The 115,343-nt window shown below is 57.1% G+C and carries 102 protein-coding genes, 3 pseudogenes and 1 riboswitch (3 of these 106 only partly in view); of the genes and pseudogenes, 91 read left to right on the plus strand and 14 right to left on the minus strand.

All coding sequences use genetic code 11. The features are described from left to right. The 52 genes and pseudogenes from fliI to JW799_RS21005 form a co-directional block, all read left to right on the plus strand. A protein-coding gene (gene fliI / locus JW799_RS20750; RefSeq protein ID WP_080839932.1) for a flagellar protein export ATPase FliI crosses the window boundary here: on the plus strand, positions 1–529 show its 3' end. The gene continues 794 nt to the left of window position 1, outside the view; the window shows 529 of its 1,323 coding nt (coding positions 795–1,323); its start codon lies off the left edge, out of view; it ends in the stop codon at positions 527–529. A gap of 11 nt (positions 530–540) precedes the next feature. Beyond that, complete coding sequence (gene fliJ / locus JW799_RS20755) at positions 541–987, plus strand: flagellar export protein FliJ (protein ID WP_139787308.1); 447 nt, start codon at positions 541–543, stop codon at positions 985–987. Between the two features lie 51 nt (positions 988–1,038). Continuing rightward, a complete protein-coding gene (locus tag JW799_RS29750) occupies positions 1,039–1,962 on the plus strand; it encodes a MotE family protein (RefSeq protein ID WP_080839930.1) in 924 nt (307 codons plus the stop codon). Between the two features lie 55 nt (positions 1,963–2,017). Continuing rightward, a complete protein-coding gene (locus JW799_RS20765; protein ID WP_080839928.1) occupies positions 2,018–3,571 on the plus strand; it encodes a flagellar hook-length control protein FliK in 1,554 nt (517 codons plus the stop codon). A gap of 22 nt (positions 3,572–3,593) precedes the next feature. Further along, a complete protein-coding gene (locus JW799_RS20770) occupies positions 3,594–4,073 on the plus strand; it encodes a flagellar hook capping FlgD N-terminal domain-containing protein (RefSeq protein WP_080839926.1) in 480 nt (159 codons plus the stop codon). Next, a complete protein-coding gene (locus JW799_RS20775) occupies positions 4,070–4,471 on the plus strand; it encodes a TIGR02530 family flagellar biosynthesis protein (protein WP_080839925.1) in 402 nt (133 codons plus the stop codon). The genes JW799_RS20770 and JW799_RS20775 overlap by 4 nt, the downstream gene beginning before the upstream one ends. Positions 4,472–4,554: 83 nt before the next feature. After that, complete coding sequence (flgG, locus tag JW799_RS20780) at positions 4,555–5,379, plus strand: flagellar basal body rod protein FlgG (RefSeq protein ID WP_080839923.1); 825 nt, start codon at positions 4,555–4,557, stop codon at positions 5,377–5,379. Positions 5,380–5,437: 58 nt separating this feature from the next. Further along, positions 5,438–5,674, plus strand: coding sequence for a flagellar FlbD family protein (locus tag JW799_RS20785; protein WP_080839921.1), 237 nt, complete (start codon positions 5,438–5,440; stop codon positions 5,672–5,674). Then, positions 5,671–6,153 carry a flagellar basal body-associated FliL family protein gene (locus JW799_RS20790; protein ID WP_205431502.1) on the plus strand — a complete coding sequence of 161 codons (483 nt, stop codon included), beginning with the start codon at positions 5,671–5,673 and terminating at the stop codon, positions 6,151–6,153. The genes JW799_RS20785 and JW799_RS20790 overlap by 4 nt, the downstream gene beginning before the upstream one ends. A gap of 42 nt (positions 6,154–6,195) precedes the next feature. Beyond that, entirely contained in the window at positions 6,196–7,197 is a 1,002-nt protein-coding gene (gene fliM / locus JW799_RS20795) for a flagellar motor switch protein FliM (protein WP_080839917.1), read from the plus strand. Then, a complete protein-coding gene (gene fliY / locus JW799_RS20800; protein WP_080839915.1) occupies positions 7,187–8,383 on the plus strand; it encodes a flagellar motor switch phosphatase FliY in 1,197 nt (398 codons plus the stop codon). Before fliM ends, fliY begins: the two co-directional genes overlap by 11 nt. 21 nt (positions 8,384–8,404) lie before the next feature. Continuing rightward, positions 8,405–8,767 (plus strand): response regulator, encoded by a 363-nt coding sequence (locus JW799_RS20805; protein WP_080839913.1) that lies wholly within the window; start codon positions 8,405–8,407, stop codon positions 8,765–8,767. 17 nt (positions 8,768–8,784) lie between these two features. Beyond that, complete coding sequence (locus JW799_RS20810; protein WP_080839912.1) at positions 8,785–9,318, plus strand: flagellar biosynthetic protein FliO; 534 nt, start codon at positions 8,785–8,787, stop codon at positions 9,316–9,318. Beyond that, complete coding sequence (gene fliP / locus JW799_RS20815; protein WP_080839910.1) at positions 9,315–10,067, plus strand: flagellar type III secretion system pore protein FliP; 753 nt, start codon at positions 9,315–9,317, stop codon at positions 10,065–10,067. Before JW799_RS20810 ends, fliP begins: the two co-directional genes overlap by 4 nt. 32 nt (positions 10,068–10,099) lie before the next feature. Further along, a complete protein-coding gene (gene fliQ, locus JW799_RS20820) occupies positions 10,100–10,369 on the plus strand; it encodes a flagellar biosynthesis protein FliQ (RefSeq protein WP_080839908.1) in 270 nt (89 codons plus the stop codon). Between the two features lie 6 nt (positions 10,370–10,375). Beyond that, complete coding sequence (fliR, locus tag JW799_RS20825) at positions 10,376–11,164, plus strand: flagellar biosynthetic protein FliR (RefSeq protein ID WP_080839906.1); 789 nt, start codon at positions 10,376–10,378, stop codon at positions 11,162–11,164. 30 nt (positions 11,165–11,194) lie between these two features. Beyond that, positions 11,195–12,289 (plus strand): flagellar biosynthesis protein FlhB, encoded by a 1,095-nt coding sequence (flhB, locus tag JW799_RS20830; protein WP_080839904.1) that lies wholly within the window; start codon positions 11,195–11,197, stop codon positions 12,287–12,289. A gap of 63 nt (positions 12,290–12,352) precedes the next feature. Further along, positions 12,353–14,386, plus strand: coding sequence for a flagellar biosynthesis protein FlhA (gene flhA / locus JW799_RS20835; RefSeq protein ID WP_080839902.1), 2,034 nt, complete (start codon positions 12,353–12,355; stop codon positions 14,384–14,386). After that, positions 14,383–14,622: a hypothetical protein gene (locus tag JW799_RS20840; RefSeq protein WP_420830650.1), complete on the plus strand. Its 240-nt coding sequence runs from the start codon at positions 14,383–14,385 to the stop codon at positions 14,620–14,622. The genes flhA and JW799_RS20840 overlap by 4 nt, the downstream gene beginning before the upstream one ends. Before the next feature lie 44 nt (positions 14,623–14,666). Further along, positions 14,667–15,836, plus strand: coding sequence for a flagellar biosynthesis GTPase FlhF (gene flhF, locus JW799_RS20845; protein ID WP_205431504.1), 1,170 nt, complete (start codon positions 14,667–14,669; stop codon positions 15,834–15,836). After that, on the plus strand, positions 15,829–16,698 hold the full coding sequence (locus tag JW799_RS20850) for a MinD/ParA family protein (protein ID WP_080839898.1): 870 nt from the start codon (positions 15,829–15,831) through the stop codon (positions 16,696–16,698). Before flhF ends, JW799_RS20850 begins: the two co-directional genes overlap by 8 nt. 44 nt (positions 16,699–16,742) lie before the next feature. After that, positions 16,743–18,209, plus strand: a complete 1,467-nt coding sequence (locus tag JW799_RS20855; protein ID WP_205431505.1) for a protein-glutamate methylesterase/protein-glutamine glutaminase — start codon at positions 16,743–16,745, stop codon at positions 18,207–18,209. Between the two features lie 42 nt (positions 18,210–18,251). Then, a complete protein-coding gene (locus tag JW799_RS20860) occupies positions 18,252–20,366 on the plus strand; it encodes a chemotaxis protein CheW (protein WP_205431507.1) in 2,115 nt (704 codons plus the stop codon). A 29-nt stretch (positions 20,367–20,395) separates the two neighbouring features. Then, the gene (locus tag JW799_RS20865) at positions 20,396–20,857 is read left to right on the plus strand and encodes a chemotaxis protein CheW (RefSeq protein ID WP_080839892.1); all 462 of its coding nucleotides are present in this window, start codon (positions 20,396–20,398) and stop codon (positions 20,855–20,857) included. An 8-nt stretch (positions 20,858–20,865) separates the two neighbouring features. Continuing rightward, positions 20,866–21,477, plus strand: coding sequence for a chemotaxis protein CheC (locus JW799_RS20870; RefSeq protein ID WP_080839890.1), 612 nt, complete (start codon positions 20,866–20,868; stop codon positions 21,475–21,477). Then, positions 21,477–21,971, plus strand: a complete 495-nt coding sequence (locus tag JW799_RS20875) for a chemotaxis protein CheD (protein ID WP_205431509.1) — start codon at positions 21,477–21,479, stop codon at positions 21,969–21,971. The genes JW799_RS20870 and JW799_RS20875 overlap by 1 nt, the downstream gene beginning before the upstream one ends. Positions 21,972–21,973: 2 nt before the next feature. Beyond that, positions 21,974–22,402, plus strand: coding sequence for a hypothetical protein (locus JW799_RS20880; RefSeq protein WP_139787307.1), 429 nt, complete (start codon positions 21,974–21,976; stop codon positions 22,400–22,402). A 15-nt stretch (positions 22,403–22,417) separates the two neighbouring features. Then, the gene (locus tag JW799_RS20885; RefSeq protein ID WP_080839888.1) at positions 22,418–23,200 is read left to right on the plus strand and encodes a FliA/WhiG family RNA polymerase sigma factor; all 783 of its coding nucleotides are present in this window, start codon (positions 22,418–22,420) and stop codon (positions 23,198–23,200) included. 24 nt (positions 23,201–23,224) lie between these two features. After that, the gene (locus tag JW799_RS20890; RefSeq protein ID WP_205431511.1) at positions 23,225–24,631 is read left to right on the plus strand and encodes a DUF342 domain-containing protein; all 1,407 of its coding nucleotides are present in this window, start codon (positions 23,225–23,227) and stop codon (positions 24,629–24,631) included. Positions 24,632–24,664: 33 nt separating this feature from the next. Beyond that, entirely contained in the window at positions 24,665–24,985 is a 321-nt protein-coding gene (locus JW799_RS20895; RefSeq protein WP_080839884.1) for a hypothetical protein, read from the plus strand. A gap of 24 nt (positions 24,986–25,009) precedes the next feature. After that, the gene (locus JW799_RS20900; RefSeq protein WP_080839882.1) at positions 25,010–25,579 is read left to right on the plus strand and encodes a DUF6115 domain-containing protein; all 570 of its coding nucleotides are present in this window, start codon (positions 25,010–25,012) and stop codon (positions 25,577–25,579) included. After that, complete coding sequence (locus JW799_RS20905; protein WP_080839879.1) at positions 25,572–26,108, plus strand: hypothetical protein; 537 nt, start codon at positions 25,572–25,574, stop codon at positions 26,106–26,108. Before JW799_RS20900 ends, JW799_RS20905 begins: the two co-directional genes overlap by 8 nt. Before the next feature lie 176 nt (positions 26,109–26,284). Further along, positions 26,285–27,892, plus strand: coding sequence for a response regulator (locus JW799_RS20910; protein ID WP_205431514.1), 1,608 nt, complete (start codon positions 26,285–26,287; stop codon positions 27,890–27,892). Continuing rightward, on the plus strand, positions 27,889–29,721 hold the full coding sequence (locus JW799_RS20915; RefSeq protein WP_338026305.1) for a sensor histidine kinase: 1,833 nt from the start codon (positions 27,889–27,891) through the stop codon (positions 29,719–29,721). The genes JW799_RS20910 and JW799_RS20915 overlap by 4 nt, the downstream gene beginning before the upstream one ends. Continuing rightward, positions 29,718–30,722, plus strand: a complete 1,005-nt coding sequence (locus tag JW799_RS20920) for a substrate-binding domain-containing protein (protein WP_205431516.1) — start codon at positions 29,718–29,720, stop codon at positions 30,720–30,722. The genes JW799_RS20915 and JW799_RS20920 overlap by 4 nt, the downstream gene beginning before the upstream one ends. A 158-nt stretch (positions 30,723–30,880) precedes the next feature. Beyond that, positions 30,881–32,380, plus strand: coding sequence for a sugar ABC transporter ATP-binding protein (locus tag JW799_RS20925; RefSeq protein WP_205431518.1), 1,500 nt, complete (start codon positions 30,881–30,883; stop codon positions 32,378–32,380). Positions 32,381–32,424: 44 nt separating this feature from the next. After that, complete coding sequence (locus tag JW799_RS20930) at positions 32,425–33,414, plus strand: ABC transporter permease (RefSeq protein ID WP_205431521.1); 990 nt, start codon at positions 32,425–32,427, stop codon at positions 33,412–33,414. A 128-nt stretch (positions 33,415–33,542) separates the two neighbouring features. Further along, positions 33,543–34,547, plus strand: coding sequence for an ABC transporter substrate-binding protein (locus tag JW799_RS20935; RefSeq protein ID WP_205431523.1), 1,005 nt, complete (start codon positions 33,543–33,545; stop codon positions 34,545–34,547). Positions 34,548–34,611: 64 nt separating this feature from the next. Continuing rightward, positions 34,612–35,262 (plus strand): transaldolase family protein, encoded by a 651-nt coding sequence (locus JW799_RS20940; RefSeq protein WP_205431525.1) that lies wholly within the window; start codon positions 34,612–34,614, stop codon positions 35,260–35,262. 125 nt (positions 35,263–35,387) lie between these two features. Then, positions 35,388–36,902, plus strand: a complete 1,515-nt coding sequence (locus JW799_RS20945; RefSeq protein WP_205431527.1) for a xylulokinase — start codon at positions 35,388–35,390, stop codon at positions 36,900–36,902. Between the two features lie 165 nt (positions 36,903–37,067). Further along, positions 37,068–37,766: a 30S ribosomal protein S2 gene (gene rpsB, locus JW799_RS20950; protein WP_205431529.1), complete on the plus strand. Its 699-nt coding sequence runs from the start codon at positions 37,068–37,070 to the stop codon at positions 37,764–37,766. 105 nt (positions 37,767–37,871) lie between these two features. Then, complete coding sequence (gene tsf, locus JW799_RS20955) at positions 37,872–38,522, plus strand: translation elongation factor Ts (protein ID WP_080839863.1); 651 nt, start codon at positions 37,872–37,874, stop codon at positions 38,520–38,522. 114 nt (positions 38,523–38,636) lie between these two features. Then, entirely contained in the window at positions 38,637–39,365 is a 729-nt protein-coding gene (pyrH, locus tag JW799_RS20960; protein WP_080839862.1) for a UMP kinase, read from the plus strand. Positions 39,366–39,367: 2 nt separating this feature from the next. Then, complete coding sequence (frr, locus tag JW799_RS20965; RefSeq protein ID WP_080839860.1) at positions 39,368–39,922, plus strand: ribosome recycling factor; 555 nt, start codon at positions 39,368–39,370, stop codon at positions 39,920–39,922. 54 nt (positions 39,923–39,976) lie between these two features. Beyond that, positions 39,977–40,774, plus strand: coding sequence for an isoprenyl transferase (locus tag JW799_RS20970; protein WP_080839858.1), 798 nt, complete (start codon positions 39,977–39,979; stop codon positions 40,772–40,774). Between the two features lie 4 nt (positions 40,775–40,778). Continuing rightward, the gene (locus JW799_RS20975) at positions 40,779–41,570 is read left to right on the plus strand and encodes a phosphatidate cytidylyltransferase (protein WP_080839856.1); all 792 of its coding nucleotides are present in this window, start codon (positions 40,779–40,781) and stop codon (positions 41,568–41,570) included. 58 nt (positions 41,571–41,628) lie between these two features. Further along, positions 41,629–42,774, plus strand: a complete 1,146-nt coding sequence (locus tag JW799_RS20980; protein WP_205431530.1) for a 1-deoxy-D-xylulose-5-phosphate reductoisomerase — start codon at positions 41,629–41,631, stop codon at positions 42,772–42,774. Between the two features lie 104 nt (positions 42,775–42,878). After that, positions 42,879–44,141 (plus strand): RIP metalloprotease RseP, encoded by a 1,263-nt coding sequence (rseP, locus tag JW799_RS20985; RefSeq protein ID WP_080839853.1) that lies wholly within the window; start codon positions 42,879–42,881, stop codon positions 44,139–44,141. Positions 44,142–44,169: 28 nt separating this feature from the next. Continuing rightward, on the plus strand, positions 44,170–45,618 hold the full coding sequence (gene proS / locus JW799_RS20990; RefSeq protein WP_080839851.1) for a proline--tRNA ligase: 1,449 nt from the start codon (positions 44,170–44,172) through the stop codon (positions 45,616–45,618). Positions 45,619–45,864: 246 nt separating this feature from the next. Continuing rightward, positions 45,865–50,174: pseudogene (locus tag JW799_RS20995) on the plus strand (PolC-type DNA polymerase III). A gap of 142 nt (positions 50,175–50,316) precedes the next feature. Further along, on the plus strand, positions 50,317–51,663 hold the full coding sequence (locus JW799_RS21000; RefSeq protein ID WP_080836672.1) for an ISLre2-like element ISTco1 family transposase: 1,347 nt from the start codon (positions 50,317–50,319) through the stop codon (positions 51,661–51,663). A gap of 211 nt (positions 51,664–51,874) precedes the next feature. Continuing rightward, positions 51,875–52,594 (plus strand): YebC/PmpR family DNA-binding transcriptional regulator, encoded by a 720-nt coding sequence (locus tag JW799_RS21005; protein ID WP_205431531.1) that lies wholly within the window; start codon positions 51,875–51,877, stop codon positions 52,592–52,594. Positions 52,595–52,677: 83 nt separating this feature from the next. On the opposite strand, the gene JW799_RS21010 is transcribed toward JW799_RS21005, so the two are convergent. Continuing rightward, positions 52,678–53,463 carry a glucose 1-dehydrogenase gene (locus tag JW799_RS21010; RefSeq protein ID WP_205431532.1) on the minus strand — a complete coding sequence of 262 codons (786 nt, stop codon included), beginning with the start codon at positions 53,461–53,463 and terminating at the stop codon, positions 52,678–52,680. Between the two features lie 245 nt (positions 53,464–53,708). Between JW799_RS21010 and JW799_RS21015 the strand changes: the two genes are divergently transcribed. Then, on the plus strand, positions 53,709–54,497 hold the full coding sequence (locus JW799_RS21015) for a DUF6492 family protein (protein ID WP_080839179.1): 789 nt from the start codon (positions 53,709–53,711) through the stop codon (positions 54,495–54,497). Positions 54,498–54,526: 29 nt separating this feature from the next. Here JW799_RS21015 and JW799_RS21020 read toward each other — a convergent pair whose 3' ends face one another. Beyond that, positions 54,527–55,204, minus strand: a complete 678-nt coding sequence (locus JW799_RS21020; protein ID WP_080839181.1) for a succinylglutamate desuccinylase/aspartoacylase family protein — start codon at positions 55,202–55,204, stop codon at positions 54,527–54,529. Positions 55,205–55,412: 208 nt separating this feature from the next. Here JW799_RS21020 and JW799_RS21025 point away from each other — a divergent pair, with 208 nt between their 5' ends. The 8 genes from JW799_RS21025 (at position 55,413) to JW799_RS21060 (ending at position 64,626) form a co-directional block, all read left to right on the plus strand. Beyond that, the gene (locus tag JW799_RS21025; protein ID WP_205431533.1) at positions 55,413–56,426 is read left to right on the plus strand and encodes a cation diffusion facilitator family transporter; all 1,014 of its coding nucleotides are present in this window, start codon (positions 55,413–55,415) and stop codon (positions 56,424–56,426) included. Between the two features lie 126 nt (positions 56,427–56,552). Then, complete coding sequence (locus JW799_RS21030; protein ID WP_205431534.1) at positions 56,553–57,200, plus strand: copper resistance protein CopC; 648 nt, start codon at positions 56,553–56,555, stop codon at positions 57,198–57,200. Positions 57,201–57,389: 189 nt separating this feature from the next. Next, positions 57,390–58,721: an ABC transporter substrate-binding protein gene (locus JW799_RS21035; protein ID WP_240353362.1), complete on the plus strand. Its 1,332-nt coding sequence runs from the start codon at positions 57,390–57,392 to the stop codon at positions 58,719–58,721. A gap of 100 nt (positions 58,722–58,821) precedes the next feature. Further along, a complete protein-coding gene (locus tag JW799_RS21040; RefSeq protein WP_205431535.1) occupies positions 58,822–59,691 on the plus strand; it encodes a carbohydrate ABC transporter permease in 870 nt (289 codons plus the stop codon). A 127-nt stretch (positions 59,692–59,818) separates the two neighbouring features. After that, positions 59,819–60,604, plus strand: a complete 786-nt coding sequence (locus JW799_RS21045) for a carbohydrate ABC transporter permease (protein WP_240353780.1) — start codon at positions 59,819–59,821, stop codon at positions 60,602–60,604. Positions 60,605–60,762: 158 nt separating this feature from the next. After that, the gene (locus JW799_RS21050; RefSeq protein ID WP_205431541.1) at positions 60,763–62,583 is read left to right on the plus strand and encodes a cache domain-containing sensor histidine kinase; all 1,821 of its coding nucleotides are present in this window, start codon (positions 60,763–60,765) and stop codon (positions 62,581–62,583) included. A gap of 192 nt (positions 62,584–62,775) precedes the next feature. Further along, a complete protein-coding gene (locus JW799_RS21055; RefSeq protein WP_080839197.1) occupies positions 62,776–63,639 on the plus strand; it encodes a response regulator in 864 nt (287 codons plus the stop codon). Positions 63,640–63,750: 111 nt separating this feature from the next. Then, positions 63,751–64,626, plus strand: a complete 876-nt coding sequence (locus JW799_RS21060; protein ID WP_205431543.1) for an SDR family oxidoreductase — start codon at positions 63,751–63,753, stop codon at positions 64,624–64,626. 139 nt (positions 64,627–64,765) lie between these two features. Here JW799_RS21060 and JW799_RS21065 read toward each other — a convergent pair whose 3' ends face one another. Then, positions 64,766–65,887, minus strand: a complete 1,122-nt coding sequence (locus JW799_RS21065) for an enolase C-terminal domain-like protein (RefSeq protein WP_205431545.1) — start codon at positions 65,885–65,887, stop codon at positions 64,766–64,768. Between the two features lie 850 nt (positions 65,888–66,737). Here JW799_RS21065 and ltrA point away from each other — a divergent pair. Together ltrA and JW799_RS21075 are read left to right on the plus strand one after the other, a co-directional pair. Further along, complete coding sequence (ltrA, locus tag JW799_RS21070) at positions 66,738–68,156, plus strand: group II intron reverse transcriptase/maturase (protein WP_068693838.1); 1,419 nt, start codon at positions 66,738–66,740, stop codon at positions 68,154–68,156. Between the two features lie 156 nt (positions 68,157–68,312). After that, positions 68,313–68,657, plus strand: coding sequence for a DUF2512 family protein (locus tag JW799_RS21075; RefSeq protein ID WP_176220862.1), 345 nt, complete (start codon positions 68,313–68,315; stop codon positions 68,655–68,657). A gap of 151 nt (positions 68,658–68,808) precedes the next feature. On the opposite strand, the gene JW799_RS21080 is transcribed toward JW799_RS21075, so the two are convergent. Beyond that, complete coding sequence (locus tag JW799_RS21080) at positions 68,809–69,513, minus strand: MerR family transcriptional regulator (protein ID WP_205431547.1); 705 nt, start codon at positions 69,511–69,513, stop codon at positions 68,809–68,811. A gap of 118 nt (positions 69,514–69,631) precedes the next feature. On the opposite strand from JW799_RS21080, the gene chrA reads away from it, so the two are divergent. The 4 genes from chrA to JW799_RS21095 all read left to right on the plus strand — a co-directional run bounded on the left by chrA (position 69,632) and on the right by JW799_RS21095 (position 74,180). Beyond that, entirely contained in the window at positions 69,632–70,855 is a 1,224-nt protein-coding gene (gene chrA / locus JW799_RS21085) for a chromate efflux transporter (RefSeq protein WP_338026306.1), read from the plus strand. Positions 70,856–70,859: 4 nt separating this feature from the next. Further along, on the plus strand, positions 70,860–70,925 hold the full coding sequence (locus JW799_RS29755) for a universal stress protein (RefSeq protein ID WP_338026363.1): 66 nt from the start codon (positions 70,860–70,862) through the stop codon (positions 70,923–70,925). 53 nt (positions 70,926–70,978) lie between these two features. Then, positions 70,979–72,016, plus strand: a complete 1,038-nt coding sequence (locus JW799_RS21090) for a LacI family DNA-binding transcriptional regulator (protein ID WP_139787287.1) — start codon at positions 70,979–70,981, stop codon at positions 72,014–72,016. 226 nt (positions 72,017–72,242) lie between these two features. Next, on the plus strand, positions 72,243–74,180 hold the full coding sequence (locus JW799_RS21095) for a DUF4832 domain-containing protein (protein ID WP_205431551.1): 1,938 nt from the start codon (positions 72,243–72,245) through the stop codon (positions 74,178–74,180). A gap of 80 nt (positions 74,181–74,260) precedes the next feature. Here the strand turns inward: JW799_RS21095 and JW799_RS21100 are convergent, their stop codons facing one another. Continuing rightward, positions 74,261–75,484 (minus strand): glycoside hydrolase family 31 protein, encoded by a 1,224-nt coding sequence (locus JW799_RS21100; RefSeq protein ID WP_240353363.1) that lies wholly within the window; start codon positions 75,482–75,484, stop codon positions 74,261–74,263. Between the two features lie 557 nt (positions 75,485–76,041). Between JW799_RS21100 and JW799_RS21105 the strand changes: the two genes are divergently transcribed. The 11 genes from JW799_RS21105 (at position 76,042) to JW799_RS21155 (ending at position 90,801) form a co-directional block, all read left to right on the plus strand. Further along, on the plus strand, positions 76,042–77,364 hold the full coding sequence (locus JW799_RS21105) for an ABC transporter substrate-binding protein (protein WP_205431553.1): 1,323 nt from the start codon (positions 76,042–76,044) through the stop codon (positions 77,362–77,364). A 77-nt stretch (positions 77,365–77,441) separates the two neighbouring features. Continuing rightward, complete coding sequence (locus tag JW799_RS21110) at positions 77,442–78,311, plus strand: carbohydrate ABC transporter permease (RefSeq protein WP_080839210.1); 870 nt, start codon at positions 77,442–77,444, stop codon at positions 78,309–78,311. A 47-nt stretch (positions 78,312–78,358) separates the two neighbouring features. Beyond that, positions 78,359–79,159 carry a carbohydrate ABC transporter permease gene (locus JW799_RS21115; protein WP_420830651.1) on the plus strand — a complete coding sequence of 267 codons (801 nt, stop codon included), beginning with the start codon at positions 78,359–78,361 and terminating at the stop codon, positions 79,157–79,159. A gap of 160 nt (positions 79,160–79,319) precedes the next feature. Then, entirely contained in the window at positions 79,320–80,840 is a 1,521-nt protein-coding gene (locus JW799_RS21120) for an ABC transporter substrate-binding protein (protein WP_205431556.1), read from the plus strand. Between the two features lie 34 nt (positions 80,841–80,874). Next, positions 80,875–82,587: a sensor histidine kinase gene (locus JW799_RS21125; protein WP_205431557.1), complete on the plus strand. Its 1,713-nt coding sequence runs from the start codon at positions 80,875–80,877 to the stop codon at positions 82,585–82,587. Positions 82,588–82,603: 16 nt separating this feature from the next. After that, positions 82,604–84,220 (plus strand): response regulator transcription factor, encoded by a 1,617-nt coding sequence (locus tag JW799_RS21130; protein WP_205431558.1) that lies wholly within the window; start codon positions 82,604–82,606, stop codon positions 84,218–84,220. Between the two features lie 139 nt (positions 84,221–84,359). Beyond that, complete coding sequence (locus JW799_RS21135) at positions 84,360–84,731, plus strand: iron chaperone (RefSeq protein WP_205431560.1); 372 nt, start codon at positions 84,360–84,362, stop codon at positions 84,729–84,731. Between the two features lie 62 nt (positions 84,732–84,793). Continuing rightward, positions 84,794–84,880: riboswitch (cyclic di-GMP riboswitch) on the plus strand. Between the two features lie 529 nt (positions 84,881–85,409). Then, positions 85,410–88,802, plus strand: a complete 3,393-nt coding sequence (locus JW799_RS21140) for a collagen binding domain-containing protein (RefSeq protein WP_338026307.1) — start codon at positions 85,410–85,412, stop codon at positions 88,800–88,802. Between the two features lie 638 nt (positions 88,803–89,440). Beyond that, the gene (locus JW799_RS21145) at positions 89,441–89,599 is read left to right on the plus strand and encodes a hypothetical protein (protein ID WP_205431562.1); all 159 of its coding nucleotides are present in this window, start codon (positions 89,441–89,443) and stop codon (positions 89,597–89,599) included. Between the two features lie 26 nt (positions 89,600–89,625). Then, positions 89,626–90,207: a DUF1349 domain-containing protein gene (locus JW799_RS21150; protein WP_205431563.1), complete on the plus strand. Its 582-nt coding sequence runs from the start codon at positions 89,626–89,628 to the stop codon at positions 90,205–90,207. Positions 90,208–90,258: 51 nt separating this feature from the next. Continuing rightward, entirely contained in the window at positions 90,259–90,801 is a 543-nt protein-coding gene (locus JW799_RS21155) for a GNAT family N-acetyltransferase (protein ID WP_205431564.1), read from the plus strand. Between the two features lie 19 nt (positions 90,802–90,820). Here the strand turns inward: JW799_RS21155 and JW799_RS21160 are convergent, their stop codons facing one another. After that, positions 90,821–91,489, minus strand: coding sequence for a phosphatase PAP2 family protein (locus tag JW799_RS21160; RefSeq protein ID WP_205431565.1), 669 nt, complete (start codon positions 91,487–91,489; stop codon positions 90,821–90,823). Between the two features lie 183 nt (positions 91,490–91,672). Then, positions 91,673–92,047, minus strand: a complete 375-nt coding sequence (locus JW799_RS21165) for a LysM peptidoglycan-binding domain-containing protein (RefSeq protein ID WP_080839225.1) — start codon at positions 92,045–92,047, stop codon at positions 91,673–91,675. Positions 92,048–92,119: 72 nt separating this feature from the next. On the opposite strand from JW799_RS21165, the gene JW799_RS21170 reads away from it, so the two are divergent. From JW799_RS21170 to JW799_RS21225, 13 genes and pseudogenes are all read left to right on the plus strand, one after another. Then, positions 92,120–92,296, plus strand: a complete 177-nt coding sequence (locus JW799_RS21170; RefSeq protein WP_205431566.1) for a VOC family protein — start codon at positions 92,120–92,122, stop codon at positions 92,294–92,296. A 32-nt stretch (positions 92,297–92,328) separates the two neighbouring features. Next, a complete protein-coding gene (locus JW799_RS21175; RefSeq protein ID WP_080839227.1) occupies positions 92,329–92,940 on the plus strand; it encodes a flavin reductase family protein in 612 nt (203 codons plus the stop codon). Between the two features lie 143 nt (positions 92,941–93,083). Next, entirely contained in the window at positions 93,084–95,399 is a 2,316-nt protein-coding gene (locus JW799_RS21180; RefSeq protein ID WP_338026308.1) for an FAD-dependent oxidoreductase, read from the plus strand. Positions 95,400–95,499: 100 nt separating this feature from the next. Next, complete coding sequence (locus JW799_RS21185) at positions 95,500–97,299, plus strand: sensor histidine kinase (protein ID WP_205431570.1); 1,800 nt, start codon at positions 95,500–95,502, stop codon at positions 97,297–97,299. Further along, entirely contained in the window at positions 97,277–98,785 is a 1,509-nt protein-coding gene (locus JW799_RS21190) for a response regulator transcription factor (protein ID WP_205431572.1), read from the plus strand. Before JW799_RS21185 ends, JW799_RS21190 begins: the two co-directional genes overlap by 23 nt. A gap of 572 nt (positions 98,786–99,357) precedes the next feature. After that, positions 99,358–101,106, plus strand: a complete 1,749-nt coding sequence (locus JW799_RS28900; protein WP_240353364.1) for a WD40/YVTN/BNR-like repeat-containing protein — start codon at positions 99,358–99,360, stop codon at positions 101,104–101,106. 409 nt (positions 101,107–101,515) lie between these two features. Beyond that, a complete protein-coding gene (locus tag JW799_RS21195; RefSeq protein WP_240353785.1) occupies positions 101,516–103,519 on the plus strand; it encodes a golvesin C-terminal-like domain-containing protein in 2,004 nt (667 codons plus the stop codon). A 125-nt stretch (positions 103,520–103,644) separates the two neighbouring features. Beyond that, the gene (locus JW799_RS21200) at positions 103,645–104,571 is read left to right on the plus strand and encodes an ABC transporter permease (protein ID WP_240353786.1); all 927 of its coding nucleotides are present in this window, start codon (positions 103,645–103,647) and stop codon (positions 104,569–104,571) included. Beyond that, on the plus strand, positions 104,565–105,425 hold the full coding sequence (locus JW799_RS21205; protein WP_205431584.1) for a carbohydrate ABC transporter permease: 861 nt from the start codon (positions 104,565–104,567) through the stop codon (positions 105,423–105,425). Before JW799_RS21200 ends, JW799_RS21205 begins: the two co-directional genes overlap by 7 nt. A gap of 74 nt (positions 105,426–105,499) precedes the next feature. Continuing rightward, a complete protein-coding gene (locus JW799_RS21210; protein ID WP_240353787.1) occupies positions 105,500–107,038 on the plus strand; it encodes an extracellular solute-binding protein in 1,539 nt (512 codons plus the stop codon). 398 nt (positions 107,039–107,436) lie between these two features. Next, positions 107,437–107,967, plus strand: coding sequence for a TetR/AcrR family transcriptional regulator (locus JW799_RS21215; RefSeq protein ID WP_080839239.1), 531 nt, complete (start codon positions 107,437–107,439; stop codon positions 107,965–107,967). A gap of 250 nt (positions 107,968–108,217) precedes the next feature. Further along, positions 108,218–109,191 (plus strand): annotated as a pseudogene (locus tag JW799_RS21220) (NAD-dependent epimerase/dehydratase family protein). Between the two features lie 69 nt (positions 109,192–109,260). Then, a complete protein-coding gene (locus JW799_RS21225) occupies positions 109,261–109,995 on the plus strand; it encodes an ATP-binding domain-containing protein (protein WP_240353365.1) in 735 nt (244 codons plus the stop codon). A 38-nt stretch (positions 109,996–110,033) separates the two neighbouring features. Here the strand turns inward: JW799_RS21225 and JW799_RS21230 are convergent, their stop codons facing one another. After that, positions 110,034–110,888 (minus strand): SDR family oxidoreductase, encoded by an 855-nt coding sequence (locus tag JW799_RS21230; protein ID WP_205431605.1) that lies wholly within the window; start codon positions 110,886–110,888, stop codon positions 110,034–110,036. A gap of 12 nt (positions 110,889–110,900) precedes the next feature. After that, on the minus strand, positions 110,901–112,247 hold the full coding sequence (locus JW799_RS21235) for a F390 synthetase-related protein (protein WP_205431606.1): 1,347 nt from the start codon (positions 112,245–112,247) through the stop codon (positions 110,901–110,903). Positions 112,248–112,377: 130 nt separating this feature from the next. After that, positions 112,378–113,166 (minus strand): annotated as a pseudogene (locus JW799_RS21240) (MBL fold metallo-hydrolase); the annotation flags it as partial. After that, positions 113,117–114,130, minus strand: a complete 1,014-nt coding sequence (locus tag JW799_RS21245; RefSeq protein WP_205431607.1) for an NAD-dependent epimerase/dehydratase family protein — start codon at positions 114,128–114,130, stop codon at positions 113,117–113,119. The gene JW799_RS21245 and the pseudogene JW799_RS21240, both read right to left, overlap by 50 nt. Further along, positions 114,127–114,702 carry an ATP-grasp domain-containing protein gene (locus JW799_RS21250; protein WP_205431608.1) on the minus strand — a complete coding sequence of 192 codons (576 nt, stop codon included), beginning with the start codon at positions 114,700–114,702 and terminating at the stop codon, positions 114,127–114,129. Before JW799_RS21250 ends, JW799_RS21245 begins: the two co-directional genes overlap by 4 nt. Then, positions 114,669–115,343: the 3' portion of an ATP-grasp domain-containing protein gene (locus tag JW799_RS21255; RefSeq protein ID WP_205431609.1), read on the minus strand. It continues 3 nt past the right edge of the window; the window shows 675 of its 678 coding nt (coding positions 4–678); the start codon falls outside the window, past its right edge; its stop codon occupies positions 114,669–114,671. The genes JW799_RS21250 and JW799_RS21255 overlap by 34 nt, the downstream gene beginning before the upstream one ends. Beyond that, positions 115,336–115,343: the end of a beta-ketoacyl-ACP synthase III gene (locus JW799_RS21260; RefSeq protein WP_080839254.1), read on the minus strand. 991 nt of this gene lie beyond the right edge of the window; the window shows 8 of its 999 coding nt (coding positions 992–999); its start codon lies off the right edge, out of view; it ends in the stop codon at positions 115,336–115,338. The genes JW799_RS21255 and JW799_RS21260 overlap by 11 nt, the downstream gene beginning before the upstream one ends.

The following is a 115,343-nucleotide window of genomic DNA, read 5'->3' on the forward strand; positions in this document are numbered from 1 at the left end:
GGCGATGCGCGAGGTCGGACTCGCCATCGGCGAGCCGCCGGCTACACGCGGCTACACGCCTTCGGTTTTCGCTTCGCTGCCGAAGCTGCTGGAACGGGCCGGCACCGGCCCGAACGGATCGATTACCGCCTTCTATACGGTACTCGTCGACGGCGACGACATGAACGAACCGATCGCGGATGCGGTCCGCGGCATTTTGGACGGTCATATCGTGCTCAGCCGGCAGCTCGCGAACAAGGGACATTTTCCCGCGATCGACGTGCTGGCGAGCGTCAGCCGGGTCATGAAGGACATCGTTTCCGGCGAGCAGCAGGACGCGGCGGAACAGCTTAAGCGATTGCTCTCTATTTATAAAGATTCGGAAGACCTGATCAATATTGGGGCGTACCAGCGCGGATCGAATCCGGAAATTGATAAATCGATCCAGTTTATCGACTCGATCAACCGGTTTACCCGGCAAAAGACGACCGAAAAAGTCACGCTATCGGAAGTTCAGGAGCGTTTGGTCATCGATTTTTACAAGAGATGAGGTCATGATGGGTGAAATTTCGTTATCCTTTGCAAAAGATCGTCGATCTGAAGGAAAGCGAGAAGTCGATGGCTGAATGGGAGTACGCTTCCGCAATCGGAAATCTTCGCAAGGAAGAGCACATGCTGGAAACGCTGCGAAGGGAGAGGGAGGAAGCCGAACGCAGGCTGTTCGAGCAAGCCCAACGACCGACGGCGCTGTCCGAATTGCAGCGCATGCAGCAGACGATCGAATGGCTCGACAAAGGGATCCGCAAGCAGATCGAAATTGTCCGCCAGGCCGAAAGGCAAACGGCCGAACGAAGAGACCGGCTAACCGACAAAATGGTGGACGAAAAAGTCTGGCACAATGCGAGAGACAAGGCGCTTCAGCGTTTTCGCCATGAAGCTTTGCAGCGCGAACAGAACGAATTGGACGAAATGGCGATTATGCGCTCGGCCGCGGCCGCCCGCGGTTGATAGAGCCGGAGGCCGCAACCCGAGTCGAATGGTTGAAAGGAAGGGGATAACGTGGCGAATGCAGACGTGGAAAAAAGCGGGTATTCCGGTTTCGAGCGGTTCCTCTTTTTTCTGACCCCCATATTGTTTACGGCTGTATTATTAGGCATTTTGCTTATCGTGTTCAACCCGAACTGGCGCCAGGGGGCGCTTGAAGTCGGCAACAAAATCCCGCTTTTGAACGCGGTGCTCCCGGAACCTTCGGGTGCAGCGGAAGGCGGGGGAGAGGTCGATACCGACCAGCTCACAGTTGACAATGCAAAGGAGAAAGTTGACGAACTAAGGGCTCAGCTCGCCGAGCAGGAAGCGGCATTGCAGCAGACGACGGCGCAGGCGACCGCCCAGCAGCAGACAATCGCAAACCTGGAAGCCCAAATCGCGGCGCTGACCGAACAAAACGAGCAGCAGGCGATCACGGCGGAGGAATACGAGGCGCGCATTCGATCGCTGGCGGATATGTACGGGAAGATGACGGCCAGCAAGGCGGCTCCGATTCTGGAAAGCATGACGCTCGAAGAAGCGGCGCTCGTTCTCGGAGCGATGAACGATAACGCCCGCGGCCGGATTCTGGAAAGGATGACGCCCGCCGTCGCGGCCGAAGTGACGACCCGGCTGAAAGACGCCGATTCGGTGGCGGATCAGCAAATCGCGGCGCTGCAGGCGAGAATCCGGGAGCTTGAGCAGCAAAGCAATTCCGATACGTCGACGCTCGATACGGCGCAGCTGAAGCAGACGTTCACGTCGATGGATCCCGCCAGCGCGGCCAATCTGTTGCTGGAAATGGCGTCGACGGATCAAAGCAAGGCGCTGCGCATTCTGGGAGCGCTTGAAGATGCGACGCGCTCGAGCATTTTGTCGGCGATGTCCTCCTTGTCGACCGAAGACAACAAAACGGCGGCAAGCTTGATTGCCAAGCTCATGCCCGCAAATCCATAATTGGTAGCTTCATCCCGCTGGATGCCTTCGATTTCTCGAGGAAGGAGGTGAGATTATGGCTATGAACGTTAATTTATTTCCGACCGTGACCGGGACTGCGAATTCGGCAGGCGGAAGCGGGGCATCGCAAGGAAGCGGATCGGGCAAGGCGACGAACGCCGGCGGATTCGCGGGAGCGCTTGTCGAAGCGATCGGCGGCGAACCGGCGATCGAATCCGGAACTCAGGCGATGCCGATTAGCGCGGCTTTGCTGTTCGGGACGCTGACCGAAGCGGCCGATTCGTCCGATCCGTCGGGAGAGAAGGCGGAAGGCGAAGTCGATGCATCCGCTTTGCTTTCGCTTCTGGGAGAGCTTATCGCGAAATTGCAAGCGTCGCTTCAAGGCGATCAAGCGGAGAGCGATAGCGAGCAACATCAGGAAAACGCCGATTTGCTGGCGGCGATCCAGGCGTTTCTCGTACAGTTGCAGCCCGCGGCGACGGTCGATCCCGACGCTTCCGGAATTCCGCTGAACGGACAGGCTGGCGAAGCCGAAATTGCAGCGCTTCCGGATGACGTGCTGTCGGCATTGCTTGTCCGGTCGGAACAATTGTCGAAGCAGCTCGACGGAAAAAACGTTACGCCGGGGACGGCCGCGCAGTTTGCGGACCAAGTGATGAAGGCGGCGGCTATGTTGTCGCAAGCGGACGCCGCGAAGAACGCGGTTGTCGCGGGCCCTGCCCAGGATGTTTTGCCGGACGTTCCGGGTACGCCGGAAACGGCGCAGGAGCAACCGGGCAAAACGGCGCCTTCTTTATCGGACGCAAATTCGGCGAAAGCAGCGAGCGTCGCCGACGGCATCAAGTCCGCAGTCGAATCGCCGGAAACGGCATTGCAGCGGCAACCAGTCGCCGAGGCGGCGAATCCGCCGGAAACGGGGCGCAAAGTCGCGGCATTCCGCGAGCCGTTTGTGATGTGGAATTGGGCCGCCGAAGCGGACGCCGAATTGCCGGATTCGAACGCGGCGATCGTAAGCGGCGCGACCGAAGCCGGGCAAGCGGACAATGAAGCGAATTCGTTTGCGTTGCCGCTGTTCAACGGGGCTTCCGGCGCGGTAAAAGAAGCCGCCGTGCAGCCAAGCGTTCCGACCCAGGTGCCCGTTCAGCAGTTTGCCCGCGAAATCGGAGGCTTCCTCGTCAAGCAATTCGTCCTGCTCAACGGCAACGGAATGACCGAAGCGAAAATTTCGCTGCATCCCGAGCATTTGGGACATGTCGACGTCCGGATCGTCATGCAGGATGGGCAAATGACGGCGCAGTTCGTCGCTCAGAACGAGTCGGCCAAAGAGCTGATCGAAAATCAGCTGGGCTTGCTTCGCACCTCGTTGCTGAATCAGGATATTCGGGTCGAGCGCATCGAAGTCACGGTGCAGCACGCGGAATTGCAGGATCCGGCAGCGTACCAGGAGCAAGAGCGCCGCGAATCGAACTCGGGCCGCGATAGCGGCGGTTCCGCCGGGACCGGCGGGGACGCTTCCCTTGAAGACGCAGGCGAATTCGAAGAGGAACTTAATCGTTCGAGCGGTTTAAGGGAGGCCGGCTACGGCAGCTCGCTGAACGTGACCGCATAAACGAACGAAGGGGGTGAAGCGAGTGGCTTCCAGCAGCGTCGGCACGACGAACGTTTGGCCGTACTATTCCTCGCAAAACGTGCAAAAGGCCGTTTCGCGAAACACTTCGTCGGAGCTGGGCAAGGACGAATTCCTTAAAATTTTGATCACGCAGCTGTCCAATCAGGATCCTTTGCAGCCGATGGACAACGCGCAATTCATCTCCCAAATGGCGCAATTTTCCTCCTTGGAGCAGATGATGAACGTCGCGACGCAAATGCAGGCTTTGCGCTATTCTCCCAGTCTTTCTTCCGGCGTAATCGGCATGCAGGCGGAGTGGTACTCCACGAACAGCGACGGTTCGACCGAAGTCAAATCGGGAATCGTGGAGTCGGTCGTCATGAGGGACGGCGTTCCGTACGCCAAGATCGGGACGGACGAAGTCGAAGTCGAGAAGCTGACTTCCATCGCGTTCCCGACGGCAAACGAGGACGACGGCGAAACGACGGAGAGCGCCTCATGACCGATCGGATGCTCATCGGCCATTTGACGCCGGGGCCGGCCGGATTGCTGAAAGGCAGCCGTCCTGAAGCCGCTTCGCCGGAGCGGAGCGATTTGACCGGCAACAAGGGGCGAACGAGCTTCAAGCAGCTGCTGGCGAGGGAACAACTGCATTTCAGCCAGCACGCGGAACAGCGGCTCCTGCAAAGAGGCATCGTTTTGCAGCCCGAGCAGCTTGACCGGATCGCAAGCGCGGTCGAGCAAGCCGCGGCAAAAGGCGCGAAAGATTCTCTCGTTCTTTACCGGGACATCGCCATGATCGTCAACGTGCCGAATCGCACGGTCGTCACGGCCATGGACGGCAGTTCCATGAAAGACCACATTTTCACGAAAATCGACAGCGCGGTCGTTGTCGCCTAAGACGGGGCTGGACCTTCGATAGGAGGCCCCTGACCGCAGAACGACGGAAGCGGTCATACACATTCGGGAGGTTGAAGGGACAAATGATACGTTCCATGTATTCCGGAGTATCCGGGATGAGAGGCTTTCAAACGAAGCTGGATGTCATCGGCAACAACATCGCGAACGTCAACACGACGGGATTCAAATCCGGCCGCGTCATGTTCCAGGACATTTTGAGCCAAACCGTTGCCGGAGGCACGACGCCCGACGCCGGTACGATCGGCGGGGTCAACCCGCGTCAAATCGGTCTTGGCGTGACCGTATCTTCCATCGATACCGTTCATACGCCGGGCAGCGCCCAGACGACGAACGTGCCGACCGACCTTCGAATCGACGGCGACGGCTTTTTCGTTGTCAGCGCGGACGGCACCGACGCCACCGCCTTCCTGACGCGGGCGGGGAACTTCTCGGTCGATGCGGAAGGATACTTGGTGAACGCGGATGGCATGTTTGTCATGGACGCCGGCGTGGGCGGCCCCATTCAAATCGATCCGGCCACTTACGTTGCGTTCACGATTGAGTCGGACGGAAGCATAACGGGGACGGACGTCGACGGCGAAACCGCGGATATCGGCGTGCAAATCGGGATTGCCAAAGTGAGAAACCCGAACGGTCTCGAGAAAGCCGGAGGCAACCTGTACCGGCTGACGCCTTACGCCGATCCGGATGACCTTGCTACGATCACGACCACCGCCGGAGACGCCGGAAGAGGAACGCTCGTTCCCGGTCAGCTTGAAATGTCCAACGTCGACCTGACGAACGAATTTACCGACATGATCGTCGCCCAGCGGGGCTTCCAGGCGAACTCCCGGATCATCACCACTTCCGATTCCATTCTGGAAGAGGTCGTCAACCTGAAACGGTAATTAAAGCATCTCCGGGGAGGGCGCGATCCTCCCCCCCCGGAGATACGGGAGGACCCTTATGATCTCCGTCACCCGTTTGAACGGAACTTCATTTTACGTCAATGCTTTGCTGATCGAAACGATCGAACAAACGCCGGATACGCTCATTACCCTTACGACGGGAAAGAAGTACATCGTGATGGAAAATTCTTCGGATGTGATCCGGTCCATCCGGCAATATTTGCGCAGTATCGGCGCGCTTGCGGCGGTCGCGGGACCGGCTTCGGGCGCGCAAACGGAGGGAGCTACGTCATGAGAAAAATGTTGCCTTGGCTCGTTTCGCTATTGCTAGCGATTACGCTCATCGCCATCGTTGTTCTTTATTCTTGGTCCACTTTATTCGGAGGAACGGATTCGAGCGATCCGGAAAAGCAGGCTCAAGAGAGCGTGGAGAACGTCCAGGCTGAACCGATGTCCGCCGACGAGATTATCAAGGTCACATCCGAATTGAACGATATTAAGACGAACATTGCGGATACCAATTACGTGGTGTCTTTCAGCTTCTCGTTCCAGCTGGACTCCGAAGCCGCAAAGGAAGAATTCGACAAAGTGAAAGAAACGAAGATCAAAGCGCTCGTCAATCGCGCCTTATGGCAGCTGGAGCCGGAAGAGCTGAGCGGAACGGCCGGCAAGGACCGTTTGACCGCCGATCTTCTTAACGATATCAATCCCGTTCTCACCAAGGGCAAGCTGACCCAGGTCGAGGTAACCAACTTTATTATGACGCCAATTTGAACCTAGCCGTTTCGCACATTCCATCGGAAAGGGGTGAGAAGATTGGTAGACGTCCTTTCGCAAAACGAGATTGATGCGCTGCTAGCCGCGCTATCCTCCGGAGAAATGGATGCCGAAGAGCTCAAAAAGGAGGAAGCCCAGAAGCGGGTTCGCGCTTACGATTTCAAACGGGCCGTGCGGTTTTCCAAAGATCATATCCGCAGCCTCACGCGCATACACGAGAACTTTGCCCGGTATCTGACAACCTACTTTTCCGCGCAATTGAGGACATTCGTTCAAATCAATGTCGTGCAGGTGGAACAGCTTCCGTATGACGAATTCATCCGTTCCATCCCGAAAATGACGATCTTAAACATCTTCGAGGCGGAACCGCTTGAAGGTCGGATGGTTCTCGAGGTTCACCCCAATGTCGCGTTCGCCATGCTGGATCGCCTTTTGGGCGGGGCCGGTTCGGCTCCCAGCAAAATCGGCAGCCTGACGGAAATCGAGAACATCATCATGGAGAAAATATTCAGCCGGGCGCTGGAGACGCTGCAGGAAGCTTGGAAAACCGTCGTGGACCTGGAGCCGCGGCTCGAAGCGCTCGAAACGAATCCGCAATTCATGCAAATCGTTTCTCCTAACGAGACGATCGCGCTCATTTCCCTCAGCACGAAAATCGGCGATACGACCGGGATGATCAATTTGTGTATCCCGCACGTCGTGATCGAGCCCATTATGTCGAAGCTGTCGGTTCATCATTGGTTCGTTTCGCAGAAAAAAACGAGAGCGCCGGAAGAAGTCCATATGCTGGAGCAACGGGTGCATAAAGCCAAGCTGCAAATTATCGCCGAATTGGGCAGCTCGCACATATCCGTGAACGAGTTTCTGAATTTGGCCGTCGGCGATGTCATTACCCTGCAGAAGGGGACAGACGCCGGGCTGGAAATCAAGGTGGGCGGCAAGCTGAAGTTTGTCGGCAGCCCCGGAACCGTTCGCGACAAAATGGCCGTTCAAATCGACGAAATCGTCAGCGAAGGAGTGGAAGAAATCGATGACGAGTAAAGATTACTTGTCGCAAGAGGAAATCGACGCGTTGCTGCGCCAGTCTTCCGGAGGCGACGATAGCGCGCCCGCGTCCGGTGACAGCGCCGAGCTTAAAGTGGAGGATTATTTATCGCCTTTGGAGCAGGATGCGCTGGGCGAAATCGGCAACATTACGTTCGGCAGCGCCGCGACCGCGCTGTCCACGCTGCTCGGCAAAAAGGTAGACATCACGACGCCGACGGTGTCGATGATTCACCGCGCCCAGTTTATCGACGAATTCCCGCGGCCGCACGTTGCGGTCCACGTTCACTACGTCGACGGGTTTGAAGGCATCAATTCGCTCGTCATTCGTTCGCACGACGCGCAGGTCATCGCCGATTTGATGCTGGGCGGGGAAGGCAATGTGACCACGGAAGAGCTGAACGAAATCCATATCAGCGCCGTGCAGGAAGCGATGAACCAAATGATGGGCTCTTCGGCGACGTCGATGTCGACGATCTTTAACCGTTTCGTCAACATTTCGCCGCCGGGCATCGACATTATGGATGTGAAAAGCGGAGAAGGCCTGAACAACATTCCTCCCGAAGAAGTGTTCGTCAAAGTGTCGTTCCGGCTCAAAATCGGCGACCTGATCGACTCCACGATCATGCAGCTGCTTACCGTCAAGTTTTCGAAAGAACTGGTAAGCTCGCTGATGGGCGCGTCTTCCGCGGAATCTTCTCCTCCGCCCAAGCCGCCGGCAGCCGCCGTGCCTCCGTCGCCTCCGCCGCAGCCGCAAGCGCCGCCGCAGCACTCGGCCCCGCAGCCGGCAAGCAGACCGAGCTTCGAGGAGCCCGTGCAGGCACACCCTCAATCGCTTGGGGGAAGCGTCGGGATGAATCGGAACGTGAACGTCCAGCCCGTACAGTTTGCCAACTTCCAAGGTCCGGGCGTTCATGGAGACGAGACCAACTTGAACTTGCTGTTGGACATCCCGCTTAAGGTAACGGTCGAACTCGGCAGAACGAAGAAAGAAATCAAGGAGATTTTGGAATTGTCCCAAGGTTCGATCATCGAGCTGGACAAGCTCGCGGGCGAGCCGGTCGACATCCTCGTCAACAACAAGCTGATCGCCAAAGGCGAGGTCGTCGTCATCGACGAAAACTTCGGGGTCCGCGTAACGGACATCGTCAGTCAATGGGATCGCGTTCATAAAATTCAATGACTCTAGTGGGAGGAACCTCAAATGGCTAAACGGATTTTGATAGTTGACGACGCTGCGTTCATGCGGATGATGATTCGCGACATTTTGACGAAAAACGGGTACGAGGTCGTCGGGGAAGCGCAGGACGGCGCGCAGGCGATCGAAAAATATAAGGAGCTGCAGCCCGATTTGATCACGATGGACATTACGATGCCCGAAATGGACGGCATCGCCGCTTTGAAGGAAATCCGCAAAATCGATGCCAACGCCAAAGTGATCATGTGCTCGGCAATGGGCCAGCAGGCGATGGTTATCGATGCCATTCAGGCGGGGGCGAAAGATTTTATCGTTAAGCCGTTCCAGGCGGATCGCGTTATCGAAGCCATTACGAAGACGCTCGGCTAACCCCGGGAGACATTCGCATGTCAAACGGATGGATGGCCGCCGATATGCCCGGCAGCTCGCCCTGGGATTTGGTGCGCATCGTGGTCGTGCTGGTTCTCATCGTCGGCTTGATCATCGTGCTGCTCCGTTTTGTCGGCAAGCGCAATCGCGGCTGGTGGATGAATCGATCGCTGCGCTCGTTGGGCGGACTCGCGGTCGGGACGAACAAATCGATTCAAATCGTAGAATGGAACGGTCGGATTTACGTGCTTGGCGTAGGCGAGAACGTAACGCTGCTGGAAGGGATTACGGATCCGGAACTGGTCGCGGAGCTTCTCGACAAGCATGAGAGCGAAAACGCAACCCCGGATATCGCCATGCCCGCGTTTCTGAAGCAATGGGTATCGCGGCGCAAAGCGGAGGAGCCGCCTGCGGCCGACGATCCGGGCGCGGCGAAGCGAATCTTCGAGCAGACGCTGGAAGAACGGATGCGCGAGCTTTCGCAGCGTCGCCAGAAGGTGGAGCAGCTGCTGGATGACGGCGACTCCGGAAATCGGACGGATAAAACATGACCAAAAAATTGATTTACAGCTTTCTGATGTTGCAAGCGGTTTGGCTAACGGCCGGCGTTCCGGCTTTCGCAACGGATTCATCGATCGTCGACATCAACTTGAGCGGAGGCGAGGAAAGCGTCGGCGTTTCGGCGCTTTCGCTGCTGCTGCTCATTACCGTGCTAAGTCTGGCTCCGGCTATTCTGGTTCTGATGACCAGCTTTACGCGTATTGTCATCGTTCTCGGATTTGTCCGGACATCCCTCGGTACGGCGACGATGCCGCCGAACCAGGTGCTGATCGGTCTTGCGCTGTTTTTGACGCTTTTCATCATGTCTCCGACCTTGTCGCAGGTCAACGAACAGGCGCTGCAGCCTTACCTGGCCGGGGAAATGACGCAAACGGAGGCGCTGGAGCAGGCCGCCGTTCCGATGAAGGAATTCATGTACAAGCATACGCGGGAAAAAGACCTGCTGCTTTTCATGAATTACACGCAAACCGAAAGGCCGGAAACGTTTCAGGATATTCCGCTTACCGTGCTTGTGCCCGCCTATGCGATAAGCGAGCTGAAGACGGCGTTTCAGATGGGATTCATGATTTTCATCCCGTTTCTCGTCATCGACATGGTTGTCGCCAGCACCTTGATGGCCATGGGGATGATGATGCTGCCGCCGGTCATGATCTCGCTGCCGTTCAAGATTTTGCTGTTCGTCCTGGTAGATGGTTGGTATTTGGTCGTCCAGTCGCTGTTAACCAGCTTCCAGACGTAGAGTAGCTTGACGCAAGTATTGGGGGAAAAGCAATGAGTTCCAATTTCGTCATCGGCTTGGCAGGGCAGGCGCTGTTCGTCATATTGAAAGTCAGCGCGCCGATGCTCGGCCTGGGGTTGATCGTCGGGTTGATCATCAGCATCTTTCAGGCGACGACCCAGATTCACGAGCAAACGCTGGCCTTCATTCCCAAAATCATCGCCGTTTTCGTTGCCGTGCTCGTGTTCGGACCGTGGATCTTAAACACGCTGGTCGACTTTACCGAACAATTGCTTGGCAATCTGGCGAGCTATATCGGATGATGTCGTATGGAACAAGCGATGCAGTTGTTTCCGGCGTTTTTGCTTGTTTTATGCCGCATCAGTGCGTTTATGGTCGTCGCTCCGGTATTTTCGACCCGGACGATTCCGAATACGTTTAAAATCGGGCTCGCTTTTTTTATCTCGATTATCGTATTTTTAAACGTCGGCTTCGACGACCGGGTTACGGCCGATGCAAATTACATACTTGCAATTTTGAAAGAGGTTTTGGCGGGGCTCGTCATCGGCTTTGTCGCTTATTTGTTTTTTTCGATCGTTCATACTGCCGGTTCTTTCATGGACATGCAAATGGGACTTGGAGTGGCCAATATCGTCGATCCGTTGACGGGAGTATCGGCGCCGATTCTCGGCAATCTGAAATTTATGCTTATGGTTTTGGTTTTTTTAAATATAAACGGCCATCATTATTTGCTTTCCGCCATAATGGAGAGCTACCGCTGGCTGCCGCTCGACAATCATTTTTTTCAAACGGTATACGGAGGCAGTTTGACGCAATTTTTGGCCCGGACGTTTGCGGATACGTTTTTGCTTGCATTGCAAGTAGCGGCTCCCCTTGTCGTGGCAATGTTTCTGACGGACGTAGGTCTCGCTTTGCTCACGAGAGCGGCGCCGCAGTTCCATATTTTCGTTATCGGGATTCCGATCAAAATATTGCTGGGACTTGGGGTTCTAATTTTGCTGATGCCCGGAATCGGCATCGTGTTTCAAATGTTGTTCGATCAGATGTATAACGCGCTGGAAAAGCTGTTCGTCATTTTGCAAAACGGCGAAACGTAAACGCAACGCTTTGAAGGAGGTGCTTTTCCGATGGCCCGGTTTCATCTGTCGATGGATTTACAATTGTTCTCCGGGGAAAAAACGGAAAAGGCCACCCCTAAAAAGCGTAACGACGCCCGTAAAAAGGGACAAGTCGCGCACAGTCAGGAAATGGTGTCATCCGTCGAACTGCTGGTAGCTGTCGCCTTGTTTCTGGCATTGGGGAATTATTTTTGGGATCGAATTATCGGAATGTTTAGCGACGTGTTCATGCATCGGTTGACGACGGATATTAGCGAGTTAAACGTTTATCAATTATTTGCCAGCTACACCTTTCAGATGTTAATGTTTCTTGCTCCTATTTTTATCGGCGCTCTCGTCGTCGTATTCGCAGTCAGTTATATGCAATTCGGCTGGTTGTTTACGACGGAGCCGTTAAAATTCAAATTCAGTCCGTTGAATCCGATACAAGGCTTCAAACGCATGTTCAGCGCGCGTTCGCTTTTCGAACTGGTAAAAAGTTCGCTAAAGCTCTTTGTCGTTGCCGTTGTCGTCATTATTATATTATGGGCCGAACGCGACAGCGTGCTGGCCTTGTCTCATGTCCCGCTGCAGGATATTTATTCGTTTGCCGCGGACTTGACGATTTGGATGGGACTGATCGTCGCCGTGCTGCTGTTCGTTCTGGCGATCGGAGATTTCTATTTTCAAAAATATCAGTTTGAGAAAAGCATTCGAATGAGCAAGCAGGACATCAAAGACGAGTACAAAAATATGGAAGGCGATCCGAAAGTCAAGGCACGGATTCGAGAACGCCAACGCCGGATGGCGATTATGCGGATGATGCAGGAAGTTCCGAAAGCCGACGTCATCATCACCAACCCGACGCACTTCGCCGTGGCGCTGCAGTACGACGGCACGAAGATGGATGCGCCCAGGGTCGTTGCCAAAGGCCAGGATTACTTGGCGCTGAGAATTCGCGAAATCGCCAAGGCGAACGACGTCATCACCATGGAAAACAAGCCGCTCGCCCGCGCCCTGTTCGAACGCACGGAAATTGGCGAAACGATTCCAGGCGATTTGTTCCAGGCCGTCGCGGAGGTGTTAGCTTACGTATATCGTCTCAAAGGGCGCCGCAATGCATAACGGCCTCGCTTTTTGTAACCGCGCGTCTTTCGCGCAAGCAATCCGCAGGAGGGAGGGAACGTCATGAAAATCCGGGACATTTTCATTCTTGTCGGCATTATAGGCATCGTCCTGATGATGGTCGTCCCTATTCCTCATCAGCTGCTCGACGTTTTGCTGATCATCAACATTTCCGTTGCGCTCATGATATTGCTGCTTTCGATGAACACGACCGATGCGCTGCAATTTTCCATTTTCCCGACGCTGCTGCTCGTTACGACCGTGTTTCGATTGGCGCTCAACATTTCCACGACGCGGCTTATTTTGTCGGAGGGCGAAGCGGGCAAGGTCGTCGAGACGTTCGGGAGCTTCGTCGCCGGCGGCCAGCTGGCCATCGGGTTCGTCGTTTTCCTTATCCTGATCGTCGTGCAGTTTATCGTCATTACGAAAGGCGCCGAACGGGTGTCGGAAGTCGGGGCGAGATTTACGCTCGACGCGATGCCCGGGAAGCAAATGAGCATCGACGCCGATTTGAACGCAGGCTTGATCAATGAGCAGCAGGCCAAGGAACGGCGCGAAAAAATCGAGAAGGAAGCCGATTTCTACGGCTCTATGGACGGTGCGAGCAAGTTCGTCAAAGGGGATGCGATCGCCAGCATCATTATCGTCGTCATCAACCTTGTCGGCGGTTTTATTATCGGGATGGCGATGCACGGGATGAGCTTCGAGGAAGCGCTCAACACCTATTCGATCCTGAGCATCGGCGACGGTCTTGTCAGCCAAGTGCCGGCGCTGCTCATCAGCACGGCGACCGGCATTATCGTGACCCGCGCGACTTCCGAAGGAAACATGGCGGACGACTTGTCGGAACAATTGCTGCGTTATCCGCGGCTGCTGTATATCGTAGCCGGCACGATCGCGCTGCTCGGCCTCGCGACGCCGATCGGTCCGATCGCCACGATACCGTTTGCGGCCATCCTCGCGATCGCGGCGTATCGGCTGCAGAAGAGCATGAACCGCAAGCAAAAAGCGGAGGATCTGCTCGTCGAGGAAAAGGAGATCGAAGAGGTGCGCAGCCCGGAAAGCGTCATCAGCCTGCTTCAAGTGGATCCGATCGAGTTCGAATTCGGTTACGGGCTTATCCCGCTAGCGGATACGCAGCAGGGCGGGGATTTGCTGGACCGGATCATCATGATCAGGCGACAGTGCGCCCTGGACATGGGGCTCATCGTCCCGGTCATCCGCATTCGCGACAATATTCAACTGAAGCCGAACGAATACGTCATCAAAATCAAAGGAAATCTGGTGGCGCGCGGCGAGCTGCTGCTTCATCATTACCTGGCGATGAGTCCGGGATTCGAGGACGATTCGATCACGGGCATCGAGACGAAGGAGCCGGCGTTCGGACTCCCGGCGCTCTGGATCGACGAGCAGATGAAGGAACGGGCCGAACTTGCCGGTTACACGGTCGTCGATCCGCCTTCCGTCGTCGCGACCCACCTGACGGAAATCGTCAAGAAATACGCGCACGAGCTGCTCGGCCGGCAAGAAACGAAATCGCTTCTCGACAGCGTCAAAGAAAATCATACCGCGCTTATCGAAGAGCTTGTTCCTTCGACGCTGTCGATCGGCGACGTGCAGAAGGTGCTTTCCAAGCTGCTGAAAGAGAAAATTTCGATTCGCGACTTGGTCACCATATTCGAAACGTTGGCCGATTACGGCAAATTCACCAAAGACCCGGATGTGCTGACGGAATACGTTCGCCAAGCGCTTTCGAGGCAAATCACGCTGCAATATACGAACCCGAACGAACCGCTCAAAGTCATCACGGTCAGCCCGGCCGTCGAGAAGAAGATCGCCGATTCCGTCCAGCAGTCCGATCAGGGAAGCTACTTGGCGATGGATCCGGCTTCTTCGCAATCGATTTATCATCGGCTTTCCGAGCAAGTGAACAAAGCCGTCCAAACCGGGCAGCAGCCGATCATTTTGACTTCGCCGAACATTCGGATGTATTTGCGCCAGATGATCGAACGCAGTCTTACGGACGTACCCGTCATATCGTACAGCGAACTAGAGCCGAGCATTGAAGTGCAGAGCATCGGGGTGGTGAGCGCATGAAGGTAAAACGTTATGTTGCGGGCGATTTGCCCGAAGCGGTGCAAAAAATTCGCAGCGAGCTCGGAAAAGATGCCGTTATTTTGAACACGAAGGAAATCCGCGTCGGCGGATTTCTTGGCATGTTCCGAAAGAAACGTGTCGAGGTCATCGCCGCGGTGGACGAGGGGGCGGCAAAGCCCGCCCCCGGCCGCCGACCGCTTCGCCGAAATTCGTCCCACCCTCTCCGGCAAAATTAGCGCCCGCGCTATCCGAAGAGCCGAGCGACGGCAAGCCGAAGGAGGTGCTTCCGCCGCAGGCGGTCCGGGAACGATACAGCAGGGGAACGGGAGATGCCGTCTCGCCGAAAGCTTCGGCGCCATCCGCCGCGGCGACGGCCGTCAAGGCGTTGCCCGAAGCGGAAGAGCAAAGACGCGAGGTTGCCGTCAGCTCGTTCGCGGCTGCGATGCAATCGGCTTTGAACGGGCAATCGGAGGCAGCCGAATCTCCTCCGGCGCGGAAATCCGAACCGCCCGTATTGGCGCAACGGGCCGAAAGCTCTTTCGAGACGATTGAAAAAGAGGAGAAGGAAGAGGACGAAGTTTCGGCCCTGCTCCAGGAGCTTCGTTCGATGAAAGAAATGATGATCCGCATCAACCGGCAGCAAAATGCGCAAGCGATGCCGGCCGCGGTTTTGAAGCTCTCGAAGCGCTTGGCCTCCCAGGGCGTTGAACCCGTCTATGTCGAGCAGTTCGCTCAAACGGTCATCGAACGGCTGGAGGAACATCCCGATCCCGACGACGAGGAGTTTCGGCAAACGGCTCGGGAGCTTTTGCGGGAATGGTTATTGCCGTCTGTCGGTCAGGGGATCTCTCCGAATACGCGAATCGTCAACTTCGTCGGCCCGACGGGGGTCGGCAAGACGACGACGATCGCGAAAATCGCCGCGGATCAGGCGTTCATCCACCGGCGCTCCGTCGGCTTCATCACGGCGGATACGTACCGGATCGCCGCCGTCGATCAACTCCGGACGTATGCGGATATTTTGAACGTTCCGCTGGAAGTCGTATTTTCGCCATCGGAATTGACCCGCGCCTACAAAAAGCTGGAGGACCGGGATCTGCTACTGATGGACACGGCCGGCCGCAACTACCGGAACGAGCTGTTCGTTTCCGAGGTAAACAGCTTGCTGGCGCCCGGTCAGCAGGCGGAAAACTTGCTCGTGCTCAGCCTTACCCATAAATATTCCGACTTGAAGGAGGTTGCCTCCCAATTCGCGAAATACGGCGTCCGGCGCCTTCTGCTGACGAAGACGGACGAGACGGATTCCTACGGATCCGTGCTTAATCTGGCACGGGAATTCGATTTCGAGATTTCCTATATCACCTGCGGCCAGACCGTCCCGGACGATATTCGCGCCTTCGAACCGGACGAGTGGGTAAACCGGTTGCTGGGGGATGCGTCCGATGGCTGATCAAGCGCAAGCGCTCAGGCATATGGTTTATTCCAAGGACAAGCAGTCCCCTCATTCCACCCGGATCCTTACTGTTACGAGCGGAAAGGGGGGCGTCGGGAAGTCGAATTTCAGCCTGAACTTCGCGATGGCTTTGCAAAAAAGAGGCTTCCGGGTGCTGCTGTTCGATGCCGATATCGGCATGGCCAACATCGACGTGCTGCTGGGCATTCCGGCGACGTATAACCTGTTCCATTTGTTGAAGCGCGAGAAAACGATTTGGGAAATCATTCAAACGGGACCGAGCGGCCTTCAATTTATCGCGGGGGGCTCGGGGTTTCAGGATCTGATTCGCTTGTCGGACAAGGATCTGGAGTATTTCGCCGGCGAGATCGGAAAGCTTCACGGACATGTCGATTTTCTTCTGTTCGATACGGGAGCAGGGTTGTCGAAGGAAACCGTGCGCTTCATCACCGCGGCGGACGAGACGCTCATCGTCACGACGCCCGAGCCGACCTCGATAACCGATGCCTACGCCCTGATCAAAATGGTCAAATCGATGGGCCACGACGTGACGTTCAAGCTGATCGTCAATCGCGTATCCGACGATCGCGAAGGCCGGCAAACGGCGGACAACATCCGGCAGGTCGCCAGCCGATTTTTGGGGCTCGACATCCCGCTGCTCGGTTTCGTTCCGGATGACGCAAGCGTGTCCAAAGCGGTGAAGCGCCAAACGGCGCTAGCCGTCGCTTTCCCGGAAAGCCCGGCATGCAGAGGCATCGACAACATCGCCTCTCGCTATCTCGCGGAAAAGCCCGATGACGATCGCGGGGGGACGGCCGTGCGCTTCATGCAAAAAATTCGCCGGCTTTGGAGCAGGTAAGCCGTTCGGGTTCACATCTTAGAGACTTGTAAAGGGGGAGCACCATGTCGCTCTATAAAGTGCTTGTTGTTGACGATTCCCCTTTCATGCGCAAAGTTTTCAGCGATTTCATCGCAGCCGATCCGGCTTTCGAGGTCGTCGGCATCGCGCGTGACGGCGTGGAGGCAGTCGAACGGACAACGCAGCTGCAGCCCGATATTATTACGATGGATCTCGAAATGCCGCACATGAACGGGCTGCAGGCGCTGCGCAAAATCATGTCCGTGCGGCCGACTCCCGTCATCATGCTGTCGGCGGTGACGGACAACGGAACCCGCGATACGATCAAGGCGTTGCAGTACGGCGCCCTCGATTTTATCCGCAAGCCCGACGGCGCGGTGAAGCTGGACATCCGGAAAGTCGGGGAACAGCTTCTGGAGAAGCTTCATATGGCGGCCGAAATGGCCGGCAGCGTCAATTTCCGCGCGTTGAAAGATATGGAGGAGCGGGAACCGGAGGAAACGGAAATATCCGCGCCGTCCGCGCGGGATCTTCCGCCGCCGGAAGGGAGAAAGCCGGAGACGGCCGCCCCCGCCGCGCCGGGCAAGCCCGCGCCCGAAGTCGGCGCCAAACCGCCGCTTTCAAGAAAAGCGCCCGTATCCCGCCCGCTTCCGGAACGGCCGGCTTCGCCGAAGACGACGAACCGGCTGGATTCAAGGCTCATGTCCAAAACGCCCAGGGACGGATTAGGGGAACAAGGGCGCGCGAAAAAGCCGGGAGAAGCGATGGCGTCTGCCAAGACGCCGCCAACGCCGCCGGCAGCGCCCGGGAAAACGGAGGCCAGGCCGGAATCGCCTTTGCGGAAGATCGGCGGGGCTTCCCCGTCACCCGTCCCGCCGGCGGAAAGCCGCGAGAGGGAAGGGCCGAAAGGACGCACCGATTTTACGGAAATCGTCGTGATCGGGACGTCGACGGGCGGCCCCCGAGCGCTGCATGAAGTGCTGTCGGGCATCCCGCAGTCGTTTCCGGCGCCGATTCTCGTCGTGCAGCATATGCCGCCCAAGTTCACGCACTCGCTGGCGCAGCGCCTCGATTCGTTCGCGGCGATCGACGTCCGCGAAGCGAAGGACGGCGAACCGCTGCTGACGGGGACGGCTTACATCGCGCCGGGAGGCCGGCATATGGCCGTAAAGCGGGAGGGCGCGGGCCGTTACCGGATCGAGTTGTCGGACGGGCCGCCCCAAAGCGGCCATCGGCCGTCGGTCGATTGGCTGTTTGAGTCCGTCGTCGGCATGAAAGAACTGAAAAGGCATGCCGTTCTCATGACCGGCATGGGCAGCGACGGAGCCAAAGGCATGAAGGCCTTGCGCGACGACGGCGCGGCGACGACCATCGCCGAAGCGGAGCAAACGTGCGTCGTTTACGGTATGCCCCGTTCCGCGGTTGAGCTCGGAGCGACGACGCATGTGCTCGACTTGCAGCAGATCGCCCCGATTCTCGCGAAAGTGGTAAGCGGAAGCGGAAAACGATAATACGAGAGCGGCTGGTTCAGCCGACCAGGAGGTGTCCGGACAGTGGAAATGAATCAGTACTTGTCCATTTTTATCGACGAAGCGAACGACCATTTGCAGTCTCTTAACGAAAATATGCTTCGGCTCGAGCAGGAGCCGGAAGACATCAGCATCGTTCAAGTGATTTTCCGTTCCGCGCATACGCTCAAGGGAATGTCCGCGACGATGGGGTTCGAGGACTTGGCGTCGCTGACTCATGAAATGGAAAACGTGCTCGACCTGGTTCGCAACAATCAATTGAAAATGAACGAAGTCATTTTCGACGCGTTGTTCAAGTGCCTCGACTCGCTCGAAGGCATGGTTCAGGACGTCGTCGGCGGGGGAGACGGCAAAGCGGACGTCTCCGATTTGGTGGAACAGCTGAAGGCGATCGTAAGAGGAGACGTGGGCGGGTCCTCCGGCAAATCGTCCGCTTCTTCGCCGCCGAACGACGCGCCGCTGGTCGCGACGGAAATGCTTCTCGACCAGTATCAGCTTTCGATATTGGAGCAGTCGGTCGACAACGGGCTGAGGGTGTTCCACATCGAGGTGATCGTCCGGGAAGATTGCGTGCTCAAGGCGGTTCGGGCCTACATGGTGTTCGAAGTGCTGGAGCGCAACGGCGAGGTGATCAAATCCCATCCTTCCGTCCAGGACATCGAACAGGACAAATTCGAACGCAGCTTCTCGGTGTACTATATTTCCCATATCGACAAGGACCAGCTGAAGAAAAGCATTTCGGGCGTATCCGAAATCGAAGAAGTCAAAATCATGGCGGTGGATCGCTCCTCGCTCGCCGAGCTCGATCAATCCAAGCAGCGGGAAAACGAAGCGACGGTTCAAGCGATTCAATCCGCCCGCGAAATCGCCGCGGCAGCGGCAGCGGCCCCGCAAGCCGCCGCCCAACCCGCGTCCCAGGCGGCTTCCGCCGAAACGGCCAAAAAAGCGCCGGCGGCTCCGGCCAAAGCTGCCGGCGCCGCAGCGGCCGGCGGCCGAACGATTCGCGTGGACATCGAGCGGCTGGACAAGCTGATGAATCTTTTCAGCGAACTGCTGATCGACCGCGTCCGGCTGGAACAGCTCGCTTCGGAAGTGCGCCGCAACGATTTGACGGAAACGGTCGAACATATGGCGCGCGTCAGCAGCGACCTGCAAAATATCGTGCTGAAGCTGCGCATGGTTCCGGTCGAAAGCGTCTTTAACCGGTTTCCCCGGATGGTGCGGGACCTGGCGAAATCGCTGGACAAAAAAGTCGATCTGGTCATTACGGGCGCGGAAACGGAACTGGATCGGACGGTGATCGACGAGATCGGCGACCCGCTCGTGCACCTGATCCGCAATTCGGTCGATCACGGGGTCGAATCGATCGCGGACCGGGCGGCCGCCGGCAAGCCTGAAACCGGCACCGTCCAGCTTCGCGCTTTTCACAGCGGCAACCACGTATTTATCGAAATCGAGGATGACGGCAAAGGCATCAACCGGGATAAGGTGCTGGACACCGCCGTCAAGCGCGGCGTCGTCACGCCGGAAGCGGGCAAGAAGCTGACGGACGAAGAGGTATACATGCTGCTGTTCGCGCCGGGCTTCAGCACCGCCGACAAAATTTCCGACATTTCCGGCCGGGGCGTCGGGTTGGACGTCGTCAAATCGAAAATCGAATCGCTCGGCGGCCAGGTTACCGTAACGTCGGCATTCGGCCACGGCTCCACCTTTTCCATCCAACTGCCGCTCACGCTGTCGATCATTTCGGCGATGCTCGTCAAGCTCGGCTCGGAAAAATACGCGTTTCCGCTGTCTTCGATCGTGGAGACGGCGGCGATCCGCCGCGAGCAAATCCGGGAGCTGCACGGCAATCGCGTCATCGAGTTCCGCAAATCGATCATTCCGGTCGTATCGCTTGCCGAATTGCTGGAATGTCCCGATTACCGGGACGACGAAGAAGCGGAAACGGAAATGCTCGTCGTCCGGAAAGGGGATAAGCTGGCCGCCGTCCTGGTGGAAGATTTCATTTCCCAAAGCGAAATCGTGCTGAAAACGCTCGGCAAATATTTGACCAACATTCCGTTCGTTTCCGGCGCGACGATTTTGGGCGACGGCCAGGTCGCGCTCATCGTCGATCCGAACTCGCTCATCAAATAATTTTCCGCATCCAAAAGGAGGAACGCCACATGGCAGAGGAATTGAAGGTCATCGTTTTCACGCTTGCGCATGAGGAATACGGCATCGAGGTAGACAAGGTTCGCACGATCGAGCGCATGGTTCCGATAACCCGCGTTCCGAAAACGCCTGCCTTCATCAAAGGCGTCATCAATTTGCGCGGTGTCGTCATCCCGGTCATCGATTTGCGGGGCCGGTTCGGGCTCCCCGAGTCGGAAACGACGGAAAATTCCCGGATTATCATCGTCGCCGTGAACGATCTCGAAGTCGGCTTCATCGTCGACTCGGCCAACGACGTCATCGACATTATGAGCGATACGATCGACGTGCCGCCGGAAGTCGTCGGCGGAATCAAGGCGAAATATTTGAGCGGCGTCGCCAAAATCGGCGAGGATCGCCTGCTGATTTTGCTTAACTTGTCGGAGGTGCTGAGCCGCTCCGAAATTATTCAGCTGGAACAAGCCGGGGAATAACCGTGAACATGTTCAGTCAGGACGCCGATTTTAAAATGGACGTGCTGCGGGAAGTGGGCAACATCGGAGCCGGAAACGCCGCTACGGCTTTGTCCCGCTTGCTGGACAGGCCCGTCGACATGGCCGTCCCCAAAGTCAATTTGCTTCCCTTCGAGTCGATCGCCGAACAGGTCGGAGGTTCGGAAGAGGTGGTGGTGGCCATCTTCCTCCGGATGGAGGGAGACGTTCCCGGCAACATGTTTTTTCTGATGAGCCGCAAACAAGCGAAGCAGCTGCTCGTCGGCTTGCCGGGCTTCGATGCGACCGAAGAAGGCGGGTACAGCGAGCTTGAACTGTCGGCGCTATGCGAAATCGGCAATATTTTGGCCGGCTCTTATTTGTCTTCTCTCGCCGATTTGACGGGCCTTTACATGACGCCTACCGTGCCGTCCGTCGCGGTGGACATGGCCGGCGCGATTTTAAGCTACGGCTTGCTGCAATTCGGAATTATGGGGGACGACGCGCTGCTGATCGATACGACGTTCGTTCAGGACTCCCGGGAGGCGGAAGGTCATTTTTTCCTTATTCCCGATCCCGAATCGTTCGAGAAACTGTTCCGGGCATTAGGAGTGCCGATCTGATGGTCGAAGCGAATTTGATCAAAATCGGAATGGCGGATTTAAACGTCGCGACATCGGGAGGTTTGCTCCGGACGACGGGACTCGGCTCTTGCGTCGGCTTGACGCTGCACGATGCCGAGCTCCGGGTGGCCGGCATGGCCCATATCATGCTGCCCAGCTCGGATATTGCCCGAGAAGGAACGCTGAATATCGCCAAATACGCGGATACGGCCGTGCCGGAGTTGCTTGCGAGGCTGTTGAAGCTGGGGGCCGATCGCCGGAGGCTGGTGGCCAAGCTTGCCGGCGGCGCGCAAATGTTCGCGTTTGCGGGCGCGAGCGACAGCATGCGGATCGGGCCGCGCAACGTGGAGTCGGTCAAGCACGCGCTATCGTTGTTGTCGATTCCGGTCGTGGCGGAAGATACCGGCGGAAATTACGGCAGAACGATCGAACTGGACAGCATTAGCGGCATTTTGAATATCCGAAGCGTGCAGTTCGGAATAAAGGAGATTTGAGAATGAGAGGCACATGGCGGTGGGTCGTCGTTTTTGCCGCTTTCGGCGCGGTTCTGACCTTTCTTTTCTCTTTGTCCAACAATCCGCTCGCGACGACGGCGCTTCGCAGCCTGTACGCCTTTTTGGCGTTCGGTCTGGTCGGCGCGGCCGTTCACGTGGCGGTCGGCCAACTGCTTCGGCCGGCGAACGCCGCGCCGCCGGAACGCGGGGACGCGGACGGCAGAGGTTCGGTGGTGGACCTTTCCACGCCGGACGACGACGGTTTGCTAAACGATATGTTGAAGGAGCAGAGGGAAGGGAGGGCGCCGGGAACGGCGGAGGCGGCGCCCGCGGGAGAGTTTCAGCCTCTCGCGCCAAAAAAATTGGTTTCGGTGGAATCTCCCGAGCCAGAGGCAGTTGTCCAGGCAATACGTCAAATGTCGGACGAATAAGGACGGTGAGCACGAATGATCGATCATCATGCCCGGTTATCCCATCGCGAAGTCTGGAAGCGCTGGAAGGAAAACGGGGATCCCGATGCGAGAAAACAGCTGATCGAGCATTATTTGCCGTTGGTTGATTACGTGTCCAGCCGCATGGCCGTCGGACTGCCCAAAAACGTGACGAAAGACGATTTGGCTTCGAGCGGGGCCATGGGACTTATCGATGCCATCGAAAAGTTCGATTACGAGCGGGGCCTTCAATTCGAAACGTACGCATCGTGGCGAATCCGAGGCTCCATTATTGACGGGCTGAGGCAAGGGGACTGGGTTCCACGCTCGGTGCGCGACAAAGCGAAAAAAATGGAAGACGCATATGCCGCGCTGGAGCAGCGCAACCTGCGAACCGCCACCGACGAGGAAATATGCGCCTACTTGAACATAACGAACAAAGAATTTCAGCACATGCTGCAGGAGGTAGCCGTCGCGACGGTATGTTCGCTCGAGGATCCGATTCGCGAGGAAGAATCGGAAACCCGAATGTCGCTGCTAATCGACGAGAAGGCGCTGAATCCCGAGTCGAAAGTTCATGAAACCTATTTAAAAGAAGCGCTGACGGCCGGCATCGAGAGGCTGACGCCGAAAGAACGGACGGTCGTCTCCTTGTTTTACTATGAGGATCTGTCGCTTAGCGAAATCGCGGAAGTGATGTCCTTGTCGCCTTCCCGCATTTCGCAGCTGCATTCGAAAGCGATTTTGAGGCTGAGGGCCGCCCTCGCCAAGCAAAAGGATCAGCTGCTGCAAAAATAACCACGGTTAAAGGAGGCGCTTTTGATGGTCCAAGATGCCGATTTGACGGAAATGCTGCAAATTACCGTCTCCGACGATAAAATGCACGCGTTTTTGACGTTCAAACGGGTCGAAGGAGATATCAAGCTTACGGTGCCGGACTTGGAACTCATGTTGGCTTCGAAGGGGATCACGTACGGCATTCAAAAAGATTTGCTCGCCCAGATCGCCCACCGCCCCGCGAATTTTTTCCTGAGTCAAACCGAAGTCGCGACCGGCCTGTCTCCGCAAAAAGGAACCGACGGTTACATAACAGTGCTTTTTGAATCGGACAACCAGAATCGTACACCGACGGAACGCGAAGACGGAAGCGTAGATTATCGGGAAGTATCTCGCCTGGCCAACGTAAAGGCAGGCCAACTGATCGCGGAGCGGCATCCGCCCGGCCCGGGAATTCCCGGAAAAACGGTCACGGGAGAAGAAGTTCCGCCGAAAGAGGGAAAGGAAGCCCATTTCAAACTGGGCAAAAACGTCGTCGTCAACCCGGAAAGAACCGGGATGTACGCGGCGATCGACGGGCTCGTGACGCGTACCGACAAAGACAAGCTGAACGTATTCCCCGTATTCGAAGTGAACGGGGACGTGGATTACAATATCGGCAACATCGATTTCGTCGGAACCGTCGTCGTCAGGGGGAACGTGCTCACCGGCTTTCGGATCCGCGCATCCGGGGATATCCGCGTAACGGGCGGCATCGAAGGGGCGGACGTGGAGTCCGACGGCTCGATCGAGATCAACGGAGGCATTATCGGCAGCAACAAAGGTCTTGTCAAAGCCGGGGGCAGCGTTCGTTGTTCCTTCATTCAGGAAGGGAACGTCATGGCCGGAGAAGACGTGCTGGTGACGCAAAGCATCATGCATTCCAACGTCAGAGCCGGCCGCAACGTAATCTGCCTGGGGTCCAAAGGCCTTATCGTCGGCGGCCTGACGCAGGCGGGGGAGAAGGTCACCGCGAGAACGGTCGGCAACGCGATGTCCACCGCAACGGCGATCGAGGTCGGCGTCCGGCCGGAACTGCGGCAGGCGCTGAACGACCACCGGACCAGCATCCGGCAATTGACGGACAGCCTGGACAAGACGGACAAGGCGCTCGCCATGCTCAATCAGATGGCGGCGGCCGGCAATTTGACTCCGGACCGGCTCGCTTTGCGCATCAAGCTGACGGCAACCCAGCGTCAGACTTCGCAGGAGCTGCAGGACGCGAAGGAGGCCGTGCTCGAAATCGAAAAGACGCTCGAAGACGCGGAATCATCGAAGGTGGACGTCGTCCATACGATATATGGCGGCACGAAAATCGTCATCGGAAGGTACACCCGATTTATCAAGGATACGATCATGCGCGTGTCGTTTCGCTTTATCGACGGAGAAATCGTTCCCGTGCCTTACGTTTAACCGACTAATTTGCGAAAAAGGCGGGTGTTTAAGGTGGGCTTCAAGCCGATCGATTTGCAAACGTCCATGCCGCGGGTTACGGAAGTATCGCCTCTCCAGCAAATTCAGCAGCAGCGGCCCGCGATGGAGCAGGAGATGCTGGGTCAGCAAGCGGAGAAGCTGAGGCAGAAGCAGGCGCAGAGCAATACCAAAACGGAGGCCTCGTCGCAGCGCACGATATCGGAGCGGGAGCCCAGGCAGCAAGGGAGCAAGGACCGTTCCCGAAAAAAGCGGTCGAACGGAGAAAAGACGGAGGAAAAGGGCGATGCGTCCGGACATCCGTATAAAGGCAAACACATCGATTTCACGCTGTAACGGTTCAGGAAAGGTGGCCATTGTATGCAGCCATGGGTAAGCATCGCGTTGACGGGCGCGGCGATCGCCGGATACGGCTTGCTGCTGTTGCCCAAACCCGATCGAAAAGAAAGCTCCCCTGGCTTTCAAGCCGAAGAAGCCTACGACCGGCTGCTCACCGATCTCGAGGCCGAAAACCGGGAATTGGTCGATGCCGTCGAAAAATATAAAGCGGAGCAAGACCGGACGGTCGAACGTCTGAGCCGCCGGATCCGCGAAATGGAAAAGCAGATGTCGGAGCTCGCGGAGCGGCCGGCTGCCGCAAGCGGCGGTTCGGATTCCGGGCTTGCGGGCGTTCCGCAGGCCGGGCCGCCGGCTGCGCCGGCCGTCGAGACGTCCGCCCAGGCGGAGCCGCCGGTCACTGCGGCGGCAAGCGCGGACGATGCGGCGATCGCGGCGGAGCCGCAGTCGATTCGGGAGCGCTACGCCGAGTTGCTGAACCTCGACGCAAAGGGACGCTCCGTCGAACAGATGGCAAAGGCGCTGAACATGAACAAGGGAGAAGTGCAATTGATTTTGCAACTGGCCAAACGGGAGGCGGAACGGCTTGCGTAAGTACCGGGGCTTGATCATCGGTCTGGGACTCGGGCTTATGCTGGGGGCCGCGATGCTGCAGCTGATTTTGACCGCGGAATCGATGAGCTTGCCGAGCGGCGGCATCGCATCGGAAACGCTGGAGGAAGAAGCGGAGGCCCAAGGCTTCGCGCTCGTTCCCGCCGGAGAGAAGACGTATTCGCAGCAAGAGCTGGATCGGGCCGTCGCGGAAGCCGTGAAGAATGCGGCGGCAGGCGGCGGCACGGAGACGGGAGGAACAAGCGAAGCCGACGCCTCGGCATCTCCGTCGCCGGAGGCGTCGCCCGCGCCCGCACCCGCACCCGAGAAATTGGTGTTTTACATCCGCGCGAACGCCACCTTGAAGGAAGTGGCGACGGCGCTCAAGGGGCTTGCGCTCATCGAGGACGAGGATGCGTTCATCCGGGAAGCAAGGTCCTACAGCGGCAAGCTTCGCGTCGGTCCGAGCGTGTTCGTCGGGAAGCCGTCGTTCGAGGAAATTATCGAAGAAATTACCCGGGCCAAGTACTAGCTCTCGCGGGAGTTGTGTTGTCCCATTTTCAAAATAAGAGCCGGCGGAACGCATTGCCAGTTGTCCGCCGGTTCTTATTTTGTGTAAAATACAATTTGTAAGTGCTTACATTCGAGTTGGCGATATCGCGCTGCGATGCAAGGGGATGGCGGGCATCGCGGGAAGGGGCGAATCAGATGTACGACATATTGATCGTGGACGACGAAGCGTCCGTCCGGGAGATGATCGTCGAGCTGGTGGACTGGAACGGCCGCGGCTTCAACTGCGTCGGCCATAGCGAAAACGGAATGGATGCTTTGGAAGCGGCGATCCGTCTTCGCCCCGACGTCGTGCTGACCGATATTTGCATGCCGTTCATGGACGGGCTCGAGCTTGCCCGCAGGCTCTCCGACGAGCTTCCCCGCTGCAGGGTCGTGTTCCTGACCGGGCATGACGATTTCGAATACGCCAGGCAGGCGGTAAGGCTCGGGGCCGAGGATTATTTGATGAAGCCGATGACGGCGGCCGAACTTTGCGCGCTGCTTGACCGGCTGCGGCAGCAGCTGGACGAGGAACGTTACCGGCTCGAGGATATGGACCGTCTGCGCCGGCAATTGAACGAAAGCTTTCCGGTTTTGCGGGAGCGCTTTCTTGAACGGCTAGTCATTGCGGGCGTGCGCAAAGGGGAAGCGGAGGAACGGCTTGCCTATTTCGGGATCGACCTGGGCGGACCGGATTACGTCGTGCTCGCGGTCGATCCGGACCGGTTCGACGACCGGCTCGGCGCCGAAGATCGGGAGCTGCTCCGGTTCGCCGTCTATAATATCGTGCAGGAGCTGACGGGAGCAGAGGCTGCGCCAGCCGTATTTCAAAGCCGCGAGGAGCGGGTGCTCGCGGTTTTGTCGGGCGACGCGTCGCGCGATCTGGAAGCGCGCGCGCAGCATCTCGCGGAGCAAATTCGCGACGCGGCCGAGCGGTATTTGCCGATTACGGTGACGTCCGGCATCGGGCGGCCGGCTTGCGGCCTGCGGGATTTGCCGCGCTCCTATGCGGAAGCCGCGACGGCGCTCGAATATCGTCTGCTGCTCGGCGGCAACCGGGTGATCGGCATTTCCGACATGGAAGGGAGGGAGAGCGCCCTTTATTTCGAGTCGGCGCAAGAAGAGAAGAAGCTGGTCACGGCGATCCGGACGGGAAACGCGAGCGAAGCGGAAGCGGCGATCTCGGAAACGTTCGCCCGGCTGCGCGGCGCGTTTCCGACCGTCGAGCGCTGCCGGATCCAAATTCAGAAATGGATCATGGCAATCGTCCAAACCGTGGCGGAGCTCGGGGGAGACGAGTCGGAGGCGTTCGGCCATCAAGCCCATCCGTTCGACATCCTGTCCTCCTGCAAGACGCTGGACGAAATCGAACGCCGCCTGACCGAGGCGGCGCGGCGGGCGATCGCCGCCGTATCCGCGGCCCGGACCGATTTTTGCCGGCTGCAGATGCTGAACGCGGAAGCTTTTATCCGGGAGCGATACGGCGACCCGGAGCTTTCGCTCAAGACGATATGCCGGCATCTGCACATGAGCACGAGTTATTTCAGCGCCGAATTCAAACGCCATACCGGCAAGACGTTCGTGGAGTACGTGACCGCCGAACGGATCGCCAAGGCGAAGGAGCTGCTCAAGCTTACCGATGCGAAGACATACGAAATCGCGGCGAAAGTCGGCTATAAAGACCCGCATTACTTCAGCCTCATTTTCAAAAAAGCGACCGGAGAGACGCCGAAGGAGCATCGGCAGAAGGCGGCCATGCCATGATGGCGCCCATGAGGAGGCTTTCTTTCGGCAGCATTCAGACGAACATGGCGGCCGCGTTCGCGAGCCTGATTTTGCTGACGGTGCTGCTGCTCGGTTTTATCGCTTACCAGCTGTCGACGGCGGCCGTCCGGAGGTCCGCGGAAGATTACACGGCCGAGCTTGTCCGGCAGGTGAACGCGAACATCCGAACCTATGTCGACAACATGCGAACGATATCGTCCCTCGCGCTGAACAACCGCGACGTCCGCTCGTTCGTCGCGGGCTTGGACGCGCTGCCGGAGGACGAGCGCCGGGCGACGGAGGAGCGAATCTCGGACTTTTTTCGCTCGATCCTCCTTTCCCGAAACGACATCGCCTCGATCCAGATCGCGGGCTATGACGGCTCGTTCGTCTCCGACCGGCGGGAAGCGAAGCTTAACCCATACGTCAGCATACCGGAGCAATCGTGGTACAAGCTGGCCCGTGCCGCGGAAGGCGGCATCGTCGTTTCTTCGTCGCACATTCAGCCTATTTACAGGAACGAGTATCGCTGGGTCGTGTCGCTCAGCCGCGAATTGCGCCGGGACGATGGAACCGGGGTGGGCATCCTGCTCGTCGATCTCAACTTCAACGTGATGAACGACATGCTGTCGCAAATCGATTTGGGACAACGCGGCTACGTATTTATCGTCAGCGATGACGGCAATCTCGTCTACCACCCGCAGCAGCAGCTCGTGTACAGCGGCTTGAAGACGGAGCGCATCGACGACGTTCTTCGCCGGGGCGGCGGCAGCTTCGAGACGGACGAAGGAAGCCAAAGCCGGATTTATACGATCCAGGACAGCGGCTTCGGCTGGAAAATCGTCGGCGTCTCGTACGTGAGCGAGCTTGTCGGCAACAAGCGCCAGATGGACCTCTCGCTTCTGGCGTGGGGCGGGTTTTGCCTGCTCGTCGCGATCGCGCTGTCCGTGCTGCTCTCCCGCGGGCTTTCCCGTCCGATCAAGCGGCTGCAGGAACGAATGCGCGAGGTCGAGCGCGGCAATCTGGACATATACGTGCCGCCGGACGGACAGCGGGAAATCGGGCTGCTTGCGCGCACGTTCAATATGATGGTGGCCCAAATCAAGGAGCTGATGAGTCAGGTGGTGCGGGAGCAGGAGTTCAAGCGCCGAAGCGAGCTGAACGCGCTGCAGGCGCAGATCAATCCGCATTTTCTGTACAACACGCTCGATTCGATCGTCTGGATGGCCGAAGCGAAAAAATCGGAGGAAGTCGTGCTTATGGCGTCCGCGTTGGCCCGCTTGTTCCGCAGCTCGATCAGCAAAGACCGGGAGCTTGTTCCCGTGCGAACGGAAATCGAACATATCGCGAACTATTTGACGATTCAGAAGATGCGCTACAAAAATAAAATCGATTACCGCATCGACGTCGATTCGGCCATTCTCGACTGTTTGACGATCAAGGTGCTGCTGCAGCCGCTCGTCGAAAACGCGATTTACCACGGGCTGAAAAACAAATACGGTCCCGGATGCATCGCGATCTCCGGCGAACGCGTTGCAGACCGCATCGTCTTTCGGATCGCGGACGACGGCGTCGGCATGGACGAGGACATGCTGGCGAAGCTGATGCGCCCGGACGCCCGGAAAGCCGACGGCCGAGGGATCGGCGTCGCGAACGTGCGCGAGCGGATCCGGCTTCACTTCGGTCCCGAGTTCGGACTGGTTTACGAGAGCGAGCCCGAGGAAGGGACGACGGTAACGGTGACGATTCCCGCCGTGGAGCCGCGCGAGGAAGAACGGTGCGACAAGGCCTCCGGCGAGCCGGAGGGGGGAAGGGAGGCCGCGCCATGACGACCGGAGTCCGGGGATGGGGGCGGCTGCTGACGCTGCTGCTCGCGCTTGCGGCGGCCGGCGGGGCGGTTTATTGCGCGACCGGCCGGCTCGCGGATATGGGAGGCGGGAGCGACAGGCCCCGCATCGTCGTCATTATCAAGGAATCGAAATCGATGGAGTTTTGGCAGGTGTTCGAAAGCGGGGCGGAAGCCGCGGCCAAGGAATTCGAAGCGGATATCGCGGTGATCGGGCCCGGCAAGGAAACCGACGTCGACGCGCAAATCGCGATGGCGGAGAAGGCGGCGGCCGAAAGGCCAGACGCGATCGTTCTCGCGGCGGCGGACTACAACCGTCTCGCGCCGGCCGCCGAAACGATCGGCAAGCTCGGCATCCCGCTGATCATGGCCGATTCGGCGGTGAACAGCGATCGCCCGAAAAGCTTTATCGCGACGGACAACGTGGCGGCGGGCGAAAAGGTCGGCCGATTGATGGCGGAGCAGCTGTCGGCCACCGGAGGAAAAGTCGCCGTCATGAGCTTCGTTCAAGGATCGGCGTCGCAAATCGACCGGGAGCGGGGCGTGCGCAACGCGCTGGAGAAGGCGCCGGGCGTCGAGGTAGTCGGCACGTTTTACAGCGACGGCATCGAACGGAAAGCCTACGAGACGACGCTCGAGCTGCTGAAGGAGCACCCCGATCTGAAGGGCATCGTCGGTCTGAACGAGGCGTCGTCCGTCGGCCCGGGAAAGGCGCTTCGCGACGCCGGCGCGGCCGGGCGGGTCAAGCTGGTCGGCTTCGACAGCTCGGTCGAGGAGGTCAAGCTGCTCGAAGAGGGCGTCATGCAGGGGACGATCGTGCAGCGGCCGTTCAATATGGGCTACCTGGGCGTCAAAACGGCGGTTCAAGCGATCCGGGGCGAGAAGGTGCCGAAGACGATCGACACGGGTTCCGTGATCATTACGAAGGCGAACATGTACGAGGACGAAAATCAAAAGCTGCTCTTCCCGTTCGTGGGAGAGTAGCTTTTTTCGCATTAGGCAAGCTGGGGGAGCGATCGTAAAATATTCGACTTTTTACGGAAGTTTTTCTATTCTTCTCGGAATTGAATCCGCTTACAATCAAGGCGTTAAGTTGAAATACCATGCCGGTTTCGACGGCGGGAAGGGGAGTGGCTTTGGAGATGAGCGAAATACGGGTCCGGATGGAGGACATCAGCAAATCGTTCCCCGGCGTCAAGGCGCTCGACCGGTGCCGGTTCGAGCTCCGGGCCGGCGAAGTGCACGCGCTCGTGGGCGAGAACGGCGCCGGCAAGTCGACGATGATGAAGGTTCTCACCGGGGTTTATACGAAAGATTCCGGATCGATCCGGTACATGGGGCGGGAGTTCGAGCCTGTCGGGACGAAAGCGGCGCAGGACGCGGGCATTATCATGATTCACCAGGAGCTCAACCTGGCGCAGGATTTGACCGTCGCGCAAAACATTTTCATCGGCCGGGAACCGCGGATCGCCGGATTGTTCCTCGACGAGAAGCGGCAGGAGCGGATGGCCCGGGAACTGCTGGACCGGCTGCGTCTGAACGTGGATCCGCGGGCGCCGGTGTCGAAGCTCACGGTCGCCAAGCAGCAGATGGTGGAAATCGCCAAGGCGCTCTCCTTCGACGCCAAGGTGCTGATCATGGACGAACCGACAGCCGCGCTGAGCGATTCGGAGATCGAGGACTTGTTCGCGATCGTCAACCGGCTTCGGCGGGAAGGCGTAGGGATCGTCTACATTTCCCACCGGATGGACGAACTGAAGACGATCGCGGACCGCATCACGGTGATGAGGGACGGCGCCTACATCGATACCGTTCACGCGGCGGACGTGACGAGCGACCGGATCATTTCGATGATGGTCGGCCGGGAGTTCTATTACAGCAAACGCTCCGACATCGCCTCCGGCGGCGGGGAGGTCGTCCTCGAGGCGAAGGGGCTCAGTCGGGGGAAGACGCTGAAAAACGTCGATTTCCGGCTGAAAAAAGGCGAAATTCTCGGTTTTGCCGGCCTGGTCGGGGCGGGGAGGACCGAAGTGGCGAGAGCGGTGTTCGGAGCGGACCCCGTGGATTCGGGGGACATTTACGTCCGCGGCAAAAAGGTCAAGCTCAGAAGCCCGTACGACGCGGTGCGCCACGGCATCGGCTATTTGTCCGAAGACCGCAAGCGGTTCGGCTGCATCGTCGACATGGACGTCAAGACGAACGCGACGATCGCCGCTCTCCGCTCGTTTTGCGGGCCGCTCGGCGTCATGAAGGACAAAGCGATCGCCGGATCGTCCGAAAGAACCGTCGAGAAGCTTCGGGTGAAAACGCCCGGAATCGGGCAGAAAATGAAGCTTCTGTCCGGCGGCAACCAGCAAAAAGTCGTCATCGGCAAATGGCTGACCCGCGACTGCGACATCCTCATTTTCGACGAGCCGACGCGAGGCATCGACGTCGGGGCCAAAAGCGAAATTTACAAGCTGCTCGACGAGCTTGCGGCGCAGGGTAAATCGATCATTATGATTTCTTCGGAGCTGCCGGAAATATTGCGGCTGAGTCACCGGATCGTCGTCATGTGCGAAGGGCGCATTACGGGCGAGCTCTCGCACGACGAAGCGTCCCAGGAAGCCATCATGCGTCTTGCCACGAAGCATATGGCGTAGGCCGGAGGCTTCGGGCGACAGAAACAACAAAGGGGGAAACGGATATGAATCCGTCCGTCGCAACGACCAAGGCGTCATCCCGCTTCCGCATTCCGCCGGGAGCGCTGCAGCAATTGCTGGCCTTTGCCAGCCTGATCGTTCTCGTTGTCGTGTTTTCGCTTTCCTCGGGCAATTTCCTGCAGTTTTCCAACATCGTCGGCATTTTGATGTCGACGGCGGTCATCGGCGTTTTGGCGCTCGGGTCCACGTTCGTCATCATTACCGGCGGCATCGACCTTTCGGTCGGCACCGTCATGACGCTAAGCGCCGTCATGACCGGGGTGTTCATCACATTTTGGGGAATGCCGGTGGCAGTCGGCGTCGTCGGGGGCGTTTTGACCGGCGCGCTGTGCGGCTTTCTGTCCGGCGTCTTCGTCTCGAAGCTGAAAATTCCCCCGTTCATCGCGACGCTGGCGATGATGATGGTCGCCAAGGGACTTGCGCTTGTCATTTCCGGCGCCAAGCCGATTTATTTTACGGATCCGCACGCGACGAATTTCTCGCGAATTTCGCTCGGCAGCTTGCTCGGCATTCCATTCGCCGTGCTCGTCTTTTTCGGGGCGGCGATCGTCGGCGGTCTCGTGTTGTCCAAGACGATCGTCGGGAGGTACAATTTCGCGCTCGGCAGCAACGAGGAAGCGACCCGGCTTTCCGGCGTCAACGTCAACTTCTGGAAAATCGTCATTTATACGATCACCGGGACGTTTACGGGTCTCGCCGGCGTTCTCATCGCCTCGCGCCTGAACTCGGCGAATCCGGCTCTTGGCCAGGGCTACGAGCTGGAGGCGATCGCGGCCGTCGTCATCGGCGGCACCTCGCTCAGCGGGGGCAAGGGGACGATCGTCGGCACGGTGATCGGCGCCCTCATCATGAGCGTGCTCACCAACGGTCTCCGCATTTTGTCGGTGCCCCAGGAATGGCAGACGGTCGTCGTTGGCCTGGTCATTTTACTGGCGGTATATACGGACATTTTGCGCCGCCGGAAATCGGCGTAACGGTCCGGCGCGGCTTCCGCCGTCCGGCGAGCCGGGCGGGGAAGCGAAGGCCGCTTTTGAAGCGGCTGCGGACCTTCATCAATCATATCTTGTTGCCTTGACAGGGACAAAAAGGGGAGAAAACGGGGATGAGAAAAACATTCGGGAAATTCGTTGCCGGCGCGTCGGCTCTGGCGCTGTTGGGGTCGCTGCTCGCCGCCTGCGGGACGAACGCTTCGCAGAACGCCTCCGGGGGCGCCGGGGAAGCCGGAGGAGACGGCGGCAAAATGTATATTCCGATCGTATCCAAAGGCTTCCAGCACCAGTTTTGGCAGGCGGTCAAGCAGGGGGCCGAGAAGGCGGCCGCGGAGCTGAACGTCGAAATCACGTTCGAAGGGCCGGAGTCCGAATCCCAGGTCGACAAGCAAATCGAAATGCTGCAGGTCGCGCTTGACAAAAAGCCGGACGCCATCGGCTTCGCGGCGCTTGACAGCAAAGCCTCGGCTCCGCTGCTGGAGCAGGCGAAGGCGAATGACATTCCGGTCGTCGCCTTCGATTCCGGCGTGGAAAGCGACATCCCGGTCGCGACCGCGGCGACCGACAATATCGCCGCCGCGGGACTTGCCGCGGACAAGATGGCCGAGCTGATCGGCGGCGAGGGCGAAATCGCGATGATCGTGCACGATCAGACGAGCCGTACCGGCGTCGACCGCCGCGACGGCTTCAAAAACCGGATCGAGGAGAAATACCCGAACATCAAAATCGTCGACATTCAGTACGGCGGCGGCGATCATCTGAAGTCGACGGACCTGGCGAAGGCGATCATGCAGGCGCATCCGAATCTGAAAGGCTTCTTCGGGGCGAACGAAGGCTCGGCCATCGGCGTCCTGAACGCCGTCAAGGAAATGAACATGCAAGGCAAAATCACGATTATCGGATACGATTCGGGCAAACAGCAGATCGACGCGATCAAAAACGGCGAAATGGCCGGCGCTATTACGCAAAATCCGATCGGCATCGGCTATGAAACAGTCAAGGCGGCCGTCGCGGCGGCAAAGGGCGAAACCGTCGAACCGAACATCGACACCGGATTTTTCTACTACGACAAATCGAACATCGACGACGAAGAGATCAAGGCCGTTTTGTACGAATAGAAGCCTGAGGGATGCCATGCCAAAGTCCGGCGGGCATGAAAGCAAGAGAGGCGGCGAAGGGAACATGAACGTGGAATTTTACATCGATACGGCGGATCTCGCGCAAATTCGGGAGGCGATGTCGTGGGGCGTGCTCGACGGGGTGACGACCAACCCGTCGATCGTCGCCCGGGAAAAGCGCGGCTTCGAGGAGCTGATTCGGGATATCGGGCGCGCGACGACCGGCAAGGTGTGGTGCGAAGCCGTCGGCGCGAATGCCGACGCCATGGTCGAGGAAGCGCGCGCCTTCCGGCAATGGGCCGACCGCGTCGTCGTCAAGCTGCCGATGGGCGCGGAGGGTGTCAAGGCGGCGAGCCGGCTGGCGAAAGAAGGCATCGAGACGAACATGACGCTCGTCTACTCGGTCGGCCAGGCGGTGCTGGCGGCCAAAGCAGGAGTTCAATACGTCAGTCCCTACCTCGGGCGTGTCGACGACGTCGCCTGGTCGGGAGCCGAGCTGATCGGCGGCATCGCGAGAACGTTCTCGCGCCTTAGCCTTCCGACGAAGGTGATCGCGGCCAGCGTCCGCGGGCCGCAGCAGGTGCTGGATATGCTGAATATCGGCGTCCACGCGGTGACGACGTCCTACCCCGTTTGGGCGGCCATGATGAAGCATCCGATGACCGATATCGGGCTGGAGGGCTTTATGCGGGACTGGAAGGAAGCCGGATTATAGCCTGCCGGCGCGTTGTGGATCGCATGGCCGGTTCGGGCCGCCTGGAGCTGGACGTTCCGCGGCCGAACCGGCCTTTCGCTTGCAATTAGGAGGTAGACGATTCGAATCTGGGGGTGAATTCGGCAATGCCGCGCTATATTATGGCTCATGATTTGGGAACGTCCGGTCACAAATGCTCGGTGTTCGACGAGACCGGGCATGCGGTCGCGTGGGCTTCCTTGGCCTATCCGACTTATTACGGGGAGGGCGGCGAAGCCGAGCAGCATCCCGACGACTGGTGGGATGCCGTCGTCCGCTCGACGCGCCTCGTGCTGGATCGCGTCCGGCCATCCGACATCGCCGCGGTCGGCTTCAGCGCTCACATGATGGCCGTCTGTCCGGCGGACCGCTGCGGCCGCCCGCTCGGCCGGGCCCTCATTCACGCGGATACGCGCAGCGCTCCTCTTGCGGGCGAAGCGTTCCGGCTGCTTGACGCCGACCGTTTGTACGAGCGGACGGGCAACCGGCTCGACAGCCGCTATCCGCTGCTCAAGCTGATGTGGCTCAAGCGCCGCCGTCCCGACGCATATCGCGAGGCGGCGTACTTTTTGCAGCCGAAAGATTATCTTGCGGGGCGCATGTCCGGGACGTTCGGCGTCACCGATTATTCGGACGCCTCGCTGACCGGGCTTTTCGACATTCACGGCTGCCGCTGGGACGACGGGATCGCGGAGGCGTTCGGCATCGACCGGGCGAAACTGCCGGACATCGTGCCGTCGGCGACGCTCGTCGGCGGCGTAACGGCGGAAGCGGCGGCGGAAACCGGGCTCGCGCCGGGCACGCCGGTCGCGCTCGGAGGCGGCGACGGCTCGTGCGCCGCGCTCGGCGCCGGCGCGATCGCGCCGGGGGAAGCGTACGTCTATATCGGGACGACCGCCTGGGTGTCTCGCGCGGCCGCGGCGCCGGCAGCGGACGAAAAAAAACGGATTTTCACGATGTGCGGACCGGAGGCCGGGCTATACTACGGAATCGGGACGATGCAGGCGGCCGGGGCCGCCCATCAATGGGCGGCGCGGGAGCTCGGCTCGCGCGGGGCGCCGCAGGAGGACCCGTATGTACGGTTGGAGGAAGAAATCGGGCGGCTGCCATGGGGCTCGAACGGCCTCGTGTTCCATCCGTATTTGCAAGGCGAGCGGTCTCCGGTCTGGAACGAGGAGGCGCGAGGCCTGTTTTTCGGCCTGGAATCGGGTCACACCCGGTTCCATATGGCGCGGGCGGTGATGGAGGGGGTCGGATACGGGCTGCGCTCGATCGCCGAGGCGCTTCGGGGAACCGAACCCGCGGCCTGCTACGCGGCGATCGGCGGCGGCATGAAAAGCCCGGCGTGGCGGGAAATCGTCGCATCCGCCCTTGACGCGCCGATCCGGGTGCCGGCCCAAACGGAGGCGGCGACGTCGCTCGGCGCCGCGATGGCGGCCGGGGTGGCCGTCGGCATGTTCGCGGATTATGCGGACGCCCGGCGCCGGTTCGCGCGGGAGACGGCCGAAATCGCGCCGAAGGCCGACCGCGGGCGGGTGCTGGAAGGATACCGGCTTTACGTCGAGCTTTACGAAAGGCTGCGCGATTTGTACCCGCGTCTGCGGACGCTTCGCGGCTATTGATTCTTCAGGCACGATATGGTATAGTATCATGCAGTGTGAAAAAACGCACGCCGTTCAATTTCGCCGGCGGTGCTCTTCCTAGGTTCCTGCAAGGGGAGTTCCGGCGAAAGACGCGAAGCGGCGGAGGAGATTCACCTAAAACCATTTTACGGAGGTGCAGGAAAGATGGCAGTTATTTCCATGAAACAGCTTTTGGAAGCAGGGGTACACTTCGGACACCAAACCCGTCGCTGGAACCCGAAAATGGCGAAGTTCATCTTTACCGAACGGAACGGCATTTACATTATTGACCTGCAAAAAACGGTCAAAAAAGTCGACGAAGCTTACAATTTCGTACGCCAGCTCGCCGAGCAGGGCGGAACGATGCTGTTTGTCGGCACGAAGAAGCAAGCGCAAGATTCCGTTAAAGAAGAAGCGGAGCGCAGCGGTCAATTTTACATCAACCAACGCTGGCTGGGCGGCACCCTGACGAACTTCTCGACGATTCAAAAGCGGACCGACCGTCTGCACCAGTTGGATAAATGGGAAGAAGACGGCACGTTCGAACGCCTTCCGAAGAAGGAAGTCATCATTCTCCGCAAGGAAAAAGAGCGTCTCGAAAAGTTCCTCGGCGGCATCAAGAACATGCGCAAGCTGCCTGACGCGCTGTTCATCATCGATCCGCGCAAAGAACGCATCGCCGTGGCCGAAGCCCGCAAGCTCGGCATTCCGATCGTCGGCATCGTCGATACGAACTGCGATCCGGACGAGATCGATTACATCATCCCGGGCAACGACGACGCGATCCGCGCTGTGAAGCTGTTGACGTCCAAAATGGCCGACGCCATCGTCGAAGCGCATCAAGGCGAAGAGACGACGGCTTAAGCGAAGCGATCACAGGGCGGTCAGAAGAGAACCTTCTTGCCGCCCTTTTTTTACGAAACATAAGCATCTTTAAAAACGAAACATACGATCAGGAGGTTGTTGGGCGTGGCAGTGAATGCAGCAGACGTAAAAACGCTCCGCGAAAGAACCGGAGCCGGCATGTTGGATTGCAAAAAAGCGTTGGAAGAAGCGGGCGGTGACCTGACCAAGGCGGCGGAGCTTCTGCGCGAAAAGGGTCTTGCGGCAGCCGCCAAAAAAGGCGACCGCGTCGCGACGGAAGGCCGCGTGGAGTCGTACATTCACGGCGCCGGCCGCATCGGCGTGCTCGTCGAGGTCAACTGCGAGACCGACTTCGTGGCGATGACCGACCAGTTCAAGGAATTCGTCCGCGACCTGGCGATGCACATCGCCGCGGCGAACCCGAAATACGTCCGCCGCGAAGAAGTGCCGCAAGGCGATCTGGACAAGGAGCGCGAAATTCTCCGCAACCAGGCGCTCAACGAAGGCAAGCCGGAGAAGATCGTCGACAAGATGGTCGAAGGCCGCCTGAACAAGTACTACGAAGAAAACGTGCTGCTTGAGCAATCGTTCGTCAAAGATCCGGACAAAACGGTTCAAACGCTGCTCAACGAAAAAATCGCGACGATCGGCGAGCAAATTTCGATCCGCCGTTTCGTCCGTTTCGAGCTGGGCGAAGGCATGGAAAAGAAACAAGACAACTTCGTCGATGAAGTTATGGCCCAAGTGAAAGCATAAAGCAGCATTTCGTCCAACCAAGGGGAACACGCCGTGTTCCCTTTTTTCGAGGGGCTTAAAGCCGTTCCGGCGCCAGGGCAATCGAAAGAAATAGAACCAGTGGAGGTACAAACGTTGAATCGTCCCGTTTACAAACGCGTCGTATTGAAAGTCAGCGGAGAGTCGCTTGCCGGCCAGAACGGCTACGGAATCGACGCCGCGACCATTTTGTCGATTGCCGAACAAGTCAAGGAAGTCGTCGAGCTCGGCGTGGAAGTCGCCATCGTCTGCGGCGGCGGCAACATCTGGCGGGGCATTTCCGGCAGCCAAAAAGGCATCGACCGGGCCACCGCGGATTATATGGGCATGCTGGCCACCGTCATGAACTCGCTTGCCCTTCAGGACGCGTTGGAGCAAATCGACGTGCCGACGCGGGTGCAGACCTCCATCGCCATGCAGCAAATCGCCGAGCCTTACATTCGCCGCAGGGCGATCCGCCATCTGGAAAAGGGCCGCGTCGTCATTTTCGCCGCCGGAACCGGCAATCCGTTTTTCTCGACGGACACGACGGCCGCGCTGCGCGCCGCCGAAATCGAAGCCGAAGTCATTCTGATGGCGAAAAACAAGGTCGACGGCGTCTACAGCGCCGACCCGTTCAAGGACGCGAACGCGCAAAAATACGAGCAATTGACGTATATGGACGTGTTGAACAAAAATCTCGGCGTCATGGATTCTACGGCATCATCCCTATGCATGGACAACAACATTCCGCTGCTTGTGTTTGCCATTACCGAAAAAGGAAACATTAAACGTGCCGTCCTCGGCGAGAAAATCGGCACGATTGTGAAGGGGAGCGTGAACTAAAAGTGCCTCAAGCGATCAAGAAAAACGCGGAAGAGCGGATGGAAAAAGCGATCGGAGCGTTGAAGCGGGATTTGGCGACGCTCAGGGCCGGCCGCGCGTCGGCCGCCATTCTGGAACGCGTGCAGGCCGAGTACTACGGAGCGATGACGCCCGTCAACCAGCTCGGTACGATCAACACGCCGGATTCCCGCACGCTGATCATCCAGCCGTGGGACAAGTCCGCCCTCGCCGCGATCGAAAAGGCGATCCTGAAGTCCGATCTCGGCCTTACGCCGGCCAATGACGGTTCGATCATCCGCATCGTCATTCCGCCGCTGACGGAGGAGCGCCGGGCCGACCTCGTCAAATCGACCAAAAAATTCGGCGAAGAGGCGAAGGTCGCCATTCGCAACATTCGCCGCGACGCCAACGACGAAATCAAGAAAAAAGAAAAAGGCGAAATTTCCGAGGACGAATCCCGCCGCCATCAGGAAGACGTTCAGAAGCTGACAGACCGCTTCACGGCGGAAGTGGACAAAATTCTCGCCGCCAAAGAAAAGGAAATAATGGAAGTTTAATCGTTATCGACCCCATCGACCGGTGGGGTTTATTGTTCATCAGGGGGAAAGACCATGATCAATCCTTTCCGCGGCGGTTTGTTCCGCAAGCAGCAAGACGACGGCACGGAAGCGGATAAGCGGTCCGTCCGGGAAGACGGGTTGCCGGAAACGGATAACGTGCCTCAGCATGTCGCCATCATCATGGACGGCAACGGGCGTTGGGCGAAGGAACGGGGCTTGCCACGGATTGCCGGCCACCACAGCGGAATGAAGGCGGTCAAGCGCATTACGAAGGCGGCCGACCGCATCGGGGTCCGCTATTTGACGATGTACGCCTTTTCGACGGAAAACTGGAAGCGGCCCAAGTCGGAAGTGGAATTTTTGATGAAGCTGCCCCAGGAGTTTTTGTCGCTCGAGCTGGACGAATTGATCGAAAACAACGTTCAGGTGCGCATGATGGGGCTGCAGGACTTGCTTCCCGATCATACGCTGAGCGCGGTCGACGAAGCGGTCCGAAAGACGAAAAACAATACGGGACTCGTACTTAATTTTGCGTTGAATTACGGCGGGCGAACGGAGCTCGTGCAGGCCGCGCGGCAGTTGGCCCGCAAGGCCGCGTCCGGTCAATTGGACCCGGACGCCATCGACGAGGAAACGTTCCGTTCGTGCCTGCTGTCGAGCGACTTGCCGGATCCCGATCTGCTCATTCGGACGAGCGGCGAAATCCGGCTGTCGAATTTCATGCTCTGGCAGCTGGCATACAGCGAATTTTGTTTCGTGGACGCCTATTGGCCCGATTTTTCGGATCGGCATTTTTATGACGCGATTTGCGAATACCAACGGCGGGCGCGTCGTTACGGGGGGCTCTGACCGGATGGGTCAACGCATTGTGACGGGGGTTGTCGCGGGCGCGGGCTTTCTCGCGCTGCTGTATGTCGGAAGCGGGTATTATTCCGCCCTGCTGGCGCTGCTGGCCCTTATCGGGTTTTTCGAGTTCGTCCGGCTCAACGGAATGCCGCCCGCGCGGCTCGATGTCGCGATCGGCTATGCCGCCGTGCTGCTGCTGGCGCTGCCGACGCTCCCGTTCGGCTGGCAGCCGCCTTCCGTCGCGACGGTCGCATGGCTCGCGATGCTGGCATTCCTCGCCGCGACGGTGCTCAGCAAAAACCAAATAGACCTCGGGCACGCGGCTCTGCTGCTGCTCGGCGTTTTTTACATCGGTCTCGGATTCCGCTATATGTCGGCGACCCGGGAGCTCGAGCACGGCCTGTTCTGGTCGCTGCTCGCGTTTTTTTGCATTTGGGGCTCCGATGCCGGGGCGTACTTCGTCGGCAAGGCGATCGGCAAGCGCAAGCTGTGGCCGGCCATCAGCCCGAACAAGACGGTGGAAGGCGCGATCGGCGGCCTTGCGGTCGCGGCGGCCTGCGGAGTCGCCTTCGCCTTGGTCCGGCCGGAGCTGCTCTCGATCGGAAGGGCGCTCGCGATCGCCGTCTGCGCCGCCGCGGGCGGAACGCTGGGCGATTTGATCCAGTCCGCCTACAAACGGCTGAGAGGCGTCAAGGATTCCGGCGCGCTGCTCCCCGGCCACGGCGGGGCGCTCGACCGGACCGACAGCTGGATCGTCGTCTTCCCGCTGCTGCACGTTTTATCGCTGCTGCCGGTTTAAGCTGCCGACGCGGCCTGTTCATGTTTCGGATACATACAAGAAAGACGGAGGAAATCGCATGGCGAAGAAATTGGCTGTCCTCGGCAGCACGGGCTCGATCGGCACGCAAACGCTGGATGTCGTCGCCGGCGATCCCGACAGCTACGAAATTACGGGGCTCGCGGCCGGACGGAACATTCGGCTGCTGCTGGAGCAAGCCCGCCGGTTTCGCCCGAAGCTGGTGTCGGTCGCGACCCGGGAGCTCGCCGAAGAAATTCGCCCCGGTTTGCCGCCGGGCACGAAAGCCGTTTACGGCGAAGAGGGGCTCATCGAAGCGGCGGCCGGGTCCGGCGCCGACTATGCGGTGTGCGCGCTGGTCGGCAGCCTCGGCCTGAAATCGACATTGGCCGCCATCGACGCCGGGCTGTCGATCGGCCTGGCCAACAAGGAATCGCTCGTCGCGGCCGGACATATCGTCACAAAACGCGCGCGCGACAAGGGCGTGACGATTTATCCGATCGACAGCGAGCATTCGGCCATTTTTCAGTGCCTGAACGGGGAAGACGGCCGCGCCGTCAAGCGCCTGGTCATCACGGCTTCCGGCGGAAGCTTTCGCGACCGGACGCGGGACGAGCTTGCGGACGTGACGGTCGCCGACGCCCTGAAGCATCCGAACTGGTCGATGGGCGCCAAAATCACGATCGATTCCGCGACGATGGTCAACAAAGGCCTGGAAGTCATCGAGGCCCACTGGCTGTTCGACCTTCCGTACGACAGGATCGACGTGCTGCTACATCCGGAAAGCATCGTGCATTCGATGGTCGAATTTACCGATACGAGCGTCATCGCCCAGCTCGGCAACCCGGATATGCGGGTGCCGATCCAATACGCGCTTACGTATCCGGCCCGCAAGCCATCGCCGGCTTCCCCGCTCGATCTGGCGAAAGCCGGCACGCTGCATTTTCGCGAAATGGATTTCGAGCGTTACCCCTGCCTGAGACTCGCTTACGAGGCGGGGCGGGCGGGCGGCACGGCGCCCGCCGTGTTCAACGCGGCCAACGAGGCGGCCGTGGCGCGTTTTCTGAAAGGGGAAATTCCTTTTCTGGCCATCGATACGATCATCGAACGGATGCTTCGGGAGCACCGGACGATCGGAGATCCGGACCTGGAGACGATTTTGTCCGTCGACGAGCGGACGCGCGCCGAAGCGGCCGTTCTCCGATAAAATTGCGACTGATAGCCTACCGATCCCGTATTCTCTTGTAACGGCCTGGAGAATAATGATAATCTAAGGACAGCCGTCACAGGCATCGGGGGTTGAACAACGATATGGAAATGATTCAAATCGTATTATTGACCGTGCTCGTTTTTTTCCTGCTTGTTTCGATTCATGAATTCGGTCATTTCTATTTTGCCAAACGGGCGGGCATTCTCGTTCGCGAGTTTGCGATCGGCTTCGGACCGAAGCTGTTTTCGATCAAACGGGGCGAAACCCGGTTCACGTTGCGCTTGCTGCCCGTCGGCGGCTTCGTGCGGATGGCCGGCGAAGATCCGGAAGTCGTCGAGGTGCAGCCGGGGCAGACGATCGGCGTTCGCGTCAAGGAAGACAAGGTTGCGAAGCTGTATTTGGATAAGCTGGACGAAAGGTCCAATATCGTTCTCGGCGAAGTGAAGTCGCTCGATTTGGAAAAGGAGCTTTACGTCGCGCTCGACGTCGACGGCGAGGAACAGCGCTACGCCCTGCATCCGCAGGCGATGATCGTCTCGAGAGGGCAGGAGACGCAGATCGCGCCGGCCGACCGGCAGTTCAACGGCGTCTCCCCGGGCAAGCGGGCCATGGCGATTTTCGCCGGCCCGATGATGAATTTCGTGCTCGCGTTCGTGCTTTTCGCCGTTTACCTGCAGCTTGCCGGCGTTCCCGTAGAAAATTCGTCCAAAGTGTTCGTCAGCGGACTCGAATCCGGGATGGCGGCGGAGCAGGCGGGACTTCGGGAAGGCGACTGGATCAAAAAGGTGAACGACGTCCCGGTCGAAGGCGACAGCACCGCGCTCGTCGAGCAAATCCAGGCGTCGGCCGGCAAGCCGATGAACTGGGTGGTCGAGCGGGACGGAGCGGAAGTGACCGTTGCCGTTACCCCGGACGAAGAAACCGGGAAGGTCGGCATTTATTTGAGTCCGGAAATGCGCCGCGCGGGCTTCGGCGAAACGATTTCGTTCGCGGGGACGACGATGGTCGATATGACGGGCCGGATTTTCGAAGGCTTTCGAAAGCTCATCTTCGGGGAATTCAAATTGGACGACCTGGGAGGCCCGGTCCGGACGGCCGAGATGACGGGCCAGATCGCCAAGCAGGGCATTCCGGAGCTTACCTCCTGGGCGGCAGTATTGAGTTTGTATTTGGGGATTTTCAACCTGCTGCCCATTCCGGCGCTCGACGGCAGCCGCCTGCTCTTCATCGGACTTGAAGCGGTCCGCGGACGGCCCGTCGACCCGAATCGGGAAGGGCTCATTCATTTTATCGGCTTCGCGATGATCATGCTGCTCATGATCGTCGTCACGTACAACGACATTTTGCGTTTGGTCAAAAATTAAGCTAGCTTCCGGGGGCAGAGAAACCGCCATGTCGAAGGACAAAGCGTTTGTTACCGAAATAACGCCGCAAGGCGAAGATTTCAGCCGTTGGTATATCGACGTTATCAAGAAAGCCGAACTGATGGATTACTCGCCGGTGCGCGGCTGCATCGTTTTCCGTCCGGACGGCTACGAACTGTGGGAAAACATGCAGCGAGAGCTGGATCGCCGCTTTAAGGACACCGGCCATCGCAACGCGTATTTTCCGCTGTTCATCCCGGAAAGCTTTTTCCAGAAGGAAAAAGAGCACGTCGAAGGCTTTAATCCGGAGCTGCCGTGGGTAACCGAGGCGGGGGGAGAAAAGCTGGAGGAGCGACTCGCCATTCGGCCGACGTCGGAAACGATGATCGGTCATATGTACGCGAAGTGGATCAATTCGTACCGCGATCTGCCGCTGCTCGTCAACCAGTGGGCCAACGTCGTGCGCTGGGAGAAGCGGACGCTGCCGTTTTTGCGCACGAGCGAGTTTTTGTGGCAGGAAGGGCATACGGCGCACGAGGACGAGGCGGACGCCCGCAAGGAAACGATGACGATGCTGGACGTCTATACCGACTTCGTCGAAAACGTGCTGGCCATTCCGGTCATCAAGGGGCAGAAGACGCCTTCGGAAAAATTCGCCGGAGCGGTCGACACGTATTCGATCGAGGCGATGATGAAGGACGGCAAGGCGGTGCAGGCGGGAACGTCGCACTATTTGGGCACGAATTTCGCCGTCGCGTTCGACATCAAGTATTTAAGCCGCGAAAATACGCAGGAGTTTTGCCATACGACGTCCTGGGGCGTCAGCACCCGGCTCATCGGCGCGCTCATCATGGTGCACGGCGACGACCGCGGGCTCGTCATGCCGCCGAAGGTGGCGCCGACGCAGGTGATCATGATTCCGATCGGCCCGCCGAAAACGCGGGAAGCGGTCATCGCCAAAACCGACGAGCTTTACGCGCAGCTCAAAGCCGCCGGCGTCCGCGTCCGCGTCGACGACCGCTCGGACGTATCGCCCGGCTGGAAGTTCAACGAATACGAAATGCGGGGCATTCCGCTGCGGCTGGAGCTTGGACCGCGGGACCTCGAGAACGGCGTCTGCGTGCTCGTCTCCCGCGTCACCGGCGAGAAAAAGCAGGTGCCGCTGGACAACCTCGTCGCCGAAGTCCAGGCGCTGCTCGATCAGGTGCACGGCGAAATGTTCAACCGCGCCGCCGCTTTCCGCGAGGAGCATTCGTTCTCGGTCGAGACGCTGGACGAGCTGAAAGGCTCGCTCGAGGAGAAGCGCGGCTTCGCGCTGGCGGGCTGGTGCGGTTCGGAGGCCTGCGAGAAGCAGGTGAAGGACGAAACGGGGGCCACGAGCCGGAACATCCCGTTCGAGCCGGCCGAGAAGAAGACCAAATGTCTCGTTTGCGGTTCGGATGCGAAGCATACGGTCGTCTTCGCCAAAGCCTATTAATCGTTGCGGCAAAGCCTAGAGTACGGCCGGCTTTCCGGTGCACACGCACGCGGGGGCCGGCTTTTTAGCATTGATGGCGTAATGCCGATGGGGTAAAATAGATTGCGAGAGTCGGTCCGGCGGACGGACGCCCGGCAATCGCAAGGCCTTCGGATCATGACGGCGCGTTTGGCGCGAGGCATGCGCCTTGCCTCCATAGAAGCGGAGGCTTTTGTTTTTTCATGGGAAAAAAAGGAGGGATTTCGGATGCAGCCGAGTACGGACCGGAGAAAGAGGTTCGAGCTATTGCTGGAACAGGCCGAAATACCGGTCGATTGGATCAATTCCTATTTCCAGGACGGTTACATAGAGAAGGTGGAAGTGAGCAAGGCGAAGAAAACGTGGACGTTTCACTTCGTGAAGAAGACGCTCGTGCCCGCCGCCGTTTACGGAGGGTTCAGTTCTCGCGTCGCCGCCAAGCTGGGGCATCTTGCGAACATCGCCATGGTCACGCGCTACGAGGAATCGGTGCGGACGGACGAACTGCTCAGCGATTGCTGGCCGCTGTTCGTCGAGTGGATGCAGTCGGAGTTCGCCTCGGTCAACGGCTGGCTGGCCAAAGCCCGGCACCATGCGGAAGGGGACCTGCTGACGGTTACGCTCATGGACGAGCTGGGGCTGGAGATGGCCCGAAAGAAAAACGTCGAAGCCCATGCCGTCCGCTTTTTCGAGGAGCGGTTCGGCCGCAAGTGCCGGGTCAAGCTCGTGGCGGGAGAGTCGCGGCAGGAATTTTACGAGGAGTTCGCCGCGAAGCTGCAGGAAGAGGAGCGGCAAGCGATTCAAAAGCTGATGGAAAGCTCGGCCCCCGAGCCGGCCGCCGCGGGCGACGAGCCGCCGCAGTCGCTTCAGTACGGCTATGAGATCAAGGACGACCCGGTCCCGATTCAAAATATCGTCGAAGAAGAGAAAAAAATCGCGATACAGGGCCTCGTCTTCGGCCACGAGACGAAGGAGCTGCGCAACGGCAGCACGCTCTATCAATTTTTCGTCACCGATTACACGGACTCGATCGCCGTCAAGATGTTCGGCAAGACGAAGGAAGACAACAAGGTTCTCGCGCTGATCGCCAACGGCAAATGGCTGAAGCTGCGCGGCCGGGTCGAATACGACCGGTTTCTGAACCCGCCGGAGCTCGTCATGATGCCGAGCGACGTGAAGGAAGTGCCGCCCCGCCCGCCCGCAAGGACGAAGCGGAGGAAAAGCGCGTCGAGTTCCATCTGCATACGACGATGAGCACGATGGATGCGGTCACGCCCGTCGACGTTTACATCAAGACGGCCGCCAAATGGGGACACAAGGCGATTGCGGTGACGGACCACAGCAACGTGCAGTGCTTCCCGGACGCCGCCAAAGCCGGCAAAAAAAACGGCATCAAGGTCATGTACGGCATCGAGGCGAACGTCGTCAATGACGCGGTGCCGATGGTGCTGATGCCGCGCGCGGAACGGCTGGAGGACGCGACCTACGTCGTGTTCGACATCGAGACGACCGGCCTGTCCGTCACCGCGAACAAAATCATCGAAATCGCCGGCGTCAAGATGAGCGGGGGCAAGGAGCTGGACCGGTTTTCGACGTTCGTCAACCCGCACGAGCCCATCCCTTACAACATCCAGCAGTTGACGAACATTACGGACGAGATGGTGCGGGATGCGCCCGAGCTCGAGCCGAAGCTGAAGGAATTCGTCGAATTCGTCGGCGACGCCGTGCTTGTCGCGCACAACGCGCGGTTCGATATCGGGTTCATCCAGGAAAACTGCAAGCGAATCGGTTTGCCGCAGCTGACGAATCCGGTGCTCGATACGCTCGAGCTGGCGAGATTCCTCCACCCGACGATGAAAAACCACCGGCTGAACACGCTCGCGGCCTTGTACAAGGTAAGCCTCGAGAACCACCACCGGGCGATCGACGATACGATCGCGCTCGCCGGCATATTGAACGGCCTGATCAAGGACTCGGTCGCGAGGGGCGTGACGGAGCTCGCCAAGCTCAATTCCGTAAACGTCGACAGCTGGAAAACGACGCGGCCGTTTCACTGCGGCATTTACGCGCTCAACGCCCAAGGCAAAAAAAATCTGTTCAAGCTCGTCTCGCTGTCGCATACCGATTACTTCCACCGCGTCGCCTGCATTCCGCGGAGCAAGCTGATCGAAATGCGGGAAGGCCTGCTCGTCGTTTCCGGATGCGAGAAGGGCGAACTGTACGAAACGGTGCTGAACAAATCGGAGGAGGAAGCCGAGGACGTCGCCGCGTTCTATGACGTGCTCGAAATCCAGCCGCTCGATTTTTACATGCACCTGCTGGACAAAGGGCTGGTCGGCAGCCGCGCCGAGCTGGAGGAATCGCTGCGCCGCATTTGCCGGATCGGCTACAAGCTCGGCAAGCCGGTCATCGCCACGGGCAACGTGCATTACCTCGAGCCTCGCGACAAGCTTTACCGGGACATTACGATTCACGGGATTACCGGCTTCAGCCCGCTGAAGGACCAGCGCAAGCCGGACGCGCACTTCCGGACGACGCAGGAAATGCTGGATGCGTTCTCCTTCCTCGGAAAGGACAAAGCGTACGAAGTGGTCGTCCGCAATCCGAACGAGCTGGCCGACCGTTTCGAGGACATCGCCATGTTCCCCGACAAGCTGTACACGCCGATCATCGAAGGGGCGGACGACGAAATCCGCAATTCCTGCTACGAAACGGCGAAGTCGATGTACGGGGAGCCGCTGCCGGACATCGTCGTCCAGCGGCTGGAGAAGGAGCTCGTGCCGATTATCAAGTACGGCTTTTCGGCGAACTACCTCATTTCCGAGCGGCTCGTCAAAAAGTCGAACCAGGACGGCTATCTCGTCGGCTCGCGGGGATCGGTCGGCTCATCGGTCGTCGCGACGTTTCTCGGCATATCCGAGGTCAACCCGCTGCCGGCGCACTATTTGTGCCGCAATCCGGAGTGCAAGCACAGCGAATGGATTACGGACGGCAGCGTGCCCAGCGGCTTCGACCTGCCGGACAAGCCATGTCCGAACTGCGGCACGATGATGCGGGGCGAAGGCCAGGACATTCCGTTCGAAACGTTCCTCGGCTTCAAAGGCGACAAGGTGCCCGATATCGATTTGAACTTTTCGGGAGAATACCAGCCGCATGCGCACAACTACACGAAGGTGCTGTTCGGGGAGAAAAACGTGTTCCGGGCGGGCACGATCGGCACCGTGGCCGAGAAGACGGCTTACGGCTTCGCGCGAAAATACCAGGAGGACCACGGCAAATCGTGGCGCGGCGCGGAATTGAACCGGCTCGCCTCCGGCTGCACGGGCGTCAAGCGCAGCACCGGCCAGCACCCGGGCGGCATCGTTGTCGTGCCCGATTACATCGAAGTCGAGGACATTACGCCGGTGCAATACCCGGCGGACGACACGAGCTCCGAATGGAAGACGACGCATTTCGACTATCACGCGTTCGACGCGAACCTGCTGAAGCTCGATATTCTGGGACACGACGACCCGACGATGATGCGGATGCTCCAGGACTTGACCGGCGTCGATCCGACGACGATTCCGATGAACGATCCGAAGGTGATGAGCATCTTCAACTCGGTCGAGGCGCTCGGCGTCACGCCGCAACAGATCCGCACGCCGGTCGCCACCTACGGGGTTCCCGAGATGGGGACCCGGTTCGTCCGGCAAATGCTCGAGGAGACGAAGCCTTCGTCGTTCGCGGATTTGCTTCAAATTTCCGGACTGTCCCACGGAACGGGCGTCTGGCTCGGCAACGCGCAGGAACTGATCAAAAACGGCACCTGCACGATCAAGACCGTCATCGGCTGCCGCGACGACATTATGCTGTTCCTGATTTACAAGGCGGGCATGGACGCTTCGCTCGCGTTCAAAATTACCGAAAGCGTCCGGAAGGGCAAGGGACTGACGCCCGAATGGATCGAGGAAATGAAGCGGTGCGGCGTTCCTCAGTGGTACATCGATTCGTGCCTGCGCATCGAGTACATGTTCCCGAAGGCGCACGCCGCCGCTTACGTCATTTCGGCCGTGCGCACCGCATTTTTCAAATTGTATTATCCGATCGAGTTTTACGCGACCTATTACTCCGTGCGCGCCGCCGATTTCGACGTCGACCTGTTCTGCCAGGGATACGATGCCATCCTGAAGACGCTGATCGAGATCGAGGCGAAAGGCTTTCAGGCGACGCCGAAGGAAAAGGCGATGATTTCGATTTTGGAGATGGGGCTGGAAATGACGGCGCGCGGCTTCCGCTTCAAGCCGATCGATTTGTACCGTTCGGACGCGACGCGCTTCATCATCGACGGGGACTCGCTCATCCCGCCGTTCTCGGCGATCGCCGGCATCGGCGAAAACGCGGCGAAAAATATCGCGGCGTCGCGGGAGGACGGAGAATATTTGTCCGTCGAGGACTTCCAGCAGCGATCGAAAGCGAGCAAGACGATCGTCGAGGTGCTCGCCGGCATGGGATGCTTCCGCGGACTGCCGGAATCGAACCAGCTCAGCCTGTTCTGAAGATAAGCGGTCCCCGGGCGGACGGTAAGATAGTGTAAAATCTCTGTGGGTGTAGGAATTGGAAAAAGCGGATATAGAAAAAGAGCTTCTCCCTTGGTAAAGTGATGTTTGCGCACAACACACCAAGAAGGAGGAAGCTCCTGTGAGCCACTTTACCACAACAATGCCGACGATGAAAGAGATTGAGCAATGGATTTTCCGGAAAATGCAGGAGGAATTCGCTCGTGCGATGAAGCAGGTACTGGAGGCGCTGGATCAGCAGATCCTGGAGCAACGGGACCGAGAGCGTTATCGAGTAAAGGACGAGCGTGAAACAAGCGTCAACACAGTGTTCGGGAATGTGCGCTTTAAGCGGAGATTGTACTGTGACCGTAGAAGCGGCAAACACGTGTATCTGCTGGATCAGCTGTTGCAATTCGAAGGGCGCGGGAAAGTCAGTCCGCATTTGGAAGAGACAGCAATCGCATTCGCAAGCCAAGGACCGTCGTACCGGGACAGCGCAAAGAGGCTGGAGCAGCTTTTGGGCTACAATGTGCTGAGCCACCAAGCGATCAGGGAAAAACTGATGGAGCGTGCGCAACAGCCGATGCCAGCGGTGAAACGGCGCGCTGCCCGCGTGCTGTTCGTGGAAGTGGATGGGCTGTACACGAAGCTGCAGCGGAGCAAAAAGCGCGGGATGGAGAACGCAATTGCAGTCGTACACGAAGGCTGGGAGAAGAACGGCAAGCGGGTACAGCTGAAGAACAAACAGCATTACCTGCATACGAGCGGCGGCGACTTCTGGGAAGGGTTCGGGGACTTTCTGGTGGAGCGTTACGAAATCGACGAGAACACGTGGCTTGTGGTGAACGGAGACGGCGCGGCGTGGATCGGGGAATGTACATCCTACTTTCACCAATGTCTGTACATGCTGGACCGCTTTCATGTGGCGCGTGATTTGAAACGCTTTGTTGGTCATTTGCCGCAGGTGTGGGAGACCGTGAGACGGTCTTTGGCCAAACAGGATGCAGCCGCGCTTATGGCGGTCCTGGAAGGCGTGTCGGAGCAAGAGATAGCGGAAGAGAACCGGAAGGATTGGAAGCCGTATAAAAGATTTCTAAAGCGGCATGAGAAGCATTTGGACGACTACCGAAAAACACTCCAGGCGAAGGGGATCGACACAAGCGGTATGCGCCCGATGGGAAGCGCGGAATCGCAGATGCGTATATTCGCCAAGCGGACGAAGCGTGGCGGGTACAGTTGGAGTGAGCGAGGCGTCAGGGCGATGCTGAGGACGATGATGAGGATTCAAGAAGCGGGCACGGTGGTAAGAACGGTTGAAGGACAAGCGAGTAAGCAGGCAACGCCGCAGCAGTCGATAAACATGCGGCAATTGCTCAAGAACGTGACGCAACCGGTCAAGGGTTGTATCGCTGGAATGATTCGCATGCTGCAAGGACCGAAGCAAAGCAGCACAACGGGTATGGCACTCAAAGCACTTCGCGGATAACGGCAAAAAATTCTGACAAATCACTTGTGTTTGATGAAAGAACGAAGCAAAGCGCTTACAAGGAAGAGGTTCCTTCGGGGTTCGCGTTCCAGGCATCTTAAATGACTGCCCACGCTAGCTTGACACTGACGATTGCCGGGAGCTTGTCGCCCTCCCGGCTTCTTTGTTGTATAATGGGAAAAGTAAAATTAAGAGAAGGCAGGATCCGAGAATGGGACGCAAATGGAATAATATCAAAGAGAAAAAAGCGTCGAAAGATGCGAATACGAGCCGGGTTTACGCGAAATTCGGCATTGAAATTTACGTGGCGGCGCGCAAGGGCGAGCCCGACCCGGAAGCGAACCGCGCGCTGAAGGTCGTGCTCGAAAGGGCCAAAACGTACAACGTCCCGCGGGCGATTATCGACCGCGCGCTGGAAAAGGCCAAAGGAGCCTCCGACGAAAACTACGTCGAGCTTCGTTACGAAGGCTTCGGTCCGAACGGCTCCATGGTCATCGTCGACGCGCTGACGAACAACGTGAACCGGACGGCCGCGGACGTTCGCTCCGCCTTCAACAAAAACGGAGGCAATATGGGCGTTAACGGATCGGTCTCTTATATGTTCGACGATACGGCCGTCATCGGAGTGAACGGCAAGTCGGCCGACGAGGCGATTGAAATTTTGCTGGAAGCGGATGTCGATGCGCGCGACGTCATCGAGGAAGAAGACACGGCGATCGTCTACGCCGATCCGGATCAATTCCATGCGGTTCAGGAAGCGTTCAAAAACGCCGGAGTTACGGAATTTACCGTCGCGGAGCTGACGATGCTGCCGCAAACGTACGTCGAGCTGCCGGCCGAATCGTTGGCCCAATTCGAGAAGCTGATCGACACGCTCGAAGATTTGGAAGACGTTCAGCAAGTGTATCATAATGTCGAATTTGGCGATTAATACACCGCTCAAACCGTCAGTTTCCGCTGGCGGTTTTCTAATTCCACGGGCGTGCCGGCGCGACGTTGCGTTTGCGGCGTTCGTCAATATTTGGCGGACTGGCCGCCGTCGATCGGAATGATCGCGCCGTTCAGGAACGGGGCTTCGCCGGACAGCAGGAACGCGACGAGCCGCGCGACCTCCAGCGGGTCGCCCAGGCGCTTGGCCGGATTGTCCTTGACGAATTCCCGGGAAGCGCCCTGCCAGTCGTCCGGATCGATTTGCTTGAAGGAATTTATGACCATATCGGTTAAAATCGCGCCGGGGGCGATCGCGTTGACGCTGATGCCGTGCTCCGCGTACTCGATCGCGGCGTCCTTGGTCATGCCGGCGACGGCATGCTTGCTCGCCCCGTATGCGACTTGATTCATGACGGCCCGGATCCCGCCGACCGAAGAGGTGTTGACGATGAAGCCTTTGCCCTGTTTCTTCATGACGGGCAGGACGTGCTTCATCCCGTAAAATACGCCTTTCAGATTGATGTCGATCACTTTGGAAAATATCGCGCTGTCGTAGTTCTCGGTCGGCGCCTGTTTTCCTTCGATCCCGGCATTGTTGAAAAAGCCGTCGATCCGGCCGAAGCGGCTCATCGTCTCCCGCACGTATCCTTTGACGGCTTCCTCGTCCGAAACGTCCGCTTTCAGCAGGAGCACGTCCGTCTGTTCCGCCTGCTCCCCGATCAGCGCCTTGCTTGCTTTCAGCGCTTCCATGTTGACGTCGACCAGCGCCAGCTTGGCGCCTTCCTTCGCGACTTCGATCGCGGATGCGCGCCCCAGGCCGGAGCCGCCTCCCGTGATCAAAACGACTTTGTTTTCAAAACGCGCTGCCATCGTCAAGCCTCCTCGTTTTTCGCTCGCGCGAGCGGAAACAGCTTCGGTTGTCCCATTGTTTTTATTCCCCTTTTTGCGGTCGCGTAAAACAGAAGCCGGGCGCGGCCGTCTTGGCCGACCGCATGGAATGTTCGTGCCGAAGCCGCTGCCGCGAAAATGTTCCGCTTGCCGAAGCAAAGGCATGAACGCGCGGCCGGAGTCGACATAGGATATTGCAAAATCCTAAAGCCACCGGAGATGAGAGAATGAAGCTTTCGACAATCGACGTAATCATACCCGCGATCGAAAAGGATCTGGGGACGCTTCCGCATGTGATCGACAGCGTGAGGAGGATGGTCAAGCATCCGATCGGCAAATTCATGATCATCGCGCCGGATACGAAACGAATGCGCGCTTTGTGCGCCCGCAAAAACTGCGCCTTCGTCCATGAGAACGCCGTCCTTCCGATCGCCAAAAAGGACATTCGGTACAGATCCGCTCGCTGGGAACGCTCCGGATGGCTGTTTCAGCAGCTGCTCAAGCTGGGCAGCGACCGACTGGGGGCGAGCAAGTATTATCTCGTCATCGACGCGGATACCGTGCTCATTCGACCCCATGCGTTTCGGACCCCGGACGGGAGGACGATCTTTTATTACCGCAACTGGAGCCAGCCGGAATATTTTCGCACGTACCGCAAGCTGATGGGCGGCGATCCGGTTTCGCGCAAGTCGTTCGTCACGCACTACATGCTGTTCGATAAAGAAAAAGTCGCGCATTTGAAAAAAACGATCGAGCACAGGCATAAAGACCGGTGGTACGCTGCGATTTTAAAAAGCATGGATCTGAAGCGCCCGTTCGCATTCTCCGAATTCGAGACGTACGGCAATTTCGTCGCCTCCCGTTACCCCGGGTCTTTCGAATTTCGCAAGGCGCTCAACGTCAGCCTTCATACGGGCGTCTCCGGCCTGACGGAATCGAAGCGGAAACGGCTTGCCTCCTCCTACCGGTCCGTTTCGCTGCATAAACGAAAATCCTATTCCCGCCTCCCGAAGTGAAGCTCGCAAGCGGCTGTCGGTCCGGTGGGTCAGCACATGCCCGCCTCGGATAAAAATTGCCGGACCATGTCCGTCTGGTAGTTCACGCGGGAGGAAAACGGGAGGTCCCACGAGGTCTCGACCGTAACGGCTCTTGCGCGCAGCAGACGTGCGGCGGCGGTGCGCGAAGAGCCGGGCTTTTCGCGCAATCGAACGGTGAAGCGGTTTTTCTTGCGGGAAATCGCGCGGTTCGCGTTCCGGACGATTCGTTTTACGGCGGGAACGGCCCGATTATCGGGATCGGTAAGCAGGCATTGCCCGATTCGCCGCGGATCGAGGCTGGAAAGTCCGTTCGCCTCGTGAAGATCGAGAACCCAGCGCGGCTTCGCGCGCTTGGCCAAACGAAAGATGGCGGCGGCCAGCGGATGGCTTGCGGACTCGCCGCGCCGGCGCGGAAACCGGCGGTTCAGGTCCGGAACGCCGCGAACTCGTTCGCGGTAGGCTTTTCGGTTCGCAACGGGAACAATCAGGAGCGTTCCCCTTCGCAAATGGAGAGTGCCGTCGCCGAACATTCGCGTCAGCTTTTCCGCCGCGCGTACGCTTGCTCTTTCATTGCCGTGAATCCCCGCCGTAATGAGAAACGCGGGGCCGCCGCGTTCCGCCTCGATGACGAAATACGGCGTTTCGTAGGCCGTATGTTCGGCCAACCGGCGTTCGGTAACTCTCATCGATCCTCACCTCAAAGTTAATATACTTCGGCTTCCCGGAGGGGGTGACGATCCGAACCCGCCGTGGAAATTATCGGTTCGAGCCGGCAGGAAATCGGTCGACTTTTGGCGAAAAGAAAAAGCTGGAATGTAAAGAAAATCATTTCTGATGAATTGGAGTTCAACAGCAAATACTAATCGCAACTTACCATCGGGAGGAAGCTTCGCCATGAACTCGGACGGGAAAAAGGAAGGCTTTTGGCAACTGGTCAAAAAGGGGAATACGTCATCCGGAGCGGCCGCGCTCGGAAATGCCGGATTGTCCATTGTAAAAGGGATCGCGGCCGCGATGACCGGAAGCGGAGCGATGTTCGCTTCGATGATGCATTCGATCGCCGACGCGATCAACCAGGCGTTCGTTTTCGCCGGCAGCGTGCTCGCGGAGAAAAAGCCGACCAAGCGCTTTCCGACCGGCTTCGGCCGCGTCATCAATTTGTTCTGCATGGTCGCCGTCGTCGTCGTGACGATCATGGCTTACGAGACGATTCACGAAGGCTTGCATTTGCTGGCCCATCCGCCGACCGAATCTCACGGTTTTTGGCTGAATTTTATCGTTTTGCTCATCGCGATTCTGATCGACGGCTTTATTTTGTTCAAGGCGATGAAGGAGATCGTCCACGAATCCCAGAGCCATGCGAAAGGGATGGCGATCGTTCCGACCGCGTTTCGCAACGTCGGGCGCGCGGCGCCGCCGACGCGTCTCGTGTTTTACGAAGATCTTGTCGCGACGTCGGGGGCGCTGCTGGCGCTGATCGCGGTCGTCGTCACCTCGCTTACGAACTTCGCGCTGCTTGACGGCATTTCTTCCATTTTGATCGGCTGCTTGATGTTTCTCGTCGCCTTTAAAGTGGGCTACGACAACATGGTCGGCCTGATCGGCGTCGCCGCGCCGCCCGAGGTCGAGGACAAAGTGTCGAAAATCATTTTTTCCCATCCCGAAGTGACGGATATCGCGTCGATGCGCATTCTTCAGGAAGGCCGCTATTATCATGTGGAAGCGATGCTCGAGCTGAAAAAGGGCATGACGCTGGCGGATGCCGACGATATCAAATTCAAAGTGCGGGACAGCCTGCTGCTCGAATCGGACATCGTCGACGTCGGCATCGGCATAATTGAGGACAACGGCATTCAGAGCTGGGCGCCGAGAAAGACGGACCCGTCCGCGCAAAAGCCCGTGATTTAAAAGCGTATCTCCGAACTGGCGAAAGAACCGCTGCGGCGGTTCTTTTTTTGCGGCTATAGCCCGAAAGGGTCATTCGCAAACGATGCGGGTGTGTTATTCTATGGTTTCGAACAAGGAGGGAATTTCGTGAAAAGTCGCTTTAAGGCGGTTTCGTGGTTGCTGCTTATCGGGTTATTCGCGTTTCCGGCCTTCGTTTTTGCCCACTCGACCGCGGAAACGGTCGTCCCGGGAGATGCCGAGGTCGTCGAGGCCCCGCTGCCGGAAGTTTCGGTTGCGTTCAATACGACGGTCGAGCTCGTCAGTTTGAAAGTGTCGGATGCGTCGGGCGCGGAACAGCCGTTCAAGGAAACCGGGGCGAACGGCGAGACGATAACGGGCGTATTCGAGCAGCCGCTCGCGCGAAACGGAACGTATTCGGTGCAATGGCACATCATCGGGGCGGACGGGCACGCGATCAAAGGGGAATCTTCGTTTGAAGTGCGCATCGCGGCTCCTCCGGAATCGCCGGTTGCAACGGAGGACACTGCTGTTGAATCGGCGGTCCCGACTGCGCCCGCTCCCGAGCAAGGCGACGCCGCGGAATCGCCGGCCGCATCCGAGGCGTCGCCGTCATCGGAGGCGCAGCTTTCTCCGAGCCCGGAGGCGGGCGGAGAGAACGCCGCATCAAGCGGGGACAACGTATCGGATTTGTCCGTCTGGATTGTCGGCGCCGCCGCTCTGCTGCTCGTTGCCGCCATCGGCTTCAGCTTCGCCAACAAGAGGAAGAAAGGGTGAGCCCTTTCTTCTTTTTTTTTCCGTATTGGGGAATCGGCGAGGGCGCGAAAATGGAAATCGTGCGATCGACCCGCGCAAGCTCGCGACATCGTTCTACTCAATAGAAGAAATCCTTCGTTACCGGTCCGCCGGACGGGTGGTACAGTAGAGATGCGAATGAAACATACGCATTTGACGGAGGGGATATCGTTGCTCAAGAAAAAGATGGCGGCGCTGCTCGCGGCGGTCATGATGGGAACGGCGCTCGCGGGCTGCTCGACGGGCATGGGGACGACGAATGGCTCGGCGAATGCATCCGGCACGCCGGCGGCGTCTTCGGCTAATCCGGACGAGAAAATTACGCTGACGATGTGGGGAGGCGTGCCGGCGGAGTCCGGTCCGCAAGCGGTCGTCGACGCCTGGAACGCCGAAAATCCGAACGTCCAGGTCAAGTACGAGCGGTTCGTCAACGACGACGCCGGCAATCTGAAGCTCGATACGGCGCTCGCCACGGGACAGGACGCGGATTTGTTCGTCAGCTACTCCAAGACGTTGCTTCAGCGCCGGGTCGACGCCGGGTTCGCTCTGGATTTGAGCGCTTATTCCGATTACGACATCGACGAGAACATTCCCGGAGCCGACGAATGGAAAATCGACGACAAGTATTACGGAATGCCGACCGTAAAAAGCAATTTCTTCGTCTGGTTCAACAAGGAATTGCTGGACGAAGCGGGCCTGCCGCTGCCGGAGGAATGGACGTGGCAGGAGATGAAAGCGTATGCGGAAAAGTTGAAAGGCGACAAGCGCTATGGGCTGGTTCAGCATACGGAGCCGTTCCCGGATCCACTCGACTCGGTGTCGATGAAGTTCGGCTATACGAAGGCCGACGGAACGTCCCATATGGATCACCCGCTTTACGGCGAATGGATGGAAACGCTGAAGTCGATGATGGACGACGGCTGGACGACCGTGCCTTACGCGGAGCAGGTGACGTCCAAAATGCCGGTGGACACGGTGTTTCTAAGCGGCGAAGCCGCCATGCTGAACGCCGGAACGTGGATTTTCCGCAGCTCGAACAATATGAAGGACAATCCGCGAACGTTCAAAATCGCTTTCGCGCCCGTTCCGCGGCTTGCGGAGGACCCGGCCGATTACGTGACGCGAGGCGGCACCGGGGACGCGATTTCAATCAACGCGAATTCCAAGCATAAGGACGCCGCATGGACGTTTTTGAAGTGGTATGCGGACGGCGGCATGCTCCCGATGGTTCCCGGCGGACGGCTTCCGGCTTCCAAGGCGGTCGATGCCGACGATACGATGAAGCTGCTGCTGGGCGAAAACGCCGATACGTACGACCAGGAGTCGCTGAAGCGCGTGCTGTTTAACGACGACGTCAAATATTCGCGCTCCCTCCCGCAGCAGGTCATGGATTTGCGGCAGGAAGAATACGAGAATTTCTTTACGGGCAAGAAGGACGTCCAAACGACGCTCGCGGACATCGCCAGACGCCATAACGAATTTTTGAAGCAAAACGGATCATAAGAAGGGAGGGGCAGGGGCTCGTCAAGGTCCGGAACATGCCGTCGCTGGCGGACCGGCCGGGGATCCTCTGCCCTTCGCTTCGGGATTGGAGCGAAAAACCATGCGCAAAAAACAGTTTTGGGTCGGTTACGCGTTCATTGCGCCGAATCTGCTCGGCGTGCTCCTGTTCTTCGTCATCCCGGCCGCCGTATCGGCCGTGCTGATGTTCACGGACTGGCAGTTCGCAAGCCCCGTGTTTCATTTTGTCGGGTTCGACAACATCAAGCGGCTGCTCCATGACGAGCAGTTTTATACGTCGCTCGCCAATACGGCGCTGTTTCTGGCGAGCGTGCCCGTTTCCATCGCGCTGGCATTCCTCGTGGCGGTCGTGCTCAACCGTTCGGTCTATTTGAAATCGCTGCTGCGGGCGCTGTATTTTTTGCCCTACATTACGAACGGGGTTGCCGTCGCCTTCGTCTGGATGCTGCTGTTCCAGCCGAAGCTGGGGCCGATCAACGGGCTGCTGAGAAGCATCGGAATCGAAAATCCTCCGGGCTGGCTGACGTCGCCGGATTCGGTCATGGCGGCCATCGACATCATCTGGATCTGGTTCATGCTCGGCTACAATATGATCATCTATTTGGCGGCGCTTCAGGAAATCTCGCCGGAGCTGCTGGAGGCGGCGAAAATGGACGGAGCCCGAAAACGCCAGGTCGTGTTCCGCATCATGCTTCCGCTCGTCAGTCCCACCACGTTCATGCTGCTCGTGACCGGACTGATCATGTCCATCAAAACGTTCGGCATTTTCGAAGCGCTGACGCAGGGAGGTCCGGGCAGCAGCTCGCTCATTCTGTCGCTGTACGTGTACAAGACGGCGTTCCGCTATTACGAGATCGGCTATGCGGCCGCCATTTCCTGGGCGTTGTTCGCGGTCATCCTTTTCATCACGGCGATCCAGTGGTTCGGTCAAAAAAAATGGGTGCATTACTAAAGAGAGAGGAGGTCACACGATGCAGACGAAAGCCGAATTCGCCGCTTCTTCCGGCCGCGGCCATGTCGCCTCGGAGGCGAAAAAGCAGGCATGGCGAAAAGCGAAAAAAGGCGCGATCACGCTGATCATGCTCTTCTTCGCCATCCTGACGGTGCTGCCGTTCGCGTGGATGATTTCCACCTCGTTCAAATCGCCTTCGGAAGTGTTCGATTTCCCGATTTCCTGGATTCCGGCAAATCCCGTATGGGAGCACCATCAGAAAATATGGACCGGCTCGGCCAGCTTCGTGCCCTATTATTTGAACTCGCTCAAGGTTTCGCTGATCAGCACGATCGGCGCGACCGTGCTGTCCGCGCTTGCGGCTTACGGCTTTACGAAGGTGACGTTCAAGGGAAGGGACACGCTGTTCGTTTTCTATATCGCGATGATGATGATTCCCCCTCAGGTGCTTTTTGTCCCGAAATTCATCATCTTTAAATGGCTGGGCATTTTCAACACGCATTGGGCGCTGATTTTGCCCGGCATGATCACGATTTTCGGCGTCTTCATGATGAGGCAGTTTTTCCTTTCCATTCCGAACGAAATTTCCGAATCCGCCTATATCGACGGAGCCGGCCACGCGCGGATCTTTTTGCAGATGATGCTACCGCTTGCCAAGCCCGCTTTGGCCACGCTGGCCGTCATCGATTTTTCCTGGCATTGGAACGATTTCGAGAACGCCCTCGTCTTTCTGATCAGCCGGGAGCTGTATACGGTGCCGCTAGGGCTGCAAAATTTCATTCTCGAATACAACGTCGATTACAACGGAATGATGGCGGCCGCGTCCGCCGGCATCCTGCCGATGCTGGTCGTGTTTTTCATCGCGCAGAAGTTCATCATTCAAGGCTTGTCGGGCACGGCCGTCAAGGGCTGAAGCTTCGGCCGTCGTTCGGATCCGGCCGGCCCATTCGCGGACATTCGTTCGCGGGAGGGCCGGTTTTTCGATAGACGAGCGAGCCGACTCCGTATTATGCTGGAAAAAACCGGCCAAGGCCGGCTCTGCCCGAGCTCTGCCAGAGGAGTGTTTTCCCGATGCCCGTTCGTAATCTGCTCGGCAGCCTGAAGCCGTCGGCCTGGCTGCCCAAGACGCTCCGAAACCGCCTGTTTCTGGCGTTTGTCGTCTTCATCTTGTTCCCGCATACGCTGTTGAACCTGTCCAATTTCAACCGGGTGGAGGAGGTGCTGCGCAAGCAGACGGCCGATCAAAGCCTGGATTCGATGCTGACGTTGAACCAGTCGCTGGAGGATTTTTTGAACGTCGTCTACAAAACCGTCATCCTCGTCGAGCAGGACGATTCGGCGGCTTCCGTGCTGCAATACCCCGAACGTTACGACAGCCTGGAGCGGGTTTACCTGATCGATACCAAATTCAAATCGATCACGAACAGCCTGTTCATCAGTCTTTCGCCGGTCTATTACACAATCGCGGATTTCAAAGGCAACGTGTATGCGTCGTACCCGCCGCTTCAGCGATTGTCCTACGAACGAACGTCCAGGGAAGCCTGGTTTGCGGAGGCGCTGAATCAGCCGAACGCCTACGTCTGGAATTGGGAACCGAACTATACGAGCAGGGACATGTCGCGCAGTCCGCAGCTTCTGTCTTACGCGGCAACGCTCAAAAATCGCGGCAACGCGCCCTATGCAGTACTGCGCGTCAGCGTCGACATGTACGAATGGTTTCGCCTGTCCACGCAATTTCTGCAGGAGACGTATTTGCTGCTGGATGCGGACGGAACGATCCTGGCCGACAGCAAGCTGGGACGTACGGAAAGCGGCGAGCGGCTGGCCGGGTTTTCCGCGCCGGACGAACAGGGATACTACGTGTCCGGCGGCAATCTGAACGTCTACGCGAAGCTTCCCCGGCTGGACAAAGTGCTGATCAAGCAGGTTCCGCTCGAAATTACGTACGCGGAAGTCGACCGGCTGAAGCAGTCTTTTTTTACCGTGTCGCTATCGCTGACGCTCGCTTTTATCACGATTACGCTATTGATTTCGTCGGCGATCACGAAACCGCTTCAGCACCTCCAGCGGAGAATGGCAGGCGCCGTCGACCGGCGTTTCCGCGTGAAGCTGCCCGAGACGAACCGCCGCGGGGAGGTGCTGGAACTGACGCGCGCGTTCAACCGGATGATGGAGGATACGGAGGAACTGGTCCGGCAGCTGAAAGCGGAGGAACGCAACAAAGAGGCCGTCCGGTTTCAGGTGCTGCTGTCGCAGACGAATCCGCATTTTTTGCTGAATACGCTGAATACGATCAAGTGGCTGGCCCTCGTGGAACATCAGCCGAACATCGCGGAAATATGCGTGAGCCTGGGCAAGCTGCTGGAGGCGGGGCTGAATTCGGAGCTGGAGCTGATCCACGTCCGGGAGGAGCTGCAGTTGATCGAGTCCTATCTTTACATTCAGAACTTCCGCTACAAGCAGCAATTCGATGTCCGTTACGAAACGGAGCCGGGCCTGGAATTCGCCTTGATTCCGAAGCTGAGCCTGCAGCCGCTCGTCGAGAACAGCATTCAGCACGGATTGATGGAAATCGACCGAAAGGGCCTCATTACGATCCGGACGCTGTCCCGGGACGGCAAGCTCGTCTTGGAAGTGGAAGATAACGGGGCGGGGATTTCGGCCGGAAGCGGGATCAAGGACGAGAAACCCGAGCGCAAAAGACCCGGCATCGGCATCGCCAATTTGCGGGAAAGGCTGGAGCTGCTGTTCAAAGGAAGCTCGGGACTGGAAATCATGCCGCTTGAGCAAGGCACGCGGGTCCGGTTTTATATGCCTCTGCTCTTGTCTAAGCCGTACCGGAGCGAGTCTGACGGAAAGGCGGAGTTTATCGCGGAGGGAACCCTTAAATGAGGAAAATGTTCTATTCAAACCGCGCCTTGCGAAAAATTCCGGAAATCGTTCTATCCGAAACAAGAAATTGTTACTGTCCCCGCCGAAGCTGACATGGTACGATAGCTCCGCGCCGAATGGGATTACGGCCGAAATGGAGGCCCTCATGCTATAATTCGATCGAGGGGCATATGAACGGAGGGAGGGGGAAGCATGTGGAGCGTGCTGCTCGTGGAGGATGAAATATTCGTTCGTGAATCGGTGAGAAGAATCGTCGACTGGCAGAGCCTTGGCTTCGACGTCGTCGGCGAAGCGGGAAACGGCGAAGAGGCGTTCGCTTTTCTCGAGCAGAGGAGGCCCGATCTGGTCATCTGCGATATTTTAATGCCGAAAATGAACGGCGTGGACGTGCTGAAGCGCGCGCGGGAGGCCGACATCGACAGCCGTTTTATCATGTTGTCCTGCCTCGGCGATTTCGAATACGTGCGCCAAGCGATGGAGTACGGGGCGTCCAATTATATATTGAAGCTTTCCATGAACGTGCAATCGCTCGTGGACGCGCTCGTCAAGGTGGACGCGGAATTGAGAAAACGGCTCGCGGACGGACGGCGCGAAGCGATCGGCGTTGCGGTCGGTACCGAAGGACAGGAAGCGAGCGCAGGGCAAGCGGCGGAAGACGGACGGGAGCCGGCGGCGCCGGGACAGTCCGAAAGCGTTGCGCTGCTGCGGGCGGATACCGGTCATCAGGAGGTCGACAAGCTGCTTTTGTACATGAAGGAAAATTACCGGTCGTTCATCTCTTTGAAAACGCTGGCCAACCATGTTTCGATGGACGAAAAGTACATCAGCACCCTGTTCAAGAAAAAGACCGGCACGAACATTATTTATTACCTCCATCAGCTGCGGATCGCGGAAGCGAAACGGCGTTTGGAGCAATCGCGCCTGCCCGTATCCGAAATCGGGCTTCAGGTCGGGTACGAAAACGACAACTACTTCATCAAAATGTTCAAGCGATTTACGGGCATGACGCCGAACGCCTATCGCGGACAGTTCCCGGCCGAGGCGCGAAAAGCGTAATAACCCACTATCCGGGCGGAAGAGAGGACGCAGCTTGACTTTTAGTTCGCCCGCCCTTATCATTAATTACAAAAAGTAAGTATGTAAATAATGATAAGGAAGGGATCGCATATGGGCAAAATGGCGATTACCGGCGCGACCGGTCAATTGGGCGGTTTGACGATACGCCATCTGTTAAGCAAGGGAGTTGCGGCCGGCAATATCGTCGGAATCGTGCGGAGCCCGGAAAACGCGGGAGCTCTTCGCGAACTGGGGATCGAAATCCGAACCGGGGATTACGATCGGCCCGAGACGCTGGCCGAAGCGTTTGCCGGCATCGAAAAGCTGCTGTTCGTTTCGGGGCCTTCCATGGACAATACGCTGCGCATCCGCCAGCACGCGAGCGTCGTGGAAGCGGCCCGCAACGCCAAAGTGGGCCATATCGCCTATTCCGGCATCGCGTTTGCCGAAAAGATGAAGCTCGGACTCGAAAACGTGCACCTCGCGACCGAATACATGATTCGGACGACGGGCATCCCGTTTACGTTTTTGCGCAACGGCTTTTATTTGGAAATCCTCGTCAACGAAGGGTTGAAGGGGATCGCCGCGAGCGGGGAAATCGTGACCTCGGCGCCGAACGGCAAGATGAACTACGCGACCCGGAACGATCTGGCGCTGGCCGCGGCGACCGTGCTTGCCGGGGACGGATTCGAAAACCGGGTGCTGGAGCTGACGGCTCCTGAGCCTTTTACGTACGACGAGTTTGCGGCCGTCGTTTCCGACGTCGCCGGCAAACCGGTTAAGCACCGCGCCGTCTCTCCGGAGGAAGCCGTCAGGTCGATGACGGGCGCCGGCGTGCCGGAGGGAATGGCCGGATTCATGGTGCACGTCGTGTACAAGGCGATCGAGGACGGGCAGTTCGGTCATGCGTCCCGGGACCTGAAGCAATTGATCGGGGACGGATACACGACGATCAGGCAAGCCGTGACCGAGGCGTTGAACGCATAAAAGGACCTCCGACGCCCGAGCAGCAAGCGGTCAATCGCCTGATCGCCGGCCGCCCGGAAGCTACCAGCGCCTTTCTGGGCCTGTACAATCATGCCAACGGTCCGGAGGAGGTGGAACGGGCGATCGCAAGCCTTCTTTCTCAAAAGCCGTAGCCGCTTCCATCCCACTGATAATGTCGAATCAGCTCCAGATCGAGCTCGGCGCCGATTCCCGCGCCGGACGGCAAGGCGATTTCCCCCCGGTTCGGTTTTAGATCCAGCAATCGGGAAAAAGGGTTGTCCATGACGTCCCATTCGACGGGCTCGATGCTGTCCGATCCCATTTTGCTCCACTGAGCAAGGCATGCCTGGGCGAAAAGGGCGTAAAGCCGGGACAACACGCCGTCGTACGCATGCGGGGAAACGCGGAGCCCGAAGCTTCGCGCCAGCAAGCCGGCTTCCCGAAAGCGATCGATTCCCGAAAGGTGGAGGGGATCGGGCGTTACGATATCAAGCGCCTGCCCGGTTAACAAAGGAATGTAATCGGCAGGCGCTTTGACATTTTCGCCGCCGGCGATCGGGATCCGAAGCCGCTGCCGCAACATCCGGTAATCCGCGGGGTGCTTGGCCGGAATCGGTTCTTCGAGCCAGAGCATATTCGGCCATGTTTCGAGCAAGAATTGCCATTGCAGCGTCGCGGAAACGTCATAGCTTCCGTTGGCGTCCAGCGCCAGCTCCGATTTTTCCTGCAGCAGGGCCTGAACCTTGCGAATATGCCGCTGGTCGGCGGCGACGGTTTTCCCCCCGATCTTAAGTTTCAATCTCGGAAACCCTTCGTTTATCGCGGCTTCCACCGCGCGCAGGGAAACGGCTTCCCAATCTTCGTCCTCCGAATACGATTGAAACGATGCGTACACCGGCACTTTGTCCCGGAGCTTGCCGCCCCACAGCTCGCAAACGGAAATTCCGCACGACTTGGCGACCATTTCCGTCGCGGCCATGCTAACCGCCGCCGCCGCGCGGGCGTGCCATTTCGCGATCGTCCGGATCCATTCGGCCCGGTCGGCGACCGGTTTCCCGGTCAGATACGGGATAATCCGCTCCCGGAACCCGGCCTGCAGCGCGGGCAGCCAATCGGAGCATTCCCCCCAGCCTTCGACGCCGCTATCGCTCGTCAACCGGACGAGAAAGCTGGACCTGTAGGCTTTGATCCCGTTCGCGTCGCCGTACGGCTTCGGAAGCCGGTAAAACAAAGGAAAACAATCGACCTTGTGGATGCGCACCGAAAACCCTCCCGAATACGGATGATGCTAGTATGCCGGGCCGTTTTCTTTTTATGAACAAGCTGCGGGTTTTCGGCTTTCCGAGGGATTTTCGGCGAATTCGGCAACTATTTCGCTGTTTCGGCGTCTATAGAATACTGGGTTTTTTCCGATTTTCCGGGAGAGGGAGATTTCATGACCGTCCGTAAAAGAACCGCCGCGCTGGCCGCAGGGATCGGGCTGGCCGCGATTTTCGCCGTCGTCGTTGTCGGCATGACGATCGCGGACGTTTTGAAGCCGTTTCGAAGCTTCTCCGTTACGACGAAACCCGAACCGTCTGCGGGTATACCGAAAGCTTGTCCGGCTATTCGGACGTCGTTATTCGGAACGATGACGTCGAGATTTCCGGGGAATGCATGTAAAAAATCGAATAAGGATGCCGCCGAGCCGCAAAGCTCGGTTTTTTTAGTGTGCCACGCATGGCGATTAACTAGGTGGTGAAAGTCCACTGTGGGGGTTTGTAGTTACCAACCACTAGCCAAGAGCAAGGGTGTCCACCGCGAGGTGGAATCCAAAGGAAGCTGGAGGCAAACTTCCGGCCCAAGGAACACGAACATCATCAGGCATAGGATACGGGATGAGTCTGCTAAACAAGACGAAGTCCAATTAACTACACGGACGTACCAATGTAAATGATGTGGGTATATGGAAGGAAAGTGAATCGTCTTACCGTGGGAGGTCTCATGGACGTGAGGAGATGCACTTCGAATCACGGTTGAAACAAGATTTATCATGAGAAGTCAGCAGACGCCATAGTACCGCGAACAGTCGACGGTTCGAGGGAAGGGCTGAACCTTAGGAGGTGAAGTCAATGAAAGTTACCGAAACAGGAGCCAAGGGCAGCCAACTTCTAACGGAAGACTCTTTGCAAAAGAATAGTGCGGAACACGAAGGATATGCGGGAGTGCACAGTCCTGCGAGGATAACCGAAACCGACGACACCAACGCAACCGAGTCGAAGGACCGGTTGCTTGAGAAAATCGTTAGCAGGGACAACTTGAACGAAGCATTCAAGAGAGTCAAAGCGAACAAGGGATCGCACGGAATCGACGGGATGGGAGTAGATGAACTTCTACAATATCTCAGAGACAACGGCGAGACCATCAAGCAACTGATCTTGGGCGGCAAGTACCGCCCGAATCCCGTTCGAAGGGTAGAGATTCCCAAAGAGAACGGAAAGAAGAGAAACCTTGGCATTCCAACAGTGGTTGACCGAGTCATCCAGCAGGCAATCGCCCAAGTGCTTACGCCAATTTATGAGAGGCAGTTTTCAGACAACAGCTACGGATTCCGACCCAAACGGAGCGCACACCACGCGATGAAACGAAGCCAACAATACGTGCAAGAGGGATATCGTTACGTGGTGGATATGGACTTGGAGAAATACTTTGACACCGTCAACCAAAGCAAGCTCATCGAGGTGCTTTCAAGAACGATCAAAGACGGACGAGTGATCTCGCTCATCCATAAGTATCTCCGGGCGGGAGTCGTCGTGAAGCATAAGTTTGAGGACACGGAAATCGGCGTACCGCAGGGAGGGAACCTAAGTCCGATTCTCAGCAATATCATGCTGAATGAATTGGACAAGGAACTGGAAGCAAGAGGACATCGATTCGTGCGATACGCAGACGATATGCTCATATTCTGCCGGAGCAGGAGGAGTGCGGAGCGTACCCTGACGAAAATTCTCCCTTACATCGAGAAGAAGTTGTTTCTCAAGGTAAACCGGGAGAAAACGATTGTGGACGATGCGACAAAAGTTAAATTTCTTGGCTTCTCATTCTACCAGAGCAAAGGGGAAACGCGGGTCAGAATCCATCCCAAATCCGTATCCAAGATGAAAGCTAAAGTGAAAGAGCTAACGTCGAGAAGCAACGGAATGGGCAACACCGACCGGGCGCTGAAGCTTAGGCGTTACATCATGGGATGGGTAAATTATTTCAAGCTTGCTGACATGAAACAACTACTCCAAACCACTGATAAATGGATGAGAAGGCGTATCCGAATGGTCTTCTGGAAGCAATGGAAACGAGTGAGGACGAAACTCGAAAGGCTTATATCGCTCGGAATTCATGAACAGAAGGCGTGGGAATACGCAAACACAAGAAAGGGCTATTGGAGAATCTCCAATAGCCCAATCCTCTCGAAGTCCCTCGGTAACAATAGGCTGAAGAACCTCGGATTCCTTTTCTTTTCTGATTATTATCGACAAGTTACTGCGCATTCCTAATGGAACCGCCGTATACCGAACGGTACGTACGGTGGTGTGGGAGGTCGGCTGCCCAATTAATGGGTAGCCTCCTACCCGATTGCCGAATTGGGAAAAAGTAATAGCAAATACCCGGTCCGAGGGTATACTCCAAAACAGGAAGGAGGTTTATATTCCATGAAATTTTTGATGAAATGGGTGCTGAACGGGATTATCGTTACGCTCCTGTTGTATTATTACTCGAATGTCGGGTTATGGACGGCGCTCGTCGCGGCGACCGGCCTTACGGTCATTTCCTGGTTTGTCGGCGACCAGCTCATTTTGCGGAATACGAACAATACGTTGGCTTCGCTGATGGACGGCGTGCTGACCGCCGTATATTTGGGTTTGCTCAGCTATTTGTTCGACTGGCGGTTGACGGTCGGAGCGATCGCGTTGATTTCGATTCTGATCGCGGTTGCCGAATGGGTGTTCCATCGTTTCGTCCTGAGGGGAACGCCGCTCATGAAGTCGGCGACCTGAGGCGGCATTTCGGTCGCCATGCTGGACGATCTTTCGAACGGCTTTCGCGAGAGGGCCGTTTTTTTATTTTTTCCTTTTGCGGAATATAGTATTGTAATTGTATAAGGAACATTCTTAAGGAGGAGGACGGGCAAAAAAGGACTCGTTTCGGCTACATAAGCTCAAGGAGTTTGCATAGCTCGACCAGCCGGCGTACGCCGTCAAACTGCAAACGGTTGCGGTCGTGGATGCTGCGAATCGCGTCTCCCGTCAATTTTTTCGCCTGTTCGATCCCTTGGCGATCGACGGCTTGGACGATCTCTTTCATATGCTGCAAGAAGTAGACGGTGTTCCGCAGGGTGCGGATGAGCAATATTTTGCGAATGTGCGCCGGGGCGAACAGCCGATAGCCGTTGTCCGGATCGCGCGCGGGCTCGAGCAGGCCTTCTTTTTCCCAGTGGCGAATCGCTGACGTCGTGACGCCCGCGAAGGCGGCCGCTTCGCCGATCGTCATGCTGTTTTTCGGCTTTTTTTTGGAAATCGGGGAAAGCTCCAGGTTTTGCAGAAGCTCGAGCGTTTGGTCAGCCGCTGCTTTTTCCTGCTGCAATTTCGCTTGCTCCTTGTTGACGAGCCAGAAGGCAGCGTCGATATCGGCCCTTTGGATGCAGCGGAGCGCCTCGCACGCGACGGCGACGCCGAATCCGGGAAACATCGTTCGCAAGCAGCGAAAATAGGCGAGGTGCACGTCCGTATAAATCCGGTATCCGTTGGCGGCGCGGGCGGGGGCCGGGACGACGCCCCATGATTCGTAATGGCGCAAAGCGCTTGTGCTGATGCCCAGCTCTTTCGCGATTTCGATCGGTTTGTAGACTCGCAATTCGGTCGGCCTCCCTGAAAACATGAAGGTTCGGTCCTTCACTATAGCAAAAGAACGTTTACAAGGCAATCCTCTATTGACAAAAACAGATGCTAAACGGCAAAGGAGAGTTAACCCTGTGACGACTGACAAACGGCAGCCGGTTACCCGGAACGCCAAGAGGGGAAAAATCGCCGCTCTTCTCGAAGTATTGGGCGTCTCGGCAAAGCTCGGCCTGACCTCCTTCGGCGGTCCGATCGCGCATCTCGGTTATTTTCACAATGAATACGTTCGCCGCCGCAAATGGATGGACGAGCGGAGCTATGCCGACCTGGTCGCTCTTTGCCAATTCCTTCCCGGTCCAGCCAGCAGCCAGGTCGGCATCGGAATCGGCATCGTCCGGGCGGGGTTGCCGGGAGGGATCGCCGCATGGTTAGGCTTTACGCTGCCTTCCGTCGTGGCGTTAACGTTATTCGCCCTGCTGCTGCAAGGCTTCGATGTCGGCGGTTCCGGATGGATTCACGGCCTTAAAATCGTCGCGGTCGCCATCGTCGCGCATGCCGTTCTCGGCATGGCGCAGAAGCTCGCGCCGGATCGCGAACGAGCGGCCATCGTCGCGTTTGCCGTTGCCGTCACGCTGCTATGGCCGACCGTCTACGGCCAACTGCTTGCGATGATCGCGGCTGCCGGCGCGGGCTTGCGGCTCTATCGCGACAAAAAGCAGGAGCCGGGGGAAGGTTTTCCGATTGTCATCAGCCGCGGCGTATCCGTGATTTGCCTTGTCTTGTTTTTCGGCTTGCTGGTCGCGCTGCCGCTATGGAGGAACGCGACGGGAGGGGAGTCGGGATGGCTCGCGATGACGGACGTCTTCTACCGGTCCGGCTCGCTCGTGTTCGGCGGCGGCCATGTCGTGCTTCCTTTGCTGGAACGGGAGGTCGTACCGCTCGGCTGGATCGGCAAGGAGGACTTCATGGCCGGGTACGGGGCCGCGCAGGCAGTGCCGGGGCCGCTCTTTACGTTCGCGAGCTACGTCGGGGCCGCGACCGCGGGCGTGGCGGGGGCGATCGTGGCGACGCTCGCGATCTTTTTGCCGGCATTTCTGCTCGTCGTCGGCACGCTGCCGTTCTGGAACGGGCTGCGCAACCATCCGAGAGCGCAAGGCGCGCTTGCGGGGGTCAACGCGGCGGTAGTCGGCATTTTGCTGGGGGCCTTGTACGATCCGCTATGGACGACGGCCATATGGAAACCGGCCGATTTCGTTTTGGCGGTCATCTTGTTTGTGATGCTCGCTTGCTGGAAGCTCCCGCCGTGGACGGTCGTGCTTGCGGGCGCGGCGGGCGGGATAGCGATAAGCTATTTGTAAGCCCGTGCTCGGCAGCGTCAGCCATAAGGTGGCGAAACGGGCGCACTGCCCGGTAAGGATCGTGAAGTAGCTTGGCCATGCAAATTGACTGGGAACGTTCATAAACGCTATAATTTCATTGTTGTGCAAAAAATTGCGCATGGATTGGAGGGAGCGCAAATCAAACTGAAAGAAATCGCAAAAAAGGCAAATGTCTCGATCAGCACGGTGTCCAGGATCATCAACAATCAGGGCAATTTCAGCGAGGAGACCCGCCGAAAAGTATTGGAAATTGCGAATGAGCATTTAAAACCGGGTGTCGCTCCCTCTAAGCTGGCGGGCATATCCTATAAGATCGTCGTCATCGTTCCGGGCAATCACGATTTCGTCGATAATGACCCGTCTACCTCTGCGGACCTGACTCATTTGAAGGAAGAACTCGAAGCGTACGGTCATCAAGTTCAAATTGCGAAGCATCACTCCGACCTGCAGTCGTCTCCGGCTTATAAGCTCTTAAACGAGGAGAAAGCGGACGCAGCCATCGTTTTCGACCCATTCGTCAATGACAAAATATTCGAAGAATTTGACAGACGCGGAATTCCGTACGTGCTTACGAATGGACGAACCTATAAGTCCGGTCACAACTATATCGACTACGATAACCGCAAGGGCGCTTATGAGGTGATTCGATATCTGCATGGATTGGGTCATCGGAAAATCGGAATCATCGCGGGGCCCCGGAATCATCTGGTGAATTTAAACCGGCTGGACGGGTGCAAAGACGCATTTCGCGATTTGAACATGCCATGGATCGACACCAATGTCGTCATGGGGGCATTCGATCCTGCCCATGGATACGAGGCGGTAAAGCAATTGATGAGCGAGCAGCCGTCCATAACGGCCATTTTTACGTTTAACGACATCATTGCTTTCGGGGCCATGAAGGGATTGGCCGACCTGAACGTTCGGATTCCGAAGGATGTCTCCTTGGTCGGTTTCGACGATTTAAAGCTGTCGGAGTTCATGGTTCCGCCGTTAACGACAGTCCGAAGGTTCAGATACGATATCAGCTCGATCATCGCAAAGGTTCTGACGGAATTGATTGCGAACCAAAACATTTCAGAAGTACACATCAGCCTTAAGACCGAGCTGATTGAGCGGGAATCATGCTCAAAAGCGTAGGGCAAGGTGCTCCGCGAATCGATCCGACAAGCCGTCCTTCAGCTGTTCCGCCAAGCTGAGGACGGCTATTTTGCGTTTTTCAACTTGCGCTTGCGGGAATCGTCATAATTTGGATTGACGAAGCGAGCGGAGGTAGACTATACTGAGAGCGCAATTGAATTGCGCAATAAATTTGCGCAGCAATCACCATTATGGGAGGGACGTTATGAAAAGGTCTGCACCATTTTTGAAAGCGATTGCGGTGTTATTGTCGTTTGGGTTGCTGACGGGAGGTTCGCTAGGGGTGCCGTTTCTTGATAAGGCGTCAGCCGCTGTCGGTTCGATCACCGTTCATTTAACGGAAACGCAAGAGGCTTTCAAAAATCCCTTCAAGGGATTCAGGCCTACCCGCTTCATGAATGACACCGGATTTTCGAATCATGAATACGGAACTGTGTTCAAGCACTATATCAAATACACGGATTTGGAAAACGCGGCGTCGGACTCCGTTCAGAAGATCAAGGATTGGAGCAACGCGGCCTGGGCAGGAATCGAAAGCCAGAATAAAAAGGTGATTCCTCGCGTTTTCATCGTATACCCGAACGGAGGAGAGTATTGGCCGCAAGGCGTCCCTCACGGCGACGTGACGACGCAATGGACGACGGATGTCTTGAAGAACCGTCTGGTGGCCTTCATCCAGAAGCTTGGTCAAGCTTGGGATAACGATCCCCGAGTCGCCTATATCGAGCTGGGATTGTGGGGGAATTGGGGAGAGCATCATATTTGGCCGGATACGCTTGCCGACGGGACCGATCGCATTCCGCTAAGCTTTCAGACAGCATTAGGCGACGCTGCATCGCAAGCTTTTCAAAACAAGAAAGTTCAGGTAAGGTATCCCGAAACGTTCCAGAATTATGACTTCGGGTTTTTGTGGGATTCTTTCGCCTTGATCGACGATCTGGCAGGAGGGGAAGGCATTGTTGCAAGAGATGTCTGGAGAACGCAAATCAACGGCGGCGAAGTTGCCTACGATTGGGGACAGAAGCATATCCAGCCCGGCGATTCTCCGAATGACACCTTAAGCGATCCGATCCATCGGAACTACGTTATCGATTGGATCAAAAAGACGCACACAACCAGTCTTGGTTGGATCGATCTGTACGATGCCGGAAATCCCGCCGTCTCGCAGGGAGCTGCGTTGATGCAGAAGGAATTCGGATATCGATTCGTCATCAACCAGGCGACATTTTCCGGCAGCGTGGAGCCAGGCGGAACGATGAACGTATCCTTTCAAGTTGTAAACAAAGGATCGGCTCCGTTCTATTATGACTGGCCTGTAGAAGCCAGTTTACTGCGCAGCGATCGCACGGTAGCTTGGAAGGGACTTTTCGACAACGTGGACATTCGGAATTGGATGCCGGGCGACGATTGGAACAGTTCGACACGTCAATATAATCAAGCGCCAGCCGTTCATCAAGTTTCCGGCGCGTTTACCATTCCTTCGAATATGCCGGCGGGAACCTACACCTTGGCACTTTCCATTCTTGACCCTTACGGCTACAAGCCAAGCGCCAGATTTGCCAACGCCAATTATTACACAGGCGGGCGAACGCCGCTCGGAAAAGTGGGAATCGGCATGGATCCCGCCGATCAGAACATAGGTCCTTTCGATAATCTGAAATCGGACAATACGCTTTCGTATAGCCTGACTCAAACTCCATATGACGGCGGCATTTCGGGAGGCGGCGGAACGAACGGCTTGCTGCTGGACAACTTCGACAACTCGCCGGGCTGGCCGGGAGCCAACGATCTCGGCATATGGGCAGGCGCCAACGGGTTTGCAAACGATGCAGGCGTCATCGAATCGGGGGCGTTGAAGCTTCAATACAACAACAACGGATGGTTCGGCTCCGATATCAACCAGAGCATCGCGAGCTACTCGAAGATGGTGATTCGCATCAAAGGCGCAAATGGCGGCGAGCAAAATCATTTCCAGCTCACGATCGGCGGAGTGACGCAAACCTTGGCGGCTTTCAGCGGAGATACGATAACGACCGGCTACAAAGATATTGAAATTGATTTGGCATCGAACGGCGTAAATCGCAGCAACCCCGGACAATTGTCGATGTCATTCTGGCATGGAGGGAACAGTTCGATCTGGATCGATGAGATTCGTTTCGAATAATGGCGTATGAAACGTCAAACAAGACCGGCCTGCGGGCCGGTCTTCATCTTCTGCCAGGGTGGATAAACGTCCGTTTTCCGTTATTGAATTTTTTTAAACCATGGCAACCGGGAAAGAGGAGCCTTGACTTCGACCCGGATGGGCCCCTCGACTACGCTTCCGTCATCCCCCTGCCATCGGCCTTCCGGAAATTGGATCGTTCGAGTCGTCTGTCCCTTATGCAAGACCGGGGCAACCAGAATGGATTCGCCAACCATGAATTGATCCTGAACGGAATGGAAGCCTTGATGAGGAAAAACGAATTCCAGACTGCGCAGGATCGGAAGTCCATCTTTCGCGGCTTGGTTTGCAAGCTCGAAGAGCAGAGGGCCTAATTCCGTTCGAATTCGTACGGCGTCCATGCACCAGGACAATTCGTCGCCGGTCAAAACTCGCCATGGCGCCATGGAAAACTGCATCACGGGAAATAAAGCCGAGCATTGAACGTAACGGATAAAAAGTTCGGAATCAAAACGGAAATCGGGCGAATTAATGTCGCCATCCATCCCTCCGCCAACCATGTCGGGACAATTGAAGGCATATCCCAGCAGGCCCTGGGCGATTGCGTTGGGGATTAAGCCCCCCAGTCCGGTCGCATCCCATGTGTGCGTTTTATCGCGTTGCCGCTGGATGAGCGGCTGTCCTCCGAGTTTCCAGCACATGCGCAATTCGCTAAGCGCGTAGCCGATTCCCAAACGAGCATAGCATTCGCAATCCTCCATCGGGCGGACAGGGCGCGACCATGCGACGTCCTCCGCAACGTCATTCGTCAGATCGGGCAACAGGGGTTCTCCCGCGTCCAACTTGAATCCGTCGACCCCGTATCGTTCGATCAGCCTGTCTAACTGCTGCTTGAACCATGCGGATCCTTCCGTGCTCGTGTAGTCAACGACCGCACTGTACCCGTTCCACCATCTTCTCAGGACAGGAGTGCCGTCCGCATGCTTCATCAAGAGCCCAAGATCGCGCAATTGCCGGAATTTGATGCTGTCGGGACTCACATACGGGCATACCCAGAGCATGATTTTAAACCCTAATTCGTGCAAAGCATCGATCATCCCGGCGGGGTCGGGAAATCGATGCTTGTCGAAGTCCCAGGTTCCATAGTCCTGCATCCAATTATCGTCGATGATGATCACGCCCGGGGGAAAGCCGTTCCGAAGGATGGACCTTGCGTAATCGAGGAGCTTCTCCTGCGTCGGTTCGTAAAACATTTCGACCCAAGTGCAATATTGCGGCGCTACAAAGGCCAGTTCGTCAGGCATAATGCCGGAAGGGGGAAATGCGCATGGCTTGCATGCCGGTAAGCGCCTTGAAGGGTTTCATGTCCGTCTTCAATCCGTATGTCCTGTTTGTGATCGATCGTAAGGGTGTTCTCGTTAAATGAAAAGGCAAACGGCTCTTCGCTCCAAATATACCTTCCCCGATTGGAGAGCAGCAAAGGGGACGCTTGATTGTCATCCGTCAAACGCAAATCGCGCGAATGCGGACGGCTGCCAAAAGGCATCAAATGCCCTTCGTTTATAACGCCTCCCCACCAGAATTCTCCGGGCTTTCTTTCCAATGTCGTGATCGTCATGGCAGACACTCCTAAGTCATGTGATGAAAATAATTTGCGCAATTATTTACTGTTATTATGGATGAATTTATCTTTAAAAGCAAATCTTTTTTATCTTAACAATTAGGCATTCGATCTTAAAAATGAGGCATTTAAAACGGTTTTAACCTTCGATTAAAATAAGCTTGTAAAGAGGAAAAGCGTCTTCTTGCTCCATAGTTTACGCAAAAATTTTCCTTAATCAATTTTCTAGGGGGATGTCAAATGGTAAAACGAAACAAGTTTTCATTCGTGTTTGCGGTTGTCTTCATCGCTTTTGCTTTGGTTGCCGCTGCATGCAGCGGCGGCTCGAACAACGCATCGGACAAGGGTCCAAACAACAGCGCAGGGGGAACGGCGGAGGAGCCCCAAAAGAATGTAACGCTTACCTATGCCATTTGGGATAAAATTCAGCAGCCGGCAATGGAAGCGATTGCGAAGGAGTTCACGGCCGAAAATCCGCATATCGAGATCAAAGTCGAAGTCATCCCGTGGGGCGATTATTGGACCAAAATGTCCGCTGCGGCTCCGGCAGGGACGTTGCCCGATGTTTTTTGGATGCACGGAGGTCAATTTGTCAAATATGCGACGGGCAATTTCCTCGAACCGATCACGAGCAAGGTGCAGGCCGGGGAAATCGATCTGAGCAATTATGCGGCAGACCTTGCTTCCATCTACACGCTGAACGGCGAAAATTACGGCGTGCCCAAAGATTTCGACACAATCGGTTTGGCGTACAACAAAGAGCTGTTCGATCAAGCCCATATTCCGTATCCGGACGACACGTGGGATTACGCGAAGCTTGCCGAGGTTGCCAAGCAATTGAGCCAGCCGGACAAAGGCATCTACGGCTTTGGCGCGAAACTGGACACGCAAACCGGTTATTGGAACGATATGCTGGCGAATGGCGGGAGTATTTTGTCCGACGATATGAGCAAGTCGGGGTACGACGAACCGGCTTCGATCGAAGCTCTGCAAGCCCGGTATCAAATGATTCTCGACGGCGCTTCTCCGACCCACCAGCAAATGACGGATACGGAAGCAACCGAGATGTTCAAGTCCGGAAAATTAGCGATGATCTTTGACGGGTCCTGGCGGATCAGCGATATAGACGGCAGCGAAATTATCAAGGGAAAATGGGATTGGGCGAAATTGCCTATGGGCAAGGTGAAAAGAGGCAACATCATTAACGGCTTGGGCAACGTCATGTCCGTGGCCGGAAAGAACAAGGAAGAAGCCTGGCTGTTCCTCAAGTTCCTCGGTTCCCAAAGAGCAGCGGAAATCACGGCGGAAATGGGCGCGGCCATTCCGGCATTCAACGGCACTCAAGAAGCGTGGCTGACTTCGAAACCGCATTTGAATCTCAAAGTGTTCACCGATCAAGTCGCCGATGCGATTCCGTATCCGAGCGGTTCCAAGTCGTACCCGGTATGGTTTGCGAAAGAACCCGAGATTATGTCGCAAGCATGGGGCGGAGCCATCCCGGTAGAGGAAGCCGCGAAAAAGGTCGCGGAGATGATGAATCAAGCGATAGCCGAAACGAAATAAGCCAACTGTTCAAATGAAAGGGATTCGGGGGACGTTCTTGACGATCGGGAACGTCTCCCTTGATAGGGAGTGGTCAGATGAATTCCAGAAGCAGGTATGCGTGGGCCTATTTCATGATCGCGCCGACCCTTATAGGCACACTGGTTTTCTGGGGATGGCCGGTTGTCCAATCGATTTTGCTGGGCTTTCAGCGGTCGGAGAATTTCGGGCTCGAAACGTATTGGGTTGGATTAGACAACTATGCGAAGTTGTTTCATGACGAAGAGTTTTGGCAGAATCTCCGCAACACCTTGTACTATGTTGTACTGTTTGTGCCGCTTACGCTTGCGCTCTCTACATTTTTCGCCGTCCTGCTGAATACGAAGATCAAAGCCTTGTCCGTTTACCGTGTCGTTTTTTTCTTGCCTCAAGTCACGATGCCCGCAGCGGCGGCGATGGTTTGGGTCGTCTTGTTCGCTCAGGACTTCGGGCTTGTCAATCATATTTTGGGAACCCGCGTAGCCTGGCTGTCCGATCCCCGTTATGCCATGTTCGTGTTGGTGATCGTCGGCGTATGGGGGGCGATCGGCTTGAATATGCTGCTGATTCTCGCGGGCTTGCAAGGGATACCTAAAGCGCTTTATGAAGCGGCGGAAATCGATGGCGCCCGAAGATTCAACAAATTTCGCTATATTACCGTTCCCATGCTGACGCCGACGCTTTTTTTCACGAGCATCATCCTTTTGATCGGAGCGACGCAAATTTTCGACTCCATCTATCTGATTATCGGAAAGACGAACGTAGCGCTTCCATCCGTTCGCTCGCTTGTCTATGCGTATTACCAAAACAGCTTCGTTTATTTTAATCCCAATTATGGCGCCGCGATTATTAATGTCTTGCTGTTGATTAACCTTTTGCTGACGGGGATTCAATTTGCTTTTCAGAAAAAATGGGTCGTTTACGAATAAGGAAGGGGGTGACCGAAATGCGCATCTCATCGGCGAGGAAGATCAACTTGATCGTTCATATCATTCTGATCATCAGCGCCGTCGCCATGCTCGTACCCTTTGTATGGATGGTGCTCACTTCGCTGAAGACAACGACGGAAGCCACGCAAATTCCGATCCGTTATTTTCCCGAGGCCCCCAGCTTAAGAGGATATATCGAGGCGATCAAGCAATCGGAATTTCCATATTACTATTTGAATACCGTGTTCACGGCTTTCATGAAGACCGTGTTTCCGGTCATCTTTAGCTCGATGGCGGCATATGCCTTCGCCCGGATCAGGTTTCCGGGAAGTTCGATTCTTTTTGTCGTGATTCTGTCGGTCATGATGGTGCCCAATCCTGTTTTTTATACGCCGCAATATATGATGATGAGCGACTTGGGCCTGGTCAATACGGTTACTGCGCTTTGGATTACCTCGTTGATCAGCCCGTTTGCTACCTTTCTTTTAAGGCAATTTTTCTTGTCCATATCTAAAGAATTGGAAGAAGCGGCCGTGTTGGACGGCTGCAATCCATTTCAAATTTATTGGCATATTATGCTTCCTTTAGTCAGGTCGGCTTTAGTCGCCATTGTCATCATTCAACTGCAGTGGGCATGGAACGAGCTGCAATGGCCGCTCATCATTAACAGCTCGCCCGAGAAGATGACCTTGTCGTCAGGCATCGCGACACTCGTTTCCATGTTTGGGACGGATTACCCGGTATTGATGGCAGGGGCCTTCATGGCGGTCGTTCCGATGATCGTCCTCTTTTTTATCTTTCAAAAGCAGTTTATCGAAGGCGTCGCCTTCAGTGCGCATAAAGGGTAAATCGGGATAACCGAATGTTGGATGGAATCGGGGCACATGACATTCAAATGCATGTGCTCCTGTTCCTGTCTTTATGGCAGGCACCTTCATGGCGGCAGCGCGCTTTGATAGAATAGGTGTAGGCTAGCTAGAGGCTCTATCGTAAAGGAGGCAGCGCTTGATGAAACCTGCCGTCATGGGCATGGTTGCGATACTTTTCATGTCTCTGACGTACGTCCTGTACAGTAAATATATCGGCCCCGACTTGTCCGATTCGCCTCGATTCGACAATGCCGACGGCGCGGATCGGCCGGAGGGAGACGTGCCGGAATCATTTGTCGCTTTGAAGGTGATTATGCCAGGCGATCAGTCGGCTCGAATGGCGGACTTCGTCGAGAATGAATTGAATGATCGGCTTAAGCAAGATTTAAATATGAAGCTTGAATTGACTTATATTCCGTGGTCCAATTACCAGCAAAAACTGGAACTGGCCTTGTCGACCGGAGGAGATTACGATTTGTTCTGGTACGGCGCGCCATTCGTCTCCGTTTATCACACGAAAGGTTATATTCAGCCGTTAGACAAGCTTCTCGACCAATATGGGCGGGATCTCGTCGAACAGATTCCCGAAGAAAACTTCGAGCAGAACCGGATCGACGGGAAGCTTTGGGCGATACCGTCTCAAGCCTTTACGTCCGCCGGGAAATTCTCCTCCGTTATGGTTCGCCAGGATTTGCTGGAGAAGGTCGGCATGTCGGAGGTAAACACAATTGCCGATTTGGAACGGTTTTTTGAAAGGATGCACGCCATCGATCCAAGTTATTACGGGTATTTGGAAACCGACCGAGGGCATGAAATGTTGTGGCGCGAGTTAACGGATCGAAACTACTCCTCGTTGGATGAGCGAATGTTATTTATGGTGGATGAAGATTCCGGGGAAATGCTGAGCTATGTGGAGTCCGATTTATACAAAAAGGTGGCTCAATTACGCGAGTCATGGGTGGAGAAGGGTATAATTGACCAGAATCTGGTAGGCAATCCGGCGGCGAAGATCGATCAGGAAAATGCGGGAAAGCTCCTTTTTCGCGTAGGTGCGGTCTCCAGGGCGATGGAGAACCTGCAAACGGCACGGAACGCCGATCCGAATGCCAGGCTTCGGGAGTATTATCTGGCCAAGGAAAAGCCCAAGTTCATTACGACCCCCAGCAATGAAGCCTTTATGATTACGGCTGCGTCGGAAAATCCCGAACGCGCGATGATGTTTATGAATTGGATTCTGCGCAGCAAAGAAAATTATCGTTTCATTATTTACGGGGTTGAGGGAAAGGACTACGAACTGGAACAAGGGAAAATCGAGTTTTTGACGAATGACCAGTTCATTTACGAATGGATGTGGCGAAACAAGGACTATTTTATCCCGCCTGCCGGCGTAGAGGATGACATCATCCAGGATATGCTGACGAATGACGAGAACTCCCGCATTTCCAAGCTGTTCGGGTTTCATTTTAACGAGGCGCCCGTCAAAAATGAGATCGCGCAGGTCATGGCGGTTTACAAGGAAAAATTCGAGCCCATCAATTTTGGCTTGGCCAGCTATGAACAATATTATGAAGATGCCATCGCAGCTCTCAAAAAGGCAGGCTTTGACCTTGTCTTTGCCGAATTAAAAAAACAGTACTCGGAATTCCGACTCCAACATTAGATGCCGAGCCCGATTTTGAGAGGACGATTCGATCTTGAGCAGATTCAGCATATTCACGAAACTGATCGCTACTTTGTTTATTTTGCTTATCCCGATTTTGCTCCTGTTTGTGGTATCGAATCGAACAAGCACGGGCGTATTGACTGACGAAATTATTAAAGTGAAGCGATATCAGATCGAAACGTTCGCAAGCCAACTGGATCAGCTGTTTTTCCAATTCGATACCTATCAGAAAATGTTGTATGAAAGTACGGATGTGCGCAATTTAGCGTATCCCGATTTGCTTGACGATGTTTTGAATAAATATAGAATCAATCGAACCGTCTCGGAGGAAATTAATCGGCTTGCCGGTTATGGCGATTGGAAAGCCGTCATCGCGGTCGTCTACCCTCGTACCGGAAACGTCATTAAAAGCAGTTCCAGTTTGAATGCGCTTCCAAATAAACTTCCCGCACAGGATACGTTTTGGCAATACTATTCCGATCCCCATGAGGATTATTTCATGGAAATCTTGTCTTATCCGGATAACGCTGCGGAATCGGGCGAGGCGCATATGAGAGTCGTGCTTAAGTTCGGCGTGGCCGCCTTGCGCAGCGCTTTAACCGAATTTAAAGCGAACGGTTCGGGGGATCCCTTTCTGTACCATCCGGAAGAGGATCCTATTTACAATTATTCCGTTAATTTTGATCAGATTGACGAATTTCTTCCCGATCTCAAGGGGCTTGATTCTTCGGCGGATAGCGGATATTTGTTGCTTGAATCCGACAATACGAGATTTCAGGTCCACTATCAAAAACTGGATTCATTAGGCTGGTATTTGGTTGATTATGTGCCCATCAGTCAAATTATGGCGCCGATCAGCCGAAACCGGATGATGTTTTATGCGATAAGCGGCATGCTTCTGTTTATGGGGGCCTATCTTGCCTTTGTCATGTATCGCAATATTCAGATTCCATTCCGGAAACTGATTCGGAACATGAATTTGATTGAGAAGGGGATTTATTCCATTCGCATGGAAGACAAGCCCAAAGGGGAGTACCGTTTTCTTTATGAAAGATTCAATTCCATGGCGTCCAAAATCGAGGAGTTGATTGAGAATGTTTATAAAGAACAGCTCCGGTCGAAGGAAGCGACGCTGAAGCAGCTGCAATCGCAGATCAACCCGCACTTTCTCTACAATACGCTTGCTTACATCAAAAGCATGATCGAGTTGAATGAAAACAGAGCCGCCATTTCGATGACCATGAACTTGAGCAAGTACTATCGGTATACGACCAAAACGGGGAACAAGATGGTGCGGCTGAAAGAGGAACTGGACTTGGTGAGTTTTTATCTGGAAATCCATTGCATGCTGAGAGACGATTTTGAATTCCAGATCGAGACCGAGCCGCAGATGGAAGATATACGGGTTCCACGGTTGATTGTACAGCCGCTTGTTGAAAATGTAATCCTCCATGCGTTCAAAAATCAATCGGAATACGGAATGATTCGAATCCGATGCTGGAGGGAAGAACGCATGAACCATATAGCGGTCGAGGATACGGGCGCGGGGGTTGATCATTCCTTTATCGAGTCGATGAGAAAGAAAATTTATACGAATAACGAAGAAGTGGAATCCGGGCTGAAAAACGTTCATCAACGTCTGCGTTTAATGTATGGCAGCGGCTCGGGATTGCGGTTGAGCAAATCGAAATTGGGCGGACTTTGCGCAGCATTATGTTGGAGCGATATGGAAGACGTGTCTTGACGAAGGAGGAACAAAAATGTACGAAATCTTGATCGTGGACGATCACACGCACTTGGTTGACAGTCTGGCGATCGGGCTTCCGTGGGAGCTAATGGGGGTCTCTAATGTCTACAAAGCCTATTCCGGCGAGGAGGCCCTGGAGCTGCTAAATTACCGTTCCGTTGATATTGTGGTCACGGATATCCAAATGAACGGAATGACCGGACTCGAATTGATCGCTCGAATAAATGAGAAATGGAAAAACACAAAGGCGGTTATTTTAACCGGATATGATGAATTTCAATATGCGAAGGAAGCCATCCAGCAGCAAGTATGCGATTATTTACTGAAGCCGGTATCGAACGAGGACTTGGAAAAAACGCTTCGCCATATTATAAACAAGATTACGCAAGAAGGAAATGCGCTCCTGAATCAGCAAAAATTTTATTACCGGTTCAAAGAAAGCTTGCCCAAATTAAGAGAGATGTTCTTGTTCGATTTGCTGTCCGGCAAAAATTACCCCCTATCCGTTTTGAAGGACAAGATCCAGCTGGTCGAGCTGCCCATTCAAGCCGAAAGGGAAGCCATCCTCTTATGCATGAGAGTGGAGGAGGATAACTCGAATACGGATCTGTACAGCCTCTCGTTGATCGAATATGCCATGTTTAATATTGTAGAAGAAGTATTTTCGAGTCAATTTCATGTGATCTATTGCAAAGATTCGTACGATTATTTGATTTTCCTGGTTCAATCGAAACAAATCGAACAATCGGATCCCGATCGCTCCGCCGTTATGATTGAGGACCTGGCCCGGCTCTCCCAGCATCAAATCAAATTATATTTAAAATCGAAAGTGTCCATTGTCCAAAGCAATTGGGGGGAGTTTCCAAAAGACATCCTGTCCATGTACCACTCCGCATTATCGATCTATACCGATTATATCGGCTACCAGACGGAAAGTTTTTTTCAAGTAACGCAAAAGAAAGAAGCGTTCGACATTCGGCCGTTTACGGAGCTTTACCGTTCCCAAACGTTAATGGAGTTAATCGAAATCGAGCAGTGGACGGCATTCGAGAACAAGCTGACCCGGATATTCGACGAGCTCGAAGGAGCAGGCAGCGGGGCCCGTGAATACGGGGTTGAAATCTATGTTGCGTTGCTGCATGCATACTCCTATTATTTGCACAAAAAAGGCAAACGGATTTTTGATGTATTTGGCAGAGACATCGAGAAGATGCTGAAAATCGATGCAAGCTGGAGCGTGGAACCTTTGAAGGAATGGGCTTTCGGCAGCTATGTACAAATCAAAGCGTACAGCGACAGCTATTCGGACAATATACGTTCCGACTTGATGCAACGGATTCGCCGATTCATCCAAGGGAATATAAAGGAGATCACCCTTCAAGCGGTAGCCGATCATGTCCACCTGCATCCCGTATACGTATCCAACTTATTCAAGCAGGAGGCCGGAGAGAACTTCTCCAACTACGTCCTTCGCCTGCGAATGGAAAAAGCGGTACAATTGTTGAAGCACAAGGATTTGAAAATCAGTCAAATTGCGCACGAAGTCGGCTATCAGAAACCGCAGTATTTTATTAAACTGTTCAAATCCCAGTACGGGATGACGCCGCAGGAGTTTAAGAACCATTTATGAAGTGGCAGCACCTATATGCTGCATAAAAAACAAATTGAAAATCAAGAACGAATCATTGCTCGTCTCGATCTTTTGCTAAAGGAATTGAAATTGAATAAAATGAAGGACGAGTGAGGAATCAAAAGAAGGAGGGAACGTCATGGAAGTTTTCGCAGAATATTTAGCGCGCATCGATAATCCGGAACATCGGGCCCGAACGGAAGAGGTTTTGGCTTGGGTAACGAAAAAATTTCCGAATTTAGCGCCCAAACTGGCGTGGAATCAGCCTATGTTTACCGATCACGACACCTTTATTATTGGCTTCAGCGTTTCCAAACGTCATTTGGCCGTCGCCCCCGAACGGGCAGGGATGCAGCATTTTTCGGATGAAATTGTCCAGTCCGGCTACGATCACACCAACGAGTTGGTCCGTATCCCGTGGGGGAGTCCGGTTGAATTCGCTCTGCTTGAGAAATTCATTGAATTCAATATTTTGGATAAGGCGGACTGTCCGACGTTTTGGCGGAAATAAAGAATGGGATTTTTTACTTGATAGAAGCCTGGATTTTTGATATGATAAGTTCACAAAGCTACTCACGATAACGGCAAACTTGTCGAAAGGCAAGGACGCAAAGCTATAGGGCCTTCATGACATGATGTCAATGGCAGCCAGCTACCGAACGAAGACGCTTTTTTTGTTTTTATTGGACTTGCTGTTATTTCAAATTAAATCTTGCAGGAAATCAAGCTTTGGACTCTAGTCCAAGGCTTATTTGGATTTGTTTAGAAAATGTACAGTTTCTGGTGCTACAATGGCGAAAGCCCATTTGGTTCTGAAAAACTATCAAGCGCAAGGAGTCATGCGCCAATAGGAAATGGCGGAGGTGATGAGCTCGATGGTCCCTTATCGGTACCGTCCGATGGGTGCATGGTGCGATTTGCGCACGAAAGGCAAGATCGGAACCAATAGTATGAGGGTGATGAAGAGAACGAGGGAGAGACTATGAAGAAAAAAGCAAGTGCATTCGCTGTGGCCCTGTTGCTCCTTTTCCAAACGCTGCTTGGCGCATCGGCCTGGACGACCCATGCTGCGACAAGCGTGCAGGAATCCGTATATGGTGTGACGTATAGCGTCTATAACCCGACATCGCCAGTCGTTCATTCGGATAATATTTTAACAAAAGTTGTGTTAACCGATACGAACGGTTCCGTGATCGATGCCGTGTATCATCCGGACAGCAGTTTGGATATCGGCGCAGCTGTCAATCTCAGCTACGAATGGGAGCTTCCGAACGGACACGGCTACAAGGCCGGGGATACGTTTACCTTCGAGCTGCCGACGCAGTTTGAAATTTTTACCGACATTAACGAACCGCTCGTTTCCGATCAAGGCGAGGTAGGCCGATTTACGGTCGATCGGAACGGAAAGGTCGTCATGACCTTCAACGATTACGTGGAGAACCATTCCAACGTAAGCGGCAAGCTGGAAATTCGCACGGAATTCAGGAAGGAACTCATTAAAGGCAGCACGGAAATCATAATCGCCATTCCCGTAAGAAGCGGCGAGCAGACCGTAATCGTTCGCCTGAAGCCGCAGGGCGGAAAGCTGATCGAAAAGCAAGGAAATGCGGTCGGCAAAAATCAGATAAACTGGACCGTCAAGATCAATACGACGCTTGACAAAATCAAACATGCGGTCGTCACCGATGCAATGCCAGAGGGTCTGGAGCTTATCGACGGTTCTGTCGAGGTTTATTACTTGCAAGTGAACGGAGACGGATCGACGCTCCTTGGCGACAAGGTAGAGGACAGCAAGGTTGCGGTCGCTACGAATAACGGCGCCAAACTTGAGCTTGCGTTCGCGGATGAGACGATCGGCAAGGCGTATGAGATTCGTTTCTCGACGAAGCTGACCGACGGGCCGTCGGGCAAGGTGAAGTTTGAAAATACCGCCGTTCTGTCCGGCGATGACAGGGAAGAAGCGAAAGCGACCGCATCGGTAACGGTGGATCGCGGAGAATTTTTGACCAAATCGTATCGCGAAGATAAAGATACCGGAATCGTCACTTGGACGGTGAAATACAACTTCAACGAAAAACAGATTCCGAAAGACCAAGCGGTCATCACGGATGAATTCAATTCGATTCATACGTGGATTGCCGATTCGCTGAAGGTGTATAAAGGGAATTCGACGAATGCCAAAGATTTGCTTTCTGCGGATGATTATATGGCCGAAGCGACGGGCGCGAACGGGTTCAAACTTCAGTTCAACCAGGATATCGATTCGCCGTATACGATCGTTTACCAAACGAAGCCGGTCGATCGATTGAGCGCCGAAGGCCAGCAGGTCAAAAATAAAGTCGTTTCGGGCGAATCGTCCAAAGAAGCGACAACCCCGGCCCAACAAAGCCGCGCGTTGGCGAAAGGCGTCTCGAATGTCAATTTCGCCGGTAAAACGGCAAAGTGGCAAATTACGGTCAACGGCGATAAAAAGCCGGACGGAAGCAAATACAGCATGGACAACGTGGTAATTACGGATACGTTCCCGAATAACGGTCTCGAATTCGTTCCGAATTCGGTGATCGTAAAAGCCGACGGGAAAACCGTTCCTTCGAGCGATTATAAAGTGGAATACGATCAAGTGCGCGCCGGCTTTGTCATCAAGTTCGCCAAAACCATCGACACCACGTATACGATCGAGTATGAAACGAAGTTTAACATCGGCTGGCTGAAAAACAGGAATGGGAATTTTATCAACAAAGCTTCGATGACGTGGCTTGAAAACGGCAAGGAACAAGGACCGATCGAACGGAGCGCAAGTTTTTCCGCTGACGAATATACGAAAAATAACGGCGGCAAAGACGGCAGCTACAATCCGGTCGAAAAAGAAATTACGTGGAACATCAAGTTGAACTACAATCTCGATCCGATTGCCGATGCAATCGTAACGGATGTTCTGAAACAGAACCAGAAGCTTGTTCCGGATTCGGTCAAGGTGTATGAGATGAAACTGACGGGAGGACGCAATGGCGTTGCCAAGGACGTTGAAGTACCGGCTAACCTGTACGAGGTGACGGAACCGTCCGAAGCGAACGGCAACCGGCTGTCCATTCATTTTACCCGCCCGATCTCATCCGCCTACTGGATAGAGTTCAAAACATCGCTGCAGGGTACGTTGATTGTCAAAAATATCGATAATACTGCCGAGCTGTGGAATGGCAGCAATAAAACGGCGACATGGAATGCCAGCGTGACGGTTCCCCACGGCGGCGAATATGTGACGAAAAGCGGCGGACAAAACGGAAGCAAAATCGATTGGTCGATTCGTATCAATGAAGGCCAGTCGCATATTTCCAACGCCAGAATCATCGACTATCCAAGCGCGAATCAGGTTTTGATCGAGGATTCGTTCCGCCTGTACGCTACCGAAATCGGCGCAAACGGCGATGCGGTCAAAGCCGAAGAGTTGACGAAAGGGAAGGGCTATGCGTTGACCATCTCCAGGCTTGACGGAGATCAAGAGACGTTTGAATTGAGGTTCGCGGAAGACATCTCCACGGCCTATATTTTGGAATACCAATCGTTTATTACCGCCGGAGATAAAGAAACCGTGCAAAATAAGGTGGCGCTCGAAGGAGATCAGCTGAAGACCGAGCTTAGGGAAACGACGGAAGAGATCATTGTCCGCACTTCCTCCGGCTCCGGTTCGGGCGGCGGCGTCACGGGCAGCCTGGAAGTGACGAAGGTCGATCAGGACGATCCGGCGAAGCCGCTTTCGGGAGCGAAGTTCGCACTTTACGATGCGGCGGGCAAACGGGCGGCGATCGTCAAAACGACGGATGCCGACGGCAAAATCCTGTTTACAAAGCTGCTGTACGACGATTATATTTTGAAGGAGCTGGAAGCTCCGGAAGGCTATACGATCGAGCAGGCTGAACGAAACGTAACGATCGACTCCAGTATCGTAAGCCAAGGACATGTGAAGAAACTAATTGTTACGAACCGCAAGGAAGAGCCGGTTGACCCTGGCGAGCCTTCCGAACCCGAAAATCCGGACAACGGATCGGAGAATCCCGATGATGGAACGGAGAATCCGGATGACGGATCGGATAATCCCGATGATGGATCGGAGAATCCGGATGACGGATCGGATAATCCAGATGGTGGATCGGAGAATCCCGATAACGGATCAGAAAATCCGGATAACGGATCGGAGAATCCCGAAACTCCAAGCGGTCCATCGGTTCCGGAAATACCGGTTCCGACGGACAACAATCCGGAGCAGCCGCAGACAACTCAACCAGGGACGCCAACCGAAGAAGTGGAAGTACCGGATGAAGAGATCCCGAAAGGCGAACCGACATTGCCTGACACGCCTTCGACGGACGTTCCGGAGCCCGATCAAGAGCCTGTCGTCGAAATCGAAGAGGAGGAATTGCCGCTCGGCGGAGGCGAACCGGAAACGCAAGCTCCGACATCGGATAATCCGGTCAAGACGCTTCCGAAAACCGGCGAAGCAAGCCGCTATCCGTTCTATTTGGCGGGTTTCGGGCTGATCGCCCTCGGCGTATGGGCAGGCCGTAGACACATGATGAAACGATAACTCGTTAGCGGCGCTTCGGCTCCCCTTGTCCTGGAAGCAGGGCAGGGGGAGCTTTTTTAAAGAATCGACTTTGTAATATTTCTCGTAGATTAGCGCCGGAACCGTCAGAAAGCAGCCCACGAATAAAAGGCAGACGACGAAGAAGCCATAAACGCTTATCTTGTCTGCAATCAGATGACCGCCTACCGAAGCCGTCTTTCCCACGCTTTCGCCGATCGAGAGCAGGTTCGACATCCATTCCGTCTTCATTTGTGTGTCCTCCAATCCCGAATTCTTGATTTCTATTTTAATGCGCAAAGTATCCGGTTCATGTAATGAAAGTCACAATTCAAAGAAGCCTTGATATGAGGGGCGGTACGGTCCCGCAGACAGATTTATACGAAATATCATACAAAAATGTATGCGGAACCGTCTGACGGGCCGACTTTGTATGATAAATCGTACAAATATCATCATAAAAGCGGCAAATGAAGGGTTCTTGAATGAAAAATCACACAAAAGCGCATAGAGAAAGGCCTGATGGGGGCAATTTTGCAGACTCAGGGGCGCAGGTTTCTTTATATTACCAGCCGATGTAACCCATGGTATAATGGAAATGCTTTTCGCCTCGAAACTTAAGGGATGAAAGAGGTAAAATCATGCAGAAAGCCATCATTGTCTATTTTTTGACCGAGAAGAAAAACAATCTCGAGGAGCTGAACCAGTATTTGGCGGACGGGTGGAAAGTCGTCAGTCAAAGAGCGATGAGCAACGGAGGAAACAACGCTTCTTTGTCTTTGGTTATTGTAGAGAAATGAACCCGGAACCGGAACTTGGAGGGAAAATGAAAATCGATCAATTCCGCTGGCTTAACGAGCCGCAAACGTATCAGTTCGATCCCGGCCGAGTCGTCCTTCGGACCGAGCCGTGCACCGATTTATGGCAGCGCACGTACTACGGCTTTCAAAACGATAACGCGCCTGCCCTGCTGACCGAGACGACGGACCCGTTTTTTACGTTTTCGGTCAAGACGGAGTTCGAGAGCAAAAGACGATACGACCAATGCGGCATTTTGGTGTACCTAGACAGCGACAACTGGTTCAAAGCCTCGACCGAATATGAAAACGAGACGTTCCAACGACTCGGCAGCGTCGTCACGAATCGGGGGTACTCGGATTGGGCCACGACGGACATTCCTGCCGGCATCCGTTCGATTTTTTATCGGGTCAGCCGCCGGCGAAGCGATTATCTCATTGAAGCCTCATACGACGGGACGAATTACCGGCAGATGCGCATTTTCCGATTGCTTGAAGGGGGCGAAGCGATCCGGTTCGGCGTTTACGCATGCAGTCCGGAGGACTCGTCGTTCGAGGCGATATTTACCGAGTTTGGAATAGAACCGTGCCGGTGGGAGGAACATACTTAGCTGGGAGAGGGGGCGTCGATCCGGCAAGAGCAAGCCCAAGGAGCGGTCGCGATGATATTCAGCACATTCGACAGATTGGAAGCGCCTCACGGCGAAGCGGCTTTGCGGATCTATCGGGAGGCGTTTCCTAGCCGGAAACCGGATGCCGTCATTCGGGCGATGTTCGAACGGCGACTAAGTTATTTGCATACGGAAAGCACGGAAACCGAAGTGGCGGCGATGGCCATGACAGGCAACATACCGCAAGGGAACGCGCTGCTCATCGACTATTTGGCGGTGGCGGAAGCGAAACGGGAGCGCGGGATCGGGAGCCGGTTCGTGCGGAATATTGCCGACTGGGCCCGATCGGAGAAGCGGTTTCAAGCGATCATTCTCGAGGCGGAAGCGGAACCCGGCCCAGAAAACGAAGCCCGAATCCGTTTTTGGCAGCGCTGCGGATTCGTCTTGACCGATTACGTTCATAAGTACATTTGGGTTCCCGAAACGTATCGCGCCATGTATTTGCCTTTAGTCGCCGATTGGCGCGTAAGCGATAGAGGAGAAACGTTGTTCCGCTGGATCGGGGAGTTTCACCGTCGTTCGTTCGCAAGGTAAGAGGAAAATCGGTTCCCCTTCAATCTCTATCGTGAAATTGAACGTTCATAACCGTTCGCCAGCCCATAAGACAGATCAACAGCCAGGCCCCGCCGGCGGCGAAGCCCGCGATGACGTCGCTGGGATAATGCACGCCTAAATAGACGCGGCTCAGGCCGATCATCAAAATCAGGACAATCGCCATGCCGCCGATGAAGATTTTTAAAAATCCCGACTTTACGTACATGGAGCAGAAAATCCCCAGCATTCCATAGAAGATGACGGCAATCATGGAATGTCCGCTCGGAAAGCTGTACCCGGTGATTTCAATCAATCGCTGGATATCCGGTCTCGGACGTTCGAAAGTCCGCTTGAGCAGCAGGTTGAAAAGTCCGCCTCCGCCGGCGGCAACGACCAGGAACAAGGCTTCCCATCGCTTTTTTTGCCGCAGCAGGAAAACGACGAGAAGAAGAAGGAGCAGGACCACGGCCGCCGTTGAGCCCAGCGACGTCAACACTTTCATTATAGCGGTTAGCTCCGGAGCCGTCATTCCCTGTACCCGCTCGATAATGGACAGGTCAAAACGGGTCAAGCCGTTCTCCGCCAATTCGTCCGCGAACCTGGCGAATATAAACACGAAAACAAAGAGCAGCAAGGATGAAATCACCCATTCTCTTTTGGCGGATGCGCCCAATCGGTACAGCTTCATTCCGAATCCCCTTGTCGATCTTCTATTAATAGCTTTCCTTAAATATTATATCGTTCGGGACCGGGAGCTGGCAAAGGGACGAGGCGATCAGGCTGCGTCGACTTCGCGACACGAAAAAAAGGGATGAAGCGGAATCGCATCCGCAACATCCCTTTCGATTGTCCGGCTGTACGGCCGAGGGGATTACATCTTCTGCTGCGGGGCGGCGGCCGTAGTCATTTCCGAATACGTTTTTTGACAAACCATGTTGGAAATGCGGGGAATGTACACCATCTCGCCGGCTCTCAATTGGTTCGGATCGGAGAGATGCGGGTTGGCTTCCTCCAGGATGGCTTGCGGCATGTTGTACTTGTGCCCGATCGAGGCGAGCGAATCCCCGGGCTGCGTCTGATGCTGCGCGTAGACCATGTCGTCCGAGCTGCCGTCTCGGAAAAACGGAAAGAAAAACGGGGAAAAGAAGAAAAAGGGAAACAGGAAACGGTTCGGGAAAAACGGGTGCGGGAACGGACGAAAGAAGGGGCGGCCGAAACCTCCGCCGGGAAAAAATCCGCGATCCATCGGGCAACCTCCAATAAAAAATAGTCATTTGTCTATAGCATATTGCGGCGCGGGCAAACGGTTACGGAAAAAATGAATTTTCGCCTCTGCAAATATCGCGACCGATCCGCCGGCTTCGCAAAGGACGAGCCGCGGGAGACGCTTGGCGAAAAGCTGATGCTGCCGGCCTGGTTCGAAGCGAATCGCGCCCGAATCGAACAAAGTCTTACGCCGTTCTCCGTCCGCGTTCTGGATGCGGATAAGCAATGACGCGTCAAACCGAAAAAACAGGAGGCTCAACTATGGCGATTATCGATCCGTCGGAACAAAGCGAGCGCGACAATTACAAGCTGTTGATCGGCAGCATTTTGCCAAGGCCGATCGCGCTGGTGACGACGTTGTCCGAAGCGGGCGTCGTGAATGCCGCGCCGTTCAGCTATTTCAACATCGTAACGGCCAACCCGCCGATGATTTCGGTATCCGTCCAACGAAAAAACGGCCGGCCCAAGCATACCGCGAGCCATGCGATTGCCGCCGGCGCGTTTGTCGTGCATATTACGGACGAAGCCAACGTCGAGGCGGCCAACCAAGCTGCGGCGAACCTGCCCGCGGAGGAAAGCGAGCTTCCGTTCGCGGGCTTGACGGCGGTCCCGAGCGAGAAGGTGATCGTTCCGGGCGTCGCCGAGGCGAAAATCCGCATGGAATGCGTGCTGGAGCATGCTTATCCGCTGGGCGGAACGGAGGAGGAGCCGGCCTGCGATTTGCTGATCGGACGCGTCGTTTGCTTCCACGTGGACGACGGGCTGCTGCAGGACGGGCGTATCGACGCGCGGGGGCTGCAGCCGGTCAGCCGCCTGGCCGGCAACAGCTACGGGAAGTTAGGCGAAATTTTTTCGCTGGATCGGCCCGAATAAACAGGCCCCGACTTCTCCATCCGCCGAGCGCGGCCGCATGAAGCAAGCGGATATGTTCACTGCTTCCCCAAGATATGTTCATCGACCTTCAAGCCGGCGATTTTTACAATAGAAGCACGATGAAAGCCATTGGAGGTATCGGCGTGAGCGTTTCGATAAAGGAGCAGTACGACGTCGTCGTGTGCGGCGGCGGTTTGGCGGGGTTTTGCGCGGCGGTGGCGGCGGCCAGGCAGGGGATGAACACCTGCATCATTCAAGACCGGCCGGTGTTCGGAGGGAACAGTTCGTCGGAAATTCGGGTGACGCCGCACGGGGCGGCCCAGTTTCATGCTTACGCAAGAGAAACGGGCATCATTTCGGAGCTGCTGGCGGAGGAACGCGCCGCCAATCACGAAAAAGTGCGCGAAAACGGCTGGACGAACAGCGTATGGGACATGACGATGTACGATATGGCGATGTCGACGCCGAATTTGGCGTTTCACTTGAACTCGACGGTGACGGAAGTCGTCATGGACGGTCCGCGCAAGATTAGCGCCGTCAAAGTCAAAATCGCCGGCGCCGAGACGGAGCTGACTGTCCAAGGCAAAGTGTTTATCGACAGCACCGGGGACGGCGTCGTCGCCGATAAGGCCGGGTGCGAATGGCGATGGGGGACCGAGGGCCGCGACGAATTCGGCGAACCGCACGCGCCCTCGCGGGCGAGCAAGGATACGATGGGCAGCTCCATTCATTTCCGGGCGAAAGATATGGGCCGTCCGGTTCCGTTCCGCGCGCCGGAGTGGGCGGTCAAGCACGAGGATCCCGCCTATTTTTACAAGCAGGGCCGGCATTTTTACGACCTCGTCTCCGGCTACTGGTGGATCGAAATCGGCGTGCCGTGGAACACGATTTACGACAACGAGCAAATTCGGCACGAGCTTACGCGGCATACGCTCGGCATTTGGGACTGGATCAAAAACCGCGACCCGGAGCTGAAGGAAAAAGCGGCGAATTACGCGCTCGACTGGATCGGCCAGGTGCCGGGCAAACGGGAAAGCCGCCGCATTATCGGCCGCTACTTCATGACCGAACACGATCCGGCGAACAAGACGGTATTCCCTGACGAGATCGCCTACGGCGGCTGGTTCATCGATTTGCACACGGCGGGCGGACTGCTGGCGCCGACGGCGGAGCCGGCGAGCGCGGAAGGCTATTCCGAAACAAGCGATTACGCGATCAAAAGCTATTGCGGGCCGTACGGCATTCCGCTGCGGATTATGATTCCGAAGGACGTCGACAATTTGCTGACGGCCGGACGCAACGTCAGCGTCTCCCATGCGGCCCTCGGCACGGTGCGGGTCATGGCGACGACGGCGCTGATGGGACAAGCGGCGGGCACGGCGGCGGCGTTCGCGCTCCGAAACGGCATCGGCGTCGCCGACGTGCCGGATGCCTGCATGACGGAAGTGCAGCAGCGGCTGCTGCGCGACGGCTGCTTCTTGCCGAACGTCCGAAACGAGGATCCGGGCGATATGGCACGCGTCGCCCATGCCGAGGCGAGCAGCGCGGCAAGCGTTTACGGAGTCGGGCCCGAAAGCTCCGACCGAACCGGCGGGTTCCGTCCGTTTGCCCTCGAAGAAACGGCGGAACCGCTGACCTGCCGCCGCGGGCAATGGATCGCCGTCGGCGCGGAAGAAATTCACGCGCTGGCCGTTTGCCTCAGCAACGGAACGGACAGCGTGCAGAAGGTGGAGGCGGCGCTTGTGCCGGTCGACCATATTTGGGATTACCGCGCCGAACCCTATCCTCCGCTGGCGACGGCGACGCTCGACGTGCCGCCGGGGAACAAGGTCTGGATCGAGTGGCCGGTCATGATCGGCGCCGACGACGGGCTTGTCCCCGGCACCTATGCGAGACTGGATCTGATGGCCAATCCGAATGTCGAATGGCATATGGCCGGAACGATTTTGCCGGGCCACGTATCGGCGTTCGAGATGGGAGCCGGCCGGATGCGCCGCTATCGCGACGGGGGGACGCTCAGCTTCCGGATCGATCCGCCGCAGCCGTCCTACGGGGCATCCAACGTCTTGTCCGGCGTCGCCCGCCCCTACGATTTCACGAACGTGTGGCGCTCCGATCCCGCCCGGCCGCTGCCGCAATGGATCGGATTGCAGTGGGAAACGCCCCGCCGGATCGGACGGGTGGAGCTTGCGTTCCCCGGGCATCTGTTTCGGGAATATCACGGGTATCCGCCATTTTATCGCGATCCGCAATGCCCGAAGGAATATGCGGTCGAAGCTTACGCGAACGGGGAATGGCGCGAGCTCGTCCGCGTCCGCGACAATTTCCGGCAGCGCCGGGCGCACGATTTTCCGAACGGCGTTTTCGCTTCCCGGCTAAGGGTCGTCGTCTATGCCACTAACGGCGATCCATCGGCCGCGGTAAGCGAAATTCGCTGTTACGCTCCCGAAAGCCGATAACGGCCGATTTGCCGCCCTCCCATGTCGGGGGCGGCATGTTCCGGTCTCGGGGCTTTCTGTGGTAAACTGCCCATATCATGAATGTTCGGGAGGTCGCGGCATGAAGGCATGGAGGTCGCTTTGGCCGGCAAGCATCAAAAATCGGCTGTTCGTCTCGATCCTTTTGTTCGTGCTCGTTCCTTCCGCATTTCTGCAGCTCCGAAACATCAGCCAGCTGGAAACGGCGATGGAATCGAATATCTCGCAGCAAAACGCCGCCCAACTCGATTCGATCAAAAACGGAATGGAAAACTTGCGAATCGGCGTTCTGGGAGGCATGCTGCAATTGGAGCGGGATCCCGAGCTGATCGCGATGCTGTCCTCGCCGGGCGAGCTTGCGGATACGAACCGGGAGCTGCAAATCGCCAACCGGCTGCTCGCGCTGAAGCAGCGGCTGATGAATGCGCTTACCCCGGTCCACATTACGCTGGCCGACCAATATGGCCATGTCTATACGACGACCGAGGAGGGGGAGCCCGAGCGCTTCGTGTCCGTCTCGGACATTACGGGGCAGCCGGAGTATGCGACGCTGTCCGACACCGGTCAATCGTACATGTGGGCCGTTCACGAGTCGCGCGACCTGCTGGCGGATCTTTTTCCGCAATCGGAGCTTTACTCGCTGTTCGCCAAACTGACGACGGTAGACGGGGACACGTTCGGCTATTTGCGCATCACTCTCGATATCCGGACCTGGCTTCAGTCGATGACGAACGGCTTTCAGGTCAAGCAGACATACTATTTGTTCGACGGCGACAGGAAGCCGATATTGCTGCCGCAGGACGATCGCGCGACAGCGCAGCTTCTCGGCATGCGGGAGCTGTTCGCGAACGATCCTTACCGCCATGCGACGGACGAGAACAGTCAGTTTATTTATAACGGCATTTATTTGCCCAATCTGGACTGGACGCTCGTCACCCGCTTCCCGCTCGAGGCGCTCTCCGGCAATCTCCGCGCGATGAGAAGCGAGGTGATCGTTTCCTTTTCGCTCACCGTCGTCTTGTTTATCGGCGTTACCTACGCGATCGTTTCCTCCATCGTCAGGCCGCTTCGCGCGCTCCAGCGAACGATGAAGGAGCTGGTCGACCGGGATCTCGACGTCCGCATTCCCGAGCACCGATTCAAGGGCGAGCTTCTGGTGCTGGCCAAGGCGTTCAACGGGATGATCGGCGACATCAAAGGCCTCATCTCCCGGCTTCGGACGGAGGAACGGCAGAAGGAGGCGTTTCATTTTCAAATGCTCATGTCCCAGATGAATCCTCATTTTCTGCTCAATACATTGAACACGATCAAGTGGAACGCCCGCAACCACGGCGATCTCGCCACGTCCGAAATTTGCCAAAATCTCGGCCGGCTGCTGGAATCGAGTTTGAACAGCGAAGTCGACCTGGTCCATTTAAAAGAAGAGATCGAGCTGGTCAAAGCTTACGCGTACATTCAATCGTTCCGGTACGACCACAGCTTCAAGACCGAGTACGAAATCGACGAAGAGCTGCAATATGCGCTCGTGCCGAAGCTTAGCCTGCAGCCGCTTGTGGAAAACGCCATTTACCATGGCCTGGTGCATATGAAGGACGGAGGCGCCATTCGCATCTCCGCCGCGCGCCGGGAACGGCAGCTTCGGATCGAAATCCGGGACAACGGGCAAGGGCTGGGCGGCGAAAAACCGAAATCCGGGCGCAAACGGAAGGGGATCGGCCTCAGCAATTTGCGCGCCCGACTGGAGCTGCTGTTCAAGGACCGGTCGTCTCTTTCGCTGTTTCCGCTGGAGCAGGGCACGTTGGTCGTGCTGGAAATGCCCCTGCTCATCTCTTCCCCCTACGACATGGAGGTGAAGCCCGATGTGGAAAATTCTGCTCGTTGAAGACGAGCCGTTCGTCCGCCGTTCGATCCGGAACGCCATCCCTTGGGAGGAACACGGGTTCACGATCGCCGGGGAAGCGTCGCACGGCCAGGAAGCGTTGGAGAAAATGAAGGAGCTCGACCCGGATATCGTCGTTACCGATATTTTCATGCCGTATATGGACGGAATCGAGCTGCTGAAGACGGCCCGCGCCGAAGGCAGCGAAGCCCGGTTCATCATGCTGACGTGCGCGGGCGAATTCGAGTATGCGCGCGCGGCGCTCGAGCATGGCGCAAGCGGGTACATTCTCAAGCTGTCGATGGAAGACGACCAGCTGATCGGCGCGCTCGGCAAGGCGAAGGCGGAGCTCGACAAAATCGCGCGCCAGCAGGAACGCGCGCTGTGGGACTCGATCGGCAGCCGGATCGGGTATTTGTGGCGCGACATGCTCGGCAAGGAGCTGAGCGGCTATGAGCGCGAGAAGCTGGAGGAGCTGAAGCGGCATGGCTGGAACGGCGGCCGGCTGACGATCGCCACTGCGCTGAGCGGGTCCGAGCCGTTCGGCTGCGAGCGCTTCTGCGCGTTGCTCGGCGTATCGCCCGGCAACGGGGAGCTTGTCCATTCGTTTGCCCATATGGGGCAGACGACGCTGTTCATCCGGTGGAGCGGGGGGGCGCAGCCGGAGCTGCTGAAGCTGCCCGACCGGCAGCTTCCGGTCATCTGCCGCAGCGCGAGCGGGGAAGAGATCGAGGCGAAATGGCTGGCCAATCTCCGCTGGCTCGATCGTTTTTATTATAGCCGACCGACCGGCGGCGGCGCAGAAACGGACGGCGCGGAGTGGAACATGCCGGGCGTGCCCTGGGAGGTCGAACAGCCCGTCGTTCGGGCCTACGAGCGTCACGCGATCGCCGAATGCGCGGAGCTGCTCGCCGGCTTATGGGCGTATATGGCCGAGCGGGCGCTGCCGATGGTGCTGGCCAAGGAAACGGCGGAGCGGCTGGACAAATTGTTCGCGAGAATCAGCCGCAAGCCGCAGGAAGATACCGCGGCGCTAATGGCTTGCGTCCGGCACGACGCGCTGCTGCGAGAGCTGGACGGCCGGATGCGGCGGTACGCCAAAGGCAGCGGACGGCAAAACCCGGTCGAAACCGACCATCCCGAAATCAACGCCATCCTCCGTTATGTTCAGCAGCATTACGACCAGGAAATTTCGCTGCAAGCAATGGCCCAGCACGTCAACATGGACGAAAATTACTTGAGCAGCCTGTTCAAGAAAAAAACGGGCGACACGTTCATCAACTATTTGCAGCGGCTGCGGGTGGAGGAAGCGAAGTTTTACTTGGAGGAGACGGAGCTTGCGGTGGCCGAAATCGCCGAGCGCTGCGGGTTTTCGAATCCGAGCTACTTCTTCAAAATTTTCAAGCGCTGGACGGGAGCGACGCCGAACGAGCACCGGACGGTCCGCAAGCGCGAAACGTCCGGGTCCGGGAGCGGCGTCGGGCTTTGACGGGGGCCGGGGCCAGGCCGGGCCGGGGGCTGAATGGACGCAATGGCGGATTGGCGATGGGTTTGGTTTGAAAGGCAAGAAGGGGACCGGACGGACTACATGGCGGGTTAACGGCGGATTTGGCGGGCAAGAAGGGGATTCAGGGGCTGAAATTATCAAGTCAAGGGACTGAACGATTGGCAGAACTTTTTTGCCGATCGGCAGTCCTTTCGCTTTTTTCAAAGGGATACATGGACTAACGAAGCGGGGAAGCGGGAAAGTGTCGAATGGCCTACAATCGCGTCAGGAGACCGCACGAATCTGAAGTCTCTTCGGATTGAATGAAACTCGGACGCAGCGGACGACACAAATATGTAGGAACACTGACAGCGCAACCGAAGACGCCGCAACCGCAGGCGCCGTAGCCGCAGACAGATGAAATCTGCATGCCGGAACGAAGATTTGTTGATTTTATCGAGCGAATTCATTTGATACGATGCAATTGATTTATGAAAGCGCTTCACAAACTGCGATAAAGGAGTGGTTTTTATGATCGGGCAAGCGCCGAATATGGGGAAAAAGGGGTTGTTTTTGTGCTAGAACAAGCATGGGGGAGGAACAAAGCGCGGAGGTTGCTGGCGGCGGGAATCGCTCTGTTGCTGCTGCTTTCGGCGTTCTCGCCGGCGGCGAGAGCCGCATCCGATGCGACAGCGGAAGCGGCCTATGCCCAGGAGGAAACGGGAACCTACCGCTGGGGCGGCGTTCCGATCGGGGGAGGCGGCTATGTTACGGGGATCGTCGTTCACCCGAACGAACCCGATCTCGTCTACATCCGCACCGATGTCGGTGGCATCTACCGATGGAACGAGACAAGCGCAAGCTGGAAACAGCTTGTCGGTTGGGCGGATCGCAGCCAGATCAATCTTTACGGCGGCGAAAGCATCGCGATCGATCCGTCCGATCCGGACGTCGTCTATGCGGCGCTGGGCAAGTACGATTATTTGCGGCCAAGCGACATTTACAAATCGACGGACCGGGGCGAAACCTGGACCGCCACCGGCCTTAACGCGAACGGAGCCCAGGTCCGCATGGCCGCGAACGGCGGAAACCGAACCGCGGGGGAACGGCTGGCAGTCGATCCGAACGACGGCTCCGTCGTTTTTTTCGGATCGCGGTACGACGGTTTGTTCCGCAGCGGGGAAGGGGCGGCGCCCGGCAGTTGGACCCGGGTTGCGGGATTGCCGGTCGCCGGCAGCTCGCCCCACGGCGTCACGTTCGTCCTGTTCGATCCGTCTTCGGGTTCGCCGGGTGAAGGCAGCGCCGTTATTTATGCGGGCGTGCACAATTCGGGCGTTTACCGCAGCTCGGATTACGGCGACACCTGGACGCTGCTGACGGGCAGCCCAGCGCAGCCGCTCAGGGCGGCGGTAGACCCGAACGGCAAGCTGTACGTCGCGCATGGCGCCGGCCTTGCCGCCTATGAAAGCGGAGCTTGGTCCGACAGGACGCCGGCCGCCGATACGGGCAAAACGTTCGGTTCGATCGCGATCGATCCCGCCAATCCGGACCGGCTGATCGCGGCGCGCAAGCTCGACAGCCACGGCAACCCGATTTACCGGTCCGAGGACGGCGGCGCGACGTGGGAGACGGTGCCGTACGAACGCGATATCCGCGTGCCGTGGATGCCCGACTGGCACTGGTCGTCGGCAACGTCGGCGCTGGCGTTCGACCCGTTCCGTCCCGGCCGGGTCTGGCTGACGGACTGGTATTACCCCTGGCGGACCGAGGATATCGATGCGACGCCGACCGTTTGGCGCAACGATGCGAAAGGGTTGGAGACGGTCGTGAACGTCGCCAATCTGGTCAGTCCGCCGGGCGGGGGAACGATCCTCCATTCGGGCATTGCGGACAACGGGGGGGTTCGATCACCGATCGCTGGACGAAGTGCCGGCTTCCACTTACTTTACGGGAACGGACGGCATCCACGAGCTGACGACGACCGGCATCGACGTGCAGCAGCGAGACCCGAACTTCGTCGTCCGCGTCGGGACGTACGGCTGGAACGGAGACGGCCGCGAGGATCCCGGTTCGGGCGGTTATTCGGAAGACGGCGGCACGAGTTATACGGCGTTCGCCTCGCTGCCCTACAAGGGAGCGCAAGGCGGCAAAGTCGCGGTGTCGGCGACCTCGCCCGACGTCATCGTATGGGTGCCGCAGATGGGCGATATCCACTATACGGCCGACCGCGGCGCGACCTGGCAGAAGGCGGTCGGCGCGCCGTCCGGACTGCTGACGGGCAACCATATTTTCGGCAACTATTATCAGCCTCTGTCGGCCGATAAAGTACAGGGCGATACGTTTTACGTTTATGAAAAAAACGGCAGCTTCTACCGCAGCTCCGACGGAGGCCGAACCTGGGCAAAAGTCTCGACGCTGCCGGCGCAGCAGACCGCCTGGCATACGGTGGAAGCCGCGCCGGGCGTCATGGGCGAAGTTTGGGTAAGCTTGAACGATCAAGGGCTGTACCGGTCGAGCGACGGCGGCGAATCGTTCGGCAAAGTTCCGGGCGTTCGGCAGGCGTTCCTGTTCAGCTTCGGCAAGCACGCGCCGGGCCGCCTCAATCCGGCCGTTTTCGTATACGGCACGGTCGACGGCTTCGACGGAGAAGGCGTCTACCGTTCCGACGACATGGGAGTCACGTGGACGAGGGCGAGCGTCGACAATCCGTTTCCGGGGAACGACCCGAACGCGATGACCGGAGACCGGCAAGTGCACGGAAGAGTATACGTCGGCACGAACGGTACGGGCATTCTGTACGGCGCGTTGGCCGAGCCGCTGCCCGAACCGGAATACGAAAACGACGCGTCGCCCCCGAACGCGCCGGCGAACCTGCGGGCGGGCAAGACGACGCCGCATGCCGTCGACCTTCATTGGGACGCTTCCGCCTACGCGGATTCGGGCATGAAAGGCTACCGGGTGCTGGACGAAAACGGAGCCCCCGTGGCGGAAACGTACGGCACCTCGTTCAGCGTAGCCGGGCTGCAGCCGGAAACGCCGTATTCGTTCCGCGTGCAGGCGATCGACATGGCCGGCAACGTCTCGGCGCCGAGCGAACCCGTTTCGGCGACGACTTCGGCCGTCGATGCCGAGCCGCCGGCAGCCCCGACGGGACTTGCGGCCACGGAAACGGCGGCGTTCCGCATCTCGCTCGGGTGGTCTCCCGTCGAGGCGGACGATTTGCTCGGCTACCATGTTTACCGGGGCGCAACGCCCGGCTTCGAGCCGACCGCCGCCAACCGGATCGCGTCGCTGCTGACGGAGCCGGCGTTCGAAGACCGCAACGGGCTCGAAGCGGGAACCGTCTATTATTACCGGGTCCAGTCCGTCGACCAAGCGGGCAACGTTTCCGCGCCTTCGGAGGAGCTGGCCGTTTCGACCGAACCGGACCTGAGCGTAGACGTCATCGTCGACAACCTGGATGCCGGATTTACGTCGGATTCGCCCTGGACGCCGAGCACGTACTCCGCTTCCCGATACGGGGCAAACTATTACCACGACGGCAAAACGCCCGGCAAATGGGCCAAATGGACGCCCTACATTACCGAGCCCGGCGATTACAACGTCTATATGCTGTGGAACGCCTCGGCCGACCGCGTTACCGCCGCACCGCTGGAAATCGGCCACGCGGAAGGAACGGACACGAGCGTTCGGGCGAACCAGACGCAGGACGACAACCGCTGGGTTTACATCGGCACCTACCCGATGGAGGCGGGATCGGACGGCTATGTGAAAATCGTCTCCAACGGCTCCAATACGACGATCGCCGACGCGGTGAAATTTTCGCTCGCGGAGCGGGACGGCTACGGAGCGACGCACCCCGGCGCGGCGAACGCTCCGGATTCGTCGGCTCCTACGATTGCGTTCGATCGGGAGGACGGAACGGAAACCGCCGGCGATTACGTCGTTCGGGGCCGCGCGAACGAAGTCGTATCGCTGACGGTGACGCACAATGGAACCGAGCTGGAGACCCCTTACAAAGAAAGCTGGAGCAACCGGTTTGCCGTTTCCGTCCATCTCGCCGAAGGGACGAACCGGATCGTCGTCGAGGCCGTCGACCGCGCGGGCAACCGGTCGTCCCGGACGCTGACGCTCGAAGCCGGGCCGTCGTATACGCCGGCGGTTTATCGCCAGGGCGTCATCCGGGCCGAACCGGGGCTCGACGGCAACGGCGCCGCGTACGTTCGGCTGGCTCCGGACATCGTGGCCCAGGCGGCTTCGGCATCGCCAAAGAAAAACATCGCGATCGCCGCAGCCATCCCGGAAGGCGTCTCGGACATCTCGCTCGACTTGCCGGCGGAGCCGCTTCAACGCAAAGCCTGCTCCTGCCGGGTCAGCCTCGATCTCGGCATCGCCGAAATCGATTTGCCCGCGGGCGAGCTTGTCCGCGGCGGCACGGCCGACGGAGCGCGGATAAAGCTTCGCGTCGTCCGTACGGGCGATACGTACCGGATTGAACTGACGAACGGACGGGGCGAAGCTTTTGCGACGAAGCCGGTCGACATCGCGCTTTCCTACAAGCTGAACAAAGGGGATGCCCCGGGCAAAGTGAACGTATACCGTCTCCCGGACGACGCAGGCGATAGAGTGCCGCTCAAAGCCGAATACCGTCCGAAGGCCGGCAAAGCCTTTTTCAAATCGCCGCTCCCGGCTACGTTTGCGATCGAATACGGCAAAAAGAAACCGAAAACAAAGTGAGAATCGTGCACGGAATCCCACAGATACGATGATATTGCCCGCTCCGCCGATTCGTTATGATGAAGGTAACGATAACGATGAAACGAGTTGAGGCTATGAAACAGCAGATCGCGGCGCCGGCGCAGATGGCCTCCGGCACCAAAGCCGGCAGGAAGCTGGCCGGCATCTGGCAAATGAAGGCGCTTTATCTGATGCTTCTCCCGTGTCTCGTCTGGTATTTTATTTTCAAATACTTGCCGATGTACGGGGTCATCATTTCCTTCAAGGACTACAATTTCACGGACGGCATCCTGAACAGCCCGTGGGCCGATCCCTGGTACAAGTATTTTCAGCAGTTTTTCGAATCGCCGTATTTTTCGCAGCTGCTGTCGAACACGCTCCTGATCAGCCTGTACAAGCTCGTGTTCGGCATGTTCCCGTCGATCGTGCTGGCCATTTTGTTCCACGAATGCCGGATCAGCTGGCTCAAAAGATGGGTGCAGACGCTTAGCTATATGCCGCACTTTTTGTCCTGGATCATCATTTACGGCATTTCGATCGCGTTCCTGTCGGAAACGACCGGCCTGATCAACCGGTGGATCACGGAAGCGGGCGGCGGCTCCATCCCGTTCATGAATTCCACCGAATGGTTCCGGACCGTGCTCGTCTCCACGGAAATCTGGAAGGATCTCGGCTGGGGCGCCATCATCTATCTGGCGGCGATCAGCGCGATCGACCCGACGCTCTACGAGGCGGCAAGAGTGGACGGAGCAAGCCGGCTGAGAATGATCTGGCACGTGACGCTGCCGGGAATTCGCAACGTCATTACGCTGCTGCTCATTTTGAAAATCGGCAACATTATGGACGCCGGCTTCGAGCAGATCTTCGTTTTCTACAATCCGCGCGTTTACGAGGTAGGCGACATCATCGATACGTGGGTATACCGGACCGGGCTCGAACAGATGAGCTTCAGTCTCGCGACGACGGTCGGCCTGTTCAAATCCGCGATCGGCTTCGTGCTTATTATCGGCGCGAACAAGCTGGCGAAAAGATGGGGGGGAAGCATATGGTAACAGGCAAATCGGACCGGGTGTTTAACGGATTCGTCTACGCTATCCTGATCGCGGTCGCCCTGATGTCCATTTTCCCGCTGCTGTACGTCGTCTCGATGTCGCTTACGCCTTATAGCGAAGTCGTCAAGAACGGAGGCTTCGTGGTCATTCCGCGCAGCCTCTCCTTCGAAGCGTACGAACGTATTTTCGCCGATCCCGCGCTGGGCCGGTCCATGCTCGTCACGGTGTTCGTCACCGTCGTCGGCACGATCGTCAACCTGCTGTTGACGACGATCGCCGCCTACCCGCTCAGCCGCCGCAATTTGAAGGGGCGCACGTTTTTCCTGCTGTTCATCGTCGTGACGATGCTGTTCAACGGAGGTCTCATTCCGACCTATCTGATCGTCCAATCGCTGGGGCTTTTGAACACGGTGTGGTCGCTGATCGTCCCCGGCGCGATCGCTACCTTTAACGTGCTGGTGATGAAAAGCTTTTTCGAAAATCTTCCGGAAGAGCTGTTCGAGTCCGCGAAGATCGACGGGGCGAAGGAATTCCGGATTTTGTGGCAGATCGTGCTGCCGCTGTCCGTCCCGTCCGTCATGACGGTCGGCCTGTTCTACATGGTCGGGCACTGGAACTCCTTTTTTTCCGCCGTGCTGTACATTACCGATTCGGACCTTCATCCGCTGCAGGTCGTCATCCGCAACATGCTGCTGCTTTCGCAATCCAGCGAGCTGCAAGCCGAGGTGACCGTTCCTACGGCCGCGATGCAGATGGCCGCCGTCATCGCGGGAAGCCTGCCGATCATCGCCGTCTATCCGTTTATCCAGAAACACTTTACGAAGGGTATGCTGCTGGGCGCGATCAAGGGATAAACTTGGAAGCCGCGAGGCGGACGAGTATATTCATAGTAAGGACATCAAACCGAAAGAAGGGGTACACGTTGAAAATGAAAAAGAGACTGGTTGCGCTGACGGCGGCCGCGCTGGCGGTTGCGCTCGCGGGCTGCGGCGGCGGCAACGGCGGCGGAAACGCCGCGGGAACGAACGCCGGAGAGGGAGGCGCTTCCTCGCCGGCATCCGCCGAAAAGGTGAAGCTGGAAGCGGCCCAGATCAGCTGGGGCACGAATCTTCCTACCGACGACTTTATCAAAAAGGCGCTTGACGAGAAGCTGAACATCTCGCTCGAAATGACGCTTGTCGGCGATATGGGCGACTACGAGAACCAGATTAACGTCCGCGCGGCTTCCAACAATTTGCCCGACGTGTTTCTGGTGACCGGCAAGCCGCAGCTGCAAAAGCTGGCCGAAGCCGGATCGCTGCTCGATCTGACGTCCTATCTGGACAAAATGCCGGACTATGCGAGCTTTGCCGGCGAAGACGTCCTCAAAAAAGGCAAAATCGACGGCAAGCAATACGCGCTGCCGAAGGCGGGCCAGGCGCTGGCTTACACCTACTGGATTCGCAAGGACTGGCTGGACAACCTCGGTCTGGCCGCGCCAACGACGGTCGACGAACTGTTCGAGGTAGCGAAAGCGTTCACAGAAAAAGATCCGGACGGCAACGGCAAAAACGATACGTTCGGTCTGACGGGCACCAATTTCGATGCGTTCGATCCGATTTTCGGCGCATACGGCGTGACGAACATTTCCAACGTTTCGCAATTTTTCGTCCGTGACGGCAAAGTCGCGAATACGTTTTACCAGCCGGAATTCAAGGATGCGCTCGCCGCGATCAAGCGGTTCCTCGATGCGGGCGTCGTCGACCCCGAAGTGGTCAGCAACAAGGGCACGATGGCCAAAGACAAGGCGTTCCAGGGCAAAGTAGGCATCATTCATACGGAATGGGCGCAAATCATGAAGCCGGCCGAGGTGGAAGCGTGGAAAGGCGCCAACCCGGAAGCGGAATGGATCCAGCTGGCGCCGCCGAAAGGGCCGAACGGCCAGGCGTACGGCAAAGCCATCAACATCGGCGAAGCCGGCGGATTGTGGGTCGTGCCGAAGCGGCTCGAGAACGAGCCGGAGAAGCTTGAAAAAGTATTGGAGCTGTTCAACTATACGTCGACGCCGGAAGGCAACCGGCTCGTGCAGTTCGGCATCGAAGGCACCCACTTTACGCTGAACGGCGATACGGTCGCCATTACGGAGCAAGGTTCCAAGGAAGCGACCTTTACCTGGCTGTACCAGTTCTCGGGCCGTCCGGAGACGGAATATTTGAAAACGAAGTTCGCCGATCTCGTCGAATATATCGATTTCGAAGCGGCGATCCCGCGCATGGAGACGCTGGACGGGTTCGTCCAAAGCCCGGCGGGCTACAACCCGGCCGACGCCAACCGCTACATCGAAGAAGAAATGATCAAGTTCGTTTTCGGCAAAAACGACCTCGCCAACTACGACAAGTTTTTGGAAACGCTTGAAAGCACGTTTAAGTACGATCAGTTCGTCGAATCCGCGGTCGAGCAGCTGAAGGAGCTCGGCTACGGTCAATAACCGCATGGCAAGGGGCTGTTCCTAAGGTCAAAATTGGCCGAAGGGACGGCTCCTCTGTCTATAAACAAGGAATGACAACCTTGACCTCGCAGCGCCCATGCGTGACCGTTTTTCCCGAAACCAGGCCGTTTCCGGCCTCGTTATCGCGAATTAACGGCTCGGCGGCGCCGTTATTTGCTCGCCGCGCGGGAAAAATCCGGCAATAACGGCCTCAAGGCGTCGTTATTTCGGAATCCGGGCCGATTTCGGCCCGCTCTATCGAAAAAGCCATGGCGGTTTGAGGCCGCCCTTAGTCGTGAGCGCGGACGAAGCGTTGCGGGCGACATCCCGTTCGTAGTATACTGACAGCGCATGCTGAAATTGATGAATCACTAACTAGAACGAAAGGAGGAACGAACATGCCCAAAGAAGCAACGACTTCGGTCAATCGCCGCTCCGACATTATTTCGGCCGCGATCGAGGTTTTCGCGGAAGTCGGCTATTACCGGGCGACGACCGCTCAGGTCGCGGAACGGGCCAACATTTCGCAGCCGTACGTTTTTCGATTTTTTGCGACGAAGGAAGCGCTGCTGCTGACCGCGCTGGAGGTTTCCTGGACGAGGGTGATCGACTCGTTCCGCAAAGTCGTGGACTCCGCCGCTCCGGAACGGCTGGAAACCGGCCTAATCCGGGCGTACGAGGACATTTTGGACGCTTACCGGAACGAGGTGCTGCTGCAAATGCAAGCCCAGACGATTCCGGAAGAGTCGATCCGGAAGGCGATGCGCAACGGATTCGGGGAGGTGCGGAACATGGTGCTGAACGCGTTTCAAAGCGCGGGAATCCCGAATCCCGAGGAACGGACAATGCTGTTTCTGGCCCGAGGGATGCTGTGCAACGTTTCGGCGGCTTTGCATATGCCGGAACTGAAAGAGGGATTAGGGGAATAAGACTTTCGTTCTTCACGCCGACGAAGGAATGCTTTTTGTGTTTCTTGCCGACGATGCGCTCCGCGCGTTTCTTGCGATGAGGCATTCCGCGCGTTTCTTGCCGACGATACGCCTTGCGCAGCTCTTGCCGTTAGCGAAAGGGGATTCCCCCTCTCGAAATTAGTTATTGACTAATCACTAACAAGATGTTATTTTGAACTCAGGGAAGTGATTGATCAATTACTAATTTGAAAAGCGAGGTCGATTTAAATTGAAAACAGCAATCGTCATCGGAGCGACGGGCGGCACGGGCGCCGCCGTTACGGAGGAGCTCGTCTGTCGGGGCGTGCATACGATCGCGTTCGGCCGTTCCCGGTCGAAGCTGGAGCGCCTGGCGAACCGGCTGGGCAATCCGGCAAATCTGCAAAAGTCCGTAGGAGACGCCTTCCGGCCGGAAGACGTCGCGGCCGCCGCGGCAGGCTCGGATGTGTTGTTTCATTGCGCGAACGTGCCGTATCACGAAATGGCGGCCAAGCTGATTCCATTGGGCGAATCGGTAATGGAAGCCGCAAACGGGCTCGGGTTGAAGGTGGTTGCGATCGACGGCATCTATCCGTACGGCCGCAGACGGATGAACCGCGCGACCGAGGAGCACCCGAAGCAGCCGCATACGAAAAAGGGAAAAGTGCGGCTCGCGTACGAACGAATGCTGTTCGACAAGCGATGGAGCCGCGCCGAAGTCATGATCGTTCGGCTGCCGGATTATTATGGCCCGACGGCAAACGAGGCATCCTATTTGGGCTCGACGCTCGAAGCGATCGCGGCGGGGAAGATGGCGTTTTTTATCGGCAATATGCGCGTTCCCCGGGAATTCGTTTACTTGCCTGACGCGGCGAAGATGATCGCGGAGCTTGCCGGAAGAAGCGAGGCTTACGGACAGAACTGGCACATTCCGGGGGAGGGCTGATATCCGGAAAGGAAATCGTCCGCATCGCCCAAGCGGCAAGCGGCGCAACGAAACCGGTCATCCCGCTGGGGAAGATCGGGTTGTCCTTGCTCGGTTTGGCCGTTCCGGTCATGAAAGAAGTCGTTGAAATGCTGTACTTGACCGAAGAGCCGCTCGTGTTGAGCGGGGAAAAATACGAACGGCTGGTCGGACCGATCCCGGCAACCCCTTTCGAAACCGGAATCGCCGCTACGATTCGTTCTTTGCAAGGGGAAAACAAGCATTCGATTAGCAGTTAGTAATTAATCAATCACCAAAAACATCTGAGGCCGACTTCAACATCTTAATCGCCCGCAATGCCGCGACGCTTGATCATTCAGGGAGTCGCGGGGTCGGGAAAAACGTCGGTCGCCCTGCACCGGATGGCGTATCTTTTGTACCGGTTCAAGGACACGATCTCATCGAGTCAAATGATGATCATTTCCCCGAATCGGGTTTTTTCCGACTATATTTCGAACGTTTTGCCCGAGCTCGGCGAAGAAAGCATCCTGGAATCGGGCATGGAGGACATCGCGGCGGCGGAACTGAAAGGCATTTGCCGGTTCCAGACGTTTAACGAGCAGGCGGCGGATCTGTTGGAATCGGACGACGCGAAGCGAATCGAACGGATCAGATTCAAATCGAGCGCGATTTTCGTGACGGAGCTGGACGATTTTATCCGCTTGGCCGCCGAGCGCTATTTTGCGCCCAAGGACATCGAGGTCGACCGCACGCGCATTCCGAAGGGGGAAATCGCGAACGCTTATCGGGCGTCAAGCGGGCTGCCGATCAAATCGAGGTTGGAAAATGAACGGCTGCTTCCCGTTATGATAGAAATCAAGCTGCTCGATTTCGGCAGCGAGCGCTTCCACGACGGGATCGTCGTGACCTTTGCCCATATGGCCAAAGGGCTTGAATTCGATCGGGTGATCGTTCCCGGTGCGAATGCGGCTACCTATCGGACGGAATTGGATCGAAGCCTGCTGTACATCGCCTGCACGAGGGCCATGCATGCGCTGACCGTGACGTATTGCGGCGAGCCCGCGGCGTTTTTGCCGGGTTGAAGCCCGGATCGCCGGAAGTCCGATGCCGGAAGCGGCGCTCAGCGCTTGTTCATCCCGGCGCGCAGCGCCGCCGCCAGCACGCGCTCGAACCATTTCCACGGCAAGATCGCTTTGCCCAGCAGCGAAAGCTTTGCTCCCTTGCCGTAAGCGTAGCGTAGGGAGGGGGACTTTTTTTCGGCGAGGGCGACGATTTTCCGCGCGAGCCGATCCGGATCGGGAGCGGCTTCCGCGGTTCGCCGCGAATAACCGAGCACGGAATCGAGCAAGTCCCGATAGGGGGAAGAAGGGGCCGCGCGGATGCGGTCGAAGCCCTTGTTCCAGATCGGGGTTTTGTAGCTGCCGGGCTCGACGAGAACGACGTCGACGCCGAAGCCGCGCACTTCATGCCGGAGCGATTCGCTGAAGCCTTCGACCGCGAATTTGGACGAGCAGTACGGCGCATAGCCGGGAATGCCGATTTTTCCGCTGATGCTGCCGACGTTCAGGATCGTGCCGCGGCGTTGGCTGCGCATGATCGGCAATGCGGCCTGGGTCATGGCGATCACGCCGAAAAAATTCGTTTCCAACAGCGCCCGCCAGTCGGAAAGCGGCACCTCTTCGGCCATGCCGCCGACCGCATAACCCGCATTGTTGACGAGAACGTCGAGGCGTCCGAATCGCTCCCCAATCTCCCGCATGACCGACCGGATGTCCTCCGTTCGGGTAACGTCCAGCCGCAGGATGTGGATTCGGCTCGCGACGCCGAGCAGAGCCGCTTGGTCCAGCAGCTCGCCCTTCGTCTCCGGATTGCGCATCGTAGCGACGACTTCATGTCCCCGTTCGGCGAAGCGAAGGCTGGCATGCAGTCCGAAGCCGCTCGAAGCGCCGGTGATCAAGACGACTTTTCGATTCATGGTTTCCTCCCGTTAACGTTTCATCCTCTGCCCAATCCGGCCTTGGACGCGCCAGGCCCGTTCGACCCGCCGCAATTTGACGCCCGGCTCCGGCGGACGGTACGGCGCGAATTCGAGATCGGGGACTGCGCATCCCAGCTTCCGGAACAACTCGCCAAGAGAAGCCGCAACCTGGGCGGCCGCAGGGTCCGAATGGACGCCCGCCGGCGTTTTCAGCATTAGAAGAATCCGATTCTCGCCCTGCTGGATCACCTTGTAATCGCTCAAATCGTCCGTAGCCGCAAGGACGGCGCGCGAAATCAGATCCGGAAAGACCGGCACGAGCGATGCCCCGTCCCGCGAGGGCAGATAGAACAGGTCGTCGCTTCGGCCTTCGATCGCTTCGATCGCGGTAAACGGGGAGCCGCAGGGACAGCTTTTCCGTTCCGTGATCAAATCGTTCAGACGGTAGCGGACGATCGGCTGGGCCAGCCTCGAAAAATCGGTCACGACGGGAATGAATTTGCCGCGCGAACGATCGACGTACTCTTTCTCGATGCAGACGATATCCTCGTTAAAATGAAGCGTGCCATACGGGCATGTGGAAGCGAGAAAGCCTTCTGTGCACTGGTAAACCTGGTGCAGCGTTTGCCCGAAGGCCGATTCGACGACGCGCCGGTCGAGCGGATCCAGCACCTCGGCGACGGATACGATTTTCGCCGGGGCGACGGAAAGGGTGCCGGCCGCGGCCGCTTCGGCCAGCATCCGCAGCAGCGACGGCGGGCCGACGAGAAGGGTCGGCCGATACGCGTTCAGGCGCGCGATGTGCCGGTCGATCGGTTCGTACAGATCGAAAAATTCGAACCGAATCGAGGAACTTTCGACGGAGCCGTACAAACGGCTGTCCGCGCGCAGGAAAAACGCGATTTTCTCCCGATGGAGCAAGGAGCGGGGCAGCGCTTTGGCGAGCACCGCCCCGGCCCAGGCCAAGCGCTCCCGCTCGCTGACGAGAAACAGCCCCCGATGGCCGGAAGTTCCCGACGACAAGCCGACCGTGATTCCGTTCAGCACCGGGGTGAAATCGCGGCTTTTTTCGGCGGCGATCGCCAGCTCGAACGCTTCGTCTTTGCGTATGCCGACCGTATTAAGCTCGTCGAAATGGTCCATCATCGCGGTTTTGTCGATCGCCGGAAACGTTCTCCATTCGTCCGTCGGAATTCCGCGCCACAGTTTTTCGTAAAAAGAGGAGCGCGCGCGGACCGTTTCCAAATGGCGGACGATCCGTTTTTCCTGCCAGCGCAGAAACGACTCCCGGCTTCGCCACTTCCGGAAATATCGGGTCGCCGCGTACGACCGCAAGATGGCGAGCTTGTCTTTCACAGCGGTTCCCCTCCCGGATGTAACGTTCCCATGCTTCCATGCAATGCGAAGGGATAATCCTGAATTGCGGATAGTCGCGATGAAGCCGAACGACGGCTTGGAACGTCGTCTTGTACCGGCTCCGGCCGGACATGATCAGGCCGGCCGCGGGATGCGGCAGCCGATGTTCCCGAAATGCCCGGCTCGACCAAACGGCGTCCGCGCACAAAAAATACTCGCTTCGTTCGGTCCGCACGAACAGCCCGAGCTGGCCTTCCGCATGCCCGGAAACGTCGACGGCGATGACGCTCCCGTCGCCGAACAGATCGTAGCCGTCAGGGAAGGGAAAGCCGCCTGGCAGCCGAACGCGCTCATCCTCCCGCAGCATCCGGCATCGCTCTTCGAAGTCGCCCGGCAGCAGGGAAGGGACGAAGCCGCGCAGGACCGCTTTCAGCCCTTTCAGCGGTTTGACCGCCTCGTAAGCCCACTCGGCGCAGATGTAGCGAGCGCGGGGGAAATCCCGCAAGCCCGCGATATGATCGGCGTGAAAGTGGGAGACGACGATCTGCCGCACGTCGTCCGGGCGGATGCCCGCATCCGCCAACTGCCGGACGGCGCTATCGCCTTCCCCAATGAAAGCCGGCGTAACCTTCGCATACAGCGAATAGGGAAAGGCGGACGTATGTTCATGAAAGCGTCTCGCGTAGCCGGTATCGAACAGCACCGGCCCGTGGACGGGATGCCCGATGACGGCGTACCCGGCCGGAAACCGCGCCTTCCGCCGGGATCCGCCGCGAATCGTGATCCATTCGGCATGCTCGCAATACCCCGCCGCGAATAATCGCAGCGTAACGGTCGTTCGATTGAGGGGTGCTTGTTTGAAGTTCGATTTATTGACGTTCGTTTGATTGACGTTCGTTCCGGTTCCACCAGGATGCATAACGTTCGAGTCCTTCCTCCAGCCCGACGACGGGCGAATAGCCTAGCTTTTCTTCGGCGAGAGACGTATCCAGCGTCTGATGCTTGCCGAGCAGCCCGACCGAATACCGGGTAAGCAGCGGTTCGGCGCCGGACCGCAGAAGCCGGGTCTTCCATTCCAGAAAGCCGGCCAGTCCGTATGCGACGGGATAGGGCAACGGTCTTAGCCGAAGCGGCTTGCCGAGGGCCTCGAATAACCGCCGCAAGACGTCGATAAACAGCGCGGGCTCCCGATTCGTGATGTTATAGGCGGCCCCGAGCGCCGACTCCGGCGCGCTCGCGCAAAGCAGCAGCGCGTGCACGACGTTGTCGACGTACGTGAGGTCCATCCGAATGTTGCCGCCGCGGAACAGCGGGATTCCGCCCTGCTCGTTCGCGCGAATGAACCTGGGCAGCAGCGTCCGGTCGCCCGGGCCGAAGATGGCCCGGGGCCTGACGATGACGGACGGCAAGCCGCTCGCGAACGCCTCGTTAACGATTTGCTCGGCCATCCGTTTTGTCGCGGCGTAGCAATTGGCCGGCCTTGAAGGCAAGGGCGAGCTTTCGGGAATGTTCAGGCGGTCCCGATAATCGAAATACAGGCTCGGCGTGGAAACGTGAACGAGCCGTTCGACCCGATGCGCGAGGCAGGCGGCCGCGACGTTTCGCGTTCCTTCCACATTGCCGGCGTAAAAGTCCCGATACGCTCCCCACGGGGAGGAGAGCGCTCCGCAATGAAAAACGATTTGCCGGCCGGCGCATGCGTCCGCGACTTGCCGGGGATCGGCAAGATCTCCGCGGATGAAGCGCACGCCCGCTTGCGCAAGCTCCGCGCCGACCGCTTCGTTTCGTCCAAAGCCGGAAACTTCCCAGCCCCGGTCCAGCAGCGCGGCGGCAAGCCGCCTTCCGAGAAACCCGGTGGCTCCCGTAATCAAAGCACGCTTCATCGTTCACCGTTCCATTCCATGTCGATAGTGGAAGCCTCCAATAGGGAAATCTTGCGCGCGGCGGCCGTCTTACCCGTCTCCAGCAGGATGCGGAACTGCTCGAAGAATGGCCCGGGATCGTCGCGCCGGAAGACGATATCCCGGCTGCCGAAGAAGGACGCCGTCCAAGCTTTCCATCTTCGCGGCGCGAGCAGCTCTTTCGTTCCGAACAGCAGCATGGCCAGCGCCAGCATCGAGGTGCGGTCCGGTTCGGGGAGCAGCGGCGCTTCGCCCGCGCCGGCCGGCCCGGCGATCGCGTCGACAAGCCTGCCGTCGCGCGGAAGCAGGTGCACGCCGCTCGTCGCCCGCGGGTTGCATTCGATCGGATATAGCGTCCCGTCCTGCGTCCGAATGAAATCGAACGAAATTTGCCCGGTAAAGCTTTCCGCGCGGACAAAGCGGGCCACCCATTCGCGCAAGTCGGCGTCCTGGACCGCTTTGAAAAAAATCCCGGCCCCGCGGCCCGCCGCATAGACCGGAACGTAGGAAGCGTGGGCGGTCACGACCCCGCGCGGGCGACCGAGTATGAGCATAGCGGAGCTCCTTCCAAATATTGCTGCGCTATCCATGACGCCGACGGCTCGATAAGCCGCCGAAGGTCGGCGTTTCGGAGCAGGCTCTTCAGCCTGGCACGCTCGACGATGTGCACGTTGGCGCCGAATCGGGAATAGACGGGTTTGAGCACGAGCTTGGAGCCGAAACGTTCCTCCTGCGCGAGCGTCTCCAACAGCTCGTCCGATTCGACCGGCCGGGTGAACGGGACTTGCGCCCCGCGACTGGCGGCGAGCTCGATGAACGACCGCTTGTTGTGCAGACGGTCGAGCGTTTCGATCGGTTCGCAAAAAACGGCGCAGCCCGTCTCCGATTCGAGGTCCGTTTTGAATTTGGCCAGGTGAAAAATTTCCTCGCAGGTCGGGACCGCAAGGTCGATGCTTTCGCGCTTGACGATCGACCGGATCGCTTCCCGATAGCCCGCCTCGTCTTCGTTCGGCTGCGGCACGCGATAGCTGCGGACGACCGAACGGGAAACGCGGCACAGATAGCGATCGACGCTTTCCGCGGCGAACACCCGATGCCCGCAAGCGGCGAAGCGTCTCGCCCATTCCAGCGCGACGGGCGCGCGGCCGCCGGTAATGAGCACGTTCAGGCGGCGCGTGCTCGTCCCGTCAATAAT

This window comes from Cohnella algarum (assembly GCF_016937515.1).
Lineage (GTDB): Bacteria > Bacillota > Bacilli > Paenibacillales > Paenibacillaceae > Cohnella > Cohnella algarum.

Coding starts and splice junctions, on each gene's coding strand:
- JW799_RS20765 (WP_080839928.1), top strand. CDS start 2,018: ATGGCTATGAACGTTAATTTATTTCCGACCGTGACCGGGACTGCGAAT.
- JW799_RS20775 (WP_080839925.1), top strand. CDS start 4,070: ATGACCGATCGGATGCTCATCGGCCATTTGACGCCGGGGCCGGCCGGA.
- flgG (WP_080839923.1), top strand. CDS start 4,555: ATGATACGTTCCATGTATTCCGGAGTATCCGGGATGAGAGGCTTTCAA.
- JW799_RS20785 (WP_080839921.1), top strand. CDS start 5,438: ATGATCTCCGTCACCCGTTTGAACGGAACTTCATTTTACGTCAATGCT.
- JW799_RS20790 (WP_205431502.1), top strand. CDS start 5,671: ATGAGAAAAATGTTGCCTTGGCTCGTTTCGCTATTGCTAGCGATTACG.
- fliY (WP_080839915.1), top strand. CDS start 7,187: ATGACGAGTAAAGATTACTTGTCGCAAGAGGAAATCGACGCGTTGCTG.
- JW799_RS20805 (WP_080839913.1), top strand. CDS start 8,405: ATGGCTAAACGGATTTTGATAGTTGACGACGCTGCGTTCATGCGGATG.
- JW799_RS20810 (WP_080839912.1), top strand. CDS start 8,785: ATGTCAAACGGATGGATGGCCGCCGATATGCCCGGCAGCTCGCCCTGG.
- fliP (WP_080839910.1), top strand. CDS start 9,315: ATGACCAAAAAATTGATTTACAGCTTTCTGATGTTGCAAGCGGTTTGG.
- fliQ (WP_080839908.1), top strand. CDS start 10,100: ATGAGTTCCAATTTCGTCATCGGCTTGGCAGGGCAGGCGCTGTTCGTC.
- fliR (WP_080839906.1), top strand. CDS start 10,376: ATGGAACAAGCGATGCAGTTGTTTCCGGCGTTTTTGCTTGTTTTATGC.
- flhB (WP_080839904.1), top strand. CDS start 11,195: ATGGCCCGGTTTCATCTGTCGATGGATTTACAATTGTTCTCCGGGGAA.
- flhA (WP_080839902.1), top strand. CDS start 12,353: ATGAAAATCCGGGACATTTTCATTCTTGTCGGCATTATAGGCATCGTC.
- JW799_RS20840 (WP_420830650.1), top strand. CDS start 14,383: ATGAAGGTAAAACGTTATGTTGCGGGCGATTTGCCCGAAGCGGTGCAA.
- JW799_RS20850 (WP_080839898.1), top strand. CDS start 15,829: ATGGCTGATCAAGCGCAAGCGCTCAGGCATATGGTTTATTCCAAGGAC.
- JW799_RS20855 (WP_205431505.1), top strand. CDS start 16,743: ATGTCGCTCTATAAAGTGCTTGTTGTTGACGATTCCCCTTTCATGCGC.
- JW799_RS20865 (WP_080839892.1), top strand. CDS start 20,396: ATGGCAGAGGAATTGAAGGTCATCGTTTTCACGCTTGCGCATGAGGAA.
- JW799_RS20870 (WP_080839890.1), top strand. CDS start 20,866: ATGTTCAGTCAGGACGCCGATTTTAAAATGGACGTGCTGCGGGAAGTG.
- JW799_RS20875 (WP_205431509.1), top strand. CDS start 21,477: ATGGTCGAAGCGAATTTGATCAAAATCGGAATGGCGGATTTAAACGTC.
- JW799_RS20880 (WP_139787307.1), top strand. CDS start 21,974: ATGAGAGGCACATGGCGGTGGGTCGTCGTTTTTGCCGCTTTCGGCGCG.
- JW799_RS20885 (WP_080839888.1), top strand. CDS start 22,418: ATGATCGATCATCATGCCCGGTTATCCCATCGCGAAGTCTGGAAGCGC.
- JW799_RS20890 (WP_205431511.1), top strand. CDS start 23,225: ATGGTCCAAGATGCCGATTTGACGGAAATGCTGCAAATTACCGTCTCC.
- JW799_RS20900 (WP_080839882.1), top strand. CDS start 25,010: ATGCAGCCATGGGTAAGCATCGCGTTGACGGGCGCGGCGATCGCCGGA.
- JW799_RS20910 (WP_205431514.1), top strand. CDS start 26,285: ATGTACGACATATTGATCGTGGACGACGAAGCGTCCGTCCGGGAGATG.
- JW799_RS20915 (WP_338026305.1), top strand. CDS start 27,889: ATGATGGCGCCCATGAGGAGGCTTTCTTTCGGCAGCATTCAGACGAAC.
- JW799_RS20920 (WP_205431516.1), top strand. CDS start 29,718: ATGACGACCGGAGTCCGGGGATGGGGGCGGCTGCTGACGCTGCTGCTC.
- JW799_RS20925 (WP_205431518.1), top strand. CDS start 30,881: ATGAGCGAAATACGGGTCCGGATGGAGGACATCAGCAAATCGTTCCCC.
- JW799_RS20930 (WP_205431521.1), top strand. CDS start 32,425: ATGAATCCGTCCGTCGCAACGACCAAGGCGTCATCCCGCTTCCGCATT.
- JW799_RS20935 (WP_205431523.1), top strand. CDS start 33,543: ATGAGAAAAACATTCGGGAAATTCGTTGCCGGCGCGTCGGCTCTGGCG.
- JW799_RS20940 (WP_205431525.1), top strand. CDS start 34,612: ATGAACGTGGAATTTTACATCGATACGGCGGATCTCGCGCAAATTCGG.
- JW799_RS20945 (WP_205431527.1), top strand. CDS start 35,388: ATGCCGCGCTATATTATGGCTCATGATTTGGGAACGTCCGGTCACAAA.
- rpsB (WP_205431529.1), top strand. CDS start 37,068: ATGGCAGTTATTTCCATGAAACAGCTTTTGGAAGCAGGGGTACACTTC.
- JW799_RS20970 (WP_080839858.1), top strand. CDS start 39,977: ATGATCAATCCTTTCCGCGGCGGTTTGTTCCGCAAGCAGCAAGACGAC.
- JW799_RS20975 (WP_080839856.1), top strand. CDS start 40,779: ATGGGTCAACGCATTGTGACGGGGGTTGTCGCGGGCGCGGGCTTTCTC.
- JW799_RS20980 (WP_205431530.1), top strand. CDS start 41,629: ATGGCGAAGAAATTGGCTGTCCTCGGCAGCACGGGCTCGATCGGCACG.
- rseP (WP_080839853.1), top strand. CDS start 42,879: ATGGAAATGATTCAAATCGTATTATTGACCGTGCTCGTTTTTTTCCTG.
- proS (WP_080839851.1), top strand. CDS start 44,170: ATGTCGAAGGACAAAGCGTTTGTTACCGAAATAACGCCGCAAGGCGAA.
- JW799_RS21005 (WP_205431531.1), top strand. CDS start 51,875: ATGGGACGCAAATGGAATAATATCAAAGAGAAAAAAGCGTCGAAAGAT.
- JW799_RS21010 (WP_205431532.1), bottom strand. CDS start 53,463: ATGGCAGCGCGTTTTGAAAACAAAGTCGTTTTGATCACGGGAGGCGGC.
- JW799_RS21015 (WP_080839179.1), top strand. CDS start 53,709: ATGAAGCTTTCGACAATCGACGTAATCATACCCGCGATCGAAAAGGAT.
- JW799_RS21020 (WP_080839181.1), bottom strand. CDS start 55,204: ATGAGAGTTACCGAACGCCGGTTGGCCGAACATACGGCCTACGAAACG.
- JW799_RS21025 (WP_205431533.1), top strand. CDS start 55,413: ATGAACTCGGACGGGAAAAAGGAAGGCTTTTGGCAACTGGTCAAAAAG.
- JW799_RS21040 (WP_205431535.1), top strand. CDS start 58,822: ATGCGCAAAAAACAGTTTTGGGTCGGTTACGCGTTCATTGCGCCGAAT.
- JW799_RS21045 (WP_240353780.1), top strand. CDS start 59,819: ATGCTCTTCTTCGCCATCCTGACGGTGCTGCCGTTCGCGTGGATGATT.
- JW799_RS21050 (WP_205431541.1), top strand. CDS start 60,763: ATGCCCGTTCGTAATCTGCTCGGCAGCCTGAAGCCGTCGGCCTGGCTG.
- JW799_RS21055 (WP_080839197.1), top strand. CDS start 62,776: ATGTGGAGCGTGCTGCTCGTGGAGGATGAAATATTCGTTCGTGAATCG.
- JW799_RS21060 (WP_205431543.1), top strand. CDS start 63,751: ATGGGCAAAATGGCGATTACCGGCGCGACCGGTCAATTGGGCGGTTTG.
- ltrA (WP_068693838.1), top strand. CDS start 66,738: ATGAAAGTTACCGAAACAGGAGCCAAGGGCAGCCAACTTCTAACGGAA.
- JW799_RS21075 (WP_176220862.1), top strand. CDS start 68,313: ATGAAATTTTTGATGAAATGGGTGCTGAACGGGATTATCGTTACGCTC.
- JW799_RS21100 (WP_240353363.1), bottom strand. CDS start 75,484: ATGCCTGACGAACTGGCCTTTGTAGCGCCGCAATATTGCACTTGGGTC.
- JW799_RS21105 (WP_205431553.1), top strand. CDS start 76,042: ATGGTAAAACGAAACAAGTTTTCATTCGTGTTTGCGGTTGTCTTCATC.
- JW799_RS21110 (WP_080839210.1), top strand. CDS start 77,442: ATGAATTCCAGAAGCAGGTATGCGTGGGCCTATTTCATGATCGCGCCG.
- JW799_RS21120 (WP_205431556.1), top strand. CDS start 79,320: ATGAAACCTGCCGTCATGGGCATGGTTGCGATACTTTTCATGTCTCTG.
- JW799_RS21130 (WP_205431558.1), top strand. CDS start 82,604: ATGTACGAAATCTTGATCGTGGACGATCACACGCACTTGGTTGACAGT.
- JW799_RS21135 (WP_205431560.1), top strand. CDS start 84,360: ATGGAAGTTTTCGCAGAATATTTAGCGCGCATCGATAATCCGGAACAT.
- JW799_RS21145 (WP_205431562.1), top strand. CDS start 89,441: ATGCAGAAAGCCATCATTGTCTATTTTTTGACCGAGAAGAAAAACAAT.
- JW799_RS21150 (WP_205431563.1), top strand. CDS start 89,626: ATGAAAATCGATCAATTCCGCTGGCTTAACGAGCCGCAAACGTATCAG.
- JW799_RS21155 (WP_205431564.1), top strand. CDS start 90,259: ATGATATTCAGCACATTCGACAGATTGGAAGCGCCTCACGGCGAAGCG.
- JW799_RS21160 (WP_205431565.1), bottom strand. CDS start 91,489: ATGAAGCTGTACCGATTGGGCGCATCCGCCAAAAGAGAATGGGTGATT.
- JW799_RS21165 (WP_080839225.1), bottom strand. CDS start 92,047: ATGGATCGCGGATTTTTTCCCGGCGGAGGTTTCGGCCGCCCCTTCTTT.
- JW799_RS21170 (WP_205431566.1), top strand. CDS start 92,120: ATGAATTTTCGCCTCTGCAAATATCGCGACCGATCCGCCGGCTTCGCA.
- JW799_RS21175 (WP_080839227.1), top strand. CDS start 92,329: ATGGCGATTATCGATCCGTCGGAACAAAGCGAGCGCGACAATTACAAG.
- JW799_RS21185 (WP_205431570.1), top strand. CDS start 95,500: ATGAAGGCATGGAGGTCGCTTTGGCCGGCAAGCATCAAAAATCGGCTG.
- JW799_RS21190 (WP_205431572.1), top strand. CDS start 97,277: ATGTGGAAAATTCTGCTCGTTGAAGACGAGCCGTTCGTCCGCCGTTCG.
- JW799_RS21195 (WP_240353785.1), top strand. CDS start 101,516: ATGACCGGAGACCGGCAAGTGCACGGAAGAGTATACGTCGGCACGAAC.
- JW799_RS21200 (WP_240353786.1), top strand. CDS start 103,645: ATGGCCTCCGGCACCAAAGCCGGCAGGAAGCTGGCCGGCATCTGGCAA.
- JW799_RS21205 (WP_205431584.1), top strand. CDS start 104,565: ATGGTAACAGGCAAATCGGACCGGGTGTTTAACGGATTCGTCTACGCT.
- JW799_RS21210 (WP_240353787.1), top strand. CDS start 105,500: ATGAAAAAGAGACTGGTTGCGCTGACGGCGGCCGCGCTGGCGGTTGCG.
- JW799_RS21215 (WP_080839239.1), top strand. CDS start 107,437: ATGCCCAAAGAAGCAACGACTTCGGTCAATCGCCGCTCCGACATTATT.
- JW799_RS21230 (WP_205431605.1), bottom strand. CDS start 110,888: ATGAATCGAAAAGTCGTCTTGATCACCGGCGCTTCGAGCGGCTTCGGA.
- JW799_RS21245 (WP_205431607.1), bottom strand. CDS start 114,130: ATGAAGCGTGCTTTGATTACGGGAGCCACCGGGTTTCTCGGAAGGCGG.
- JW799_RS21250 (WP_205431608.1), bottom strand. CDS start 114,702: ATGCTCATACTCGGTCGCCCGCGCGGGGTCGTGACCGCCCACGCTTCC.